Here is an 82,430-nt window from a genome sequence, read left to right as displayed (position 1 = left end):
ATCCGGACGCCATTTTCGGCACCGGTGACGGTCTCAAACGGGAAATCAAATACGACATCAATGACGAAGTCTGGAACTGGGCAGACCGCCACTCCAAACGCACTTACATCGATGTGGACGCGGGCGGTTGGCGACTGGATGCACCGATCATCAAGGAAACCCTCAACGACGTCATTACCATCAGGGATTTGAACAAGCAGCCGGTCACGATTCAGATCTATGTCAGCAGCCAATACTTCGCTGTGGGCGACAGCGTGAAAATGACCTTCATCGGCACACCGCCGGATAACGCTGAACCGCTCATCTGCAGCGAAACCCGCGACATTGACAACGTCCCTTCAGTGCTGGAAATCAAAGTGCCCTATGAGTTGATCAGGGCCATCGCTCAGGGGCGCGCCGATGCGTCTTATATTCTCTACAAAAAGGACGGGGGCGACCCGCTGTATTCCAAGCGCACCTTTGCCAGCGTAGTGGGCGACGTCAACATGCTCCCCGAGCCGAGCATCCGCGAACTGCTCGGTGACACCCTCGAACCGGACGAACTCTACGCCACGGTCGACGTGCGCTACGCGATGAAAAATGGCGACCTGATCTGCCTGAGATGGTCTGGCATCAAGTCCAATGGCGATCACTATCTGCATGAAGTCCCGCATATCGTCAGCGACAACGAAGCCAGGGAAGGCCTGGTCACGTTCTACATCGATTCCCAGCACATCAGTGTGCTTGATAACGGCACGCTCGACCTTTCCTACGTCGTCGCCAACGATGCACCTGGCCTCCTCGACATCAGAGAGTCCGAGCGGCTGCTGGCCAAGGTCGGGAAAATCCGGGCGACGCTGCCGGCCCCCGAAGTCGAAGAGGCCGATCCGCCGGGGGATGTGCTGGATCCGTCCAAGGTGTTCGAGAGGGTGCATGTGTGGATCAGCGAGGCGAAGACCTTGCAGGGGGATGTTCTTACCTATTACTGGCGCAGTCCCAATCCCTTCGCCAGCACCAGTGACTGGTTGCCCATTACCACCGTGACTGAAGGTCAACCTGTGCGTTTTCCGGTGGACGCTGAATTCGTGACGCCCAACATTGGCCAGTATGTGAAAGTGCGCTACTCGGTGTTGCGGGCTTCGAGCAAACTGTACGAGCACTCGGCCACGCTCAATTTGCTCATAGGCGAACTGGTCGGTGAGTTGCCACCGCCCGAGGTGGTCCAGGCGCCCGACAAGATCCTCAACCCGAAGGATGGTTTGAACGGGGTGGACATCAACGTCAGCTACTCCAGCATGAACCCGGACCGGGACATGATCCGTTTAAAGTGGTCAGGAACGCCCGGCGCGGGCACCTCTGATGATCTGGAGTTGCCCGGCAGCCCCACAGGCACCGTTCAATTCCATTTACCCGCTTCAGTGGTTGGCGCCAATATTGCGAGAACGGTGTCGGTTGAATACGAAGTAACCCGCTATACCCTCACCACGCCCTCGCAAATGCTCGACTTGTATGTTTCAGACTTCCAGGACCCTGAAAACGAACTGCCTCACCCGCAAGTACCCCAAGCACAGAACAACGTTCTGGATCTAATGACATTCAGCGGCGATGCCAAAGCTGTTCTCGCTATCTGGCCCTACATTGCCCTGAAACAGCGCCTGTGGTTCTACCTGGCAGGACAAACCACTTCAGGCGCGTCCCTGACGATCCCGCTAATCACCGGGCTGGAAATAACCCCCACCCAAGTCAGCAACGGCCTCAACGAAACCTTGCGCAGAAGCGAGCTGATGAAACTGGGCCACTCCACATCCGCCAACGTGATCTGCAAAGTGGCATTCGATGGCAGTGAAAAAGAGGACACTGCCTGCGTATTTCCACAGTTGCCCCTGACCATCAGAACCCGCTACGACTACGTACAACCGGCCATCACCGGGGTGACGGACTCACGGGGCGAAGTGGAAGAGGACGGCAAAACCCGCGACGAAAAAGTCACCGTCACCGGCACCGCCACACGCGGTGAAACGGTCGAGCTGTTCGATGGGCCAACGACATCGATGGGCACGGCACTGGTGGACGCCGACAGCACCTGGCGGCGTGAGATCGGCCCGTTGACCGAGAAGTCTTACCGCATCAGCGCCAAGGCCCTTTATGACGCCGACCCGGTGTCCAGCGATCCGCGAACATTCACCGTGAAATTCGCAGAGACCCCGGAAATTCTTGCGGTCAGCGATTCACGGGGGGACGTTGCCCATGGGACAACCACCTATGACAACAGTGTGCTGGTGGCCGGCAGCGCGACGCCAAACCTGCAGATCAAATTGCTGGAGAACAAACTGCCGCTCATTACCCTTGACGTCGACGATAAGGGTGACTGGAACCACCGCCTCAACGATCTGAAAGTTCGCAACTACAGCCTCACTGCCGAGGCGCTGTACGAGATTGATCCTGCGACCAGTCCACCACGGGATTTCGTCGTGGCACAAGCGGTCACGCCGACGATCTCCTTGGTGAGCGACCTGCGCGGTGAAGTCGTGGCCAATGGGACGACCTACTACCGGACTGTCAATCTGACAGGCAGAGCCAGCCCGAACGAAAAGATCATTCTGCTCAATGCCGGCGCGACCGTCGATACGGTAAATGTCAACGCCAGCGGCGACTGGCAATATGTTTTCAGCAGCCTGAATCTGACCACTTATCGCCTGACCGCGCGAGGCGATTACGGCAGTAACCCGGAGTCCAGCCCTCCCCGGGTCTTTACGGTTGCAGCCTTTATTTCACCGACGATTACCACGGTCACCGACTCGGTCGGCACGGTTGGACCGAATGATACGACCTATGACACCGCTGTGACCGTTAAAGGCGAAGCCACCCCACGTGAGCAGATCCAGATGTACGACAATGGCGCCGCCGTCGGTACGCCGGTCACCGTCAATGCCGATAAACAATGGACAACGTCTGTCACCGGTCTGGCCATCCGCTCTCACAGCCTGACGGCCAAGGCCATGTATGACGCGACTCCGGTGGAGAGCCCGGCGAGAGACTTCAAGGTCGCCGCCCACATCGCGCCGACGCTGACGTCTGTGCATGACGGCATCAGTGAAATCGGTAACGGCGGAACAACAAAAAGGACCTCGGTCACCTTGCGTGGCAACGTTACGCCCAACCGTGAAGTGCAGGTCTACGACTACAACAATCCAAAGCACACCGTGAGAGCGGTAGGCGACGCATGGAGTACCACACTGGCGGTGGGTGTGGGTGATCATTCCTTAAAAGTAAAAGCTGTCAGCACCGGCCAGGAGTCTCAGCCGCCTCGTACCTTCAAGGTACTGCCGGTGATACCGCCGCTGAATTTCAATACCAACTCCCAAACCTTGAGCGGCAGGATTTACCTCATTCCGGGGAGCGCAGTATTGCCAGCCTTCGGTCCAGGCACTTCGGTGCAGCACCAGGCGAGTGGTGGCCAACCTCCTTACGTTTATAGCTCTAGTAATGGAAACGTCGCATTCGTAGATTCGGCAAGTGGGCTCGTTACTGCGCGAGGTAACGGCAGTGCAACGATTTCGGTAAGGGATGCGGCGAGCCAGGTGAAAAGCTATTTGGTGTCGGTAACAGGGGTGACGCAATGTTACGGATTAAGCGCAAACTGGTTGTCCAGGGTAGGTGATGAGGCAAAAAGTCGAGGCCTGAGGTTGCCTTCAATGGGCGAGTTACGGGCAATAAGCAGTGCTTTTGGAAATCGTTGGCCATTGGGTAATTCATTCTACTGGTCTAATGAGTCGATCCTTTATTGGCCCAACCCCAATCCGTACTATCACTGCAGAAATCTGGTTACAGGGGAAGAAAAAGCGATTATGAACCTGAGTCTAGTGCCCGGAGTGGGCATCACCCCTTGAACAATGGTTGACGAGGGTGAACGCCTGATCGAGGAGTATCAGCGGTTCCACTAGCACTCGTGTCGCTGGGGCGGGACAGCTGATGGCTTCGGCATCAGGCAAAACCAACTAACAGAAATGACAAGGCCGCTGCTCATCGACAGAACAGCGGCCGTTAAGGTATCTCGCTGATTACGAGAAACTTTCCCTGTACCAAACAGTAGTTAAAAGCTGTACCGCCCCCCTACATTCACCCCAAACGGCTGCTCAATATGCTCCCCATTGGAATAATCCAGATCGAGATGCACCTGCCACTTCTCCGACAGGGCCACCGCCACCCCCGCACCAAACTCCGCCCGGGAACCTGACAAGTCATTGTTGAACACGTTGTTGTTGACCTTCACTTCGTTGTTCGAAGCGAACTCATGAGCAATCGCCGCGCGCACATAGGGCTGAGCGACGGCGCCGTTAGCAAAACCGAAGTTGCGCCCGAACGTGGCCCCGGCCTTGCCAAGCAGTGAGCGCATGCGATCGCCGTCGGCGTCCATGTCGTTGTTCAGCGTGTAGTGTTTGCCCTGGATCTGCACGGCCGCCAGTTGCGCGAACGGTTCGACGAAATAGTCGTTGGCCAGTTTGATATGCCGACCGAACTCGGCAGAACCGCCCACCCCCCAGTTGTCGTAGTCGCCCTTGGTACGGCTGCCGTCACTCAGGTTGACCTTGGACTCGTTGCGAAAGCGGTTGAACTTGAGCACGCCGTCGAAGTAGTAACCGGTGTCACTGTCGAGCCAGGTGACATAGGGGCCGACGTAGTAGCTTTTCACCGTACCCGAGGTACCGCGATTCAGATCCAGATTGGACTCGCTCGTGCCGGCAAGGACCCCGACCAGCACCTGGCTTTCGCCCACCCGGGCATCGGCGCCAAGGGACAACCCCTGTTGCGTCTGCTGATAGCCGACACCCGATCCATCGGCGACGTTGTGCTTGGTGGCGTTGGTGCGGAACCAGAAACCCTGCCCGCCGTTCGAACGCAGCTCACCCATGCGGCTGCGTAACGATGACAACTCGCCGTACCAGACAGTCGGTGCGGTATTGAACAAGGCCAGTACCGAGCGCGCGCCGGGGCTGATGACTTCGGTGGTCGGGTCGAGAAACCACTCCTTCGCTCCACCTTCAGTCTCCCGACTGGCCAGGCTGTAAGACCATGTGCCGACATCAACCCGTTGATCGCCGGCCAAGGCAAAATTCGCACCGTCGGTGGTGCCGGTACGCACCAGCGTCAACGCCTGCGGCGAAACGGCGTCCAGGCCAGAGGCCGCAACCGCCAGCGTGAAGTTCCCCGCCGAAGCACCGAGGACATTGAGAAAGTCATGCTCACCGCTGGCGAAATCGCCCTTCATTGCAAAGGTCCCATTGCCGGAAAGTGAGCCGACATTGAGCGTGTAATACGTACCGGGAGCGTCCTGGGCGCCAAAGGTGACGGTGCCACCGTTCATGCCCAGTGCACCGATCGAATCGTTGCCGGTGAGTGTCCAGTTGGAGTTGCTGTTGACGTTCACGCTGTCGACATTGTCGAGGCGCCCGGTGAATTGCGAGAGGTTGTCCAGCGTGACAGTAGCGGTAGAGCTGCCATCGACCAGCACGTCCCCGGTTATTCTCCCTTGGTCGAAAACGAGATTGGCCGTGCTGTTATCCGCCACGTTGATGTTGCCATTCAGCGTGCTGTCGGCAACGGTCATGCTGGCGGTGGATGAGCCTTGAACATCCAGTAATCTGCCGTTGCCAGCGAGAACGCTGGAGCCGTTGGAGACGACTATCGTGGCCTGAGTCCCGCGATCCACCAGAATCGCAGAACCGCTGACACCTTGCACCGTCGAGTTATCCAGCGACAAGGTAGGATCGCCCACGTTGGCAGCATCATTGACCATCCGCACACCTGTCGCCTGACCAGTGATGGTCGTGCCCGCAGAAGCACTGACCTCACCACCCAGTAAATTCACACCAATGCCATTGCTGGCCGCGCCCACGATTTGCGTATTACTCAATGACAGCGAGCTCAGCCCAGTGACCTGCGACCCGATAAGTTGTCCACTGATCTGGCTATTGGACACCGTCACCGTAGATCCACCCGCCGCGACACTGGAGCGGTTGACCGCTAACCCGATTTCATCACTGGTCACGGTCGTTTGATCGATGGTTGCCTGACTGCTGGTCACTGTTACGCCATCACCCCCGTCGTTACCAACGATGCTGGCCCCGCTGAGGTTTAACAGCGAACCGGACTGCGCCCTGATCGATCGGGTATTGGCCCCGGAAGCGTTCAATACGCCACTGTTGCGCACCAGATAGTCGGTAGACGCAACCGATGAATCGATATCCAGCGTGGTGTTATCGACAATAGTTGCCGAATGTGCAAAACCCGCGAAAAAAAAAACAGCCGGTAGGCAAAGCATTACTCCGGACCTGCCTGCTGGAATAACGCAAACGTGTGATACATCCAACATTTTCATGATTGATTCACCTCAGAATAATTACAGGCCAAAGCAGCTCCGTAGCGTTTGCGGGCGTACATTAACGTTATCTATCCCCTGAAAAATGTAGGAAAAGTCTTTAATACATATTAGAAAAGTCCTAACGCTTGGTAAGCCTTATAAGAAAAAGGGAGGCATTTAATGCCTCCCTGACTTCAAAGATCAGATATCACACACTGATCCATCACCCTTTTTCATGTGCACCCTGACAAGGTGTCGCTGAGATGGCACCACGCTCCCGTCAATCATTGCCGTATAAGTTATATCGCCCCACGCACTCTCCGTTGCCAAAATTTTCTGATAGGGAATTTTCACGATGAACCCGGCATTCGCTTCCTGTAACGTTGGCGTATATGTGACCTTCTCTTCAGTATCAGCTTTTTTACTAGTACCTGCAGAATCGGTATAACCCTGGTAGATAAATTCCAGTGCTTGACCGGCCAACTGCGGTTCACCAGGAGAAATCAGCACTTCTGCACATTTGACCAGTACCGGATCTGATCGCAGGGAGCCACAGTTGAACCAGTTTGTGAAGTCCGGATCAAGATGCTGAAATTTGATTTCAGGAACAACACCGGGCCGAATAGTCACATCGACATTTCGGGGCAGTGAGTGGACTTCATTATCATTGATATCAGGGTTGGTGATTTTATAGGTGACTAGCAGCGGCATACCGTTGCCGCCCGACTCCACGGCCCCCCATTCTACATCGAACGTCAAATTCCCGGTTTCTGTCCCATCAAGTTCAATAACACCACCTTGTGCCGCCGTGAGTTCTTTCCCTTTCCATATCAACGTAATAATGTCTCCATCTTTAACACCAGCAAAGACAGCTACAGTTACATCGACAGTACCAATCGCGTCGGCAACCGTCAGAATGTTCGGGCCATTACCACCCTTACCTTGCACAGTAACCAGAGCCAGAGCAGGATCCGGGTTTTCTCCACCGTCGCCATCTCCCGGCCGGCGCAGATCGACATCCACATCTTTTGCAGGCGCCGCTGTTCCCAATGGGTAGCGCAAGTTATGGCGTTTGATCCGATAACTGACGGCTACCTTTTTTACATCCAGGTTGCCGTTGAATACATCCCGGTAAGGAATGTTCACATAGAATGGAAAAGTATTGATTTTCTGCGCAGGTTGCACAATACCGTCAAATGTCACTTCCAGTTCGTCGATATCAGCCAGGTAGTTTGTGTACTCAGCCAGAATACCGACCCCTAATGGGGCCTGAGCATCGGCCAGATCCACCAGTTTTGGTGTTGCGTCGTCATCAAAGAGCGGAATGCTGGGTTCCACAAGCCCAGCGGGTGGGTCGGTCAGAGTGACATTCAGTTCGGTGTAATATTGTGGTGTATTGCGGTTGCCCTTACGGTCGCTGAGGTAATAAAAAATAGATCTTAAACCTTCATCGTTACCAACCAGCGCAGGTGTCAATTGAAACGTGATCGGAACTGTGACATCCGTTATGGTCAACTCGCCGACCAGCGTCGGGGTTGGCAAACTCGAACCAAAATAGCACTCAACAAAGTCGCCGAGCTTTTTACTCCCATAGTTTGGAATGGTGATCAATACAAAACCATTATCATCGAGGTATTGTTTTGTAATACCATCTCTTTCCACCTCGGGAGGAACAGTCGCCTTGCCGAAAGCTACCGGTGCTGTTGTATCAATATTGATTTCAAGCGGTGTTACCGCAGATGGATTACCGCCAAAGTTCAACACGTAACTCAACTCATGAGGTCCTGAGGCCGATGTGTAGCCTTGAGGCAAAACAAGGTCAAATTCGGTAGTTGCTGAATCAACGGGTGTAGTGAAAGGTAATCGAGTAGAACGTATGCTAGTCCCGTTCCACATTAGTTCAAGGTATCCTTGAACATCGTTTGGATCATTCGCCTCGGCAAATCGCGGAATCTGCACCTTCAGAGGAAAGCCTTGAAAGCTTGAATGCAGTTGGTTGGGACTATCATCCGCTTCATCATCCAGCAACGGATTATCCGGATGAAGTTTCGGTGGTAATGCTGCAGCTTTTGGACTGCGAAATCGTACACCAAAGAAACGTTCGCGGTTCTGCGCCGGTGTCAATGAGTGAAAACTTGTCATCTTTTGTCATCCTCTCAGCAACTTGATTGACTGGCACAGGGCAAACAGCCGCCTTGCCAGAGTTCTTACACAATGACTGCATGGGTTAAACAGAATTTAAATAAAACCTGAAACCAACCTCGATCAATACAGCGCCAGCACTTCTACAAACTACTCTTCACAAAGTTCGTTACTCGGACCACAAACTTCACCGCTCGGTAACGTTCGATTGATAATGACAAATTCCTCTTTTGAATTACCGATGCCACCGTTGGCTTTTTTCAGGTGATAACGACACAACGCCGAGCCATTATTTACCATTGGCGAAATCAGACGCTCGTAATCACTGACATGCACATCAAAACCTTCACTAGCCTGACTGGCAGTGAGTTTTGTCTCGAATGTGTCGTACGTTCCATCAATCGGATCGGTTCCATTCAGACCGGAACATCCCTGCCAAGACAAATCGACGATATCGTCTTTATCAAACGCTGCATTGCCGTTGATATGTACCCAGACGCCCTCCCACAACCTGGGTTTGGCGCAGCAGTCAAGTATTCCATTACGGTTGGCGTGGGGAAACTTCGGTTCCGGCATGTTCTCGATCACGATGATCGCCACTTCAACGGCTGTCACATCAGCCTGCTGCAGATTCACGCCATTACTGGTGGTGTACCACGTCAGCAGCGAGGGATTGACTTTGTCCTGCTCGACGGCCTTCCAAGGGATCACGAACTTGATCGGCTTACCGGCGATGTCACCGGGTTCAACCTCATACTCGGCAACTGGCGTGCCGATTGCGCCCCAATAGAGGAAGAGCTTTTCACCGGGCATCGGAGAGTCATACAGAGGCAGATATGCCTCGGCCGGCTCGCCGAAATCCTCGGTTAACAGCTTGTTCAGTTGTTTCGATCTGGCGCCATAGACTTCCAGCCTGGCCAATGTGGAATTCAACAATGCCGGAGCGTTGGCATGGTCCTGCCCGGCGACTGTCAGATTCACCAGCACCCGCGTTTCGGCAGATGGCAAGGTCGGTGTGCCGCCACGCAGAATGCGGTAGCTCACCCGAACGTCCAATGGTCCTGGCCCATCTGCCATCAAGGTCGGCCATGGGACGGTAGCGACTTGCGGAAAGTTGCCGAGATTGACATCAAGCGGGGCCAGATCATGCCCGTTCCACTGAATCAGGACCTTGTCGGAAGGATCCGGGTTCTCATACGTATCAATTTCGACAGTGACAGCCCGCTGGTTCACCGCGCCTTCACGGGCATGTTGACGGTCAATCAGGCCACGCGCTGACAACGGCACTCTCGGCGGTTTGAGAATGCCCGGAGCCGGATTCAAATTGACAAAAACCGCCAAAAGCGTTGAGCGCGGCCCGCGATTTCCCGCCCAGTCACGGAGCCGATAGTAAACGTAGCGTTGCCCGGGACCACGTCCACGAATATCTGCCTCATACATCGTGATGATCAGACGCTTCTGGTCGATGTCTTGCTGGCTGAACGCTTGCTCACGAATTTCGATTTCCGAATCCGGTGGATCCGGGTCGTCTGTCCAGTAATAGATCGCACGATCCCTGGCTTTGACGTCGACATACAGCGGTACCTGGAACCGGACTTCGCCATACCGGGAGAGGTAGTCGTCAGTGATTTCCCCTGTAACATCCAGCATGATCAGACGATCGGGTTCCTGATTGTCGTTCGGCGGAGATCTGTCGACCGTGACTCGTTTGGAATGGGAGTACAGAGGGTTGCCGCCGTAGCTGACGTTGTACGACAGAGAATAAGTGCCGTGATCGAGCTTCAACCTTTCCCGCGGCACAACCAGGGTCTTCTCTCCAGGGTCGTCAAAATGAGCACGGTAGACCTCTTTGAACTCGTCACCTTGGTCTGCCCAACTGACAATAATAATGAAGGGAATGGGGTCTTCAAAGGGAGCGCTCCAATCGGGGATGATGACCGTCAGATCTTCAGCCAAAGCGCTACGCGGCAGCAGCCCTTCAGGACTCTCCTTCCCGTCTTCGTCCTTGAGGATGGCAGGTACGCCTGGCATCTCAAGCAGGTCATCAACCCTGTGTTCAGAGCGTGTCATTGAACGAACTCCCTCGCATCAAACCAAGCAGAACATGCACAAATGACCAAGTTGTCTGCGGCCTTGCTGTGATTGATTTAACGACGTTGGAAGGGTCCTGCCTACTGTCAGAAATTACAGGTATTGCTACCGCTCGTCGGAATCAGTACTCAATGCGTGGGGGAATTACACAGGTGCGTTTATCAGAAACATGCGGACAACGAATCGAGCTATATGACCTCGCGTCAACGCCTGCAGCAACGATGGCAGCGCCAATGACTCTAGGAGCTTCACCATGATCAAACCCACACCCAACCCGCCCGAAACCGACCGTGCCCTCAACCATTACCTCCGCACGCCCTGCTGCCGGCCTCGCAACGCCGAACGCTGCTGGGGCTTGCGCAATTGATCATGCTCGGGGAGCTGGCGATGAATCGGGTGCTGGATAATCTGGAGTTGCCGGGGTGAAGGTGGGATCAAGAATCCCTGCTGATTGATCGGGTGACAGTTATGGCCCCTTCGCGAGCAAGCTCGCTCCCACAGGGATTTTTGCGCAGCGCAGATCCCTGTGGGAGCGAGCTTGCTCACGAAGGCTGACTGACAGGCAATGCATCTCTACAGACAGAAAAAACCCGCCGTCCCTTCAACCGGGACGGCGGGTTTTGTCGTTTCAGACTGCGCTTACACCGTGTCCACCTTCAACGAATGATCATTCAACATCCCGCTGATGATCGTCGCCGTGTCGTGCCCGCCAGCCACCACCCCGCCCGCCCCCGGCGTCACGCCGTAATGGCTGGCGAGGTTGACGCCGGCCAGGTCAATCGTCTGGTTCGGCGTAGCACCGGCCATCGCGCTGACGTCGATGCTGGTGAGCACCGAGGCACCGCTGCCGCTGACAGTGAAGTGCAGGTAGTCATCCAGCGAGGCGGTGGTGCCGTTTTCGCCTTGCAGCAGTTGCGACAGGTCGAGCTTGTCGGTGCCGGGGGTGAAGTCGGTGATCAGGTCATGGCCGCTGTTGCCCTTGAGCCACTGGAAGGTGTCGGCTCCTGCGCCACCGGTCATGGTGTTGTTACCCATGCCGCCGATCAGCAGGTCATCGCCGCCGCCACCGTTGAGGGTGTCGTTACCCAGGCCACCGTTGATCACGTTGTTATTGTTGTCGCCGGTCAGGGTGTCATTGAAGTTCGAGCCAACGAGGTTTTCGATGCCGGTCAGGGTGTCCGTCCCCGCGCCGACGGTGTTTTGCGCACCGAGCAGACCGAGGTTGACCGTCACCCCGGCGGTGGCGTGGGCGTAGCTGGCGGTGTCGCTGCCGGTACCGCCGTCGAGCAGATCATTGCCCGGGCCGCTGTAGAGCAAGTCGTTACCGGCGCCGCCGTGCAGCTCGTTGTTGCCCGAGCCTGCGGTGAGCACATCGTTGCCGTCGCCGGCGTTGATGATGTTGTCGCCAGTGCCGGCCACCAGCACGTCATCCCCCGAGGTGCCGGTGAGGGTGTGGCCGTCCTGATAGCTGATGCTGACGTTGGCCGTGTCGCTGCCGCCGTGGTTGTCGTTGGCGGTGTAGCTGCCGTGGAAATCCGGGGTGACATCGTGGGCCCCGGCGTAATTGACTGTCATGGTCAGTTGGTAATTTTCCGCCGCATTCGGGTTACCGCCACTGGTATTGCTGATGTTGGTGACGTGGATCTGGTAGGTACCATCGGCGCTGGCGGTGATGGTGCCGCCGTCGGCAATGGTCACGAACGCGCCGCCATTGAGCGAGTACTCCATGGTGACGTGCCCGGCCGCCAGGTTGTGATCCAGGTTCAGCGTTTCGCCCTGTTTCAGTTTGACCGTGATCAGGTCTTCATCGTTGGCATTGGCATTGGTCACCGCGCCGAGGTAGCCGCTGATCACCAGCACCGCGGTCATCGCTGCGGTGTTGGCGGCGAAGGCATTGCGCACATCGGCCAGGGTCTGGTTGGCGGCAGTGTTGCTGTTGCCGTTGAACGTGATCGCACCGGTGCCGGTGAAGTCCGCGCCCTTCGCTATCCAACCAGTATTGAAGGTGGTCGGTGTGGCGTTGAGCGTATCGCCATTCGGATCGGTGTCGTTGGCCAGCAGCAACTCGCCCGGCACCACGATGTTGCTCGACAACACGTTGGTGATGACGTGATCGTCCACCGCCACGGGTGGCGCATTGGGGATCACTTTCACGGTCAGCGTCGAGCTGGCGAGGTCGCCGTCGTTGTCGCTGAGGGTAAAGCCGATGTTCTCGGTAATCACCACCGCCGTGGTTTTCTGCGAGGTGTAGCTGTAGTCGCCGGTGTCGAGGTTGATCACCAGCGTGCCGCTGTTGTTGGTGGCGATGCTCAACGTGTTGTTTACGGTGTTGAATGTGCCATGGTTGACGCCACCGGTGGCGGTCAACGAGCCTTGGCCGCTGAGAGCCTTCGGATCGTAGGTGTAAGTGGTGCCGTCAACGACGATGGATTTGATGAAGCCGCCATCGGCGCCGAAGGTACCGCCCTCGCCCAGCAACGAACCGGTGACCGGCGCGCCTTCTACGGTGCCGGACAGCACCGAGTTGAGCTGATTGAGATCGGTAACCACCACCGCGTTGGTGTTGGTGTGGGTGATGCCGTCGTACGCCAGCGGATCAAGGTTGGCGTTACTCACGCCGCTGCCCAGGCCAATCGCGTAGTTCTTGATGTTGTTGGCATCGAGGAAGTTTTTCAGCGCGGCTTCATCAGCGGCGTTTATGTCGCCCTCGTTGGGTTTGCCGTCCGAGAAGAAGTAACCGACGTTCTGTGCCCCGGTGAGTTTGCCCGAGGTGTTGAACGCGGTTTGCATGACCGCCACCGCGGCGTCGTAGTTGGTGCCGCCACCCGCCGTCAGGCCGGCGAGAATCGTCTTCGCGGTCGCCACATCGACCCATACCGAGGTTCTGTCAGTGGCGTTGCTGCTGAAGGTGACGAGCTGGACTTTGACATCACCGAGGTCGTCGTACTTGTCGAGCAAGGCGCTGATCGCCTGCTTGGCCAGGGCCAGCCGCGACAGGCCGGGCACACCGGAGGCGTCGGCCATACTGCCGGAGATGTCGAGGACGATGAGCAGGTTGGAATCGATTTCCACCGCTGCCACCGAACGGTCCGACGCCACCGCTTTTGGCACGTCGTCGACGATGTTGACCACGAGGGTGCTGGTGGTGCTGTTGCCCAGTGCATCGGTGGCTTTGTAGGTGAAACTTTCGCTCAGCGTGTTCGCCCCGTCGTTGGCGTTCGGCGTGGTTTTCGGCGCCGAGGTCAGCGTGTAGGTGTAGGTGCCGTCGGCGTTGAGCTGAATCTGCCCATAGCTGCCGGTGGCGCTGCCGACCAAGGTGTAGGTGATCGCGCCCGTACCGCCGGTAACTGCGCCGACCAGCGTGCCGGTCGCGGTTTCACCGGTGTTGGTCGGATCGCTGCCGGTGACCGTACCGGCGGCCAGATCCTGGCCGTCCTTGGTCAGGTCGAGGGCTTTTTCATAGACCGTTACGTCCTGATCGACCGAGGCCACCAGCTTGCTGTCGGCAACGTTGACGGTGATGGTTGTGGTGCTTTCATCGCCGTCGCTGTCACGAATGGTGTAGGTGAAAGTGTCGGTGGCGCCCGGTGGGCTCACCGAGTTCGGGTTGCTGTGATAGACGGCGTTGCCGGCCGCATCAAGGGTCAGGTAACCGAAGTTGCCGTTGATGTTGCTGTTGAGGCCGCCGATGGCCGAAGTGCCGGTGTTGCTGCCGGCGCGCACGCCGACCACCGAGGCTGCGCCATCGGCGCCGCTGATGTCATTGCCCAACACGCTGATGTTGACCGTACCACCCTCCGCCACCGAGCCGGTGTCGGGTTTGGCGGTCGGCAGGTCATCGATGATGTTGACGTTGATCTGGCCGCTGGCCGTGCTGCCATCGGTATCGGTGGCCACCACGTTGAAGTTTTCGGTGAGGCTATTGGCACCGTTGGCGGTCGGATGGGCTTCGTTGTCGACCAGGGTGTAGCTGTAACTGACCACGCCAGTGGCTGGGTTGTAACCGGTGACGGTGAAGGTGCTGCCCAGCGGCGAGACGATGGATTGCGGGAAACCTGCGGCAACGCCATTGGTGACCACGGCAATGCCGCCGACGGTGAGGGTTTGCAAACCATCGAGCGCAGTGACGGTGAAGGTACCGCTCTGGGTCAGTGCCGGAGTGTCGGGGCTGGTGCCGTCGCTGAGGTTTTTCTCGTAGACGGTGAGCTCGCCGCCGTTGACGTCGAGGCCGTTGAGCACCACCGGATCGTCGTTGTTGTGGATGTTCAGCACCAGGTTGGCGGTGCTGGTGTCGCCGTCGGCATCGGTCAGGGTGTAGGTGAAGGTTTCGGTACCGTTGCCGCCGCCGTGCAGGTTTTTGAAGTCGGCATCGTTGGGGTTCAGCGTGTAGGTGTACGTGCCGTTGGCGTTGAGCACCAGCGTGCCGTAAGTGCCGGTGAACGTGCCGGCGGTGATCGGCCCGGCATTCGGTCCGGTCGCGACCACATCGGCGCCTTGCACATCGTTGGTCAGCACATTGCCGGTCAGGGTCAGTTGCGTTTCCGAGGCGCTGTTGGCGTTGCTATCGTTCATCGCCTTGGGCACGTCATCGACGATGCTGACAACGATGGTGCTGGTGACAACGTTGCCGAGCGAATCGGTGGCCTGATAGGTAAAGGTTTCGCTCAGGGTGTTGGCGCCGTCGTCGGCATGCGGCGTGGTGCTCGCCGGTGAGGTCAGGGTGTAGGTGTAGGTACCGTTGGGGTTGAGGACAATCTGCCCGTAGTTGCCGGTGGCACTGCCAACCAGCGCGTAGCTGATCGCGCCGACCGCACCGGTGACCGAGCCGACCAAGGTGCCGGACGCAGTTTCGCCGGTGCTGGTCGGGTCGCTGCCGGTGACCGTACCGGGCGCCAGATCAGCGCCGTCCTTGGTCAGGTCCAGCGCTTTCTCGTAAACGGTGACGTCGGTGTCGCTGGTCGCGTACAGCTTGCTGTTGGCGACATCGATGGTGATGGTGGTGGTGCTTTCATCACCGTCGGAATCGCGCACGGTATAGGTGAACACGTCCACCGCGCCCGGGCCGTTCACCGCGTTGGGGTTGCTGTGATAGACCGCGTTGCCGTTGGCGTCCAGGGTCAGGTAGCCGTAGGTGCCGTTGATGTTGCTGTTGAGGCCGCCGATGGCCGAAGTCGAGGTGTCGGCGCCGGCCCGCACGCCGACCACCGCACCGGTCACGGCCGGGCCGTCGGCGCCGGCGATGTCGTTGTCCAACACATTACCGCTGACGGTGCCGCCCTCTGCCACGGAAGCAGAATCAGGATGAGCGCTGGGCAGATCATCGACGATATTGACGTTGATCTGGCCGTTGGCCGTGCTGCCATCGGTGTCCGTCGCCACCACGTTGAAGTTTTCGGTGATGCTGTTGGCGCCGTTGGCATTCGGATGCGTTTCGTTGTCGACCAGGGTGTAGCTGTAACTCACGACACCGGTGGCCGGGTTGTAACCGGTGATGGTCAACGTGCTGCCGAGCGGCGTGACGATCGATTGCGGGAAGCCTGCGGCCACACCACCGGTGACCACGCTGATGCCGCCCACGGTCAGGGTTTGCAGACCGTCGAGGGCGGTGACGGTGAAGGTGCCACTCTGGGTCAGCGCCGGAGTGTCTGGAGCGCTACCGTCGCTGAGGTTTTTCTCGTAGACAGTGAGTTCGCCGCCGTTGACGTCGAGGCCGTTGAGGTAGACCTGATCGTCGTTGTTGTGGATGTTCAGCACCAGATTGGCAGTGCTGGTATCACCATCCGAATCAGTGATGGTGTAGGCGAACGTCTCGGTGCCATTGCCGCCGCCGTGCAGGTTTTTGAAGTCGGCGTCGTTGGTGTTGAGGGTATAGGTGTAAGTGCCGTTGGCATTAAGTACCAAGGTGCCGTAAGTCCCGGTGAACGTGCCCGGAGTTACCGGTCCGGTCGGTACGCGGTCGGCGCCTTGCACATCGTTGGTCAGGACATTACCGGTCAGGGTCAGCAAAGTTTCCGAGGCGGTGCCGGTGTTGCTGTCATCCACGGCTTTTGGCAAGTCATCGACGATGTTCACATCGAGGGTGGCATTGGCGGTGGTGCCGTTGTCATCGACCACGGTGACGGCGAACTGCTCAGGCAGATTGTTCGCGCCGTTGGCGGTTGGGTGTGCTTCGTTGTCGACCAGGGTGTAGCTGTAGCTGACCACGCCGGTGGTGGCGTTGAAACCGGTGATGGTCAGCGTGCTGCCGAGTGGCGTCGTGACCGATTGTGGGAAACCTGCCGCTACGCCGTTGGTAACGACGGCGATGCCACCGACAGTCAGCGTCGTGACGCCATCAAGTGCGGTGATGGTGAACGTGCCGCTTTGGGTCAACGCGGTGGAATCCGGTGCGCTGCCGTCAGTGAGGTTTTTCTCGTAAACAGTGAGTTCGCCGCCATTGACGTCGAGGCCATTGATGACCACTGGATCGTCGTTGTTGTGGATCTGCAAAACCAGATTCGCCGTGCTGGTATCACCGTCCGAATCGGTGATGGTGTAGGCGAAGGTTTCCGTGCCATTACCGCCACCGTGCAGGTTTTTGAAGTCGGCGTCATTGGTGTTCAGCGTGTAGGTGTAGGTGCCGTTGGCGTTCAGCACCAAGGTGCCGTAAGTGCCGGTGAACGTGCCCGGCGTTACCGGTCCGGTCGGTACGCGGTCGGCGCCTTGCACGTCGTTGGTCAGGACATTGCCGGTCAGGGTCAGCAAGGTTTCCGAGGCGGTGCCGGAGTTGCTGTCATCCACGGCTTTCGGCAGGTCATCGACGATGTTCACGTCGAGGGTGGCGTTGGCGGTGGTGCCGTTGTCATCGACCACGGTGACGGCGAACTGCTCTGGCAGATTGTTCGCGCCGTTGGCGGTTGGGTGTGCTTCGTTGTCGACCAGGGTGTAGCTGTAGCTGACCACGCCGGTGGTGGCGTTGAAACCGGTGATGGTTAACGTGCTGCCCAGCGGCGTGGTGACCGATTGTGGGAAACCGGCGGCCACACCATTGGTGACGACGGCGATGCCGCCGACAGTCAGGGTCGTCACGCCGTCCAGCGCAGTGATGGTGAACGTGCCGCTTTGGGTCAACGCGGTGGAGTCCGGTGCGCTGCCGTCCGTGAGGTTTTTCTCGTAAACGGTGAGTTCGCCGCCGTTGACGTCGAGACCGCTGATGACCACCGGATCGTCGTTGTTGTGGATCTGCAGAACGAGATTCGCCGTGCTGGTATCACCGTCCGAATCGGTGATGGTGTAGGCGAAGGTTTCCGTGCCATTGCCACCGCCGTGCAGGTTTTTGAAGTCGGCGTCATTGGTGTTCAGCGTGTAGGTGTAAGTGCCGTTGGCGTTGAGTACCAAGGTGCCGTAAGTGCCGGTGAATGTGCCCGGCGTTACCGGTCCGGTCGGTACGCGGTCGGCGCCTTGCACGTCGTTGGTCAGAACGTTGCCGGTCAGGGTCAGCAAGGTTTCCGATGCGGTGCCGGAGTTGCTGTCATCCACCGCTTTTGGCAGGTCATCGACGATGTTCACGTCGAGGGTGGCGTTGGCCGTGGTGCCGTTGTCATCGACCACGGTGACGGCGAACTGCTCTGGCAGATTGTTCGCGCCGTTGGCGGTTGGATGAGCTTCATTATCGACCAGGGTGTAGCTGTAGCTGACCACACCGGTGGTGGCGTTGAAACCGGTGATGGTCAGCGTGCTGCCCAATGGCGTCGTGACCGATTGTGGGAAACCTGCTGCCACGCCGTTGGTGACGACGGCGATGCCGCCGACAGTCAGGGTCGTCACGCCGTCCAGCGCAGTGATGGTGAACGTGCCGCTTTGGGTCAACGCGGTGGAATCCGGTGCGCTCCCGTCAGTGAGATTTTTCTCGTAGACCGTCAGCTCGCCGCCTTCGACGTTCAGGCCATTGATAACCACGGGATCGTCATTGTTATGGATCTGCAAAACCAGATTCGCCGTGCTGGTATCGCCGTCCGAATCGGTGATGGTGTAGGCGAAGGTTTCCGTGCCATTGCCGCCACCGTGCAGGTTTTTGAAGTCGGCGTCATTGGTGTTCAGCGTGTAGGTGTAAGTGCCGTTGGCGTTCAGCACCAAGGTGCCGTAAGTCCCGGTGAACGTGCCCGGGGTGACCGGTCCGGTGGGTACACGGTCGGCACCTTGCACGTCATTGGTCAGCACATTGCCAGTCAGGGTCAGCAAGGTTTCCGATGCGGTGCCGGAGTTGCTGTCATCCACGGCTTTCGGCAGGTCGTCGACGATGTTCACGTCGAGGGTGGCATTGGCGGTGGTGCCGTTGTCATCGACCACCGTGACAGCGAACTGCTCTGGCAGATTGTTCGCGCCGTTGGCCGTTGGGTGTGCTTCGTTGTCGACCAGGGTGTAGCTGTAGCTGACCACGCCGGTGGTGGCGTTGAAACCGGTGATGGTCAGAGTGCTGCCCAATGGCGTCGTGACCGATTGTGGGAAACCTGCTGCCACGCCATTGGTAACGACGGCGATGCCGCCGACAGTCAGGGTCGTGACGCCGTCCAACGCAGTGATGGTGAACGTGCCGCTTTGGGTCAACGCGGTGGAATCCGGTGCGCTGCCGTCAGTGAGATTTTTCTCGTAGACCGTCAGCTCGCCGCCTTCGACGTTCAGGCCATTGATGACCACTGGATCGTCGTTGTTGTGGATCTGCAGAACGAGATTCGCCGTGCTGGTATCACCATCCGAATCAGTGATGGTGTAGGCGAACGTCTCGGTGCCATTACCGCCACCGTGCAGGTTTTTGAAGTCGGCGTCGTTGGTGTTGAGGGTATAGGTGTAAGTGCCGTTGGCATTAAGCACCAAGGTGCCGTAAGTGCCGGTGAACGTGCCCGGCGTTACCGGTCCGGTGGGTACGCGGTCGGCGCCTTGCACGTCGTTGGTCAGAACGTTGCCGGTCAGGGTCAGTTGAGTCTCTGAAGCCGTACCATTGCTGTCATCGAACGCTTTCGGCACGTCGTCGGTGATGTTGACGTCGAGCGTGCCGGTCGCGGTGTCGCCATTACTGTCACCGGCAATCACCGTGAACTGTTCGCTGAGGTTGTTCGCGCCATCGCCGGCCGCGTGGCTTTCGTTGCCGTTGAGGGTGTAGCTGTAGCTGACCACGCCCGTCGCCGGGTTGTAACCGGTGATGGTCAGGGTGTTGCCCAGTTGCGTGGTGATCGATTGCGGGAACCCGACCGCTACGCCGCCGTTGACCAGGTTGATGCCGCCAATGCTCAGACTGGTCAGACCGTCCGGCGCCGACACGGTGAAGCTGCCGCTTTGCGTGAGTGCGCCAGGATTGGCCGCCGAGCCGTCAGGCAGATTGGCTTCATTGAGATTGAGTTCGCCACCAGCCACATCCAGGCCGGTAAGGGTTACCGGATTGTTGACCGGTGGCGGCACCACGACTGCCGGGGTGTTGTCGCCGTTGTCGATCACCGCGTTGTGGCGTTCTTCAGGGAATTCGGGAATACCGCCGAACCCGGCGGTAGGAAAACCGATGATCGGGTCGACCCGGCCGCCAACTTCGGTCAGCAAGACAAAACTGTGGCCGCCGCCCAATTCACCCGGCGCCCCGCCCGGGGCATTCGGGCCGGCTGCAGTGGCTTCGGCGTTTTTGCTCGGGTCATCACCGGCGGCGATGGCTTTCTGGATTTGCTCAACGTCAGTCAGTTGCGCTTCGCTCGGGGTCACCGCCTCTGGCGCATTCACGTGCGCCGCTTGATCGGCCAGCAATTGGCCGGTCATGGTCAGGCTGCTGTCACGGCCCAGAGTCAGTTCCTGGCCGTTTTGCAGATGAACGGCGACTGCGCCTTCTGCGCCGGTGATCAGTTGGTCGCCTGCATAAAGGCGATCGCCTTCCACCAGTGGGCGTTTAGTACCGTCGGCTGACTGGGCGAAAACCTGGCCAATGACTTTAGTGACTGTGCCGATGAGCGTTGCCATGTGAAATCCTCCGCTGCCGACCACCGTCGGCACTGGTAAGCGAAGCAGCCCATGGCTCAATCGGGTTGTTGGAGGCGACGCTCGCACCTTCAACAGTTCGTTTCGCAGGTGGCTTATTCCGGAAACATCAGTGCTATCAAGCACTTCCGCATCCTGATCAAAGCAATACGCCTACTAACGCTACGTAACGGTGGTGAATCACTCGAGTGACAAAAATCTGTCGCCCATCAGCCGCTACGCGTCCCTCCCCTTCAGCAGTACTTCGCCGTATGTCGCAAAGTGAATGGAACTTTCCTCAAGCCTTTTTGCGCTCCCTAAAGCGCATAAAACAAAGGCTTTCATGCTGAACAATGTGCCGGTTTTTACAAAGCGCATAAGTTTTTTTCGGCATAAGCCTTATGAAAATTTTTTCTTAGCTACGCTTCAGGATGTTCTTAGCTCTGTTGTTACAAGAGTGAAACGCCTACACCTAAAAATATCGTCAAATATTTGGCGACAGTAACACACCATCAGGACTCAGGGAGATGCACCCATGCGCGTTCTAACCCCCCTCTGCAGCGCGGTTTTGCTGGCCATGGCTTGCACTTCTCAAGCTCAGGCCATGAACCTCACCGAGGCGATCCAAAGCACCATCGCCACTCACCCGGAACTGGCCTCGCGCGTGGACGCCCGCCTGTCGGCTGATGAACAAGTCAAAGTCGCCAAGGGCGGCTTCTATCCGTCCGTCGATTTGAACGCCGCCTATGGCCGTGGCTACAGCGACAACACCAACACCCGGGCCTTCGGTAATCACCACACCGAAATCCTCAATTACACCCAGTCCGAGCTGCGCCTGCGGCAGATGCTGTTCGACGGTTTCAACACCGCCAACGAAGTCGAGCGCACCAAAGGCGTCTCCAATTCGCGCGCGTACTACGCGCAAGGCACCGCCCAGGATCTGGCCCTGCGCACCATCGAGGTCTACCTCGAAGTGCTCAAGCGCCGCGAACTGGTGACCCTGGCTCGCAACAACCTGCAGGCGCACTTGCGGGTCAACGATCAGATTGGCCTGCGCACCGAGCGGGGTGTCGGCAGTACCGCCGACTCCGATCAATCGGTTGCGCGTAAAGCGCTGGCGCAGAACAACCTCGACACCGCCGAAGTCGATCTGTCTGACGCCGAAGCCAACTTCTACAGCGTCGTCGGGCGCATGCCCGATGAGCTGGAAACCCCGGCCTCGACCCGTGGCGAACTGCCGACCGAATTGCGTGAAGCCCAGCAGAGCATGGTCGACAACAACCCGTATCTGAAGTCCGCCCAGGCTGACGTGCAATCGGCCGAGAGCCAGTACGAAGTCGCCAAGTCGCCGTTCTATCCACGCTTCGACGCGGAAGCGGCCGTCGGCGCGAACAACAATGTGCAAGGCGATGAAGGCCACGACAACGAATGGCGCGTCGGTGTGGTGATGAACTACAACCTATTCCGTGGCGGCAGCGACAAGGCGCGCCTGGCCTCCGATGCGCACCAGATCAATCAGGCGATGGACATCCGCAACAACGCCCTGCGTCAACTCAACGAGAACATTCGCCTGGCCTGGAACGCCATGCAGAACGCGAAGAAACAGACCCCGACCGCACGCGAATACGCGGAAACCACCAAACGCGTACGCGCCGCGTATCAGGATCAGTTTGGCCTCGGCCAACGCACCCTGCTCGACTTGCTCGACAGTGAAAACGAGCTTTACAACGCCAACCGTCGCTACACCGAAATCCGCTACACCGAGGAATATTCGATGTACCGCGTGCTGGCGAACATGGGCCAGTTGCTGAGCAAACAACGGGTGGTGCTGCCGGCCGATGCGATCGCCGCGACCGAAGTGAAAAACGAAGCGCGCCTGCCCGAGCTGAAGTAGCGATCTTGATCGTTCCCACGCTCTGCGTGGGAACGCAGCCCGTGACGCTCCGCGTCACTGGACGCAGAGCGTCCCTAGAGGCATTCCCACGCAGAGCGTGGGAACGATCAACCTGAGCCCGTTCAACAGAGGCGATCAATATGACCAGCATGGAACCCGGCCACACCGGGATCGATCCGCGGCTGAGCTTCGATGATCCGTTACTCGACGGTCTGTTGATCCTCTGCAAACTGCATGGCGCGACAGTCAGCCGCGCCAGCCTGAGTGCCGGGCTGCCGCTGAACAAGCAACGCCTGAGCCTCGACCTGCTGCCCCGCGCAGCCGCCCGGGCCGGGTTGCAGGCGCGGATTCTGCGCCGTGAACTGAAAGACATTTCACCACTGAATCTGCCGATTCTGCTGCTGCTCAACAACGGCCGCACCGCCGTATTGCGGCGTTTCGGCGAAGACGGCAAAGCGCTGATCCTGCCCAGCGAAGCCGACGGCGGTGAGCAATGGATCAGCCGCGACGAACTCAATGAGCACTACAGCGGCCAAGCCTTGTTCGCTCGGCCGCGCCACGAACTCGAAGACCTGCGCTCGCCGCTGGTGCCACGGGTGCATGCGTGGTTTCGCGACACCCTGAAGCTGTCGAAATGGCTCTACAGCGATGCGATTCTCGCCAGTTTCCTGATCAACCTTTTAGGCCTGATGGTGCCGCTGTTCGTCATGCAGACCTACGACCGCGTGGTGCCGAATCAGGCCACCTCGACCTTGTGGGTGCTGTCGATCGGTTTGCTGATCGGCACCGGGTTTGAACTGGTCCTGCGGGTGGTCCGTGCGCACCTGCTCGACACCGCCGGCAAGAAAACCGATGTGATCCTTTCCGCGACTTTATTTGAACGCATCACCGGCATGTCGATGAAGGCACGGCCGGCGACCATTGGCGGTTTCGCCCAGAGCATTCATGACTTTCAGGGCCTGCGTGAATTCCTCACAGCGGTGACCCTGACCAGCCTGATCGACCTGCCCTTCGTCGTGCTGATGCTGGTGGTGATCGGCCTGCTCGGCGGCTGGCTGGTGGTGATTCCGCTGCTGGCGTTTCCGATCACGATTATCTTTGCCCTGGCGATTCAGGTGCGCCTGCGCGACACCGTGCAGAAAAGCCTGAGCCTAGGCGCCGAACGCCAGGCGGTGCTGATCGAAACCCTCGGTGGCCTGGAAACCCTCAAGGCTTGCAGCGCCGAAAGCGAGCGCCAGCACAAATGGGAGAGCACCCACGGCGCCCTCACCCGCCTCGACAGCCACGCACGCAATCTGTCGGCGCTGGCCACTAACGGCACATTGTTCATTCAACAATTCTCGGGGATGGCGACGATTGTCGCCGGGGTCTACAGCATCATCGCTGGTAACCTCAGCGTCGGTGCGCTGGTCGCCAGTTACATGCTCGGCAGCCGTGTACTTGCGCCGCTGGGGCAGATTGCCGGGCTGATCACCCGCTATCAGCAAGCGCAACTGACCATGAAAAGCACCGATGCGCTGATGGCCCTGCCGCAGGAACGCGACGGCAAGCAGCGGCCGCTGGAGCGCACGCAACTGCAAGGCGCGCTGGACGTCAACGGCGTGACCTTTCATTACAACGGCCAGAATGCGCCGGCACTGAGCAATGTTTCGTTCAGCCTGAAACCCGGTGAACGAGTCGGCATCATCGGCCGCAGCGGCTCGGGCAAAAGCACCTTGGCGCGATTGGTCATGGGCTTTTATGAACCCGAGGAAGGCCAACTGCTGCTCGACGGCCTCGACCTGCGCCAACTTGATGTTGCTGACCTGCGTCAGCAGATCGGCTACGTCGCTCACGATCTGCCGGTGCTGGCCGGCAGCCTGCGTGACAACCTGACCCTCGGCGCACGTTACATCAGCGATGCGCGGATGCTCGAAGTCGCCGAACTGACGGGCGTTACCGAACTTGCCCGCCAGCATCCGCAAGGTTTCGACCGGCCGGTGGGCGAGCGCGGGCAATTGCTCTCCGGCGGTCAACGTCAGGCCGTTTTGCTGGCGCGATCGCTGCTGCTCGACCCGCCGATCATGCTGCTCGACGAACCCACCAGTGCCATGGACAACAGCAGCGAAGACCAACTGCGGCAGAAGCTGCACGGCTGGGTGCAAGGCAAGACACTGCTGCTGGTCACCCACCGCACTTCAATGCTGAGTCTGGTGGACCGCTTGCTGGTGCTGGACAACGGCCGGGTCGTCGCCGACGGTCCGAAAGAAGCGGTCATCGATGCGCTGCGCAAGGGCCGTGTCGGCTCGGCGGCGGTTTAGGAGTTGCCCCATGTCTGCTTCCTCCGATAGCAAATCGCGCGGCTACTTCGACAGTTTCGGCAAAAGCGCCGAAGCCGAATTCATGCCGGAAACCGCCGGTGCCTCGTTACAGGATTCGCCGCGCTGGTCGCGAATCACCGTGTGGCTGGCGGCGGCGCTGTTGATCAGCGCGGTGGTCTGGGCCAAATTCGCCGTGCTCGAAGAAGTGACCATGGGCGAAGGCAAGGCGATTCCATCGAGCAAGGTGCAGGTGATCCAGAACCTTGAAGGCGGGATCGTCACCGAGATTTTCGTCCGCGAAGGACAAATGGTGAACAAGGGCGACACGTTGCTGCGCCTGGATGACACACGCTTTCGCTCGAACAAGGGTGAGAGCGAGGCCGATCGTTATGCATTGACCGCGCAGGTCGAGCGGCTGTCGGCGGAGGCCGAAGGCCGGCCGTTCAAGCTCTCCGATGAGGTGATCGCCAAGGCACCGCAAGTCGCCGAAGACGAACGCTCGCTGTACGACCAGCGCCAGCGCCGACTGGCCAGCGAACAGCGTACGCTTAGCGAACAGCTGCGGCAGAAGACTCAGGAGCTGGCGGAGTTTCGTTCCAAACAGGGCCAATTCAGTTCCAGCCTGGCGCTGTTGCAGCAAGAGATGAACATGTCTGAACCGCTGGTGAAAACCGGTGCGGTGTCACCCGTGGAAATCCTCCGGCTGAAACGCAGCGCCGTGGAAATCCGTGGCTCGCTGAACGCCACCACGCTGGCGATTCCCCGCGCCGAATCGGCGATTGCCGAGATCCGCAGCAAGATCGACGAATCCGAGCAGACCTTCCGTTCCGAGGCGGCCAAGGAGCTGAACGAGAAACGTACGGACCTGTCGAAAATCACTGCCACCAGCATCGCCATCGACGACCGTGTCAGCCGCACCACCGTGACCTCACCGGTGCATGGCGTGATCAAGCAATTGAAGGTCAACACCATTGGCGGTGTGGTTCAGCCGGGCAGCGACATGGTCGAAATCGTGCCGCTGGAAGACAACCTGCTGATCGAGGCCAAGGTGCGCCCGCAGGACGTCGCGTTCCTGCATCCGGGCCAGAAAGCCATGGTCAAGTTCAGTGCCTACGACTACACGATTTACGGTGGGCTGAGTGCCAAGCTGGAATTGATCGGTGCGGACACGATTACCGATGACAAGGGCAACAGCTTTTATCTGATTCAGGTGCGTACCGATAAAAACCATTTGGGTGGGGATGTGAAACCGTTGCTGATTATTCCGGGGATGGTGGCGACGGTGGACATTATTACCGGGGAGAAAAGTGTCTTGGATTACCTGCTCAAACCCGTGCTGAAAGCGCGGACCGAGGCGATGCGCGAACGGTAAATCTCGCTGTAACCTGCGTTGACTGAACAATTGCTATCGCGAGCAGGCTCACTCCTACATTTGGAATGCGTTCCCCCTGTAGGAGTGAGCCTGCTCGCGATAGCGCCAGTCCAAACGACAATTATCTATCGGCATGGTTACGCTGGAAGGTCTCCGCCCCCATCGCCGCAATCTGCCCCTCGATCAACGCTTCGAACGGCTTGAGCAACGGCTCGAATGACGCCGGCGCCTCCAGCGTCTGCAACGCCTGCACAATCGCCTCAATGGTCGACAGCGCCCCAGGTCCCGGTGCCTTGCGCAAGCGATACCGCGACACCCCGCCCTCGGCCAGCGTCACCCGTGGCAGCGCCGCCAGCAGCGGATTAAGGTGCAACATCTTGCGCGCCTTGCGCCAGGTGCCATCCGGAACGACCAGCAACAGTGGTTCATCAGACTCGCCGTAAGCCTGCATCGGTTGCGCATCGTCGGCAGGGAACAACAACCGCGCCTGATACCCCGGGCGGCTCAACAGTGCCGGCAAATCCTCGAACACCTCACCGACGATCAGCTCGGCATTGCTCAATCCCAGGGCTGCCAGACGCGCGGTATTCAACGCGTGATTAACCTCGCTCGGATGCTGCAACAGCAACACCCGCGTGCGACTGTCGAGGCTGGGGATCAGTGGGCACAGGCAATGGGTTTGTGGGCGCGAGCAGCGCGGGCATTGAGGTCTGGACATCGTTCTTAGGCCTGATTGAGCTGTGCTTTAAGCAAATCACGGAAGGTCTGGATCAGCGGCTCGCGACTTCGGCCGCGGCGCATGATCATCGAAAACGGCGCCTGGTAACCGAAGGTCGCCGGCAGCAACACACGCAAGTCACCCTTGTCGGCCCAAGCCTGAGCGTAATGCTCCGGCAAGTAGCCGATGTAGGCGCCGGACAGCACCAGAATCAGCTGCGCTTCCATGCTTTCCACGGTGGCGGCGCTGTGTTTGAAGCCGTGCCGGGCCAGCTCGGCCTGGCTCCAGTAACCGCGCCCGACCATGCGTTGCTGGGTGATGACTTGTTCGGGAATCCGCCGCTCGTTGAATAACGGATGGCGGCTACTGCAATACAACCAGTGCTGTTCACGGTACAGCGGCATGTAGACCAGACCGCTCATGCGCGTGGAAAACGCACCGATGGCCAGATCGAGACGGTTGTCCTGCACACCGAGTTGCAGTTCGTACGGGCTCATCACCGACAAATGCAAATGCACCGCCGGGTGTTCCTGACTGTAAGCGCCGATGGCTTCGGCGAACGGCAAGGCCTTGTCGCTGACGGTGGAATCGATGACGCCGAGGTTGAGCGTGCCACGCAATTCGCCCTTGAGCGCGGCGGCGTATTGCTCGAAACCTTCGAGCTCGGCGAGCAGGCGCAGGGTTTCCTGATGGAACAGCTCACCCTTGCTGGTCAGGCTGAACCCGCCACGCCCGCGATGGCACAACACCAGGCCGAGCGCGGCTTCGAGCTGGCTCATGTAGGTGCTGATCGCCGAGGTCGACAGGTTGAGTTCCTGCTGTGCGTTGGCAAAACCCTGATGACGCACGACGCTGACGAAGATGCGCAACAGTTTCAGGTCGGGTAAAGCGTTGGCCATGTCTACTCCGGGCTTTAGAGATGTGTTGCCTGATAGAACCTTCCCTCACCCCAGCCCTCTCCCGGAGGGAGAGGGAGCCGACCGCGGTGTTCTCAGGATGCACATCGACCTGTGATATCGAGTCGAACTCAGGATTCGAACGCAATGGAGATCAGCTCCCTCTCCTAGGGGAGAGGGCTGGGGTGAGGGCAGCAATATCCAGCCGATCACAATCTTGAACCCGCCAAAGTCTAATCCCAGCCTCGCCATTAGTTTAGAAAAATCTGAACTAAGTTTTTGCCCGTAGCGATTCTTTCCCCCCACTACATTTCGCATCATCGGCCCCACAGCGGCGTCCGAACCCGTGCTCCACGGCGCGCCGACATAAATAAAACAAAGACGATGAGGCCTTACCCGTGGACAAGATTCTTCACCAACCACTGGGCGGCAACGAAATGCCGCGCTTCGGCGGCATCGCCACCATGCTCCGACTCCCCCATGTACCGACCGCCGCTGGCCTGGACGCTGCCTTTGTTGGCGTGCCCCTGGACATCGGTACTTCGCTGCGCCCCGGCACCCGCTTCGGGCCACGCGACATCCGCACCGAATCGGTGATGATTCGCCCGTACAACATGGCCACCGGCGCGGCGCCATTCGACTCGCTGTCGGTCGCCGATATCGGTGACGTGGCGATCAACACCTTCAACCTGCTCGACGCCGTGCGCATCATCGAAGAAGCCTACGACAACATCCTCGAGCACAACGTGATCCCGATGACCCTGGGTGGCGACCACACCATCACCCTGCCGATCCTGCGGGCGATTCATAAAAAGCACGGCAAGGTCGGTCTGGTGCACATCGATGCTCACGCTGACGTCAACGATCACATGTTCGGCGAGAAGATTGCTCACGGTACGACCTTCCGTCGCGCCGTCGAAGAAGGCCTTCTGGACTGCGACCGCGTGGTGCAAATTGGTTTGCGTGCGCAGGGTTACACCGCTGATGACTTCAACTGGAGCCGCGATCAGGGCTTCCGCGTTGTTCAAGCCGAAGAGTGCTGGCACAAGTCGCTGGCGCCACTGATGGCCGAAGTGCGCGAGAAAGTCGGCGGCGGTCCGGTTTATTTGAGCTTCGACATCGACGGCATCGATCCGGCCTGGGCACCGGGCACCGGCACCCCGGAAATCGGTGGTCTGACGACCATTCAGGCGATTGAAATCGTTCGCGGCTGCCAAGGCCTCGACCTGATCGGTTGCGATCTGGTAGAAGTCTCGCCCGCTTATGACACCACCGGCAACACCTCGCTGCTGGCCGCCAACCTGCTGTACGAAATGCTCTGCGTACTGCCTGGCGTGGTCCATCGCTGAGGGTCGGGTCATGAACGAACGTGATCAGGTTTTGCAAGCGGCCGCCGATCTGGTGACCGCCTTCGCCCGTAACGATCGCGAAGCTTACTTCGGCGCCTTCAGCGCCGATGCAAGTTTCGTTTTCTACACCCTCGAACAGCCGCTGCTGTCGCGCGACGCCTATCAGGCCTTGTGGGACAGCTGGCGCGCCGAGGATGGCTTCGAGGTGCTTGCGTGCACGTCGAGCAACGCTTTCGTCAGCCTGCAAGGTGACGTGGCGATTTTCATCCATGACGTGGCCACCGAGCTGCGCATGCAAGGGGAGCAACACTTCAGCCAGGAGCGCGAGACGATTGTTTTCAAGAAACAAGCGTCGAGCCTAGAACAACAAGGCCATTGGCTGGCCTGCCACGAACATTTGTCCGCAATGCCGGAAGGGCTGCCATCCCCTTAGCCAAGACAGGTGACGCTCACGCACGATGAGCGCGCCTTTATGATCGGAGCAGATCATGAATAACAACAACAACGACCAAAGCCTTACGCAGATTGAAACCCACGGGGTCGAACAGATCCCGGACCACGAACGCAGCGCAGGCCCGACGGACTTGTTCCGGATGATCTTCGGTGGTTCGAATACCTTTGCCACCGCCGTGCTCGGCAGTTTCCCGGTGCTGTTCGGTCTGTCTTTTCAGGCCGGCGTCTGGGCGATTGTGTCGGGCGTGCTGCTTGGCTCGCTGATCCTCGCACCGATGGGCCTGTTCGGCCCGCTCAACGGCACCAACAATGCCGTGTCGTCGGGTGCGCATTTCGGCGTGCATGGGCGCATCGTCGGTTCGTTCCTGTCGCTGTTGACCGCTATCGCGTTTTTCTCGCTCTCGGTGTGGAGTTCGGGGGATGCGCTGATCGGTGGTGCGAAACGCTTGATCGGTCTGCCGGAAACCGACCTGACTTTGGGCCTGGCCTACGGTCTGTTCGCGATCCTGGTCCTGACCGTGTGCATCTACGGCTTCCGCTTTTTGCTGTGGGTGAACAAGATCGCAGTGTGGAGCGCCAGCCTGCTATTCCTGCTGGGCATCTTCGCCTTCGCCGGTCCTTTCGATGTGAACTACGCCGGTACGGTGAGCCTCGGTCAGCCAGGCTTCTGGGCCGCGTTCATCGGCGCCGCGCTGGTAGCCATGAGCAACCCGATTTCATTCGGCGCGTTCCTCGGCGACTGGTCGCGTTACATCCCGCGTGACACCTCTAAACAACGGATCATGGCAGCGGTCGTGCTGTCGCAGATCGCCACGTTCATCCCGTTCCTGTTCGGCCTGGCCACCGCGACCATCGTCGCGATCAAGGCGCCGGACTACATCGCGGCGAACAACTATGTCGGCGGTTTGCTGGCGGTGTCGCCGAGCTGGTTCTTCCTGCCGGTGTGCCTGATTGCGGTGATCGGCGGCATGTCCACCGGCACCACCTCGCTGTATGGCACCGGGCTGGACATGTCCAGCGTATTCCCTCGCGTGCTGTCGCGAGTGAAAGCGACGCTGCTGATCGGCGTGCTGTCGATTGCCTTCATCTTCATCGGGCGCTTCGCGGCCAACCTGGTGCAGAGCGTGTCGACCTTCGCCGTGCTGATCATCACCTGCACCACGCCATGGATGGTGATCATGATCATCGGCCTCTTGGTGCGTCGCGGCTTCTACTGCCCGGATGACCTGCAAGTGTTCACGCGCGGCGAACAGGGCGGTCGCTACTGGTTCAGCCACGGCTGGAACTGGCGCGGTCTGGGCGCATGGATCCCGAGCGCGGCGGTCGGTTTGTGCTTCGTCAATTTGCCGGGGCAGTTCGTCGGCCCGTTGGGTGAAATGGCCGGCGGCATCGACATCAGTTTGCCGGTGACCCTGGGCCTGGCTTCGGTGGTGTACCTGACGCTGCTGAGCCTGTTCCCGGAACCGCGCGAAGTGTTCGGCCCGACGGATGCGCGCAGCCAAGTCGTGGAAAAACCTGAACTGCGCCAAGCCGCCTGATTAAACATAAAACCCTGTAGGAGTGAGCCTGCTCGCGATGACTGCAGCACATCCAACATCGATGTGACTGAAAGACCGCTATCGCGAGCAGGCGAAGGCCTACAAGGGAAATGATTTTGGCCTCAACATAAAAAAGACAATCGGAGACACGCCATCATGGCTTTGGATTTATTCGTCGTCCTCATCTACGCCGCCGGCATGCTCTTGCTTGGCTACTTCGGCATGCGCAAGGCCAAGACCAACGAGGACTTTCTCGTGGCCGGTCGTAACCTCGGCCCAAGCTTGTACATGGGCACCATGGCCGCGACTGTTCTGGGTGGCGCGTCGACCGTCGGCACCGTGCGCCTGGGCTACGTGCACGGCATCTCCGGTTTCTGGCTGTGCGCGGCTCTGGGTTGCGGCATCGTTGCGCTGAACCTGTTCCTCGCCAAACCGCTGCTGAAACTGAAGATCTACACCGTTACCCAGGTCCTGGAAAAACGCTACAACCCGATGGCCCGCTCGGCGAGCGCGGCGATCATGCTGGCCTACGCACTGATGATCGGCGTGACCTCGATCCTGGCGATCGGCACCGTCCTGCAAGTGCTGTTCGGCCTTCCATTCTGGGTGTCGGTATTGCTCGGCGGTGGCGTGGTGGTGATCTACTCGGCCATCGGCGGTATGTGGTCGCTGACCCTGACCGACATCGTCCAGTTCATCATCAAGACCGTGGGCCTGATGTTCATCCTGTTGCCGATCTGCCTGTACCGCGTCGGCGGTTGGGACGAACTGGTGCTGAAACTGCCGGCGACTGCCTTCAGCTTCACCACAATCGGCTGGGACACGATCATCACCTACTTCATGATCTACTTCTTCGGCATCCTGATCGGTCAGGACATCTGGCAACGGGTGTTCACCGTCAAGACCGCCAAAGTCGCGCAATACGCCGGCAGCATCGCCGGCATCTACTGCATCATCTACGGCTTGGCCTGCGCGCTGATCGGCATGGCTGCACACGTGCTGATCCCGGATCTGGACAACGTCAACAACGCCTTTGCCGCCATCGTCAAACTGTCGCTGCCGGACGGCATCCGTGGCCTGGTGATCGCTGCAGCACTGGCGGCAATGATGTCCACCGCCAGCGCTGGCCTGCTCGCCGCCGCCACCACGCTGACTGAAGACTTGCTGCCGAAGCTGCGTGGCGGCAAACAGTCGAGCCTGGGCGTCAACCGCCTGTTTACCCTGCTGACCGGTGTCGTGGTGCTGGGTATCGCGCTGGTGGTAAATGACGTTATCAGCGCCCTCACCCTCGCCTACAACCTGTTGGTAGGCGGCATGCTGGTTCCGCTGATCGGTGCGATATTCTGGAAACGCGCAACCACCGCCGGCGCCATCGCCAGCATGGGCCTGGGTTTCGCCACCGCACTGCTGTTCATGTTCAAGGACGGTCTGGATGCCAATACGCCGATCTACTACAGCCTGGCGGTGGGTCTGGTGAGTTTTGTCGTGGTCAGCCTCGCCTCGCGCCGTCCTGTCTCGGTGGCCCGCGCGATCTAAGCTGAAACATAACGACTTGATGCTTTCTTCGACGAGTGTGGCGTCGGTTGCCACACTCGTTTTTTTACGCTTGGAGAAAAGTACCGATGAAGATCGTTTCTCGTGATCAGTGGTTTGAAGTGCAGCACCTGAGCGATGGCATTCGGTTGATTCACGAGCCGTATATCCGCCCGTTCTACCGCTGCAACCTCTGGCATGTGCAGGGCCGTGACAAAGACCTGCTGCTGGACAGCGGCTCAGGACTGGTCAGCCTGCGCGAACAGTTGCCGTGGATTACCGAGCGGCCACTGGTGGCAGTGGCCAGTCATTGCCACTTCGACCATATCGCCGGGCATCACGAATTTGCTGAACGGCTAGTGCATCCGGCCGAAGCGGACATTCTGGCCGCGCCGGATGGCGAAAACGACTTGAGCCGCGCTTTCGTTGGCGACGACATGTTCGAAGCGCATCCGGATTGCCCGTTGTGCTACGCCGAATACCGTGTCAAAGCTGCGCCGGCGACCGGGTTTGTCGAGGACGGTGATGTGCTCGATCTGGGCAATCGCACGCTGCAGGTGCTGCACACGCCGGGGCATTCGCCGGGCGGGATCAGCCTGTATGAGGCGGCGACGGAAACGTTATTCAGCGGCGACATCATCTACGACGGGCCGCTGATCGAAGACGCCTACCACTCCAATCTTGAGGATTACGCCACCAGTCTGCGACGTTTGCAGGCGTTGCCGATCCGCACGGTGCATGGCGGGCATTTCGGCAGTTTTTCCGGGGAGCATTTGCGCTCAATGATTGACGAGTGGTTGCGCGGCCACGCCTGAGGCCTGCTTCACTCAAGCACAACAACAATCAGAAATATCTGCCATGAGAAGAGCTGCTGTGCGTGCCGCCGTGCACCGATATATCCGGCGTCTGTTGGAAACCCGCGAATTCAACGACAACACCAGCCTTGTGCAACTGGGCCTGGAGAAAGCCGATATCGAAGATCTGATCTTTCATCTGGAAGATGAATTCGGACTGACGGCGTTCACCGCCGAGGAGGACCGGATGCTCAAGACCGCGAAGACCGCGAATGACTTGAGCCGGTTTTTGCTGGAAATCGGGCGGCACTGAAAACAAAAGATCGCAGCCTTCGGCAGCTCCTACACGGATTAATGCAGGAGCTGCCGAAGACTGCGATCTCTTGATCTTGAATCCTTGATCTCGGATCGGGGGCGTTACCGGCGCCGTTGTTGACGGCGGCGCTGCTCGTCATCGGTGCGGATCGGGACAGGTTGCAGAGGCGGTTCGATCAAGCCAAGGGCAACACCCAAGTCTTGCAGCCAGTTTTGAATTTTCTCTTTCATCGTCATGCCCCCTTCAGGGTGGTGCTGAGCGGCCGGAATTCTGAGGCCGCTTCGCACTGATAATAGTCCGAAGTCCTACGTAATGCTCGGCGAAATCCGCAATGATCTGTTACTGAATTGAACAGAATATGCCGCCATTGGTTCAGGCTGTTTCTCGGGTTTCAATCTGAGCCGCAGGATAGACAGCCTGCTGCACCTCGATCCATGCATTGAGGTTGGCGCCGACCATGCCCTTGCGCCACATGAGCCACGTTGTCGCACCCACAAATGGCTCGGCCAATGGATGCACCGCGACGCTGTCACGCCCCGGCAGACTGGCCAGCATCGACTCCGACATCAGCGCCACGCCACTGCCGGCAATCACACAGGCGAGCATGCCTTGATACGACTCGATCTCCATCGCCCGGCCCATGGTCGCCTGATAGTGCGAAAACCAAGCCTCCAGGCGCATGCGGTAGGAACAGCCGCGACGAAAGGTGAACACCGAACGCCCTTCAACATCCCGCGCGCTGCGCACCGGCGGATGATCGATTTCAGTGATCAACACCAACCGCTCCTCGCACAACGGCACGCCGTCGAGCCCGGCGAGTTCCAGCGGGCCGTCGACCAACGCGGCATCAAGGCGCCCGGTGAGCAACCCCTCCAGCAACTCGCCACTCGGTGCTGACTGCACTTGCAGATTCACCGCAGGATAGCGCTTGTGATACTGCGCCAGCAGCGCCGGCAGGTGAATCGCCGCCGTGCTGTACATGGTGCCCAGAGTGAAGTCACCGGCGGGTTTGCCGCCCATCACCGCCGCACTGGCCTGATCGCGCAGGGCGAAGAGTTTGCTGGTGTAGTCCAGCAGGACTTTTCCCGCAGGCGACAGTTGCAAACGCTGACGCTCACGGACGAATAACTCGACACCGAGCTGCTCCTCCAGTTGCTTGAGCCGGGTCGAAAGATTCGATGGCACGCGGTGCAGGCGTTCCGCAGCGCGGGTGATGGAACCTTCCTCGGCCACGGCCTGGAAGATCCGTAGTTGGCTGAATTCCACAACCTTTCTCCAGAACAGAACAAGTTACTCACTATTATTCAATTTAAAAGAAAGTCAATCAGTCCTAGCCTGACGGTCATTGATCCTTCAAAGGAATCCCGACCATGTCGCCCCTGATTCGCTTATCTGCCTGCTTCGTGGCCCTGATGATGGCCATGGGCATCGGACGTTTCGCTCTCACCCCGCAAATGCCGCACCTGCTCAGCGAAGGTCAGATCGACCTGACAGCCGCTGGTCTGATTGCAGCGGCCAACTACCTCGGTTACTTGCTCGGCGCGGTGGACGCGATGTTCGCCCATCGACCGCAACAGGTTCAGCGGCGCCTGCACGGTGGCTTGTGGCTGTGTGTGCTGCTGACCCTGGCATCGTTCTGGGCCGATGGTTTTTGGTCGCACCTGGTGCTGCGCTTCGGCACCGGGGTGGCGAGTGCCTGGGTGCTGGTGATGATCACGACTTTAAGCCAACCGTTGGCAGCGGCAGCGGGTCGTCCACGTTTGGGCGCACTGGTATTCGCCGGACCGGGCTTAGGGATTTTTCTGACAGGATTGCTGGCACTGGTCTCACATCTGCTCAACCAGACTTCCGCGACGTTGTGGCTGATTTACGCAGCGGCTGCGTTGGTGATGATGCTGAGCGTCTGGCGACTGCTGCCTAAGCCCGTCGCAACGGCTGCGGTTGCTGTGGCGGCAGGCAATCCATCGAATCGCGGCATCGGGCGGCTGGCCGTGATTTATGCGCTGTACGGCGTCGGCTACATCATTCCCGCGACCTTCCTGTCGCAGATGGCCAACGCGCAGTTTCGCGGGCAATGGCAGGCGGACTTGTTCTGGCCGTGCTTCGGTGTGGCTGCGGCGCTTGGGGTGTTGCTGGTGAGCTTGCGGCGTCACGACCCAGAAACAACTCGTCACTGGTTGATGACGACGCTGTGGTTGCAAGCGGCCGGAGTGTTCGCTTGCCTGCTGGGCAGCGGCATTGGCCTCGCGTTGGGGGTGATGCTGTGCGGCACGCCATTCCTGGCGTGCATGCAATTGGTCATGCAGCGCTCACGAGAATTGGCACCGCACGCCACTCAGCGCAATGCCGGCATGCTCACTGCCTGTTTCGCCGTCGGTCAACTCAGCGGCCCGTTGCTGGCGGCGCTGAGCAGCCATTTCAGCGGCGGTTTGCAGCCAGCATTGGTCATCGCCGGCAGCGGATTGTTGATTGCCGGCGGTCTGGCGATGCAGTCGACTAGCGCTGGCCCAGCGCTTTGCGCAAACGCCGACGCAGCCACTGCTCGGCGCTGACAAAAGTGATGCCGAGCAACACCAGCACCGCGCCGATGATGAAGTTCAGGCTTAACGCTTCGCCGAGCAAAATCACCCCGAAGGTCACGCCAAACAGCGGTGTCATGAACGAAAACACCGCTAGGTTGGCCGCCAGATAACGGCGCAACAACCAGAACCAGATCAGGTAGCTGAAGAACGACACCACCAGGCCCTGGAACAATACGCTGGCCACCGCTACGGGGGTCAGGCTGACGTGAGTGATCTGGCCGCTGAACAGCGCGATCAGCAGCAGGCCGAGGAAGCCGACGATCAACTGATAGAACAGGGTCAGCGTCACCGGCGCTTCTGACAGGCGCGAGGCGCGCACTACCACCGTGGTCGCGCCCCAACAGGCACCAGCCAGCACGCCAAAGGCATCGCCGAGCAGCATGCGCCGGTCGAGGTTGTCCCACGACACGCCGCCGGCGAAGGCAATCGCGATGCCGATAAACGCAAGCAGAATGCCCAGCCATTGCAGCGGTCGCAGCCGCTCACTGGCCAACAGAAAATGTACGCCCAACGCGGTGAAAATCGGCGCGGTATAGAGGAACACCGACATGTGCGCGGCGGTGGTCAGTTGCAAGCCTTCGGCGATGAAGAAGAACTCCAGACCGAACAAGGCACCGGCCAGCAATCCACCGCGCCAGGTGTTGCCGACCTGATCCCAGCCGCCTTTCCAGCAGATCAGCAAACCGACCAGCAGCGCGGAAATTCCCGAGCGCCCCGCCGCTTGCATGACTGGCGCAATGTCCGGCGCCGCCCATTTGATCATCACCTGCTGCACGCCCCAGATCAGGCAAAGACCGATCATCACTTGCAGGGCAAAACTGTCGGCATTGCGCCGCTCGACACTCACCGCAACACCTCGAATACACACAACATGGCAGGCCATCCAATGGTCAGAAAACAGTGTCGAGGATTATCAATGACTCGGGCGCAAAAAGCCGTCTGGAAAAGACATTTTGTGCTTCATCGGCGCCAGTGGTGAATGGCTGTCGGCTACGCCATCATTCGCGAGCAAGCTCGCTTCCACTTTGGAATGCGTTCCCCTGTGGGAGCGAGCCCGCTCGCGAAGAGGCCGGCATTGCCAACCCAGACTACCGATCAGATATGCCAAACCGTTTAGCCAACAAAAACCCGACGCTACAAGCCACAGCAGTAGCAAACGTCCCCCACGCCCAATCCATCAGCGTCACCTGCACCGACCAGCCACGCAACGTCGCCCAATTGGTCAGGTCATAGGTGCCATAAGCCACCAGTCCCAACAACGCGCCCCGCTTCGCCGCCCACTGCCAGGTCGCCGCCGGCAGCACCACAAACACCACGCAACCAAAAACATACAGGCAATAAAAAACCGCTGCAGGAATCAGCAGCGGTTTTTCGAGCATCAGCGGGCCGAGCAGTTCGCGATAGGTCGGCGCCATCAACAGGCCAAGCCAGATACCGTCGAGCAACAGAAACGCAATCAGCGTCGCAACATAGGCAACCAGAGACTTCTTCATCACACCCGCCCTCATGTAGGAGCTGCCGAAGGCTGCGATCTGTTGATCTTCAAAGTCAAAAGATCGCAGCCTTCGGCAGCTCCTACATGGGGCCAGCGGTGTCTCAGGTTAGTTCAATGCGATCGGCATGAATGACGATCTTGCCTTCCTTGTACAGCGAGCCGATGGCCTTCTTGAAGTTGCCTTTGCTGACGCCAAACAGGCTGCTGATCAACGCCGGATCGCTCTTGTCGCTGACCGGCAATGTGCCGCTGTTGTCACGCAACTTGGCGAGGATCTTCGAGTTCAGGCTGCTGGCCGCTTCCTGGCCAACCGGTTGCAGGCTCAAGGCGATTTTGCCGTCGGCACGCACTTCCTTGATGTAGCCCTTCTCAATCATGCCGGCGCGCATGAACTTGAAGATTTCGTTCTTGTGAATCAAACCCCAGTGCTTGTTGTTGATGATCGCCTTGAAGCCCATGTCGGTGGCTTCGGCAACCAGCAGATCAACTTCCTGACCCTGACTGTAATTGGCCGGAGTCTTGTCGAGGTAGCGATCCAGTCGCGCAGTGGCGGTGATACGGCGGGTGTGCTTGTCGAGGTAGACATGCACCACGCAGTATTCGCCGGCGGTCATCTGGCGCTTCTCTTCGGAATACGGCAGCAACAGATCCTTCGGCAGCCCCCAATCGAGGAACACACCGATGCTGTTGACTTCAACGACTTTCAGACTGGCAAATTCGCCGACCTGCACTTTCGGTTTTTCCGTGGTGGCGAGAAGTTTGTCTTCGCTGTCCAGATAAACAAAAACGTTGAGCCAATCTTCATCTTCGGTCGGAATATCTTTCGGGATATAACGATTAGGCAAAAGAATCTCGCCATCGGCACCGCCATCCAGATATAAACCGAAGTTAGTGTGTTTAACCACTTGCAAACTGTTGTAACGCCCGACTAAAGCCATTTCCAGAACCCTCATTGCGTGGGCGGCATTCTACCCGTTTTTATCGTGGCCGTCGGGTGACAGATCGGCACGCTTGTGAAACCGGCTCAACACCTTGATTTTTCTCGGGCGCAGCCGGGCCGAGGTGCCGCTCGTCAGACAGACACGAACGCTCATGACTGAATATTTCAATGCACGCGCACATAAATGTTGTTATTTAAAACAGCAGGTTAGCCGGATATTTCGAATATTGGATCGAGAATAATGCAGCAATGCGGTTGGTTATTCCGGGGGATATTTACCAAGCAATTGTCAAGTTATTCCTGTACGATGCCTGGCCGAGTTACTTTTCTACAGGTTAATGGCCGCCATGCGTGTAAAAGCATCCTCCAGCAAAGCAAAGCCAGCTCCAGCCGTTGAAACCAGCGAATCGATCAACGATCAGATCGCAGCGTTTCTCAAGTCTGGTGGCGAGATCCAGCAAATTGCCAAAGGCGTCAGTGGCCAGACATTCGGCCCGTCCAAGCAGATCAGCCTGGGCAAGAAGTAACACCGGTTTTACACCCGTCCAGAGGCGCTTTGAGCTTTGAAGCGCCTGGACTGGCACCGCGTAACCTCCCTCCTTTTTAAACAAAATTCCTTGTAAATCGACGAACGGCCTTCAATGCCGATCATTCGCCGGTATCCTTGCACGCGTCTAGATCAAGCGTTTCAGCAGGCCTGCCGCCCTGCCCTCGCTGTTCATGGAGTGACGCATGCGCAGAACATCCTGTTTATTACTCGTAGGCCTTCTGGCCAGCGCGACCGCGCACGCGCAGATTTTCCAGCGTGAACTCGGCGACTTCGACCTCAAACTCGGAACCACGCCCACGCGCAGCATGGCTCAAGGCCTGGTCAAACCGGCGGCAGTCGGTTCCTTCCATGGCGGCCTCGACCTGAGCCACGACAGCGGCCTCTATGTCGGCCAGTACGCACCGAGCATGGGCATCTCCCCGGGCAAGAACCTCGAAATCGATTCCTACGTCGGTTTTAAACAGCCTTTCGATCAGACCCTCGGCTATGAAGTCGGCATGATCCACTACAGCTATCCCAAGGTAGACACCCTCGACAGCCAGGAGCTGTTCGGTGGCCTGACCTTGCTCGGTAGTCGTTTCGGCGTGGCCTTCAGCAATGACCCGGATAAACAGAACAACACGTTGTTTGCCGATCTTGGCGGCAACCAGCCATTTGGCATCGGCGTCAGCATGAAATACACCACCCACCAACTGAACACGCCAGTGGCCGTGGACGGTGGTTATGTCGGCAGTTTTACCGATTGGTCGGTGAAATTGTCCCGACCGTTCATGGGCGTCGACCTCGACCTGATCTACAGCAACTCCAGCCTCAGCGGCAGCGATTGCTCGGCCTATTCCGGGCACAACAGCGAGTGCGACGGCCTCGTCACCCTCAAGGCTGCGCGCGCGTTCTATTGATTGGCTGAACTGCCGGGTTCATTCTGCGTTCACATAGGAATCAGTCCCTCGAAGCCAGGCTCACGCAAGGATTCGCCCATGTCTCGCTGGTTCAAACACATCGCCGCGCTACTGATCTTTACCCTCGCCCTCGGTGCCTGCAGCCGTGTCGGCCTGGCCTACCGCAATCTCGACGTCATTATCCCGTGGACGCTCGGCGATTACCTGGACATGAACGGCGAGCAGAAAGACTGGTTCAACGAACGCCTCAAAGATCACCTGAGCTGGCATTGCACCACGCAATTGCCTGGCTATCTGGACTGGCTTGATCGCCTGCAAACCATGGTCGAAACCAATCAGGTCACCGATGCCGCGTTACAGGCGCGCACGACGGAAGCCAAGCAGGCCATCGCCGAAACCGCTCGAGAGATCACCCCGTCGGCGATCGAGTTGCTGCAAGGGCTGGATGACAAACAGGTCGCCGAGATGAATGACGCGTTTGCCAAGGATTTGCGCAAGCGTCAGCAGGAATACCTGAAACCACCGCTTGATCAGCAAATTGCCGAACGTGGCGCGCGTATGGTCAAACGCCTGAACGACTGGCTCGGCCCCTTGAGCGCTACCCAGGAACAGCGGGTAATGGCGTGGTCGACCGCGTTGGGCGATCAGTACACCCAATGGATCGCCAATCGCGCCCATTGGCAGAAGCAATTCAGTGCCGCCGTCGCACAACGCAAAAGTCCCGAATTCCCACAGAGAATCGAGACGCTTCTGGTCAATCGCGAGAGCTTATGGACAGCGGATTACCGCAAGGCCTTCGCCGATACTGAAGCGCAGGGACGCTCACTGGCGGTGGACTTGATGGCCGAGAGTACGCCGCAACAGCGTCAGCGGTTGTTGAAGAAGATCGAAGGGGTGCGCAAAGACTTCAACGACCTCAAATGCCTCAAGGCCGCGCAAAGACCTTGAACATTACGCATCCAAGTGTAGGAGTGAGCCTGCTCGCGATAGCGGACTTCCAGTGACATCAATGTTGACTGGAAGTCCGCTATCGCGAGCAGGCTCACTCCTACAGGGGTTCTGCGTGAACTCAGGCGATCTGGGCTTTGGAAGCCACTTCATCAAACGTCGCCTCGGCCAGCGCATCCTCCTGCTCATCCAGCACCTGACGCGGATGATCATTGCCGGGAATGCTGCTGTCGATCAGGCTCAGCAAGCTGGAACCGCGCGGCGTCAGAACAAAATTATTTCCCGTGCTGCCCTCCTCATCCGGACGCGGTGCGATGTAACCGCGCAACAGCAGCAACTTTTCATAGTCGCAAGCCAGCGTTTTCAGATGATCCAGATTCTCGATCGGCTCGCCGGCGCTGGCTTTCGCCGCCGTATAGTCTTCGGCGTAGGCCCGAGGGGCAAAGCTATGGCCGGCGCTGTTCTGCACTTCATGCAGCAAGCGTTCAATCAAATCCCAGTTATAAGTCGTCATCCTGATACAACCTCCGGTGCGCATGATTTATGGCGCGTTCATAGGTTGTGACCTGAGCGGTTCCCAGCCGTTCAGCCGCATTTCCCGCAGCGACCGACCGGCGGTCTGTCGATTTCCAGCAGGGTTAAACGACTAGTCTGAAACAGACGGTTTCAACCCCGTAGGAGAAATCATCATGAACGTTGAGAATCATCCGGTGGTATCGCGCGAAGAATGGCTCGCCGCCCGTAAGCAACATCTCGCTGACGAAAAAGCTTTCACCAAAGAGCGCGACCACCTCAGCGCCAAACGTCGCGCATTGCCATGGGTAAAGGTCGACAAGGACTACCACTTCCAGGGTCCGAACGGCGAGTTGAAACTGGCTGATCTGTTTGGCAAACACAGCCAATTAGTGGTTTACCACTTCATGTTTGCCAAGGACTGGGAGGAAGGTTGCCAGGGTTGCTCGTTTCTCAGTGACCACATTGATGGCGCTAACCTGCATCTGGCTCATCACGACATAGCGGTGGTAGCTGTTTCGCATGCGCCGTTCAACGAGTTCCAGGACTTTAAACGGCGAATGGGCTGGAAGTTCGACTGGGTGTCTTCAGAGGGTTGCGACTTCAACTACGACTTCGGTGTCTGCGCTCGGGCAGAAGATGTCGTTGCTGGAAAGGCTACTTACAACTACGAAAAGACTGACAGCGCCGAGGAGGAAATGCCGGGGTTGAGTGTGTTTTATCGTGATGCAAAGGGCGACATCTTCCACACCTACTCAACTTACGCTCGCGGTCTGGACATGCTGGTCGGTGCCTACAACTATCTCGACCTCACGCCCAAGGGCAGGAATGAGGACGAGATCATGGAGTGGGTGCGGCATCATGATCGTTATGAGCAAGGTGCTAAATCGAGTTGCTGCCACGAAGAGCGATAAGCACTGAACTTTTCCCGCGTTCAAGGCCTCAACCGGTTAACCCGCATTAACCGGAACTGAGGCCTGCTCCGATGAAAACCCTGATCAAGCTCACCCTCGCCGCCACCCTCGCCTGCGCCCTGCCCGCCTGGGCCTGTACCCCGGAAGAAGCCACCGAAAAACGCGAACAACTGGCCAAGGAAGTCGCCAAGCTCACCGAGCAGAACCCGGCCAAAGCCAAGGAGATCAACGCCGAGTTGAAGAAGATGGACCTGGGCACGGCGAGTGCCGATCTGCCGGACAAGTGCCAGTTGATTGATCAGCGGTTGAAAGAGTTGGGTACGGCTGAGAAAAAAGCGGAAAGCTAAAAGCGAAAGATCGCAGCCTTCGGCAGCTCCCACACCTCCCCCCTAGGAGCTGCTCAAGGCTGCGATCTTTTCATCTCAAAAATGCACTAATGCATTTATTTATTTGCGCTAATGCATATTCGTAACTACGGTTACATCGAGCAACGAGATCGGAACGGGCCATCTGACACGGCAACCCTTGAACACCGATCGCTCTGGAACATCGCAATGCCAAACAAGCTGGACGCTTGTTTTCACTCATGGAGGATTGAAAAATGTTAACCACAGAAGCAACGCAATTCACCGGCGAATCTTTGCCAAGGTGCCTGGCCAGTCATCTGCTCGACCCACAACTGGTCGAAGTCGAAGCCGCTGAACAACTCAGCGCTCTCGCCGCCGGCAGCCTCAACTTCAACATGCAGAAACAGACCCAGACCAACTGGTGCTGGGCCGCCGTTTCCGCCTCGGTCGGCAATTATTACGGCACCGGAAACTGGACCCAGTGTGGCGTCGCCAGCACTCAGCTCGATCGCAACTGCTGCAATCAGCCGGGGCCATGCAACGTCTACGGCTATCTGGATTCGGCCCTGCAAACCACCCGTAGCTACAACGGCATGAATCAAGGCTCGCTGCAGATGTCGGCCATTCAGAACCAGATCAGCATGGGCCGCCCGGTCGGCCTGCGCTGCGCTTGGTACGGCGGCGGCGCGCACTTTCTGACGATCTACGGCACCAACGGCGATTACGTATTGGTCGCGGACTCGATCTATGGCTATTCGACCCGCGCACTGAACGCGTTCCCCCGCGCCTATAACGGCGGCGGCAATTGGACTCACACTTACTTCACCGTGAAAAACTAGGAGGGCGAGATCATGCAACTGACTTATCCAAAGGCGCCTTCCAACGGCGTACAGACCTTGCGCCCGGCGCTACAAGCTGCACTGCAAACCCAAGGCTTTGGCGCCAATCGCCAATTCGCCAACGCAGCACCTGCGAAGATCAGTCTCAGTGAGGCCTATCGCGGCTACTCGCTGAATCTGGAAGACCTGAGCCAAGGCAAAGGCCTGAAAGACGCCCGCCTCGGCGACTGGCATTACCTGGTGTTTGCCGATGGCGTGACGATTGCCGATGCGCAATTGGCCGAGGTGCGCGGGCATGTCGAGTTCGCCTCGCTGAATCACGGCGATCACGCCGCCGCGACGGTGGCTGCGCTGAAACTGGCGGAACAAGCGCCGCAATTGCAGGGTAAAACCGTTGAGCTGCGCGTGCTGTTTGTCTCGGCGCTGCATGTTGTGGCGATCTGGCTGCATGCCGACGGTGACGACGTGCTGATCCCGATCGAGCCGACGCCCAAGGAGTTGGCGGTTACCGGGTTGTACAGCGAAGCAGCACTGCTCGCCGCCTTGAAACCGGCAGCAGATCAAGCCAAACGGCGCTTTGATGCCGACACCAGTGGCCAGCTCGGCAACTGATGGACGAAAAAAACCCGGACACTGTCCGGGTTTTTTATGCGCGCCTGAAAAGCTTACTCAGCCGCTGGCTCGGCCGGCTTGCGGCGCTTCAGCGGTGCCATGCCATCGCTGCTCACCAACGAGTCCGGCTTCGGACGGTTGACGCTCTTGCGCTTGGTCGGCGTCTTGGCGGCAGTTTTCTTCTTGTCGCCCTTGGCGTCAGTCTTTTTCTTCTTTACACCAACGGCTTTGCCCGAGGCCTTGACCTTTTTCGGTCCGCCGTAGGTGCCTTTGACTTCCTTGATGGTGCGGCGCTCGAAGCTCTGCTTCAGGTAGCGCTCGATGCTCGACATCAGGTTCCAGTCGCCGTGGCAGATCAGCGAGATCGCCAGACCGTCGTTACCGGCGCGGCCAGTACGGCCGATGCGGTGCACGTATTCGTCGCCGCTGCGTGGCATGTCGAAGTTGATCACCAGATCCAGGCCATCAACGTCCAGACCACGGGCCGCGACGTCGGTAGCGACCAGAATCTTCACGCCGCCCTGCTTCAGACGGTCGATCGCCAGTTTGCGATCCTTCTGGTCTTTCTCGCCGTGCAGCACGAACGCTTTGTATTCCTGAGCCACGAGGCGGCCGTAGATGCGGTCGGCCATGGCGCGGGTGTTGGTGAAGACGATGGCCTTCTGATAGGTCTCGTTGGCCAGCAGCCAGTTCACAATCTGCTCTTTGTGCTGATTGTGGTCGGCGGTGATGATTTGCTGACGGGTGGTCGAGTTCAGCTGGCTGACCGCGTTGAGCTGCAAGTGCTCAGGGTTGTTCAGCACCTTGCCGATCATCTCGCGCAGACCGGAACCGCCGGTGGTAGCGGAGAACAGCATGGTCTGCTGACGGTTAGGACATTCGTCAACCAGACGCTGTACGTCTTCGGCGAAGCCCATGTCGAGCATGCGGTCGGCTTCGTCGAGCACCAGCACTTCGACTTCTTTGAGGTCGAGGTTGCCGGCGTTGAGTTGTTCGATCATCCGGCCCGGGGTACCGATGAGGATGTCCGGCACTTTGCGCAGCATCGCGGCCTGGACCTTGAAGTCTTCACCACCGGTGATCAGGCCGGACTTGATGAAAGTGAACTGCGAAAAGCGTTCAACTTCCTTCAAGGTCTGCTGGGCCAGTTCACGGGTCGGCAGCAGGATCAGCGTCTTGATGCTGACGCGGACCTTGGCCGGGCCGATCAGGCGATTGAGGATTGGCAGTACGAAAGCGGCGGTTTTGCCGCTACCGGTTTGCGCAGTCACCCGCAGATCACGCCCTTGGAGCGCCAGCGGGATGGCCGCGGCTTGCACAGGCGTTGGCTCGACAAATTTCAGCTCGGCCACAGCTTTAAGCAGGCGTTCGTGCAGGGCGAATTGGGAAAACACGGGTGCTACCTCGAAGATATGCAAAAAAACAGCTGCATAGGTTACCGGTTTCGAGCGCTCAGGCCGAGTTTCTTTATACAAACGGACGTAATCAGTGGCTTTTTTGTTGCTCGATTTGTCTTCAACGGTAATACACGGCGTCTTAAATGCTCTAATCGCCCATCGCGTCTTACAGAAGAATCGTTGCTCATATGGATTTCAAACAGCTCTGGCACAACGCCCAAGACCTCTGGGGCACCCTCGAACAGCATCCGTTCTTGCAGGCTGGCCTCGCACTGACCGTGCTATTGGTCATCGCACTGGTGCTCGGACGAGTGGCGCGTTACCTGATCCTGCATGCCAGCCGCATGCTCGGGCGCCAACCGGCGCTGCACTGGATCAATGACTTTCGCCATAACAAGGTGTTTCAGCGTGTGGCGCAGATGACGCCATCGCTGGTCATCCAGTTCGGCCTGCATCTGGTGCCGGAACTGAACAAAACCGCGATGACCTTTCTCGGCAACGTCGCGTTGTCGTTCACCATTCTGTTCCTGTTGCTCTCGGTCAGCGCTCTGCTCAATGCCCTGCTCGACATCTATGCACGCACCGAACATGCGCGTACGCGCTCGATCAAAGGCTACGTGCAACTGGCGAAAATGGTTTTGTATGTGTTCGGTGCGATCATCATCGTCGCCACACTGATCGACCGTTCGCCGCTGTTGCTGCTGTCCGGTCTGGGCGCAATGTCGGCGGTGATTCTGTTGGTCTACAAGGACACCCTGCTGTCGTTTGTCGCCAGTGTGCAGTTGACCAGCAACGACATGTTGCGGGTCGGCGACTGGATCGAGATGCCGCAAGTCGGCGCCGATGGCGATGTGGTCGACATCACCCTGCACACGGTCAAGGTGCAGAACTTCGACAAGACCATCGTCTCGATCCCGACCTGGCGGCTGATGTCCGAGTCGTTCAAGAACTGGCGCGGCATGCAGCAATCGGGCGGGCGACGGATCAAGCGCAGCCTGTTCATCGATGCCAGCGGTGTGCGTTTCATCCGCGATGACGAAGAAGAAAAGCTCTCCCAGGTGCACCTGCTGACCGACTACATGAGCCGCAAGAAAGCCGAGCTCAAGGCGTGGAACGAAGCGCAGGGCAATGTCGCGGCGATGTCGGCCAACCGTCGGCGCATGACCAACATCGGCACGTTTCGCGCCTATGCGCTGGCGTATCTGAAGAGTCATCCGGAGATTCAACCGAACATGACCTGCATGGTCCGGCAGATGCAGACCACGGCGCAGGGCATTCCGCTGGAGATTTACTGCTTTACCCGCACCACGGTGTGGGCCGATTACGAGCGGATTCAGGGGGATATTTTCGATTATCTGCTGGCGGTGTTGCCGGAGTTCGGGCTGAGTCTGTATCAGCAGCCGAGTGGCGGGGATTTGCGTTCGGGGTTGCTGCCGGCGGTACTTGGCGCGGCGAGCATTCCCGAACCACAGAAACACCTGATGTAACCCCACCGATCACTCCTACAGGGGTTATGCGGTGACTGAGGATTTGCGGATGCCCAGTCGGCTGATCCATACGGCAGCGAGGATGACGCTGCCGCCAAGGAACAACCGCCCCAATTCCTCATGCTGATTCCAGATCAGCAAGTTCAGCAGCAACCCCACCGGCACATGCAAATTGTTCATCACCGCCAACGTGCCGCCGTTGACCATGCACGCCCCCTTGTTCCACCAGTACATGCCCAGCGCGGTCGAGACCAGGCCGAGGAACAGCAACACGCCCCACTGCAGCGGCGCTTCCGGGAGGAAGTTGGCTTTGCCGAACATCAGGAATGCCGGCAGCACCACTGCCAGTGCACCGAGGTAGAAGAAACCGAAACGCCGGTAATGCGGTAGATCGCTCGGGTGTTTCGCCACCAGATGCTTGTACATCACCTGCCCCGCCGCGTAGGTGAAGTTGGCCAGTTGCAGCAGCAGGAAGCCCATGAAGAAGTCCGGACTGACGCTGTCGAAACGAATCACCGCCGCACCGCACACCGCGACCAGCGCGGCAATCAGCGCCCACGGATTGAAGCGGCGGTTCAGCGCGTCTTCGATCAACGTCACGTGCAGCGGCGTGAGGATGGTGAACAGCAACACTTCCGGCACCGTCAGCACGCGGAAGCTCAGGTAGAGGCAGACGTAAGTTACGCCAAACTGCAAGGCGCCGATCATCAGCATGCCGCGCATGAATGAAGGTTCGACCGACCGCCAGCGGGTCAGCGGAATGAACACCAGCCCGGCCAGCACCACGCGCACCAGCACCGCGAAGTAACTGTCGACATGACCGGCCAGGTATTCGCCGATCAGACTGAAGGAAAACGCCTGGATCAGCGTGACAAAAAGTAGATAGCCCATGCTCGCCTCTGTTTTGAATGGCGGCGACGATAGCGGTTTTTGCGCCAGACCGCGAACCCTCCAACAACACAGATCCCCTGTAGGCCTTCGCCTGCTCGCGATAGCGGTGTGTCAGTCAATACTGATGTGTCTGAACAACCGTCATCGCGAGCAGGCTCACTCCTACAGGGATCTACGTCGTTCTCTGAATCGCAGGCAAAAAAAAGCCCGATCTCGCAAATGCGTTCAATCGGGCTACAGCACTCAGGAGCAACAAGTGCAAAGGGAGGTTCGATGCGCGTAGAGCCTTGAAGGGGTTGCGCCAGGTCACTTAAACAATCGGGGATTATCTGGCGATTAACCTATCAAGCAACCTGAGACAGTTTGGCGTTGGCCTGATTCAGGCCCTTCTCCTGGAAGTCGCCACCAAGGTTCATGCCCTCTGCATGAATGAAGGTCACGTCGTTGATGCCGATGAAACCCATGACCTGGCGCAGGTACGGCTCCTGATGGTCGGCCGGACCGCCGGCGTAGATGCCGCCGCGAGCGGTGAGCACGTAGGCACGTTTGCCGCTGAGCAGGCCTTGCGGGCCGGTTTCGGTGTACTTGAAGGTCACGCCGGCACGCAATACGTGGTCGAGCCAGGCCTTGAGGGTGCTCGGGATGGCGAAGTTGTACATCGGTGCAGCCATCACCAGCACGTCGGCAGCGAGCAATTCATCGGTCAATTCGTTGGAGCGATCCAGCGACGATTGCTCGTTGGCGTTGCGCTGATCGGCAGGCTTCATCCAGCCACCCAACAGATTGCTGTCCAGGTGTGGCACCGGGTTCACGGCGAGGTCACGTACGGTGATCTGATCGTTGGGATGCGCTGCTTTCCACTGACTGATGAAAGTCTGGGTCAGTTGACGGGAAACCGAGTCTTGCTGGCGGGCGCTGCTTTCGATGATCAGAACGCGGGACATGGTGTGTAGCCTCCATCCGAGAATGTTGTAGGTCGATGGAGTGAAGGTTAAACAGAGTCGAATCGATGAAAAAGCGCAAATAATTGCTATAACACATCGATAAATTCGTTTATAAGCTGACACATACCCTTGTAGGAGTGAGCCTGCTCGCGATAGCGGTGTGTCAGGCGATATTGATTTATCTGGGACACCGCTGTCGCGAGCAGGCTCACTCCTACAGGAGGCGACTGTTATTTCGGGGTGCAGCTCAGTTTGATGCGCAGTTTGATGATCGAGCGATTGAACTTGGCCGTGGCATTCCTGTACTTGCCTGCCGGGACATCGATGTTGCGCGTGCGTGGTGCTTCCGGACCATTCTGGAAAACCGCTTTGCAGGTCGCATCGACGTCACCGTAGTTGGCCACCCTGATCGAGCCTATATCGCTGTCAGTGGAAAAAGTCTCGTAATCGATCTTCATGCCGTTGAGATCTTTCTGCACATCGATCGGGTAAGCAAAAGCAGTCAGCGGAAGCAGCGCCAGCAGCACACAACAGAATTTTTTCATTCGGCAGTCTCCATGAGGGACGGCCAGCTTAGGACAAGAGGAGCTATTGATGAAAGCGCCCCGCGTGACCCTGGATCAATGGCGAACATTGCAGGCCGTGGTCGACCGCGGCGGATTCGCCCAGGCCGCCGAGGCCTTGCACCGTTCGCAATCGTCGGTGAGTTACACCGTCGCCCGCATGCAGGACCAACTCGGCGTGCCGTTGCTGCGCATCGACGGGCGTAAAGCCGTGCTCACCGAAGCCGGCGGCGTGTTGCTGCGCCGTTCGCGGCAACTGGTGAAACAGGCCAGTCAACTGGAAGACCTCGCCCATCACATGGAGCAAGGTTGGGAAGCCGAAGTGCGGCTGGTGGTCGACGCTGCTTACCCGAGTGCACGCATCGTCCGCGCGCTGACCGCGTTCATGCCGCAGAGTCGCGGCTGTCGCGTGCGTCTGCGTGAGGAGGTGTTGTCGGGTGTTGAAGAAGTGCTGCTCGAAGGCGTGGCCGATCTGGCCATCACCGGCCTGAGCATTCCCGGTTACCTCGGCGCGGAATTGAGTGACGTCGAGTTTGTCGCCGTCGCCCACCCCGATCACCCGCTGCACCGGCTCAACCGTGAGCTGAGCTTTCAGGATCTGGAAACCCAGATGCAAGTGGTGATCCGCGACTCCGGCCGCCAGCAACCACGGGATGTCGGCTGGCTCGGCGCCGAACAGCGCTGGACCGTTGGCAGCCTCGCCACGGCGGCGACGTTCGTCAGCAGCGGCCTCGGTTTTGCCTGGCTGCCCCGGCACATGATCGAGCGCGAACTGAAAGATGGCTCGCTCAAGCTGCTACCGTTGGACAGGGGCGGCAACCGCAACTCCAGCTTCTATCTGTATTCGAACAAGGACAAACCCCTGGGCCCGGCCACGCAAATCCTCATCGAACTGCTGCGTACCTTTGACACTTTGCCGCTGGACGCACCGTTCGCCGCCCCTGAACAAGCCTGACACGGAGTTCACCGATGGCCTGGTTCGAACATGAAGGTTGCAACCTGCACTACGAGGAATATGGCCACGGCGCGCCGTTGCTACTGGTTCACGGGCTCGGTTCGAGCACACTGGACTGGGAAATGCAGATCCCGGCCCTGGCCGCGCACTACCGCGTGATCGTCCCGGACATCCGCGGCCACGGGCGTTCGGACAAACCGCGCGAGCGCTACAGCATCGCCGGTTTCAGCGCCGACCTGCTTGCCCTGATAGAGCATCTGAACCTTGGCCCGGTGCATTACGTCGGGCTGTCGATGGGCGGCATGATCGGCTTCCAGTTCGGCGTCGATCATCCGCAAATGCTCAAGAGCCTGACCATCGTCAACAGTGCGCCCGAGGTCAAAATCCGCAGCCGCGACGACTACTGGCAGTGGTTCAAACGCTGGAGCCTGATGCGCGTACTCAGCCTCGCGACCATCGGCAAAGCCCTCGGCGGTAAACTTTTTCCGAAACCGGAACAGGCGGATCTGCGACAGAAAATGGCCGAACGCTGGGCAAAAAACGACAAACGTGCTTATCTCGCCAGCTTCGATGCGATTGTTGGCTGGGGCGTTCAGGAACGACTTTCCCGAGTGTCCTGTCCAACGCTCGTCATCAGCGCCGACCGTGACTACACACCGGTGGCACTGAAAGAAACCTATGTAAAACTGCTGCCGAATGCGCGGCTGGTGGTGATCGCCGATTCGCGCCACGCCACCCCGCTCGATCAACCCGAACGTTTCAATCAAACGCTGCTGGAGTTCCTCACCGCAGCCGATATTCAATCTCAGGATCACTGACCCATGTTGAAAAAACTCGCCCTCGCCGCTGGTACTGTGCTGTTTGCCGCCAACCTGATGGCAGCCACGCCGGCCAAGGCACCGCACGTGCTGCTGGACACCACTAACGGCCAGATCGAAATCGAGCTGGATCCGGTCAAGGCACCGGTCAGTACCAAGAACTTTCTGGATTACGTCAACAGTGGCTTCTACAACAACACGATTTTCCACCGTGTGATCCCGGGCTTTATGGTCCAGGGCGGCGGTTTCACTCAACAGATGCAGCAGAAAGAAACCAAGGCTCCAATCAAGAACGAACACAAAAACGGTTTGGCGAACGTTCGTGGCACCTTGTCCATGGCTCGCACTTCCGTACCTGATTCGGCGACCAGCCAGTTCTTCATCAACGTCAAGGACAACGACTTCCTCGACCAGGGCGACGGCTATGCAGTATTCGGCAAAGTGGTCAAAGGCATGGACGTTGTCGACATCATCGTCAACTCGCCGACCACCACCAAAAGCGGCATGAAAGACGTACCTGCCGACCCTGTATTCATCAAGTCGGCCAAAGTCATCGACTAAGCTGTACAGGGCGTATCGAGCGGCGCTGGCCTGATCCCGCGCCGCTCACACCGATAAAAGGAGAGCCCGTGCTCCGGGCGGTTATCTGATGCTCTATCGCCGTTTCGAACAACTGATCGACATATTCCGCGAGGCGCCGACGGCGTCCCCTCCAGATCGCGTCTGGCCTTTCTATACCTATTACCTCAAGCAAGTCTGGCCAAGTTTCGCCGCCCTGCTCGTCGTTGGCCTGTTCGCCGCACTGATCGAAGTCGCACTGTTCAGTTATCTGAGCCGCATCATCGATCTGGCCCAAGGCACACCGAACCCGAATTTTTTCAGCGACCACGCCCTCGAACTGACGTGGATGCTGGTGGTTGCCCTCGTCCTGCGCCCGATTTTCTTCGGCCTGCACGACCTGCTGGTGCACCAGACGTTAAGCCCCGGCATGACCAGCATGATCCGCTGGCAGAACCACAGCTACGTGCTCAAGCAGAGCCTGAATTTCTTCCAGAACGATTTCGCCGGGCGCATCGCCCAACGCATCATGCAGACCGGCAACTCGCTGCGTGACTCAGCGGTGCAAGCGGTGGATGCGCTATGGCACGTGGTGATTTACGCGATCAGTTCGCTGGTGTTGTTCGCCGAAGCCGACTGGCGCCTGATGATTCCGCTGTTGACGTGGATCGTCGCCTACATCGGCGCACTGTATTACTTCGTACCGCGCGTGAAGGATCGCTCGGTGGAAGCTTCCGACGCACGCTCGAAACTGATGGGCCGCATCGTCGACGGCTACACCAATATCGCCACGCTGAAGCTGTTCGCCCACACCAACTTCGAACAGCACTACGCCAAGGAAGCCATCGAAGAACAGACCGTCAAAGCGCAAATGGCCGGTCGCGTCGTCACCAGCATGGACGTGGTGATCACGGCCATGAACGGCTTGCTGATCGTCGGCACCACCGCGTTGGCGCTGTGGTTGTGGACGCAGTCGCTGATCACTGTCGGTGCGATTGCCCTGGCCACCGGCCTGGTGATCCGCATCGTCAACATGTCCGGCTGGATCATGTGGGTGGTCACCGGCATTTTCGAAAACATAGGCATGGTTCAGGACGGTCTGCGCACCATTTCGCAACCGGTCAGCGTCACCGATCACGAGCAGGCCAAACCGCTGGACGTGGCCCGTGGCGAAGTGCGTTTCGAGCACGTGGATTTTCACTACGGCAAGAAGCGCGGGATCATCGGCGACCTCAATCTGAACATCAAACCGGGTGAGAAAATCGGTTTGATCGGGCCGTCCGGCGCCGGCAAATCGACGCTGGTCAATCTATTGCTGCGCCTGTACGACGTCGAGGGTGGGCGGATTCTGATTGATGGCCAGAACATCGCCGAAGTCGGTCAGGAAAGCCTGCGTGCACGGATCGGCATGATCACCCAGGACACCTCGCTGCTGCACCGTTCGATCCGCGACAACTTGCTGTACGGCAAACCGGATGCGACCGATGCCGAGTTATGGGATGCGGTGCACAAAGCGCGTGCCGATGAGTTCATTCCGCTGCTGTCGGACGCCGAAGGGCGCACCGGGTTTGACGCGCACGTCGGTGAGCGCGGGGTGAAACTGTCCGGTGGCCAACGTCAGCGCATCGCGATTGCGCGGGTGTTGCTCAAGGACGCGCCGATCCTGATCATGGACGAAGCGACCTCGGCACTGGACTCGGAAGTGGAAGCGGCGATTCAGGAAAGCCTGGAAACCCTGATGCAGGGCAAAACTGTCATCGCGATTGCGCACCGACTCTCGACCATTGCCCGTATGGATCGGCTGGTGGTGCTGGAGAACGGCAAGATTGCCGAGAGCGGCACCCATGCCGAGCTGTTGGCCCATCGCGGTCTGTATGCACGACTTTGGGCGCACCAGACCGGAGGGTTTGTCGGCATCGACTGACTTTTTCCGTCACCACAAAACCCTGTAGGAGTGAGCCTGCTCGCGATAGCGGTGTCAGGCCCACTAATGTTGATAACACACCGTTATCGCGAGCAGGCTCACGCCTACAAAGGATGTGTGAAATCAGTGACCGATCAAACCGCCACAGCCCGCAAACCAAGGGTGCTGGCGGTTTTTTTGTGGCTGCTGGAAATCCGCAGAAAGCCTGCTGTACTCAGCCAAGGTTTCGGCACGAAACCTGTCGTAAATCTGCAGGGATGCGCAACGCGATGCAGTCTCGATAGCAGGGCTATCAAGGACGCCTCTCATGTCTCTGTTCAAACGTTCAGTCACTGAGTTGTTAGGCACGTTCTGGTTGGTATTGGGTGGTTGCGGCAGCGCGGTGATTGCCGCGTCTTCACCGTTGGGTATCGGGGTGCTGGGGGTGGCCCTGGCGTTTGGTCTGACGGTGCTGACCATGGCATTCGCCATCGGTCACATCAGCGGATGTCATCTCAACCCGGCCGTGTCGGTCGGTCTGTTCGTCGGCGGTCGGTTTCCGGCCAAAGAGTTGCCCGCCTACATCATCGCGCAAGTGCTTGGCGCGATTCTCGCGGCGGCGCTGATCGCGCACATCGCCAGCGGCAAGGAGGGTTTCGATATCGCTGCGGGCCTCGCTTCCAATGGTTATGGCGAGCATTCGCCGGGGAAGTATTCCATGGCGGCGGGGTTTGTGACCGAGCTGGTGATGACGGCGATGTTCGTGATCATCATTCTGGGCGCGACCGATAGACGCGCACCACCGGGGCTGGCACCGATCGCCATCGGCCTGGGCCTGACGCTGATTCACCTGATCTCGATTCCCGTCACCAACACCTCGGTGAACCCGGCCCGTAGCACGGGACCGGCACTGATGGTCGGCGGCTGGGCGATTGCCCAGTTGTGGATGTTCTGGGTCGCACCGTTGATTGGCGCGGTGGTCGGTGGCGGGATCTATCGCTGGCTGGGCAAAGAGGAAACCTGAAACCTGCACAATTCCCCTTGTAGGAGTGAGCCTGCTCGCGATAGCAGTCTGTCAGAGCCATCAATGTTGACTGATAGACCGCTATCGCGAGCAGGCTCACTCCTACAAAGGGCCTAGGTTTGGCGGTAGGGCAAGGCTGTTTTTGCTTCTTCGGCATAAGCGAGGACGCCGGCGCGTTCCTGTTTCAGGAAATCCTTCACCGCCGCTTTCAACCCCGGATGGCGCAAGTAATGCCATGAATGGGTGATCACCGGTTCAAACCCACGAATCAGTTTGTGCTCGCCCTGCGCCCCGGCATCGAAACGCTGATACCCCTGCGCGATCGCATAATCCATACCCTGGTAAAAACAGGTCTCAAAGTGCAGTCGATCAAACTCCGCCAGACAGCCCCAATAGCGCCCGTAGAAACTGTCGCCACCGACCAGACTGAAGGCCATCGCCACTGGCCGTGAGCCTTGTTTGGCCAGTACTACGCGGATCGCTTCGGGCATGCGCTCGGCCAGCAGACTGAAAAATTCCCGCGTCAGGTACGGTGCCTGACGCCGCACCGCATAGGTATTGGCGTAGCAGGCGTAGACAAAATCCCACTGCGCCTCGTCCAGCTCGCGCCCCTCCAGCCATTCAAACGCAAAGCCCTGCCCCGCCACTTGCTCGCGCTCCTTGCGCATCTGTTTGCGTTTGCGCGAACTGAGTACGTCGAGGAAATCCTGAAAGTCGCGATACCCGCGATTCTGCCAGTGATATTGACAGCCAATGCGTTGCAGCCAGCCCGGTTGTTCGGCCATCGCCGCGTCGGTGAAGGCGTCGGTGAAATTGATGTGTGCGCTGGAGAGCCCTTCGATCTCCAGGTAACCGGGCAGACTCTTGAGCAGCTCGAAACCGTCTTCGACATTGGCCGCCAAGAGGCGCGGGCCGCTGACTGGACTGAATGGCACGGCCGTCAAAAGCTTGGGGTAGTAATCGATACCGGCGCGGGCGCAGGCGTCGGCCCAGCCGTGATCGAACACGTACTCGCCGTAGGAATGCCACTTGCGATAACTGGGTAGCGCGGCGATCAGTCGATCATCTTCGATGTGCAGCAGATGCTCAGGTTGCCAGCCGGTGTGAGGGCCAACGCTGCCACTGTCTTCCAGTGCACTGAGAAAAGCATGGCGCAGAAAGGGCTGGCTTTCAGGCACCAGCGCATCCCAGGTTGCCGGAGCGATTTGCGACAGGTTTTGCAGGCATTGCAACGGCATCGACAGCTCTCCACAACAGGACTTCAGCGCCCGGCGAGTATCGCCGATTGCGCGCCATTGCACACCCGCAATCGGCCGACAGCGCTCTAGCTCAATAGTTCAGGCCAAATCGATATCGTCATCAACCTGCCATCACTGTGCCACTGCTCTGTCATAAACCATCGCGATACTGGCGCCTGTTTTTAGAGCGCCGGGTTCTACCCGGACACTGTTTTCCGACGTTCGAATCGTCGGTTGTGCCCCGGATGGTTGTGCCATCCCCTCTCATCTTCGGAGATTGCTATGCGTCTTGCTTCCACGAAAACTGCGGCGGCCCTGTGCGGTGGCTTGTTGCTGGCCATGAGTGTTCCGGCCAGTGCTGCAGTCGACGCCAAACTGCTCGACATGCTCAAGGCTAACGGTTCCATTTCCCAGGCGCAGTACATCGAACTGCAAACTGAACTGGCCAAGGATCAGAAGGCTCAGCAAATCGCGCAGCAGGCGCAGCAAGAGACCAACGAACAAGTCGCCGCTGTTGCGAAGAAAACCAACGAACAAAGCGTCTTCGACCAGAAACTCGCCTGGGCAGCCAAGACCCAATTCAAGGGCGATGTGCGTATCCGTCAGGAAACCATCAAGATCGATGGCGAACCGAACAACGGCGGCCGCGACAAGGACCGTCAGCGCATCCGCGCCCGTCTGGGTGCCTACACCGAGATCAACCCGCAAGTCGACACCGGTATCCGTATCGCCACCGGCGGCGGCGATGATGCCCGTTCGACCAACCAGGACCAGGACAACTACTTCGACAAGAAGCAGATCTGGCTGGATCTGGGCTACATCGACTACCACCCTGACCAGATCAAGAACCTGCACATCATCGGCGGCAAGATGCTCCAGCCGTGGGTCAGCATGGGCGACGTGATCTGGGATAGCGACATCAACCCGGAAGGTCTGGCCGTTACCTACAAATACCCGTTGGGCAGCAGCGCCGAACTGTTCGGCAGCCTGGGTAACTACAACCTCAAGGACAACGTCGACGGCGATGGCGTGCAATTCCGTCACGACTTGCGTCTGACCGCCGGCCAGTTGGGTAGCCGCTTCAACATCACCGACAACTTGAAAGTGACTCTGGGCGGTAGTGTCTACGCCTACCAGAACGACGAAGACAGCCGCTGCACCGGCACTTCCACACCGTGCGCACTGGCGGTCAACGGCAACTCGGCCAACAACGAATTCCGTCTGTATGAAGGCTTCAGCCAGGTCGACATCGGCGGTCTGCCAATGCCACTGTCGTTCTACGGTCAGTACGTGAAGAACAACGATGCCGTGACCGATCAGGACACTGCGTGGCTGTTGGGTGCCAAGTCGAAAGTCTTCGGCCTGAACCTCGATTACAACTATCGTGACGTGCAGCGCAACGCCGTAGTCGGCGCTTTCACCGACTCCGACTTCGCCAACGGCACCACCGGTTCCCGTGGGCACAAGTTCAAGGTCGGTTACGACATCGACAAGAACTTCGCTATCGGTGCCACGTACTTCCTGACCAAGGCTGACTTCGCCAGCCGTACCCAGCGTGACGCTGACGCCAACACCTTGCAGCTGGACGCGGAAGCCAAGTTCTAAGAAAACAGCTACACGCTTCGAGCGACAAGCCGCAAGTCACAGCTCCCCTTGCGATTTGCCGATCGAAGCTGATTTTCCTGCAGCCCGGTGCAGTTACAGCGATCCCCATCATCCGTTCGCTGGCGCTGCACCGGGCTGTGTTTTTACGGGCTATCGTCCCGCCTCTGCGTAGCCAGACGCTCAGCCAGCGCGTCCACACCCTCTTCCGGTTTCTCCGGCATCGCCTTCAAGGTCGCTTGCATCAAACGCATCTGACGAATGAAACGCCGACAGTTCGGGCAGAACATCAGGTGATGACGCACCATCAGCTTTTCGCGAAAGCTCAATTGGTCATCGAGATAATCGCTGGAGCGCGCCACTTGTTCCTTACAGGTCAGCATTCCCCGGTCTCCTCAAAATGCTCCACGGTCGCGAAGACTTTCAGCCGCGCACGATGCAGCAGCACACGGACATTGGAGAGCGAGATCTCCAGAAGATTACAGATCTCCTCCAGCTCCAGCCCTTGGCGTTCGCGCAACAACAAAACGCTGCTTTGCAGTTCCGACAGGTTCAGCAGAGTGTGCTCCAGACAGTCACGCAATTCACCTTCGGTCAGCAAGGCTTCCGGGGTGTCCTGATGCCAGGCGAACGGGGCAACCAGCCAATGGCCGTCACCGGGAGAAAAGCGGTCATCGTCGATCGTGCCATGGGGTGACGGCAGATCATCCATCAACACTTCCCGGCGATTTTGTTTATATCGGCTTTTGGCCGAGTTGGCCGTGATGGTCAACAGCCAGGTCTTGAGACTGGAGCGGCCTTCGAAGCTGGCGATGTGGCGCACCACCGACAACCAGGCGTCCTGCACCACTTCTTCGACATGGCGCTGGCCGACAATCGCATACGCCACAGCGCGCATGGCGCTCTGATACGTTGTCACCAGTTCCTTGAAGGCCTTTTGCTCACCCGCCAGCAGGCGCGCAAGCAGTTGGGTATCGTCAGCCGCCATCCAAAAATCTCCTTGTGCCGATTCCGAAAATGATAGCGGCAGGTCTTCACCTGCCGTCATTTCCGAAAAATTACAGCGTTTGAGCCGATTCGGATGTAGGAAAGGTCGGCGCGATCAGGTGGAAATTAAACCGATTTTCAACGCTTGCGCAGAATCACGCTACCGATCGAATAGCCTGCACCGAACGAACTCAACACCGCCAGCGAACCGGCAGCCAGATCATCCTGATACTTGTGGAAAGCAATCACCGAACCCGCAGAGCTGGTATTGGCGTAGGTGTCGAGAATCACCGGGGCTTCTTCTTCAGTGGCTTCGCGACCCAGCAACTTGCGCACGATCAGGTGATTCATGCTCAGGTTGGCCTGGTGCAGCCAGAAGCGCTTCACGTCACCGACGTTGAGCTGGTTCTCTTGCAGATGTTCGCCGATCAGCTCGGCAACCATCGGGCAGACATCCTTGAACACCTTGCGGCCTTCCTGCACGAACAGTTTGTCGCGGGCACCAATGCCCTCTTCCGCCGCGCGGTTGAGGAAACCGAAATTGTTGCGGATGTTGTTGGAGAACTTGGTCAGCAGCTTGGTGCTGACCACATCGAACTGGTGTTTGGACGTCGCGGTATCAGCGCGCTCGATGATCACTGCAGTCGCGGCATCGCCGAAGATGAAGTGGCTGTCGCGGTCACGGAAATTCAGGTGACCGGTGCAGACTTCCGGGTTGACCATCAGGATCGCCCGGGCCTGGCCCAGCTGCACGCTGTTGGCAGCGGCCTGGATGCCGAAAGTCGCCGAGGAACAGGCCACGTTCATGTCGAAACCGAAGCCCTGAATGCCCAGGGCTTCCTGGACTTCGATGGCGATGGCCGGGTAGGCGCGCTGCAGGTTGGAACAGGCAACGATGACGCCGTCGATGTCGGCAGCAGTTTTGCCGGCACGTTGCAGGGCCTGTTCAGCAGCGCCGATAGCCATCTGGCAGAGCACCGACCATTCGTCGTTGGAACGCTCCGGCAAGCGCGGGGCCATGCGTTGTGGGTCGAGGATGCCATCCTTGTCCATGACAAAGCGGCTCTTGATGCCTGAGGCTTTTTCGATGAACGCGGCGCTGGATTCGGTCAGGGCCTGGACTTCGCCGCGGGCAATGGCCTCGGCGTTGTCGGCGTTGAACTGGGCGACGTAGGCGTTGAAAGACTGCACCAGCTCTTCATTGGAGATGCTGTTGGCCGGGGTGTACAGGCCGGTGCCGCTGATGACGACGTTATGCATGGTCGTTTCTCTAATCTGTTCAGGCAGAAAGTGCTGGAACCGTCGTACCAACACACAAAGGGTCTATTCCCATCCGGGGGACGCAAACCTGGCATCGCTTTATTCCGTCGCGCGAACCGGCCGAAGGCTCTGGGTCGCGAAACCGGCGTTTATGGTGGCGAAGTTTGCCATAAACGTGGCCTTTTGGCGCCTTTCTCCTTCTAAACGCGATCCCTGTAGGAGCTGCCGAAGGCTGCGATCTTTTGATCTTGACGTTGTAAAAAGCAAAATCAAAGGATCGCAGCCTTCGGCAGCTCCTACAGGATCGTTACAAGGCGTGGGGTCAGGGTTCGACCTGGGTCCACTGCTTGTTCAGGCGTTTGTCGGAAATCGGCACTTTCGTCCCCAACTGCTGGGCGAACAGCGACACCCGGTATTCCTCCAGCCACCAGCGATACAACTCAAGCTGCGGATCGCGTTTGCCTTCCTGGGCATGTTTCGCCGCGCGAGTCTGGTATTGCCCCCAGAGGCCGGCGAGTTCGCCGCTCCAGACGCGATCCTTCTGCACCTGCGCGCCGAGCTTTTCGAAGCGCTGCTCGACCGCTTTCAGGTAACGCGGCAACTCCTTAAGCCACTGCATCGGCGTTTCGCGGACAAACCCCGGATACACCAGATTGTTGATTTGCTGCTTGATGTCATTGAGCGCCACGGCCTGGGCCAGATCGATCTTGCCCTTGAAGCGCTTTTGCAGGCCGTGCCACAGCTTGAGAATCTCCAGGGTCAACCGGGCCACGCGCTCGGCGTGCTCGGTCCAGTTGCCGCGTTTGCGCTCGGCCAGTGCCGCCAAACCAGCGCCGTCGCGGGGCAACGGGTCTTCGCCTTCGAGAATGCAGCTGTCGAGGCTCGCCAGCAGAATATCTTCAACCAGCGCATCAACCCGGCCCAGCTCGCGATAGAGCAAGCCCAGTTCGGTTTGCCCCGGCAACTTGCCACGCAGGAACTTGGCCGGCTCCGCCAGTTGCTGCATCAACAACCGCTGCAAGGCGCGACGATGCTGGAATTCGGCCTCGGCCGGGGTCGAGAAGCGCCCTTCCTTGACCGTGCCGCCCTCTTCAACCAGCGCCGGATACACCGTCATCGACAGCCCGGCGATCTTCTGCTGAGTCTTTTCTGCTACCGGGGCGAAGACCTTGGCCTCCACCGGTTGCTGATTTTTCGCACTCTGCGGCACCGCCAGCGCGGCCTGACTGGCTTCGGCAAACCGTGCGGTCAACTCGGCCAGATCGCGACCTTCGCCGAGGAATTTGCCTTGGCCGTCGACAATTTCCAGGTTCATCCGCAGATGCCCCTCGACGCCTTGCTCGGCTTCGACCCAGGCCTCGTCGCTGACCCGCGCGCCAGTCATGCGCAGCAGTTCGCGACCGAGCGCTTGCGGCAACGAACCCTCGGCAAAGGTCATGCGTTGCAGCGCAGCTTTGATGAAGTCCGGCACCGGCACGAAGTTCTTGCGCAAGGCCTTCGGCAGGTTGCGCACAAGGGCGATGCACTTGGCCTCGATCAGCCCCGGCACCAGCCATTCCAGGCGTTCCGGTGGCAGCATCGGCAACAGCGGGGCCGGTACGCGCAGGGTCACGCCGTCGCGCGGATGATTGGGTTCGAAGTGATAAGTCAGCGCCAGTTCCAGATCGCCGATGTGCAGCGTGTCCGGGTAATCGCGCGCGGTGACTTCACTGGCTTCGCGGGCCAGCACGTCTTCTTCGCGCATGATCAACAATTGCGGATTCTTCTGGCTGTTGATGCGGTACCAGCTGTCGAAGGTGGCGGTCTGGTGAATCTCCGCCGGCAATCGCGCGTCGTAGAACGCGTACAGGGTTTCTTCATCGGCGAGAATGTCGCGACGACGGGCTTTTGCTTCCAGTTCGTCGAGCTGTTCAAGCAACTGTTGGTTGGCGGTCAGGCACTTGGCTTTCGATTGAATTTCGCCACGCACCAGACCTTCACGGATAAACAATTCGCGAGAAACCACCGGATCCACCGGGCCGTAATGCACCGGCCGGCGGCCGACCACGATCAGCCCGAACAGAGTGATCTGTTCGAACGCGACGACTTGGCCGCGCTTCTTTTCCCAATGCGGTTCGAAGTGGTTTTTCTTGATCAAGTGCCCGGCCAACGGCTCGATCCAGTCGGCGTCGATCTTGGCGACCATGCGTGCATAAAGCTTGGTGGTTTCCACCAGTTCGGCGGTCATCAGCCACTGCGGGCGCTTCTTGCCGATGCCCGACGACGGGTGAATCCAGAAACGTCGCTGACGCGCGCCGAGGTAATCGCCATCCTCGGTTTTCTGGCCGATCTGGCTGAGCAAGCCGACCAGCACCGCTTTGTGCAGTTTCGGGTAATCCGCCGGCTCTTTGTTGAGGCTCAGCTGCATGTCGCGGCAGATCAGGCTCAACTGCCGATGCGAGTCGCGCCACTCGCGCAGACGCAGATAGTTGAGGAAATTCTTCCGGCACCAGTTACGCAACGGGCTGGCGGTCAGCGCCTGGCGCTGCTCTTCAAAACCGCGCCACAGATTGACCAGTCCGGCGAAGTCCGAATCGGTGTCCTTCCATTGCGCGTGGGCCTGATCGGCAGCTTGCTGACGCTCCGGCGGCCGCTCGCGCGGGTCTTGAATCGACATCGCACTGGCGACGATCAGCACTTCCTGCAAACTGCCGAGCTTGGCTGCTTCAAGCAGCATACGGCCCATGCGCGGGTCGACCGGCAGGCGCGCCAGTTGGCGACCGAGCGGCGTCAGCTGACTGTTGCGGTCAACCGCCGAGAGTTCTTGCAGCAGGTTGAAACCGTCGCTGATCGCCTTGCCATCCGGCGGCTCGATGAACGGGAATGCGGTGATCTCGCCGAGACGCAGATGCAGCATCTGCAGAATCACGGCAGCGAGGTTGGTGCGCAGAATCTCTGGATCGGTGAATTCCGGGCGCCCGTTAAAATCTTCTTCGCTGTACAGCCGAATACAAATGCCCGGCTCAACCCGCCCGCAACGACCTTTACGCTGGTTGGCGCTGGCCTGGGAAATCGCTTCGATCGGCAGACGCTGGACCTTGGCACGGTAGCTGTAGCGGCTGATGCGCGCGGTGCCGCTGTCGATCACGTAACGGATGCCCGGCACGGTCAACGAGGTCTCGGCGACGTTGGTCGCCAGCACCACGCGACGGCCCGGGTGCGACTGAAAAATCCGCTGTTGTTCGGCCGGCGACAAGCGCGCGTACAGCGGCAGGATTTCCGTGTGTTTCAGTTGCGCCTTGCGCAGCATGTCGGCGGCGTCGCGAATCTCGCGCTCGCCGGGCAGGAACACCAACACGTCGCCGGGACTGCGGCGTTCGCTGCGTTCATACGCGGCAATTTCATCGAGAGTAGCGAGGATCGCCTGATCGACGGTCAGGTCATCCTCGACGCGGTTGCCCTCTTCGTCCTGCTCCAGGGTCAGCGGGCGATACCAGGTGTCCACCGGGAAGGTGCGGCCGGAGACTTCGACAATTGGCGCATCGTCGAAGTGCTTGGAGAAGCGCTCCAGATCGATGGTCGCCGAAGTGATGATGACTTTCAGGTCCGGGCGACGCGGCAGCAGGGTTTTCAGGTAGCCGAGCAGGAAGTCGATGTTGAGGCTGCGCTCGTGGGCTTCGTCGACGATGATCGTGTCGTAGCGTTCGAGGTAGCGATCGTTCTGGGTTTCAGCCAGCAGAATACCGTCGGTCATCAGCTTGATCAGGGTGTTGGAATCGCTTTGATCCTCGAAACGCACCTGATAGCCGACCAGCGCACCGAGCGGCGTAGCGAGTTCTTCGGCGACCCGGCTGGCGACGCTGCGCGCAGCGATTCGACGCGGTTGGGTGTGGCCGATCAGACCGTGCTGACCGCGACCGATTTCCAGACAGATTTTCGGCAACTGGGTGGTTTTGCCCGAGCCGGTTTCGCCGGCGATGATCAGCACTTGATGCTGCTCCAGCGCCTTCTTGATCTCGTCGCGCTTGGCCGCAATAGGCAGACTGTCGTCGTAACGAATCACCGGCAGGCTGGCCCGCCGTGCCAGCACCTGATCGCAGGACGCCTGCATGCGCGTCACCCATTGGGCCAGTTTGGCCTCATCGGGTTTCTTGCGCAGCTCAAGCAACTGCCGCCGCAGCCGGTGACGGTCGGCGAGCATGGCGTGATCGAGGTTCTTCAGCAGTTTGTCGATGGAGGGCGATTCGTCGGTCATCGGGTAGGCAATTCGGTCGTCTATTTATGCAGGGGGCGGATTGTCGCAGATTTGGGGGATGTTTGGCGTGTCAGGGGGATTGCTGCCCTCACCCTAGCCCTCTCCCGGAGGGAGAGGGGACCGATTGGGGGATGCTTCAAAGGTACATCGACCTGAAAGAGCTTTGCCGAATCCATAATCGCCGAGTTCTTTCAGGTCGGCGTTTGACCCAAGACACCTCGGTCGGCTCCCTCTCCCTCCGGGAGAGGGCTGGGGTGAGGGTTTCAGGGCTTACTCGTTATCCAAGCCTCTGCGGCGGTATGGGAAGACGTCGATGACCTTCCCCGCCCGAATCGCCTCTTGCAAGCTCTTCCAGTAATCGGCGTTATACAACTCGCCATGCAACTGATCGAACAGCTTGCGCTGCCCCGAATCGGCAAACAGAAACGGCGGAAACTCCTCGGGGAAGACATCCAGCGGCCCGATCGAATACCACGGCTCCGAAGCCATTTCGTCCTCCGGCGTGCGCGGTGCGGGGATGTGGCGGAAGTTGGCTTCGGTCAGGAAGCAGATTTCGTCGTAGTCGTAGAACACCACCCGGCCGTGGCGAGTGACGCCAAAGTTTTTCAACAGCATGTCACCGGGAAAGATGTTCGCCGCCGCCAGTTGCTTGATCGCCAGGCCGTAATCCTCCAGCGCCTCACGCACCTGCGCATCGTTGGCGTTTTCCAGATACAGATTGAGCGGGGTCATTCGCCGCTCGGTCCAGCAGTGACGGATCAACACCGTGTCGCCCTCGACCGACACCGTCGACGGCGCCACCTCCAGCAGCTCCTCCAGGCACGCCGGATCAAACTTGCTCAGCGGAAAACGGAAGTCGGCAAACTCCTGGGTATCGGCCATGCGCCCTACCCGGTCGACACTTTTCACCAATCGGTACTTCTCGATCACTGTGGCGCGGTCGACGTTTTTCGACGGCGAGAACCGGTCCTTGATGATCTTGAACACGGTGTTGAAGCCCGGCAGCGTAAACACGCTCATGACCATGCCGCGCACGCCCGGCGCCATGATGAACTGATCATCGGTGTTGGCCAGGTGATTGATCAGCGCGCGGTAAAACTCGGACTTGCCGTGCTTGTAGAAGCCGATTGAGGTGTACAACTCGGCAATGTGCTTGCCCGGCAGAATACGCCGCAAAAAGCCGATGAACTCCGCCGGCACCGGCACATCGACCATGAAATACGAACGGGTGAACGAGAAGATGATCGATACATCAGCTTCGTCGGTGATCAGCGCGTCGATCTGAATCCCGCGCCCCTCTCGATGCAACAGCGGGATCACCAACGGCCATTGCTCGTCACGGGTGTAAATGCGCCCGACCAGGTACGCGCCTTTGTTGCGGTACAACACCGAGGAAAACAGCTCGACGCTCAGCTCCGGATCCTTGCACACCCAGTCCGGCAGGTTCTCGCGCAGTTGCGCTTCGAGGCGGCGCAGGTCACCCGGCAGATCGGCGTAATCCTCGCTGAAACGGTAGTCGGCAAAAATGCTCGCGAGCATCCCCGACAACTGCCCCTGCGGTTTGTAGGTGCGGGTTTGCGCGGCGCGAGCACGGCGCAGACTCGGGCGGGTGGTGTGGATGAACATGCAGCCGTCGCTGATCAGGTCGTGGCTGAACAGCCCGCAGAAAATCGAGTTGTACCAGGTCTCGGACAACTCATCATCGAAGCGCAGGTCGATGACGCTGATGTAGGCACTTTTCACCAGCGGCCAGCAGCTGACGTTCATCAGCGTTTCATCATCGAAGTATTCGCGTAGGCGAGCGATGGTTTCGCCGACCTTTTCTTCATAGAGATTGATCCGCGCCGCCGACGCCGTTTGCGTCTCCTGCCAGCGTGCCTGCTCGAAGCGTTCCCGGGCGCCGTCGGTGATCCGCCGGAAATGCTCGCGGTAATCGTCAAAGCCATCGAGGATCATGCGGGCGATGTCGGTGGCTGGCCATTGCTGCGGCATAGATAAGACCTCGGCGTGCGTGGGGAAATCTGTGCCTGAGCTTAGCCACGCAAGCGTGTGCGCGTGAAGTGCAATTTCTGCCAAATCCGCGTCAGGGTTGTACAGCGACACAGTTTTTAGCAAAGTTTTTTTAATCGACCGTTCGGTCAGTTAATCACCTTGATGGTCCTTCTGGCCGCCCTGCGCCAGCCCGCGAATTCTCTGGTCTTCGGATCCAATACTGAGCAGAAGCGTCTAGCTCGTGGCTTTACTGCAAATGCACGTACCGACGGCGACGCTTCCAGATTGGTCTTACCAAAATAGTGGCACTTTGATATACAGCCCGCCATCACCCCCTCACAACAAGATCCTCGGCCCACGAGGACAACCTCCCCCCTCAAAGATCAAGGAGCACACTGATGTCTATCCGGAATCTGCGCATAGGTTTGCGCGCCAGTTTGAGCTTTGCCGTTTTGGCCGGTCTGCTGGTGGTGGTCGGCCTGTTCGGTCTGGGCCAGATGAAAACCCTGCGCGAGAGTGCGACAGTGATTGAAGAATCGTGGATGCCGAGCATCGAGAGCATCCATGACGCGGCGGCGAACATCGCCAGCATCCGTCTTGAATCCTTGCGCCTGATCACCAGCACCCAGTCTGCTGTGCGCGACAGAAGCAAAGGCATCCTCAAGGCGCAGCGCGAGGAATTGCTCAAGCGCCTTACCGATCACAAAGCCCTGCTCACCAGCGAAGAAGAACGGCTGATGCTCGACGGTTTGAATGCCAACACCGCCAAGTACATGAGTATTCTCGAACAGATCATCGGCCAGATCGACGCCGGGCAAAGTGAACAGGCCTACACGCGGCTTAACAATGAACTGGCGCCACAGGGAACGCTGCTCGACAAAACCCTCGAGCAGATGATCGCGTTCAATCAGCAAGGTGCCGACGCCGCCGCCGATGCCGCCGCAGCGATGTACCAACGGGCATTGTGGATCGTCGCGACCATCATCGTGGTTGCCCTGATTGCCACGCTGCTGCTGGCCTGGCAACTGACACGCAGCATCACCACCCCGATCAATCAGGCCCTGAATGTGGCGCGGCGCATTGCTGCCGGCGACCTCAGCGGCGAGATCGTCAGCACCGGTAAAGATGAGGCTGCGCATTTGCTCAACGCCTTGGCCGAGATGCAGGGCAATCTGCGCTCGACCATTCGCGGCATCAGCGAATCGGCGCAGCAGCTGGCTTCCGCGGCCGAGGAAATGAGTTCGGTGATGGAGCAAAGTACTCGCGGCCTGCAACAGCAGAACGATCAGATCGAACAAGCCGCCACCGCAGTGACCGAGATGAGCACCGCGGTGGACGAAGTCGCGGCCAACGCGGTGTCCAGCGCCGAGGCGTCTGCCGCGTCGAACGAGGACAGCAAGCACGGCCATGTGCAGGTCAGCGAAACCATCAGCTCGATTCAAGAACTGGTCGACGCCGTACTGGGCGCCTCTGCACAAGCCGAAGGCCTGGCCACGCAGGCACAGGACATCAGCAAAGTGCTGGAAGTGATTCGCGGGATTGCCGGACAGACCAATCTGCTGGCGCTCAATGCGGCAATCGAAGCGGCCCGCGCCGGTGAAGCCGGGCGCGGTTTCGCGGTGGTGGCCGATGAAGTGCGCTCGCTGGCACAACGCACGCAGAATTCCACTGAAGAAATCGAGCTGATGATCAGCAGCATCCAGCAAGGCACGGGGTCGACAGTGGGCGCGTTGCAGAGCAGTGCCGAGCAGGCTGGCCAGACGTTGCGTCGGGCCAACAGTGCCGGTCAGGCACTGGAAAAAATCACCGCGTCGATCTCGCAGATCAACCAACGCAACCTGGTGATCGCCAGCGCAGCCGAGCAGCAGGCACTGGTGGCGCGTGAGGTCGATCAGAATCTGGTGACCATCCGTGACCTCTCGACGCAGACCGCCGCTGGCGCCACCCAGACTTCGGCGGCGAGCCAGGAACTGTCGCGTCTGGCCGTCGACTTGAACGGCCTGGTCACACGCTTTGTGATCTGAACGAACAGTTGCATGCCCGATTAGCGGTTGCCTTCGGCAGGGCGCTCGGCAACACTCTCGTCCCGATCAAGGAAGGAGACCCGCCGTGAGCCCTGTCGATATTTTCCGTATGTTGTCGCTGGCGGCCATCTGGGGCGCGAGTTTTCTGTTCATGCGCATCATTGCGCCGGTGATCGGCACGATCCCGACCGGATTCTTTCGCGTGTCGATTGCGGCTGCAGGGCTGCTGGTGATTCTCGGGCTGATGCGCGTGCGCTGGGACTTCAAAGGCAAACTGAAAACCGTGATGCTGCTGGGTGTGATCAACTCGGGGATTCCGGCGACGCTGTATTCGGTTGCGGCCCAAGTGTTGCCGGCCGGCTACTCGGCGATTTTCAATGCCACCACGCCATTGATGGGCGTGCTGATTGGCGGGTTGTTCTTCAGTGAAAAACTCACCGCAGCCAAACTGGGCGGGGTGTTCCTCGGCCTGTTCGGTGTTGGCGTGCTGACCCGCGCCGGTCCCGTGGCGTTCGATCTGCAATTGTTGATGGGCGCCCTCGCCTGTTTGCTGGCGACCACTTGTTATGGTTTTGCCGGTTTCCTCGCGCGACGCTGGCTGGATCAGGCCGGTGGTCTGGACAGCCGATTGTCGGCGCTGGGCAGCATGCTCGGTGCGACGCTGTTTCTGTTGCCGTTGTTTGGATATAGCGTGATCACCGCACCGCCGGCCAGTTGGGGCGGCTGGAATGTTTGGCTGTCGCTGTTGGGCCTGGGTCTTGGCTGCACGGCGTTTGCCTACATCATTTACTTCCGCCTGCTCAGCTCGATCGGGCCGGTGAAGTCGATGACCGTGACCTTCATGATTCCGCCGTTCGGGGTGTTGTGGGGGGCGTTGTTGCTGGATGAGCCATTGTCGATGGCGCACATTTATGGCGGGGTGTTGATTGCGCTGGCGTTGTGGCTGGTGTTGAAGCCGGCGGTGGCGAAACCGGCTGAGGCGCCGGCCCGATAAATTTGAGCTGTTGCCGAAAAGGCCATCGCGAGCAGGCTCACTCCTACAATTGGAATGCGTTCCCCTGTAGGAGTGAGCCTGCTCGCGATCGGCGGCCTAAAAGACGCCACCTGACGATCTGTTAGCTGGTTTTACGGAACACAAACGCCAGACCGACAATGATCAACAGCATCCCCAGCACACTCAACGCCGCCAGGCGATTGCCAAAAATCAGATAGTCCATCACCGCCGTCACCGCTGGTACCAGGTAAAACAGACTGGTGACATTCACCAGATTGCCCCGCGCGATCAGCCGATACAGCAACAACGTCGCCAGCACCGAGACCACCAGCCCCATCCACAACACCGGCACGATAAAACCGGTGCTTTGCTCAAAGTGGAACGGCTGAAACGGCACGAAAATCCCGCATAACAACAGACCGGCCAAGTACTGCACCGGCAGCGTGCCGAGGGGATTGTCGGTGATGCGTTTCTGCATGATCGAGCCCAGCGTCATGCTCGCCAGCGCCAGCAACCCAAACACCATTCCCGCCCAGGACATCCCAGCCAGGCCGATGCCTTGGTAAACCACCATGATCAGCCCCGCCAGCCCCAAGGCCAGACCAAACATCCGGCTCGCCGAGCGCTGCCGCTCCATCAAGACCACGGTGAGAATCGGCTGCACGCCCATGATGGTCGCCATCACGCCCGGAGTGACTTTGCTGTTCAAGGCCAGTAGATAGAAAATCTGATAGGCCCCCAACAACACCACACCCGTGGCAATCGCAAACAGCATCGGCCGTCCACCCTTGGGCAACTTCAGTTTCAGCAGCGGCGCCAGCAGCACCAGCCCGCAAAAGGCAATCGCGAAGCGAATCAGCAGAAAGGCAAACGGGGAAGCATGGGCCAGCCCCCATTTGGAGAAGATCGCACCGCTGCTCCACAGCAGAACGAACAGGCTCGTGGACATCGCCGCGAGCGCGGATTTTTTCGACAGGACAAACATGAATACCACCTGTAGTCAGGCAAGAAGCCAACTCAGCCGAAGCTGAAATTCAGTAGGTTTTTCTGGCGGGCGGCAGGACTCAGCAGACAGTGCTGATCAGCCCGAAACGCCAACGCCCGGCGGTGATACGACTGCGCACACCGGCGTGCTACTGACAGGTGGGGGGTAATGACTGATCTGCTTGGGCTGCTGATTCCCGCACGGCACCACGACAGCGTTGACCGCTGAATCGACTACCGCGTTGATGAGGGATGCAGGCATTGGCGCAGATCTTTTTTGAGAGTGTGGAAGGTGAGGCATACGACTCACGAGCGCCGACTATAACCAGCGGGCGACATCGATTGCAATGATTTGGGCAAAGGGCCGGCAGGGACAGTTGGCCGCAAGGTGAATAGGCTGGATCGCAATTGCGACACCCCACCATTGAGGACAAGGAATGCACGGGATCACATGCCAAGGGAACGGACGTATTTGCGCTGCCAAGTGTATAAATCACTGGCAAGAAAACAGGCTGGGGTTACTTTCGCAAAGCTGCACAAAGACTTGTTGCAGCAAGGGATAGTGGATGTTGATCACTCCAGAGTTCGTTTCGAAGCAATCGATGCTCAAGCGCTGAGTGCCTATGAAGAATGGTTTGATCCTCATTTCTCTTGGCAAGATGTTGTCAGGTGGAAGGCCAAAGAACCACTTAGCTTCAACGCCGGAGGCACCATGAAGGCTGCCGTTGAAAAAAAGGCGCCAGGCGCCAGACCGATAAAAGCTGATAGAAAACGCTCTTCTGGAAAGTTGTCTGAACAGGAGTTGCATCGAATCAGAGAAGCATTGGTGAATCCAGCCGCGGAAGAGCCAGGAGGCGTCCTCGCTGGCGCTTCGTTCACCTTCTCTTCATAAAAAAACCGCTCACAAGGAGCGGTTTTTATTACAACATCCAGCCTCAACCAAACAGCCAATACCCCAACAACGTCAACACCACCACTGCCAGCACCGGCCGCATCACACGGTAGGCCTTCGGATGACGGCGCTTCCACTGTTTGACCACGCCACTGAACCTGTCGCTGAAGTTCTTGCTCCAGGCGTAGGCCTGGTTGATCCCGCCGACGCGTTCATCATCAAGGTTCTGCGGTGCGGTGGCACGGCCGAGCCAGGCGCTGATGGAGCGGTTGATGCGGGTCATGAGGCGGTTGCTCAGCGGACGCTCGACGTCGCAGAACAGGATGACGCGGGTCTGGTCGGTTTCATTCTTGACCCAATGCACGTAGGTCTCGTCGAACATTACGTCTTCACCGTCACGCCAGGCATAAACCTGACCATCAACAAAGATCCGGCAATCGTCGGAGTTTGGCGTCGACAAGCCGAGGTGATAACGCAGCGAGCCGGCGAACGGATCGCGATGCGGGTTCAAGTGGCTGCCACCCGGCAACAGCGCAAACATCGCGCCTTTGACGTTGGGAATCGCGCTGACCAGCGCCACGGTTTTCGGGCACAGGGTTTCGGCCGATGGCAGCGGTTTGTCGTACCACTTGAGGTAGAAACGCTTCCAGCCCTTCTTGAAGAACGAGCCGAAACCGGCGTCGTTGTTCTTTTCTGCCGCGCGAATATAACCCTCGTCGAACAGGTGCATGGCCTCGTCGCGAATGGTTTCCCAATTGTCGCGCAGCACGTCCAGTTCCGGAAATTTGCTGCGATCCAGGTACGGCTTGGACGGCACGCCGGAGAACAGGTACATCAGGGCGTTGTACGGAGCGAACAGCGCCGAGTGGTTGACGAACTGGCGCAGAACCGGCAAACGCGCCTTGCCGCGCAAATGCACATAGAGGATGCTGCCCACGAACAGCAGCAGCACCAATACCTTGGCGGCTAACGAAAAGGTCATCAACGACTCCTTGAATAAAGACAACGCTGCGCAATGCCCTTTACCCGGCATGGCAGCCGGCCATGATAAACACTACCGGCGCCGGGCAAAACCCGCCTTACACAAGATTCAGTGTTAAGAATTGCGCAACAAAGCATTTATTAGCATAACGATCCTGAACCCTGGCTGATCTGAATCAACTGGATTACTGCTGAGTCTCCTGCTCAGTGAACAGATCGCTGAACAGCATGCTCGACAGATAACGCTCGCCGGAGTCCGGCAGAATCACGACGATAGTCTTGCCCTGCATCTCCGGCGTCTCGGACAGACGCACCGCGACTGCCATGGCCGCGCCACAAGAGATGCCGCATAGGATCCCCTCTTCCTGCATCAACCGCAGGGCCATGGCCTTGGACTCTTCGTCGGTGACCTGCTCGACCCGGTCGACCATAGACAGATCCAGGTTCTTCGGGACAAAACCGGCACCGATTCCCTGAATCTTGTGCGGGCTCGGTTTGATTTCTTCACCCGCCAGCGCCTGGGTGATCACCGGCGACGACATCGGCTCCACGGCCACCGACAGAATCGGTTTGCCTTGGGTATTCTTGATATACCGCGAAACGCCGGTGATGGTTCCCCCGGTGCCGACGCCCGCTACCAGTACATCGACGGCACCGTCGGTGTCGTTCCAGATTTCCGGACCGGTGGTCTTTTCGTGAATGGCGGGGTTGGCCGGGTTATCGAACTGCGATGGCATGAAATATTTGTCGGCATCGCTGGCAACGATTTCGGCCGCCTTCTCGATTGCGCCTTTCATGCCCTTGGCCGGCTCGGTCAACACCAGTTCGGCGCCCAGAGCCTTCAGGACTTTACGGCGCTCGATGCTCATCGAGGCCGGCATGGTCAGCATTAACTTGTACCCACGGGCCGCGGCAACAAAGGCCAGACCGATCCCCGTGTTGCCCGACGTAGGTTCGACAATGGTCATGCCCGGCTTGAGTTTGCCGCTGCTTTCGGCGTCCCAGATCATGTTGGCGCCGATCCGGCACTTGACCGAATAACCGGGATTGCGCCCCTCGATCTTGGCCAGAATGGTCACACCACGCGGCGCGATGCGGTTGATCTGCACCAGCGGCGTATTACCGATGGAATGGGCGTTGTCAGCAAAAATACGGCTCATGGCTGGGTCCTTATGCAGCATTGAATTCAGCGTTCCAAGGTAAGCCTGTTGCCCATCGCAGTCCAGTCGGGTCGAACGTCTGCGCGACGTAACAGTCAATCGCTTACATCGTCAGGGAATTGCCGTCATGAAGCGTCGCTACAGTTGGCCATTAGGGATTTTCGCCGTCGTCGTTGTGCTGCTGATCGCGCTGCACATCGCCCTGCCCTACATGGTGCGCGACTACCTGAACGGCAAGCTGGCGGACATGGGTGATTATCGGGGACAGATCACTGATGTCGACCTTGCCTTATGGCGCGGCGCCTACAAGATCAATGGGCTGAAAATCGTCAAGGTCGACGGCAAGGTGCCGGTGCCGTTCGTCAACGCGCCGCTGATCGATCTGGCGGTCAGCTGGCATTCGCTGTGGTACGACCATGCCGTAGTGGCGCAGGTGAGATTCGTAAATCCTGAAGTCAATTTCGTCGATGGTGGCGCTAACAAACAGAACTCACAAACAGGTCAAGGCACCGACTGGCGCGCGCAACTGGGCAAATTGCTGCCGATCACCCTCGACGAAGTACAGATTCAGGACGGCAAGATCAGTTTCCGCAACTTCAATTCAAAACCACCAGTGAACATGAACGCGACCAATGTCGACGCGAGCATCTACAACCTGACCAACGTGGTCGACAAACAGGGCAAACGCGACGCCCGCTTTGAAGGCAAAGCCCTGCTGCTGGGGCATGCACCTCTGGAAACCACCGCAACGTTCGACCCTCTGAGCAACTTCGAGGACTTCGAATTCCGCCTGCGCGCCAAGGACATCGAACTCAAAAGCATGAACGACTTTGCCTCGGCCTACGGCAAGTTCGACTTCAACGCCGGCCACGGTGACGTGGTGATCGAAGCCCAAGCCAAAAAAGCCCAGGTCAACGGCTACATCAAACCCCTGCTGCGCGACGTCGAAGTGTTCAACTGGCAGCAGGACGTGGAAAACAAGAACAAGAGCATCTTCCGCTCCGTCTGGGAGGCATTGGTGGGCGGCACGGAAACCGTGCTGAAGAACCAGGCCAAAAACCAGTTCGCCACCAAGGTTGAGCTCAGTGGCAACGTACATCAGCAAAATATCAGCGCGTTCGAAGCGTTTTTGCAGATTTTGCGCAATGGTTTCGTACAGGCATTCAATGCGCGGTATGAGCGGCCGAAGCCTGATGCGGGTTAGGTTTTGCGGTTGACGATATAGCGACCCGACTCCTCTGCAGCCATTGTTGAGTTTTGTTGCAGTGAATCCCAGCCCAGGCAAGCCAGCGCCAGAGAACGAGGCACTGCCTCACGCCCATTGCTGTAGCGACTGATGCTGCGGGCGCTGACTCCCAGTGCCTCGGCAGCCTGATTAAGAGACAGCCCCGTTCGGGCGCGCCAATCAATAAAAATACGGGTGTTCTCATCGGCTGCGTTTTGAGCCAGCGCATCCATATAAAGCGTGTCTGCGCCAATCTGTATATCAGGTTCAAGCCATTCGACAGTCCAGCCGTCGTCGTCCATTGTCGCAGTGGCAAACACTTCGGGATCGAGCAAAGGTTGCAGACCTGGATAAGCGTGAATATCCCCGCCGAGCTCCAGTGTCAGTTCCTGACCATCAATAAAGGTCAGTGCCAATCGAAAATCTGAAAGTGCTTGCACAGCCGACAGACGAGGCCTTTTCATGGGTAACATCGTTTCCAGTCCTCCAACAGTTGCACCTGATGAGCCGCAACCCACGCCAGCGCTTCCTTGATAATCAGCGGCGGCGCCTTGCCCGTCATCACCTCAACGGTTTCAAGACTCAGCATCACTTCCATGCCGCCACCGATAAGGTGAACATGGGGCGGCGGGTGATCCTTCTCGCGCAACTGAATGCGGTATTTGTCGCGGAATCGGTATTTAGTCGTCATGCCCGAGAGGCTATCGCCAAATCGGCGATACCTGAATACTGGCCATCGGCCGAGACTGAGTCAACATGTGACGCCCCATTCAGAGACTGAATAAGCCGTCTGCGTTCACAGTCGACCGGGCTGCGCGTTATAGTCGGGCATCCGATTATTTCGCCCCCGCCCTGCCCGTCAGGTCGGCGTTACCGTTCGAGGATTAGCAGATGAAGTTCGAAGGCACCCAGGCCTACGTCGCCACCGATGACCTGAAGCTGGCGGTCAACGCCGCCATCACCCTGGAGCGGCCGCTGCTGGTCAAGGGCGAGCCGGGCACCGGCAAGACCATGCTCGCCGAGCAACTGGCCGAATCGTTCGGCGCCAAGTTGATCACCTGGCACATCAAGTCCACCACCAAGGCCCATCAGGGTCTGTACGAATACGATGCGGTCAGCCGTCTGCGCGACTCGCAACTGGGCAATGAAAAAGTCCACGACGTGCGCAACTACCTGAAGAAGGGCAAGCTCTGGGAGGCTTTCGAGTCCGAGGAGCGGGTCATTCTGCTGATCGACGAAATCGACAAGGCCGACATCGAGTTCCCCAACGACCTGCTGCAAGAACTCGACAAGATGGAGTTCTACGTTTACGAGATCGACGAGACCATCAAGGCCAAGAAACGCCCGATCATCATCATTACCTCCAACAACGAGAAAGAGCTGCCGGACGCCTTCCTGCGCCGCTGCTTCTTCCACTACATCGCCTTCCCTGACCGCACTACCCTGCAAAAAATCGTCGACGTGCACTACCCGGACATCAAGAAGGATCTGGTCAGCGAAGCGCTGGACGTGTTCTTCGACGTACGCAAGGTGCCGGGCCTGAAGAAGAAGCCGTCGACCTCCGAACTGGTCGACTGGCTGAAGCTGCTGATGGCCGACAACATCGGCGAAGCGGTGCTGCGCGAGCGCGATCCAACCAAGGCGATTCCGCCGCTGGCCGGTGCGTTGGTGAAGAACGAACAGGACGTGCAATTGCTTGAGCGCCTGGCGTTCATGAGCCGTCGCGGCTCTCGCTAAGAGGCTGATGCCATGTTGCTCAACCTCTTCAATGAAATGCGTGCAGCCAAGGTGCCGGTGTCGGTCCGCGAGCTGCTGGACCTGATCAACGCTCTGAAACAGCGCGTGACCTTCGCCGACATGGACGAGTTCTACTACTTGTCGCGGGCAATTCTGGTGAAGGACGAACGCCATTTCGACAAGTTCGACCGCGCGTTCGGCGCCTACTTCAATGGCCTCGAAAAGCTCGACGACCACTTGCAGGCGCTGATTCCCGAAGACTGGCTGCGCAAGGAGTTCGAGCGTTCGCTGACTGACGAAGAACGCGCGCAGATCCAGTCCCTCGGCGGCCTCGACAAACTGATCGAAGAATTCAAGAAGCGTCTGGAAGAACAGAAGGAACGCCACGCCGGCGGCAACAAATGGATTGGCACTGGCGGCACTAGCCCGTTCGGCTCCGGTGGCTTCAACCCGGAAGGCATTCGGGTCGGCGATGCTGGCAAGCGCCAGGGCAAAGCCGTGAAAGTCTGGGATCAGCGCGAGTACAAGAACCTCGATGATTCGGTGGAATTGGGCACGCGCAACATCAAAGTCGCCCTGCGCCGACTGCGCAAATTCGCCCGCCAAGGCGCGGCAGAAGAGCTGGACATCGACGGCACCATCGACCACACCGCCAAGGACGCCGGTCTGCTGAATATTCAGATGCGCCCGGAACGGCGCAACACGGTGAAGTTGTTGTTGCTGTTCGACATCGGCGGCTCGATGGACGCGCACGTGAAGATCTGCGAGGAACTGTTCTCGGCCTGCAAGACCGAGTTCAAGCATCTGGAGTATTTCTACTTCCACAACTTCATTTATGAATCGGTGTGGAAGAACAATATGCGCCGCACCTCGGAACGCACTTCGACCCAGGACCTGCTGCACAAGTACGGCGCCGACTACAAAGTGATCTTCATCGGTGACGCCGCCATGGCGCCGTATGAAATCACCCAGGCCGGCGGCAGTGTCGAGCACTGGAACGAAGAGCCGGGTTACGTGTGGATGCAGCGCTTCATGGAGAAGTACAAAAAGCTCATCTGGATCAATCCGTACCCGAAAGACACTTGGGGCTATACCTCGTCGACCAATATCGTGCGGGATCTGATCGAGGATCAGATGTATCCGTTGACGTTGCGCGGGCTTGAGGAAGGGATGCGGTTTCTTTCCAAATAACCTGCTTTGTCTGGACGGACGCTATCGCGAGCAGGCTCACTCCTACATCTGGAATGCGTTCCCCTGTAGGAGTGAGCCTGCTCGCGATGCTTCTAGCTATCTTTGAAGCGCTGCAGATATTTGATGTGCTCACAGTGCGCAACCTCCTGCACCACCGGCCGCAAGCGTATCTGCGCCCCCGGGAGACACTGCGCCAACCGCGCCAACGCCAACGGCGTCAACGCGCCCAGCCGTGGATACCCGCCAATCGTCTGCCGATCATTGAGCAACACAATCGGCTGGCCATCCGGCGGCACTTGCACCGCGCCCAACGGAATGCCTTCGGAAATCATCGGCGGGCCCTGATATTCCAACGCCTTGCCGAGCAGGCGAACGCCCATGCGATCAGCGCGACTGTCGAGGGTCCAGGCACTGTTGAACACATCAAACAGACTCTGCCCGCCGAACTGGCCGATCTGTGCGCCAAGCACCAGATCCAGCGGCGTGTTCAATTTCAGATCCGGCCGTAGTGTAGCCGGCACTTCGCGAAGCAGCCGCGATTCACCGCCATAGCTCAGGGCCGCCCCCTTGGCCAACGGTAAGCCCATGCCATCAAGTCCACCGAGTTCTTCGCGGACAACCGTGGCGCTACTGCCCAAGACCTGCGGTGCTTGAAAACCGCCGGGTGCGGCCAGATAAGCCCGGGCACCAAGCAACGGCTGAGTGAGTTGCAACGTCTGCCCTTTGCCCAATTTGAAACTGCGCCACGGCGCCAGCGGCTGCCCGTCGATCCGTGCGGCAAGATCCGCACCGGCCAAGGCCAGCCAACACTCCTCTTCGGCCACCACGGCCAGGCCACCGAGGGTGATTTCGATCACCGTTGCGTCCAGCTCATTGCCGAGCAGCCAGTTGGCCCAACTCATAGAACACCAGTCTGCCGCGCCGCCCTGGGTCACGCCCAGATGCCGTACGCCGAAACGTCCCGCATCCTGCAACAGGCACAGCGGTGTACTCGCTTCAATCCTCAGTCGGCTCATGCCAGCGCCTCCAGTGGCGTGTCATCACCACCCAGATTGATGAACTCGGCATGACTGACCGCCTCGAATCGCACGGTGTCGCCCGGTTGCATCAGGCTGTAGCCATCCCGTGTGCGATCGAACAGTTTCGCCGGAGTGCGGCCGATCAGGTTCCAGCCTCCAGGCGAGACCACGGGATACGCAGCGGTTTGGCGCTCGGCAATGCCGACACTGCCCGCCGCGACTTTCTTGCGCGGCGTGCTCAGACGTGGCGCCGCCAGAACCTCGTCTACCAGTCCCATAAAGGCGAACCCCGGTGCAAAACCCAAGGCGAACACCTGATATTCACGTCCGCTGTGACGACGGATCACCTCCTCCACTGCTAGCCCGCTGCGCTCGGCGAGCAGGCTCAATTCTGGCCCGACGCTCAAGTCATACCAGACCGGCAGCACATGGCATTGCCCAGCGTTGCGCGCATTCGGCGACAAATCAATCAGCGCCTCAGCAATCAATGCCCGCGCCTGATTCGGGCTCAAAACCGTCAGATCGTAATGCACCATCAATGTCGTATACGACGGCACCAGATCGATTAATTGCTCGCCAAATGCCCCGCGCAAACGCTCACTGGCAGCGAGCATCCACGGCATGTTGGCTTCGGCGATTTCATCGAACAGACGCAGCATCAGGCAATCCAGTGCCACCACTTCAATCCTTGGGTTCATGACGCACGCTGCTGATTCAAGGCCTCGCGAATGCGCTGCACGGCGGCCACCGAACCGGCATTGTCGCCGTGTACGCAGAGGGTGTTGGCGTGCAGACGCAAGGCGCTACCGTCGCTGGCGGTGAGGTTGTCGCCACGGGCAATGGTCAGGGCTTGTTCAATGATTTTTTCCGGGTCGTGATGCACCGCGCCCGGCAATTGTCGTGAAACCAGTTTGCCGGCACTGTCGTAAGCACGGTCAGCGAAGGCTTCGAACCACAGGTTCACTCCATACTCATCACCGATCTGCTGCGCAGCGGCGTTGTCGCGGGTGGCCATCAGCATCAGCGGCAGGCTGCGGTCGTAAGCGGCCACCGCCTGAATCACCGCACGCAATTGTGCCGGGTTGGCCATCATGTCGTTGTACATCGCGCCATGAGGTTTGACGTAACTGACACGGCCGCCCTGGGCTTTGCAAATACCGTCGAGGGCGCCGATCTGGTAATGCAGGATGTCTTGCAGCTCTTGCGCGGAGTACGCCATGGAGCGGCGACCGAAACCGACCAGATCCTGATAGGCCGGGTGTGCGCCGATTTGCACACCGTGGCTCAGGGCCAGGCTGACGGTCTTGCGCATGATGCTCGGATCGCCGGCGTGGAAACCACAGGCCACGTTGGCGCAATCGATGAAGGGCATGATTTCGGCGTCCAGACCCATGGTCCAACTGCCGAAGCTCTCGCCTATGTCGCAATTCAATAGCAGGCGGCTCACGGTGAACACTCCTGTAGGTGCTTGTCTTTCTATCCGTAGGACAAATGCCAGTTGGGCACTGCCCTCGCAGGTTATCAGTTACTGCGCATCGAGTTGCTTGCCACGGGTTTCCGGCAGACTCAGTGCAGCGATAATCACCACGCCGTAGGACACCGCCGCGAAGGCGCCAATGCCGACGCTCAACGGTACTTTCTGGCTCAGCAGACCGATCAGCAGCGGAAACAATGCCGCCAGCGCCCGACCGATGTTGTAGCAAAAGCCCTGCCCCGAACCGCGAATTCGCGTAGGAAACAATTCAGTCAGAAACGCGCCCATGCCGCTGAAAATCCCCGAGGCGAAGAAACCCAACGGGAAGCCCAGCCACAGCATCACGCCGTTGCTCACCGGCAGCTGCGTATAGAGCAGAACGATGGTGAACGAGCCGACCGCAAACAGGATGAAGTTCTTTTTCCGTCCCAGCAGGTCGGTCAGATAAGCGCTGATCACATAACCGATGTAAGACCCGACAATCACCATCGCCAGATAACCGCCCGTGCCGAGTACGCTCAAACCGCGTTCGTTTTTCAGGAAGGTCGGCAGCCAGGAAGTGATCGCGTAATAACCGCCCAGCGCACCCGTGGTCAGCAGCGAAGCGCGGAACGTGGTGAAGAGCATGCCGGGGGCGAAGATCTCGTAGAATTTCGATTGAGTCTCCGGCGTTTGCTGCGCCTTGGCCTCGCGGTAGATCTCCGGATCTTTCACCAGTCGACGGACGAAAATCACAAAAATCGCCGGCACGATGCCGAGGATGAACAGCGCACGCCAGGCGTCTTCCGGCGGCAACACCGAGAACAGCAGCGCATACAAAATCGCCGTCAGCCCCCAGCCCAGCGCCCAACCGGATTGCACCATGCCCACGGCTTTGCCGCGATCTTTGGCGCGAATCACCTCGCCGATCAGCACTGCACCAGCCGTCCACTCGCCGCCGAAACCGAAGCCCATCAAGGTACGTGCGATCAACAGTTGTTCGTAGTTTTGCGCGAAGCCGCAGAGAAAGGTGAAGAAGGCGAACCACAGCACGGTGAGTTGCAAGGTGCGTACACGGCCGATGCGGTCAGAGAGAATCCCCGCAACCCAACCGCCGATGGCCGAAGCGATCAATGTGCTGGTGTGAATCAGTCCTGCTTCGCCGGTGGTGATGCCCCACATCGCGATCAGTGTCGGCACGACGAAACTGAGCATCTGCGTGTCCATGCCGTCCAGACCGTAGCCGATCTTGCAGCTCCAGAACGTGCGGCGCTCCTGCTGATTGATGTTGCGATACCAGTCGAACGGCCCCGGACGCGCCGTTGCCTTGGGGACTTCTAGGGTGTCGGGAGCACGCATGGCTTATCTCCGCAGGTTTTTTATTGGTCTTGTTCGTAGCCCCGACGACGCCTATCGTGGGGACCGGATGCGTCGATTTTTCGTCGCGCGGCCCTGCTGCGTCCAACGAATAAAAACCCGCCTTAGCCATAAGAAAAATTTGTCACCCGAGCCTTGCCCATGAACCTGAAGTTTCTCGAGACCTTTGTCTGGGTCGCCCGACTGAAGAGTTTTCGCCTGACCGCCGACAAGCTGTTCACCACTCAGGCGTAGATTTCCAGCCGCATTGCGGTGCTGGAAGGCGAGCTGGGGGTGAAACTGTTTCTGCGCGATTCACGCGGTGTCAGCCTGACGCCCGAAGGCTTGAAAGTGCTGGAATATGCCGAGCAGATGCTCGACACGATGTCGGCGCTAAAGCAATCGATCGAAACCCGCTCGAGCCAAGTCGGCCGGGTGCGCATCGGCGTGATGGACACGGTAATTCACACCTGGCTCAGCCCGTTGGTGGCGCAGATGACCGATCTGTATCCGCGGGTGGAAATCGAGCTGGTGGCGGATACCTCGCTGAACCTCTGCGATCAGTTGCAAAAAGGCTTTCTCGATATCGTTCTGCAAACCGATCTGATCCGCCATGAAAGTGTGCGCAGTCTGGAGCTGGCCAGTCATCCGCTGGGCTGGATTGTCGCCAGTAATTCGATCTACAACCGCGACTACGCCGACCTCGCCGAACTGGCCCAGGAACGGATCATCACCTACTCGAAAAACTCCCGACCGCATCAGGATCTTCTGGCGTTGATGCAAGCCAATGGCGTGCCGGCGCCGCGCTTGAATTGCGTGAACTCAGTGTCGGCGATCACGCGGTTGCTGCGCGATGGGTTTGGAATTGGCGTGTTGCCACCGGTGTTAGTGGCTGAGGAATTGGCGCGGGGCGAGTTGACCTTGCTCGACATCGATCAGCGCCCGCCGAATCTGCAGGTGGTGGTGTCGTGGCGGGTAGGCGTGGAATGGGTCGAGGAGATTGTGACGTTGTGTCAGCAGGTGCTGGAAGGTTACGCGCGCCAGGTGGGCAAGGACTACGTCGCTTTAAGTTGATCGTTCCTACGCTCCGCGTCACTAGTGTCCGGTAAAACCTGTTTCAAGCAGAAGGCAGCCTTGAGCTGCCTTCTGCTCCGTTCGCTTCTGCCTTCGGTGCTCAAGATGTTCAATGCTTGATGGACGTTCGAACAACG

The 82,430-nt window shown here is 58.8% G+C and carries 62 protein-coding genes and 2 pseudogenes; 33 read left to right on the top strand and 31 right to left on the bottom strand.

The genetic code is table 11. The features are described from left to right. Window positions 1-3,869: Ig-like domain-containing protein (locus H8F23_RS28995; RefSeq protein WP_228759379.1), on the top strand; the 3,869-nt coding region annotated here is incomplete at its 5' end. Between the two features lie 203 nt (window positions 3,870-4,072). On the opposite strand, the gene H8F23_RS25920 is transcribed toward H8F23_RS28995, so the two are convergent. From H8F23_RS25920 to H8F23_RS25910, 3 genes are all read right to left on the bottom strand, one after another. Further along, on the bottom strand, window positions 4,073-6,358 hold the full coding sequence (locus H8F23_RS25920) for an autotransporter outer membrane beta-barrel domain-containing protein (protein ID WP_194936268.1): 2,286 nt from the start codon (window positions 6,356-6,358) through the stop codon (window positions 4,073-4,075). A 183-nt stretch (window positions 6,359-6,541) separates the two neighbouring features. Further along, window positions 6,542-8,482, bottom strand: a complete 1,941-nt coding sequence (locus H8F23_RS25915; protein WP_228759377.1) for a hypothetical protein — start codon at window positions 8,480-8,482, stop codon at window positions 6,542-6,544. A 150-nt stretch (window positions 8,483-8,632) separates the two neighbouring features. After that, on the bottom strand, window positions 8,633-10,552 hold the full coding sequence (locus H8F23_RS25910) for a hypothetical protein (protein WP_194936267.1): 1,920 nt from the start codon (window positions 10,550-10,552) through the stop codon (window positions 8,633-8,635). Between the two features lie 339 nt (window positions 10,553-10,891). Between H8F23_RS25910 and H8F23_RS29465 the strand changes: the two are divergent. Further along, window positions 10,892-10,999, top strand: a pseudogene (locus H8F23_RS29465) (DUF6124 family protein); the annotation flags it as partial. A 213-nt stretch (window positions 11,000-11,212) separates the two neighbouring features. Here the strand turns inward: H8F23_RS29465 and H8F23_RS25905 are convergent. Continuing rightward, window positions 11,213-20,551, bottom strand: a complete 9,339-nt coding sequence (locus H8F23_RS25905) for a retention module-containing protein (protein ID WP_194936266.1) — start codon at window positions 20,549-20,551, stop codon at window positions 11,213-11,215. A gap of 532 nt (window positions 20,552-21,083) precedes the next feature. Between H8F23_RS25905 and H8F23_RS25900 the strand changes: the two genes are divergently transcribed. From H8F23_RS25900 to H8F23_RS25890, 3 genes are all read left to right on the top strand, one after another. After that, a complete protein-coding gene (locus tag H8F23_RS25900) occupies window positions 21,084-22,442 on the top strand; it encodes a TolC family outer membrane protein (RefSeq protein ID WP_093438007.1) in 1,359 nt (452 codons plus the stop codon). 140 nt (window positions 22,443-22,582) lie between these two features. Next, window positions 22,583-24,742 (top strand): type I secretion system permease/ATPase, encoded by a 2,160-nt coding sequence (locus H8F23_RS25895; RefSeq protein WP_194936265.1) that lies wholly within the window; start codon window positions 22,583-22,585, stop codon window positions 24,740-24,742. A 10-nt stretch (window positions 24,743-24,752) separates the two neighbouring features. Then, on the top strand, window positions 24,753-26,114 hold the full coding sequence (locus H8F23_RS25890; protein ID WP_194936264.1) for an HlyD family type I secretion periplasmic adaptor subunit: 1,362 nt from the start codon (window positions 24,753-24,755) through the stop codon (window positions 26,112-26,114). 121 nt (window positions 26,115-26,235) lie between these two features. Here the strand turns inward: H8F23_RS25890 and H8F23_RS25885 are convergent, their stop codons facing one another. Beyond that, the gene (locus H8F23_RS25885) at window positions 26,236-26,832 is read right to left on the bottom strand and encodes a tRNA-uridine aminocarboxypropyltransferase (protein ID WP_194936263.1); all 597 of its coding nucleotides are present in this window, start codon (window positions 26,830-26,832) and stop codon (window positions 26,236-26,238) included. Between the two features lie 5 nt (window positions 26,833-26,837). Continuing rightward, window positions 26,838-27,731 carry a LysR family transcriptional regulator gene (locus H8F23_RS25880; RefSeq protein ID WP_007956593.1) on the bottom strand — a complete coding sequence of 298 codons (894 nt, stop codon included), beginning with the start codon at window positions 27,729-27,731 and terminating at the stop codon, window positions 26,838-26,840. Window positions 27,732-28,126: 395 nt separating this feature from the next. On the opposite strand from H8F23_RS25880, the gene speB reads away from it, so the two are divergent. The 6 genes from speB (at window position 28,127) to H8F23_RS25850 (ending at window position 33,708) form a co-directional block, all read left to right on the top strand. Next, on the top strand, window positions 28,127-29,077 hold the full coding sequence (gene speB, locus H8F23_RS25875; RefSeq protein WP_003222717.1) for an agmatinase: 951 nt from the start codon (window positions 28,127-28,129) through the stop codon (window positions 29,075-29,077). A gap of 10 nt (window positions 29,078-29,087) precedes the next feature. Next, window positions 29,088-29,510: a YybH family protein gene (locus H8F23_RS25870; protein WP_194936262.1), complete on the top strand. Its 423-nt coding sequence runs from the start codon at window positions 29,088-29,090 to the stop codon at window positions 29,508-29,510. Between the two features lie 55 nt (window positions 29,511-29,565). Beyond that, a complete protein-coding gene (locus H8F23_RS25865; RefSeq protein ID WP_194936261.1) occupies window positions 29,566-31,068 on the top strand; it encodes a purine-cytosine permease family protein in 1,503 nt (500 codons plus the stop codon). A gap of 156 nt (window positions 31,069-31,224) precedes the next feature. After that, window positions 31,225-32,604 (top strand): sodium:solute symporter, encoded by a 1,380-nt coding sequence (locus tag H8F23_RS25860; RefSeq protein ID WP_116254442.1) that lies wholly within the window; start codon window positions 31,225-31,227, stop codon window positions 32,602-32,604. Between the two features lie 86 nt (window positions 32,605-32,690). Then, on the top strand, window positions 32,691-33,416 hold the full coding sequence (locus tag H8F23_RS25855; protein WP_194936260.1) for an MBL fold metallo-hydrolase: 726 nt from the start codon (window positions 32,691-32,693) through the stop codon (window positions 33,414-33,416). Window positions 33,417-33,459: 43 nt separating this feature from the next. Continuing rightward, window positions 33,460-33,708 (top strand): phosphopantetheine-containing protein, encoded by a 249-nt coding sequence (locus H8F23_RS25850; protein ID WP_034153223.1) that lies wholly within the window; start codon window positions 33,460-33,462, stop codon window positions 33,706-33,708. 104 nt (window positions 33,709-33,812) lie between these two features. On the opposite strand, the gene H8F23_RS29070 is transcribed toward H8F23_RS25850, so the two are convergent. Both H8F23_RS29070 and ptrR read right to left on the bottom strand, forming a co-directional pair. Further along, window positions 33,813-33,941: a PA1414 family protein gene (locus tag H8F23_RS29070; RefSeq protein ID WP_267464134.1), complete on the bottom strand. Its 129-nt coding sequence runs from the start codon at window positions 33,939-33,941 to the stop codon at window positions 33,813-33,815. A 142-nt stretch (window positions 33,942-34,083) separates the two neighbouring features. Then, window positions 34,084-34,977 carry a putrescine utilization regulator PtrR gene (ptrR, locus tag H8F23_RS25845; protein WP_194936259.1) on the bottom strand — a complete coding sequence of 298 codons (894 nt, stop codon included), beginning with the start codon at window positions 34,975-34,977 and terminating at the stop codon, window positions 34,084-34,086. 104 nt (window positions 34,978-35,081) lie between these two features. Here ptrR and H8F23_RS25840 point away from each other — a divergent pair, with 104 nt between their 5' ends. Then, the gene (locus tag H8F23_RS25840; protein WP_194936258.1) at window positions 35,082-36,263 is read left to right on the top strand and encodes an MFS transporter; all 1,182 of its coding nucleotides are present in this window, start codon (window positions 35,082-35,084) and stop codon (window positions 36,261-36,263) included. On the opposite strand, the gene H8F23_RS25835 is transcribed toward H8F23_RS25840, so the two are convergent. From H8F23_RS25835 to H8F23_RS25825, 3 genes are all read right to left on the bottom strand, one after another. Then, the gene (locus H8F23_RS25835) at window positions 36,208-37,140 is read right to left on the bottom strand and encodes a DMT family transporter (protein WP_194936257.1); all 933 of its coding nucleotides are present in this window, start codon (window positions 37,138-37,140) and stop codon (window positions 36,208-36,210) included. The two genes, H8F23_RS25840 and H8F23_RS25835, sit on opposite strands and share 56 nt — an antisense overlap. Before the next feature lie 241 nt (window positions 37,141-37,381). Further along, window positions 37,382-37,786, bottom strand: a complete 405-nt coding sequence (locus H8F23_RS25830) for a DUF2177 family protein (RefSeq protein ID WP_194936256.1) — start codon at window positions 37,784-37,786, stop codon at window positions 37,382-37,384. Between the two features lie 103 nt (window positions 37,787-37,889). Further along, window positions 37,890-38,726, bottom strand: a complete 837-nt coding sequence (locus tag H8F23_RS25825; protein ID WP_038363672.1) for a CvfB family protein — start codon at window positions 38,724-38,726, stop codon at window positions 37,890-37,892. Between the two features lie 340 nt (window positions 38,727-39,066). Between H8F23_RS25825 and H8F23_RS25820 the strand changes: the two genes are divergently transcribed. From H8F23_RS25820 to H8F23_RS25810, 3 genes are all read left to right on the top strand, one after another. Further along, window positions 39,067-39,255: a hypothetical protein gene (locus H8F23_RS25820; protein ID WP_170844885.1), complete on the top strand. Its 189-nt coding sequence runs from the start codon at window positions 39,067-39,069 to the stop codon at window positions 39,253-39,255. Between the two features lie 205 nt (window positions 39,256-39,460). After that, entirely contained in the window at window positions 39,461-40,177 is a 717-nt protein-coding gene (locus H8F23_RS25815) for a TorF family putative porin (RefSeq protein WP_194936255.1), read from the top strand. A gap of 78 nt (window positions 40,178-40,255) precedes the next feature. Next, window positions 40,256-41,125, top strand: coding sequence for a DUF6279 family lipoprotein (locus tag H8F23_RS25810; protein WP_194936254.1), 870 nt, complete (start codon window positions 40,256-40,258; stop codon window positions 41,123-41,125). A gap of 121 nt (window positions 41,126-41,246) precedes the next feature. On the opposite strand, the gene H8F23_RS25805 is transcribed toward H8F23_RS25810, so the two are convergent. After that, window positions 41,247-41,639 (bottom strand): transcriptional regulator, encoded by a 393-nt coding sequence (locus tag H8F23_RS25805; protein ID WP_194936253.1) that lies wholly within the window; start codon window positions 41,637-41,639, stop codon window positions 41,247-41,249. A 175-nt stretch (window positions 41,640-41,814) separates the two neighbouring features. Between H8F23_RS25805 and H8F23_RS25800 the strand changes: the two genes are divergently transcribed. The 4 genes from H8F23_RS25800 to H8F23_RS25785 all read left to right on the top strand — a co-directional run bounded on the left by H8F23_RS25800 (window position 41,815) and on the right by H8F23_RS25785 (window position 44,350). Then, the gene (locus tag H8F23_RS25800; protein WP_194936252.1) at window positions 41,815-42,552 is read left to right on the top strand and encodes a DUF899 domain-containing protein; all 738 of its coding nucleotides are present in this window, start codon (window positions 41,815-41,817) and stop codon (window positions 42,550-42,552) included. A gap of 71 nt (window positions 42,553-42,623) precedes the next feature. Continuing rightward, window positions 42,624-42,899: a hypothetical protein gene (locus tag H8F23_RS25795; RefSeq protein WP_194936251.1), complete on the top strand. Its 276-nt coding sequence runs from the start codon at window positions 42,624-42,626 to the stop codon at window positions 42,897-42,899. Window positions 42,900-43,153: 254 nt separating this feature from the next. After that, complete coding sequence (locus H8F23_RS25790) at window positions 43,154-43,738, top strand: papain-like cysteine protease family protein (protein WP_194936250.1); 585 nt, start codon at window positions 43,154-43,156, stop codon at window positions 43,736-43,738. Window positions 43,739-43,750: 12 nt separating this feature from the next. Then, complete coding sequence (locus tag H8F23_RS25785; RefSeq protein WP_194936249.1) at window positions 43,751-44,350, top strand: hypothetical protein; 600 nt, start codon at window positions 43,751-43,753, stop codon at window positions 44,348-44,350. Window positions 44,351-44,403: 53 nt separating this feature from the next. Here H8F23_RS25785 and H8F23_RS25780 read toward each other — a convergent pair whose 3' ends face one another. Beyond that, window positions 44,404-45,744, bottom strand: a complete 1,341-nt coding sequence (locus tag H8F23_RS25780; RefSeq protein WP_038358505.1) for a DEAD/DEAH box helicase — start codon at window positions 45,742-45,744, stop codon at window positions 44,404-44,406. A 191-nt stretch (window positions 45,745-45,935) separates the two neighbouring features. Here H8F23_RS25780 and H8F23_RS25775 point away from each other — a divergent pair, with 191 nt between their 5' ends. After that, on the top strand, window positions 45,936-47,234 hold the full coding sequence (locus tag H8F23_RS25775; protein ID WP_093438086.1) for a mechanosensitive ion channel family protein: 1,299 nt from the start codon (window positions 45,936-45,938) through the stop codon (window positions 47,232-47,234). Between the two features lie 24 nt (window positions 47,235-47,258). Here H8F23_RS25775 and H8F23_RS25770 read toward each other — a convergent pair whose 3' ends face one another. From H8F23_RS25770 to H8F23_RS25760, 3 genes are all read right to left on the bottom strand, one after another. Beyond that, window positions 47,259-48,125: a carboxylate/amino acid/amine transporter gene (locus H8F23_RS25770; RefSeq protein WP_194936248.1), complete on the bottom strand. Its 867-nt coding sequence runs from the start codon at window positions 48,123-48,125 to the stop codon at window positions 47,259-47,261. A 344-nt stretch (window positions 48,126-48,469) separates the two neighbouring features. After that, a complete protein-coding gene (locus tag H8F23_RS25765) occupies window positions 48,470-49,069 on the bottom strand; it encodes an FMN-dependent NADH-azoreductase (RefSeq protein WP_099758291.1) in 600 nt (199 codons plus the stop codon). 230 nt (window positions 49,070-49,299) lie between these two features. After that, a complete protein-coding gene (locus tag H8F23_RS25760) occupies window positions 49,300-49,614 on the bottom strand; it encodes a 3-phosphoglycerate kinase (RefSeq protein ID WP_194936247.1) in 315 nt (104 codons plus the stop codon). A 49-nt stretch (window positions 49,615-49,663) separates the two neighbouring features. Between H8F23_RS25760 and H8F23_RS25755 the strand changes: the two genes are divergently transcribed. The 5 genes from H8F23_RS25755 (at window position 49,664) to aqpZ (ending at window position 54,890) form a co-directional block, all read left to right on the top strand. Further along, window positions 49,664-50,587, top strand: a complete 924-nt coding sequence (locus H8F23_RS25755) for a LysR family transcriptional regulator (protein ID WP_194936246.1) — start codon at window positions 49,664-49,666, stop codon at window positions 50,585-50,587. 14 nt (window positions 50,588-50,601) lie between these two features. Further along, window positions 50,602-51,405 carry an alpha/beta fold hydrolase gene (locus tag H8F23_RS25750; RefSeq protein ID WP_194936245.1) on the top strand — a complete coding sequence of 268 codons (804 nt, stop codon included), beginning with the start codon at window positions 50,602-50,604 and terminating at the stop codon, window positions 51,403-51,405. A gap of 3 nt (window positions 51,406-51,408) precedes the next feature. Continuing rightward, window positions 51,409-51,966, top strand: a complete 558-nt coding sequence (locus H8F23_RS25745) for a peptidylprolyl isomerase (RefSeq protein WP_194936244.1) — start codon at window positions 51,409-51,411, stop codon at window positions 51,964-51,966. 88 nt (window positions 51,967-52,054) lie between these two features. After that, window positions 52,055-53,887, top strand: a complete 1,833-nt coding sequence (locus H8F23_RS25740; protein ID WP_194936243.1) for an ABC transporter ATP-binding protein — start codon at window positions 52,055-52,057, stop codon at window positions 53,885-53,887. A 307-nt stretch (window positions 53,888-54,194) separates the two neighbouring features. After that, window positions 54,195-54,890, top strand: a complete 696-nt coding sequence (aqpZ, locus tag H8F23_RS25735; protein ID WP_064586473.1) for an aquaporin Z — start codon at window positions 54,195-54,197, stop codon at window positions 54,888-54,890. Window positions 54,891-55,003: 113 nt separating this feature from the next. Here aqpZ and H8F23_RS25730 read toward each other — a convergent pair whose 3' ends face one another. Beyond that, the gene (locus H8F23_RS25730) at window positions 55,004-56,128 is read right to left on the bottom strand and encodes a GNAT family N-acetyltransferase (protein WP_194936242.1); all 1,125 of its coding nucleotides are present in this window, start codon (window positions 56,126-56,128) and stop codon (window positions 55,004-55,006) included. A 282-nt stretch (window positions 56,129-56,410) separates the two neighbouring features. Here H8F23_RS25730 and H8F23_RS25725 point away from each other — a divergent pair, with 282 nt between their 5' ends. Continuing rightward, window positions 56,411-57,733, top strand: a complete 1,323-nt coding sequence (locus H8F23_RS25725; protein WP_007914428.1) for a putative porin — start codon at window positions 56,411-56,413, stop codon at window positions 57,731-57,733. Between the two features lie 143 nt (window positions 57,734-57,876). Here the strand turns inward: H8F23_RS25725 and H8F23_RS25720 are convergent, their stop codons facing one another. The 5 genes from H8F23_RS25720 to aceK form a co-directional block, all read right to left on the bottom strand. Beyond that, window positions 57,877-58,113 (bottom strand): anti-sigma factor family protein, encoded by a 237-nt coding sequence (locus H8F23_RS25720; protein ID WP_194936241.1) that lies wholly within the window; start codon window positions 58,111-58,113, stop codon window positions 57,877-57,879. Further along, window positions 58,107-58,718: an RNA polymerase sigma factor gene (locus H8F23_RS25715; RefSeq protein ID WP_093438125.1), complete on the bottom strand. Its 612-nt coding sequence runs from the start codon at window positions 58,716-58,718 to the stop codon at window positions 58,107-58,109. The genes H8F23_RS25720 and H8F23_RS25715 overlap by 7 nt, the downstream gene beginning before the upstream one ends. 137 nt (window positions 58,719-58,855) lie before the next feature. After that, window positions 58,856-59,977 (bottom strand): beta-ketoacyl-ACP synthase III, encoded by a 1,122-nt coding sequence (locus tag H8F23_RS25710; RefSeq protein ID WP_194936240.1) that lies wholly within the window; start codon window positions 59,975-59,977, stop codon window positions 58,856-58,858. A 322-nt stretch (window positions 59,978-60,299) separates the two neighbouring features. After that, window positions 60,300-64,211 carry an ATP-dependent RNA helicase HrpA gene (gene hrpA, locus H8F23_RS25705; RefSeq protein ID WP_194936239.1) on the bottom strand — a complete coding sequence of 1,304 codons (3,912 nt, stop codon included), beginning with the start codon at window positions 64,209-64,211 and terminating at the stop codon, window positions 60,300-60,302. A 270-nt stretch (window positions 64,212-64,481) separates the two neighbouring features. Next, window positions 64,482-66,203 (bottom strand): bifunctional isocitrate dehydrogenase kinase/phosphatase, encoded by a 1,722-nt coding sequence (aceK, locus tag H8F23_RS25700; RefSeq protein WP_095113751.1) that lies wholly within the window; start codon window positions 66,201-66,203, stop codon window positions 64,482-64,484. Window positions 66,204-66,601: 398 nt separating this feature from the next. Here aceK and H8F23_RS25695 point away from each other — a divergent pair, with 398 nt between their 5' ends. Both H8F23_RS25695 and H8F23_RS25690 read left to right on the top strand, forming a co-directional pair. After that, window positions 66,602-68,227 (top strand): methyl-accepting chemotaxis protein, encoded by a 1,626-nt coding sequence (locus H8F23_RS25695; protein WP_194936238.1) that lies wholly within the window; start codon window positions 66,602-66,604, stop codon window positions 68,225-68,227. An 85-nt stretch (window positions 68,228-68,312) separates the two neighbouring features. Then, window positions 68,313-69,221 (top strand): DMT family transporter, encoded by a 909-nt coding sequence (locus H8F23_RS25690; protein ID WP_194936237.1) that lies wholly within the window; start codon window positions 68,313-68,315, stop codon window positions 69,219-69,221. Window positions 69,222-69,342: 121 nt separating this feature from the next. Here the strand turns inward: H8F23_RS25690 and H8F23_RS25685 are convergent, their stop codons facing one another. Further along, window positions 69,343-70,206 carry a DMT family transporter gene (locus H8F23_RS25685; protein WP_194936236.1) on the bottom strand — a complete coding sequence of 288 codons (864 nt, stop codon included), beginning with the start codon at window positions 70,204-70,206 and terminating at the stop codon, window positions 69,343-69,345. A 471-nt stretch (window positions 70,207-70,677) separates the two neighbouring features. On the opposite strand from H8F23_RS25685, the gene H8F23_RS28990 reads away from it, so the two are divergent. Then, a complete protein-coding gene (locus H8F23_RS28990; protein ID WP_228759375.1) occupies window positions 70,678-71,097 on the top strand; it encodes a hypothetical protein in 420 nt (139 codons plus the stop codon). A gap of 43 nt (window positions 71,098-71,140) precedes the next feature. On the opposite strand, the gene H8F23_RS25675 is transcribed toward H8F23_RS28990, so the two are convergent. Continuing rightward, a complete protein-coding gene (locus H8F23_RS25675; RefSeq protein ID WP_194936235.1) occupies window positions 71,141-72,079 on the bottom strand; it encodes an aspartyl/asparaginyl beta-hydroxylase domain-containing protein in 939 nt (312 codons plus the stop codon). Between the two features lie 184 nt (window positions 72,080-72,263). Beyond that, the gene (gene cysK / locus H8F23_RS25670) at window positions 72,264-73,238 is read right to left on the bottom strand and encodes a cysteine synthase A (RefSeq protein ID WP_194936234.1); all 975 of its coding nucleotides are present in this window, start codon (window positions 73,236-73,238) and stop codon (window positions 72,264-72,266) included. Between the two features lie 127 nt (window positions 73,239-73,365). On the opposite strand from cysK, the gene H8F23_RS25665 reads away from it, so the two are divergent. After that, complete coding sequence (locus H8F23_RS25665) at window positions 73,366-74,442, top strand: DUF748 domain-containing protein (RefSeq protein WP_194936233.1); 1,077 nt, start codon at window positions 73,366-73,368, stop codon at window positions 74,440-74,442. Here the strand turns inward: H8F23_RS25665 and H8F23_RS25660 are convergent. Together H8F23_RS25660 and H8F23_RS25655 are read right to left on the bottom strand one after the other, a co-directional pair. Beyond that, window positions 74,439-74,936: a helix-turn-helix domain-containing protein gene (locus H8F23_RS25660; RefSeq protein WP_194936232.1), complete on the bottom strand. Its 498-nt coding sequence runs from the start codon at window positions 74,934-74,936 to the stop codon at window positions 74,439-74,441. The two genes, H8F23_RS25665 and H8F23_RS25660, sit on opposite strands and share 4 nt — an antisense overlap. Next, window positions 74,924-75,154 (bottom strand): DUF4160 domain-containing protein, encoded by a 231-nt coding sequence (locus H8F23_RS25655; protein WP_194936231.1) that lies wholly within the window; start codon window positions 75,152-75,154, stop codon window positions 74,924-74,926. The genes H8F23_RS25660 and H8F23_RS25655 overlap by 13 nt, the downstream gene beginning before the upstream one ends. Before the next feature lie 200 nt (window positions 75,155-75,354). Between H8F23_RS25655 and H8F23_RS25650 the strand changes: the two genes are divergently transcribed. Next, window positions 75,355-76,200 carry an AAA family ATPase gene (locus H8F23_RS25650; protein WP_025110627.1) on the top strand — a complete coding sequence of 282 codons (846 nt, stop codon included), beginning with the start codon at window positions 75,355-75,357 and terminating at the stop codon, window positions 76,198-76,200. 12 nt (window positions 76,201-76,212) lie between these two features. Then, window positions 76,213-77,391, top strand: coding sequence for a vWA domain-containing protein (locus H8F23_RS25645; protein ID WP_007956512.1), 1,179 nt, complete (start codon window positions 76,213-76,215; stop codon window positions 77,389-77,391). Between the two features lie 92 nt (window positions 77,392-77,483). Here the strand turns inward: H8F23_RS25645 and H8F23_RS25640 are convergent, their stop codons facing one another. The 4 genes from H8F23_RS25640 to H8F23_RS25625 form a co-directional block, all read right to left on the bottom strand. Beyond that, window positions 77,484-78,407, bottom strand: a complete 924-nt coding sequence (locus H8F23_RS25640) for a 5-oxoprolinase subunit C family protein (RefSeq protein ID WP_194936230.1) — start codon at window positions 78,405-78,407, stop codon at window positions 77,484-77,486. Further along, window positions 78,404-79,108: a 5-oxoprolinase subunit PxpB gene (pxpB, locus tag H8F23_RS25635; RefSeq protein ID WP_194936229.1), complete on the bottom strand. Its 705-nt coding sequence runs from the start codon at window positions 79,106-79,108 to the stop codon at window positions 78,404-78,406. Before pxpB ends, H8F23_RS25640 begins: the two co-directional genes overlap by 4 nt. Further along, entirely contained in the window at window positions 79,105-79,857 is a 753-nt protein-coding gene (locus H8F23_RS25630; RefSeq protein WP_194936228.1) for a 5-oxoprolinase subunit PxpA, read from the bottom strand. Before H8F23_RS25630 ends, pxpB begins: the two co-directional genes overlap by 4 nt. A gap of 78 nt (window positions 79,858-79,935) precedes the next feature. Further along, window positions 79,936-81,222, bottom strand: a complete 1,287-nt coding sequence (locus tag H8F23_RS25625; RefSeq protein ID WP_194936227.1) for an MFS transporter — start codon at window positions 81,220-81,222, stop codon at window positions 79,936-79,938. 159 nt (window positions 81,223-81,381) lie between these two features. Between H8F23_RS25625 and H8F23_RS25620 the strand changes: the two are divergent. Next, window positions 81,382-82,293 (top strand): annotated as a pseudogene (locus H8F23_RS25620) (LysR family transcriptional regulator). Window positions 82,294-82,430: the final 137 nt, after the last annotated feature.

The sequence above is a fragment of the Pseudomonas neuropathica genome, assembly GCF_015461835.1.
GTDB lineage: Bacteria > Pseudomonadota > Gammaproteobacteria > Pseudomonadales > Pseudomonadaceae > Aquipseudomonas > Aquipseudomonas neuropathica.
Note: the sequence above shows the minus strand (reverse complement) of the source record. Positions and strands in the feature narration are given on the sequence as shown.

Excerpts from the sequence above, each read along its gene's own strand:
- H8F23_RS25760 (WP_194936247.1), bottom strand. The coding sequence starts at position 49,614 with ATGAAAAAATTCTGTTGTGTGCTGCTGGCGCTGCTTCCGCTGACTGCT.
- H8F23_RS25810 (WP_194936254.1), top strand. The coding sequence starts at position 40,256 with ATGTCTCGCTGGTTCAAACACATCGCCGCGCTACTGATCTTTACCCTC.
- H8F23_RS25920 (WP_194936268.1), bottom strand. The coding sequence starts at position 6,358 with ATGAAAATGTTGGATGTATCACACGTTTGCGTTATTCCAGCAGGCAGG.
- H8F23_RS25815 (WP_194936255.1), top strand. The coding sequence starts at position 39,461 with ATGCGCAGAACATCCTGTTTATTACTCGTAGGCCTTCTGGCCAGCGCG.
- H8F23_RS25860 (WP_116254442.1), top strand. The coding sequence starts at position 31,225 with ATGGCTTTGGATTTATTCGTCGTCCTCATCTACGCCGCCGGCATGCTC.
- H8F23_RS25900 (WP_093438007.1), top strand. The coding sequence starts at position 21,084 with ATGCGCGTTCTAACCCCCCTCTGCAGCGCGGTTTTGCTGGCCATGGCT.
- H8F23_RS25910 (WP_194936267.1), bottom strand. The coding sequence starts at position 10,552 with ATGACACGCTCTGAACACAGGGTTGATGACCTGCTTGAGATGCCAGGC.
- H8F23_RS25800 (WP_194936252.1), top strand. The coding sequence starts at position 41,815 with ATGAACGTTGAGAATCATCCGGTGGTATCGCGCGAAGAATGGCTCGCC.
- aqpZ (WP_064586473.1), top strand. The coding sequence starts at position 54,195 with ATGTCTCTGTTCAAACGTTCAGTCACTGAGTTGTTAGGCACGTTCTGG.
- H8F23_RS25640 (WP_194936230.1), bottom strand. The coding sequence starts at position 78,407 with ATGAGCCGACTGAGGATTGAAGCGAGTACACCGCTGTGCCTGTTGCAG.
- aceK (WP_095113751.1), bottom strand. The coding sequence starts at position 66,203 with ATGCCGCAGCAATGGCCAGCCACCGACATCGCCCGCATGATCCTCGAT.
- H8F23_RS25770 (WP_194936248.1), bottom strand. The coding sequence starts at position 48,125 with ATGGGCTATCTACTTTTTGTCACGCTGATCCAGGCGTTTTCCTTCAGT.
- H8F23_RS25725 (WP_007914428.1), top strand. The coding sequence starts at position 56,411 with ATGCGTCTTGCTTCCACGAAAACTGCGGCGGCCCTGTGCGGTGGCTTG.
- H8F23_RS25830 (WP_194936256.1), bottom strand. The coding sequence starts at position 37,786 with ATGAAGAAGTCTCTGGTTGCCTATGTTGCGACGCTGATTGCGTTTCTG.
- H8F23_RS29070 (WP_267464134.1), bottom strand. The coding sequence starts at position 33,941 with ATGAAAGAGAAAATTCAAAACTGGCTGCAAGACTTGGGTGTTGCCCTT.
- H8F23_RS25745 (WP_194936244.1), top strand. The coding sequence starts at position 51,409 with ATGTTGAAAAAACTCGCCCTCGCCGCTGGTACTGTGCTGTTTGCCGCC.
- H8F23_RS25720 (WP_194936241.1), bottom strand. The coding sequence starts at position 58,113 with ATGCTGACCTGTAAGGAACAAGTGGCGCGCTCCAGCGATTATCTCGAT.
- H8F23_RS25715 (WP_093438125.1), bottom strand. The coding sequence starts at position 58,718 with ATGGCGGCTGACGATACCCAACTGCTTGCGCGCCTGCTGGCGGGTGAG.
- H8F23_RS25755 (WP_194936246.1), top strand. The coding sequence starts at position 49,664 with ATGAAAGCGCCCCGCGTGACCCTGGATCAATGGCGAACATTGCAGGCC.
- H8F23_RS25820 (WP_170844885.1), top strand. The coding sequence starts at position 39,067 with ATGGCCGCCATGCGTGTAAAAGCATCCTCCAGCAAAGCAAAGCCAGCT.
- H8F23_RS25885 (WP_194936263.1), bottom strand. The coding sequence starts at position 26,832 with ATGTCCAGACCTCAATGCCCGCGCTGCTCGCGCCCACAAACCCATTGC.
- H8F23_RS25665 (WP_194936233.1), top strand. The coding sequence starts at position 73,366 with ATGAAGCGTCGCTACAGTTGGCCATTAGGGATTTTCGCCGTCGTCGTT.
- H8F23_RS25685 (WP_194936236.1), bottom strand. The coding sequence starts at position 70,206 with ATGTTTGTCCTGTCGAAAAAATCCGCGCTCGCGGCGATGTCCACGAGC.
- H8F23_RS25890 (WP_194936264.1), top strand. The coding sequence starts at position 24,753 with ATGTCTGCTTCCTCCGATAGCAAATCGCGCGGCTACTTCGACAGTTTC.
- H8F23_RS25790 (WP_194936250.1), top strand. The coding sequence starts at position 43,154 with ATGTTAACCACAGAAGCAACGCAATTCACCGGCGAATCTTTGCCAAGG.
- H8F23_RS25905 (WP_194936266.1), bottom strand. The coding sequence starts at position 20,551 with ATGGCAACGCTCATCGGCACAGTCACTAAAGTCATTGGCCAGGTTTTC.
- H8F23_RS25660 (WP_194936232.1), bottom strand. The coding sequence starts at position 74,936 with ATGTTACCCATGAAAAGGCCTCGTCTGTCGGCTGTGCAAGCACTTTCA.
- pxpB (WP_194936229.1), bottom strand. The coding sequence starts at position 79,108 with ATGAACCCAAGGATTGAAGTGGTGGCACTGGATTGCCTGATGCTGCGT.
- H8F23_RS25865 (WP_194936261.1), top strand. The coding sequence starts at position 29,566 with ATGAATAACAACAACAACGACCAAAGCCTTACGCAGATTGAAACCCAC.
- H8F23_RS25785 (WP_194936249.1), top strand. The coding sequence starts at position 43,751 with ATGCAACTGACTTATCCAAAGGCGCCTTCCAACGGCGTACAGACCTTG.
- H8F23_RS25850 (WP_034153223.1), top strand. The coding sequence starts at position 33,460 with ATGAGAAGAGCTGCTGTGCGTGCCGCCGTGCACCGATATATCCGGCGT.
- H8F23_RS25710 (WP_194936240.1), bottom strand. The coding sequence starts at position 59,977 with ATGCATAACGTCGTCATCAGCGGCACCGGCCTGTACACCCCGGCCAAC.
- hrpA (WP_194936239.1), bottom strand. The coding sequence starts at position 64,211 with ATGACCGACGAATCGCCCTCCATCGACAAACTGCTGAAGAACCTCGAT.
- H8F23_RS25695 (WP_194936238.1), top strand. The coding sequence starts at position 66,602 with ATGTCTATCCGGAATCTGCGCATAGGTTTGCGCGCCAGTTTGAGCTTT.
- H8F23_RS25775 (WP_093438086.1), top strand. The coding sequence starts at position 45,936 with ATGGATTTCAAACAGCTCTGGCACAACGCCCAAGACCTCTGGGGCACC.
- H8F23_RS25625 (WP_194936227.1), bottom strand. The coding sequence starts at position 81,222 with ATGCGTGCTCCCGACACCCTAGAAGTCCCCAAGGCAACGGCGCGTCCG.
- H8F23_RS25740 (WP_194936243.1), top strand. The coding sequence starts at position 52,055 with ATGCTCTATCGCCGTTTCGAACAACTGATCGACATATTCCGCGAGGCG.
- H8F23_RS25915 (WP_228759377.1), bottom strand. The coding sequence starts at position 8,482 with ATGACAAGTTTTCACTCATTGACACCGGCGCAGAACCGCGAACGTTTC.
- H8F23_RS25840 (WP_194936258.1), top strand. The coding sequence starts at position 35,082 with ATGTCGCCCCTGATTCGCTTATCTGCCTGCTTCGTGGCCCTGATGATG.
- H8F23_RS25645 (WP_007956512.1), top strand. The coding sequence starts at position 76,213 with ATGTTGCTCAACCTCTTCAATGAAATGCGTGCAGCCAAGGTGCCGGTG.
- H8F23_RS25805 (WP_194936253.1), bottom strand. The coding sequence starts at position 41,639 with ATGACGACTTATAACTGGGATTTGATTGAACGCTTGCTGCATGAAGTG.
- cysK (WP_194936234.1), bottom strand. The coding sequence starts at position 73,238 with ATGAGCCGTATTTTTGCTGACAACGCCCATTCCATCGGTAATACGCCG.
- H8F23_RS25730 (WP_194936242.1), bottom strand. The coding sequence starts at position 56,128 with ATGCCGTTGCAATGCCTGCAAAACCTGTCGCAAATCGCTCCGGCAACC.
- H8F23_RS25765 (WP_099758291.1), bottom strand. The coding sequence starts at position 49,069 with ATGTCCCGCGTTCTGATCATCGAAAGCAGCGCCCGCCAGCAAGACTCG.
- H8F23_RS25650 (WP_025110627.1), top strand. The coding sequence starts at position 75,355 with ATGAAGTTCGAAGGCACCCAGGCCTACGTCGCCACCGATGACCTGAAG.
- H8F23_RS25825 (WP_038363672.1), bottom strand. The coding sequence starts at position 38,726 with ATGGCTTTAGTCGGGCGTTACAACAGTTTGCAAGTGGTTAAACACACT.
- H8F23_RS25870 (WP_194936262.1), top strand. The coding sequence starts at position 29,088 with ATGAACGAACGTGATCAGGTTTTGCAAGCGGCCGCCGATCTGGTGACC.
- H8F23_RS25750 (WP_194936245.1), top strand. The coding sequence starts at position 50,602 with ATGGCCTGGTTCGAACATGAAGGTTGCAACCTGCACTACGAGGAATAT.
- H8F23_RS25675 (WP_194936235.1), bottom strand. The coding sequence starts at position 72,079 with ATGACCTTTTCGTTAGCCGCCAAGGTATTGGTGCTGCTGCTGTTCGTG.
- H8F23_RS25895 (WP_194936265.1), top strand. The coding sequence starts at position 22,583 with ATGACCAGCATGGAACCCGGCCACACCGGGATCGATCCGCGGCTGAGC.
- H8F23_RS25880 (WP_007956593.1), bottom strand. The coding sequence starts at position 27,731 with ATGGCCAACGCTTTACCCGACCTGAAACTGTTGCGCATCTTCGTCAGC.
- H8F23_RS25855 (WP_194936260.1), top strand. The coding sequence starts at position 32,691 with ATGAAGATCGTTTCTCGTGATCAGTGGTTTGAAGTGCAGCACCTGAGC.
- H8F23_RS25655 (WP_194936231.1), bottom strand. The coding sequence starts at position 75,154 with ATGACGACTAAATACCGATTCCGCGACAAATACCGCATTCAGTTGCGC.
- H8F23_RS25795 (WP_194936251.1), top strand. The coding sequence starts at position 42,624 with ATGAAAACCCTGATCAAGCTCACCCTCGCCGCCACCCTCGCCTGCGCC.